Origin of the sequence: Sphingomonas arenae (genome assembly GCF_016924655.1) — a bacterium.
Lineage (GTDB): Bacteria > Pseudomonadota > Alphaproteobacteria > Sphingomonadales > Sphingomonadaceae > Sphingomicrobium > Sphingomicrobium arenae.
The window spans coordinates 114,631-223,889 of sequence record NZ_JAFFJU010000001.1 but is presented as its reverse complement, the minus strand read 5'-3'; the positions used below and the strand labels follow the sequence as shown (position 1 = coordinate 223,889).

Sequence of the window (109,259 nt, the reverse complement as noted above, 5' to 3'; positions counted from 1 at the left end):
GCGGCGGGAGAGTGATGCGGATGCTGCCGGGCGCCTGCGGTGCCGACGGGCACTCGCCGGCCAGCGAATGGAGCGCCTTGGCGGCGACGTCGACCTGGACGTTGCGGGTGATCGGCTGGGTGCTGGTGTTCACCAGGACGACCACCTCCTCTTTCCCGAGAACGCGGGAGAAGGCGAGCAGGCCCGGGTTGTCCTCCGTCCCGCGGATGACGGTGGAGCCGCGACGAAGTGCCGGCTGAGCTTTCCGGATGGCGGAAAGCTCGGCGATCAGGCGGTATAGCGAGTGGTTGGTGTCGAAGTTCTCCTGCGCGGTCGTTCGGTCGGAGCCAAGCAGGTTGTTGTCGTTGTAGCTGGCCACGCGGGAGGGGAAGAGGGTTTCGCGGGCATCCTGGTCGTTGCCGTCCCCGATGAAGCCCTGCTCGTCGCCCGAGTAGATCGTCGGAACGCCTCGCGCGGTCATCATCAGGACGTGGCCGAGCTTGACGCGCTGCAGGAGCTCCTCCTCGCTGGCGTTCGGATTGGCCTGGCGGACGTAATAAGCGAAGCGACCCTGGTCGTGGTTGCCGAGGAAGGTCGGCAATTGGTTTGCCGCCTTTTCGCCGCCGGCATAGAGCACGTCCTGGCTGAAGAACTCGCGCCAGATCTCGGTCGGCTGGTTGCCGGCGACACTCCGCAGAACCGCCTGCTTGAAGGCGAAGTCGAGCACGGCCGGAAGCTTGTCGCGGATGGTGTGCTTGGCGAGAACGCCGGGCTGGAAGTCGTCGTTGGCGACTTCGCCAAAGATGTGGAAGTTCGGGATGCCGCGTGCCTTCGCCCGTTCCAGCATCGCCGGTGCGAAGGCCTGCCAGAATTCGGGGTTCACATGCCGGGCGGTGTCGATGCGAAAACCGTCAATGCCGTAGCGATCGATCCACGAGCCGAAGATCTCGATCATGCCCGCGACCACGCGCGGGCTCTCGGTCATCAGGTCGTCGAGACCGACGAAGTCGCCCTGTTCGCTGGACTCGCCGCGGAACAGGCTGTTGCCGCGGTTGTGGTAGTGGATGGGGTCGTTCAGCCAGGCCGGGACCTTCACGTTGCGCTCGGTCGGCGGGACCTTGACGGTGTAGGCGTAATTGGGATCGGTCAGCCGGGCGAAGTTTTCGGCGGTCTGGACCTCTTGGCCGGCAAAGCCCGGGTTGATCGCCGCGCCGTTCACGCCACCCTTTCGCTGGTACGGATAGTCCGCGACGCTGCGGTACGGGCACTCGGTCTTGCCCTCGCATTCGGCGAAGGCGATCACGTCGGCCGTGTGGTTGGCGATGATGTCCATGTAGACCTTCATGCCGCGCGCGTGGGCCGCATCGACGAGGGCCTTGAAGTCGGCGTTGGTGCCGAGGTGCGGGTCGACCTGGGTGAAATCGGTGACCCAATAGCCGTGATAGCCTGCGCTTTCCTGCCCCGGGCCGCCCTGCACGGGCTTGTTCTTGAAGATCGGCGCGACCCACAGGGCCGTGACGCCCATGCCCTGGAGATAATCGAGGCGTTTCAGCAGGCCCTTGAGGTCGCCGCCATTGTAGAAGCCCTTGTGCCTCGGATCGAAGCCATGGTTCAGCCGCCCGCCCTTGATCCCGCCCGTGTCGTTCCGGGTGTCGCCATTCTCGAAGCGGTCCGGCAGCAGGAAGTAGATGATCTCGTCTTCCGGCGGCCGCGCGCGGACGGCGTCCGTGGGAGCGGTCGCGGGGGCCGCGGTGGCGAGCATACTGGCCATCGCGGCGCCAAGCAGAAACGTCATGCGGGTATACTCTCCTTGGGCATGGGGGCGAACCGCGACAGGTAGGCGGCATGGTCGGGCATCCGGGCGGCGTCGGCGCCATAGGCTTTCTCGATCGTGTCGAGGAAGGTCCGCAGCTTGTCTGCCGAAACCTGGTCCGCGATCGGGTGCCAGCCTTCCGGCTGCACATTCTGACCAATCATCACCTGCACCCAGCCGGGGATGTCGAAGAGCTCATCCCCGTCCCTGAAAATGCGTCCGGAGGACCGGAACAGGTCGAGCTTGCGGCGGAGCGTCTCGGGGATGCCCATGCCGCGGACCCCGTCCCAGAAGGGTTCCCCGACGCGCTGGTTGGCGTGGTAGTGCAGGATCACGAAATCGCGGATGCGCTCCATCTCGAAGGCGCTGCGACGATTGTATTCGTCGCGCTCGGCGTCGGTCGGGGCGCCCGACGGCAGCAGGTCGAGCAGGCGGTTGATGCCGGTCTGGATGAGGTGGATGCTGGTGGACTCCAGCGGCTCGATGAACCCGGCCGACAGCCCCACGGCGACGACGTTGCGGACCCAGCATCGGCGGCGGCGACCGGTCTTGAAGCGGATGGGCCGAGGGTCGGCCAGCGGTGCACCGTCGAGGTTGGCCAGCAGGATGGCCGTGGCTTCGTCGACGCTCATGTGGTCGGAGCTGAAGACGTGACCGTTGCCGATGCGATGCTGGAGCTGGATGCGCCACTGCCAGCCCGCGCGCCGAGCGATGGAGCGGGTGTAGGGAAGCAGGGGCGCGACGTTGGCGCACGGAACCGCGACCGCCGTGTCGCAGCGCAGCCATTCGGTCCAGTCCTCGAACCCCGCTTCGAGTTCCTGTTCGATGAGGAGGCCGCGGAAGCCCGAGCAATCGACGAACAAATCCCCGGTGACCCGCATTCCGTTGGCTAGAAGGAGGCCGGCGATGTCTCCGCTCTGCGGATCGCGCTGGACGGCAACGATCTTGCCTTCCTGGCGCACAACGCCGCGCTGCTCGGCGAAGCGCCGGAGGAAACGTGCGTACAGGCCCGCGTCGAAATGGAAGGCGTAAGGAACGGGCGGTAGGCCGCTGTCGGCAGCCCGTTCCACGTGGGTGAAGCGGTTCTGCGCAAGGGCGACGGTGTTCAGGACATAATGGCCGAACGGCTTGGCCATGCCGAGCGAGCGCCCGCGCAGCCAGTAGTGGTGGAAGGGGAGAAGCCCCAGTCCGCGGCCGACGAGACCGAACGCATGGACGTAGCCCTCGTCTGGCTTGCCCCAGCCTTCGAAGGCGATGCCGAGCTTGTAGGTGCCTCCGCAAGCCTTCAGGAACTCGGCCTCGTCGATGCCGAGCGCGTTGTTGAAGTTGCGGATGGCCGGGATGGTCGCTTCGCCGACGCCGATCGTGCCGATCTCGTCGGATTCGACCAGTGTGACGTTGCTGCCCGGAATGCAGAAGCGGGCGAGCGCGGCAGCAGTCATCCACCCGGCCGTGCCGCCTCCGACGACAACGATCCGGCGTTCAGGTGCTTGGGTCATGGACCTCGGCCCTCTATCGCTGCCCCGGCAGCCTTGCACAGGCGGCCGGGGGTGATCCAGGTTCCGCTTAGAACTTGAAGGTAGCCCCAAGCATGAAGCGGCGCCCGAAGGTGTGATAGTTCAGCGTCTGGCCCGGGTCGTTGTTCTCGTAGGAGACGAACGGCTCGTCCGTGAGGTTCTGGCCCTGCAGGAAGACCGACAAACCCTCGAGCATCGATCCTGCCTGGAAGTCATATCCGACCTGGCCATCGATGATCGTCTCCGGCTTCACGGTGCGACGGGTCGGGATGCCCTCGAAGTTGGCGAAGTCACCCAGATACTTGGACCGGTAGCGCAGGGAGCCGCGGACGCTGAAGCCTGAGTTTTCGTAGAAGGCAGTCGCGTTGCCGACCCACTTCGAATAGCCCGGGATCACACCGTTGGTAATCGTCGGCGAAACCTGAACCTTGGTCTTGGTGTAGCTCAGTCCGCCGGTCACGCCGAAGCCGGTCAGGACCGGGGTGATGGTCTCGAACGGCAGAGTGCCGGCGAGTTCGAAGCCGTAGAGCTTGCCTCCCTTGCCGTTCACCGGCTGCGTGATGAAGCCCGGGACAGTGTCGGGATCCACGCCATCGGGGAAATCAGGTGACGGGAAATCGGAGAAGTCGAACGGGCGGACGTCCGTGTAGATGTTGTTGAGCAGCTTCTTGTAGAAGAACTGCAGGGCGATGAAGCCCTTGCTGCCGAAGTACTTCTCGATCGTCGCATCAACCGCGTTGGCGCGGTACGGCCGAAGGCGCGGATTGCCGCTTTCGCCCACGACCCGGTTCTGGTTGACGTCGTAGCCGTAGCTGAACTTGGACGCCATGTCGTCCATGCGGGGACGCATGATCTCGCGCGCCGCCGCGACACGAACGACGATGCCGTTGTCGAAGCGGAAGTTGAGGTTGGCACTGGGCAGGACGTCCCAGAAATCGTCGCCGTCCGAGACCGGCTGCAAACCGGTTGCGGCGGTCACCGTGTAGCCGTCCGAGCTCTGCTTCGTATGCTGGCCAAGGACGCCGATGTTTCCGGTCAGCACGCCGCCGCCGAACTCCTGCTCCAGGTCGACCATCGCGAACACGCCGGTGACCTTCTCGGTCAGCTGGAACGCTTTCGCCAGAACGCCGGCCGAGGTGTTGGCGACGCGGTCGAAGAAACCGTCCGCGAGCAACTCGCGTGGATCGTAAGTGAGCATCGGTCCGAGGCCGACCCAGGTGTTCACCGGGCGGAGCAGATACTGGCTCGGCACGGCCGCCTGCAGCGCGCCGCCGGCGATCTGGAGATAATATTCGTCGGGGGTCAGCGACTTGTCGCGCTTGACGTAGTTCGCGCCAATACGTGCGGCCTTGAGGATCCCGGTGCCGAGTTCGCGCTCCAACTCGGTGGAGAGCTGCAGGATTTCGTCCTCGACGTAGCGGTTGTTCAGATAGCCGTGCTGGCGACCGCCCGGAGCGCCGCCGCCCCAGCCGTTGGGATCGGTGATGAAGATCTGGGTGGGGTCGGAATAGTCCAGAGCATTGTCGGTGACGTAGATGCCGTTGTTCCGGATCTCGAAGTCCACGGTGTCGTTCGCGCCGAGCCCACCGGGGCCCGTGCCCGCGTTGGTCTGCAGGTCCCGCTCGCGGCGGTCGGTCTTGGACCAGCCGATGTCGATCAGTCCGCTCCAGCCATTGTCGCCGTCGTACTTCAGGTTGCCGCCGAACGAATAAAGGTCGGCGTGGCGTGAGCCGGCCTTGTTGTTCACCACGGCGGGCACGTTGGTGAAGGTTCCGCTCGTGACGACTCCATCTTCGATCGTGGCGTTGGAGAGAGTAGCACCGCCCCACGCCAGCGGGATCTCGACGCCGCGACGGAGCTGGTCGTCCTTGAAGTTGGAGTAGAAGCCGTCGAGCGTTGCGGTGACCTCGGGCGTGACTTCGTACTGGAGCGTTCCGGTCAGGCCGAGGCGCTTCAGCTGCGCCGACGTATTGTAGCTTTCGAGGCCGCCGATGACCCGGGTGCCAGCGAAGCCGCCCACATCGTTCGGGTAGCCCCACGCGCGCTCTTCCTTGGTCTGGTACGGCTCGTCCACGTAGGCCGCGGAAAATGCGACACCCAGGCGGTCGTCCAGAAACTGGTCGACGTAGGTTCCATTCACGCGATAGCCGAACTTGTTGCTGTCCGGGTTGAGCTTGCCGAGGTCGGCGTAGATGCCCTTGATGCCCACGGCGAGGATGCGCTTGCCATAGGCGAGAGGCCGGATGGTCCGGATATCGACGGTCGCGGCGAGTCCCTGGCCGATCAGGCGCGCATTCGGCGTCTTGTACACGTCGACGGCGCTGACGACTTCGGAAGGATACTGGTCGTACTCGACCGCGCGGACGTCGTTGGTCGAGGTCTGCAAGCGCCCGTTGAGCGTGGTGGTCGTGAAGTCCGGCCCGAATCCGCGCACCGTGATCAGGCTGCTGCGGCCCGGTCCAGCCAGACGCTGCGAGGTCAGGCCGGGCAGGCGGGCGATGGATTCGGAGATGGACGCATCGGGCAGCTTGCCGATGTCTTCCGCAGAGACGGATTCGACGATCTGCTCGTTGCGGCGCTTGGTATTGACCGCGCTCTGCAGCGAGGCCCGGAAGCCCGTCACGACAATGGCCTTGGAGTCGTCCGTCTCGGCCGTATTATCGAGCGGCTGGCTTTCGGTGTCGGTCTGGGCAGCGGTGGCTGCGCTCTGTTCACCGGTCGTGACCGGCGCTTCCTGGGCCAAGGCAGCAGGAGCCAGCAGCAGTGCGCAGCCCAGCGCCACGGGGCTCACGCCCGTGGTCAGCCCGCGGATAGAAAACAGTGCACTCATGAAGAACCCCTCCTGTTGGCCGCGGCGCTGTCCGCGCGGTCCACCTCTTCTCACGCAGCAATCGCCACGCCTCCGATTTGTAAGCTACCATTCATTTTCGGGAGCGGAACGGGATGGGCGGCTATACATACGTATTCAGCTGGCTTAGCCTTCCCGCCGATGGCGCAGCGACGGCCAACATCGTTCGATATCGCGGCGTTGGCGGGGGTTTCGCAGCCGACGGTATCGCGCGCTTTGTCAGGGAATCCGGCGGTCAGCGCGGAGACGCGTGCCCGCGTGCTCGCCGCGGCGGAGCAGCTTCATTACAAGGTCGACAAGAACGCGTCCGGCCTGCGCCGGCAGCAGTCGCGAACGCTGGCGCTGCTGTTCTTCGAGGATCCGACGCCCGACGAAACGCTGATCAATCCCTTCTACCTCTCCATGGTGGGATCGATGGTCCGCGCCTGCGCGGCGCGAAGCTACGACCTGCTGATCTCCTTCCAGCAACTCTCGTCCGACTGGCACGTCGACTATGAGGACAGCCGGAAGGCCGATGGAATCATCCTGCTCGGCTATGGCGATTACCTGCAGCAGCGCGAGCGGCTGGAGCAGCTGGTGGCGCGGGGTACGCACTTCATCTGCTGGGGCAACCCGCGCGCGGCGGAGTTCGGTGCGATCCTCGGCTCGGACAATGAGGGCGGGGGCTACCAGGCGACGCGTCACCTGCTGGAGCTGGGGCGGCGGCGGATCGCCTTCGTCGGCACGGCGAGCGAAGCTTATCCAGAGTTCCGCGATCGCTGGGCGGGTTATTGCCGGGCTCTGAAGGAGGCCGGGATCCTGCCCAACACGCGGCTGGCGGTGAATGCCGGCCCAAGCGAGGAGGAAGGGCGCGCGGCGGTGGCGGAGCTCGGGAAGCGGGGCTGCGACTTCGATGCGATCTTCGCCTCGTCCGACCTGGCGGCAATCGGTGCGATGCGCGCGCTGCAGGACAGCGGGCGCACAATTCCGGGCGATGTGGCGGTGGTGGGGTTCGACGACCTCGCGGCCGCCAGTCTCGCGTCCCCGCCGCTGACCACGGTGGCCCAGAATGCCAAGGCCGCAGGCGCTGCGCTGGTGGAAGCGCTGATCGAGAATGTGGAAGGGCGGGCCGCCCAGAGCCGCCTGTTGCCGGTAGAATTGCGGGTCCGGGGGTCCAGCGCCGGCTAGGCGGGACGATCTGTGAAAACGTATTCTGCTGCACTGCACAACGGCCGTGTGGCGTTGTCGCAAGCGAACCTTTCTGCCAGCGTCACGATCAGGCAGGAGAGGGCACAGGCATGGAGCGTATGGAGAAACCCCGGCAGTCGTGGGCCGGCCTGTGGAACATCTCATTCGGTTTCTTCGGCATCCAGATCGGCTTTGCGCTGCAGAACGCGAACATGAGCCGCATCTTCCAGTCGCTGGGGTCCAGCCTGGACGACCTGCCCGCCCTGTGGATTGCGGCGCCGCTGACCGGACTTCTCGTGCAGCCGATCGTGGGCTTCCTGTCCGACAAGACCTGGCTCGGGCGGCTTGGCCGTCGCAGGCCCTATTTCCTTACCGGCGCGGTGCTGGCGGCGATGTCGTTGTTCCTGATGCCGCTGAGCGATGTCCTGCTGCTCGCCGCCTTGCTGCTGTGGACGCTGGACGCCAGCCTCAACATCTCGATGGAGCCGTTCCGCGCCTTCGTCGGCGACATGCTGCGCAAGGACCAGCATACGGCCGGTTATGCGGTGCAGACGGCCTTCATCGGCGCGGGGGCCGTGATCGGATCGATCTTCCCCTGGGTGCTCGAGCATCTCGGCGTCTCCAACGTGGAGGCGGGCGGCGGCATCCCGGATACCGTGCGCTGGAGCTTCTGGTTCGGCGGAGCGGCCCTGTTCCTGGCGGTCATGTGGACCATCCTGACGACGCGGGAATATGACCCGGGTCAGATGGCGGCGTTCGGCGAGGAGGTGGACCATCCGGACGGTTCATCGACCATCCGTGCGCTTGCCTCGAAAGGCTTCGTCACGTCGGCCGTATGGACCGGGCTGGGCGTCCTGATCGTCGCATCGGTGGCGGAGTTCGGGCTGGAGAAGGAAGTGTACCTGCTCGGCGGGCTGCTGATCGCTTACGGCGTGCTTAGCGCCATTGCCGTGAGCCTGGCGCGGGGCGGATCGGCGACGAACATGCTGAGCAGCATCGTCGGAGATTTCGCCGGAATGCCGACGATCATGAAGCGGCTCGCGGTGGCGCAGTTCTTCAGCTGGTCGGCGCTGTTCATCATGTGGATTAACACCACGCCCGTCGTGGCGCTGAACTTCTACGGCTCCGCCGACGCGAACAGCCCGGCCTACCAGGAAGCGGGGAACTGGGTGGGGGTGCTATTCGCGGTCTACAATGGCGTCGCCGCAATCGCCGCATTGACAGTGCTACCCTTGCTAGCCAGCCGAATCGGCAAAGTCCGCACGCACATGGTCGGGCTGCTGTGCGGGGCGGTGGGTTATGCCAGTTTCTTCCTGTTCCGCGACCCGCAGCAGCTGCTGATTTCGGAGATCTTCATCGGCATCGCCTGGGCGTCGATCCTGGCGATGCCTTACGCCATTCTCGCGTCGAACCTGCCGCAGCGGAAGCTTGGCATCTACATGGGGCTGTTCAACGTCTTCATCGTCATTCCGCAATTGCTGGTCGCGACCGTGATGGGCTCCATCATGAAGGCCTTCTTCCCGGGCGAGCCGATCTGGACCATGCTTGCGGCGGCGGTCGTCATGGGGCTGGCGGCGGTCGCGATGCTGTGGGTGCGGGAGGACGGCTATGCTGCGCCGCGCGCCTCGGGTGCTCGGGCGGCGGCGGCGGAGTAGGCCTCCGCTGCGCTTCGACGAGGCTGGTGAGCCGTGCTGGGTTCGAACCACAAGGGGCCGGGCCTGCCCGGTCCCGCACTCCGGGACTCAGCTGGTTCGCGTCGGAAGATCGGGTGAGCCGTGCTGGGTTCGAACCACAAGGGGCCGGGCCTGCCCGGTCCCGCACTCCGGGACTCAGCTGGTTCGCGTCGGAAGATCGAGGTGGTGAGCCGTGCTGGGTTCGAACCAGCGACCTACTGATTAAAAGTCAGTTGCTCTACCGACTGAGCTAACGGCCCACGCGGAGGCGCTTAGCCCCGTGGAGCCGGGCGGGCAAGGCGATGCAGCAGGTGCCGCGGCGTCAGGTGCCCGCGCACCCGACAGGCCGGCGCGACGGTGGCGAGCGGGCGCAGCATGAAGTCGCGTTTGCTGAGCGCCGCGTGGGGTATGGTGAGGTTGGGCGAGTGCCAGTTGCCGCCGCTCCAGAGCAGCAGGTCGAGGTCCAGCACGCGCGGGCCCCAGCGGCGACCGGGGCGACGGCCGAACTCCCGCTCCATGGCCTTGAGCGCGGCGAGCATTGCCGGGGGGTCGAGCGGGCTTTCCAGCAAGGCGACGGCATTGGCGAAGTCGCGTCCGGCGCCGCCGCTTGCCGGATTGAGGAGGAGGGGCGAGGCGTCGAACAGGTCGAAGCAGCGGTCGAGCTCGGCGATCGCGGCCAGCACCACCTGTGGAGGTCGGCCGTGGCGACCGTGCGGCCGGTTGGAGCCGATGGCGATGGCGTAGAGGTGCGGCACGCGGCGCCTGTAGGCGCTCGCCCGGGGCTTGTCGAAGGGTGGCTTCTGACACGAGCGCTCACGCTGAGCTTGTCGAAGCGTTGTTCCGAGGACCCTTCGACAAGCTCAGGGTGAGCGCGAGGGGCGGGCAGCGTCGACGCTTCGACAAGATCAGCGTGACCGCTGGGGATAGCGCTCCGACAAGATCAGCGTGAGCGCTGTGGAGAGCGCTTCGACAGGCTCAGCGTGAGCGCGATGGAGAGCGCTTCGACAGGCTCAGCGTGAGCGCGATGGAGAGCCCTTCGACAGGCTCAGGACAGGCGCTATGGAGAGTTCATGCTCTTCAGCGCTCCCGCGACCCTGTCCGCCGTGCCGCAGGCCGAAGCGCCGCGCGATTGCCCGTTGTGCCCGCGGCTGGTGCGGTTCCGGGAGGAGTGCCGGGCCGAGCACCCGGACTGGTGGAACGCGCCGGTGCCGGTGTGGGGCGATCCCGCTGCGTGGCTGGCGGTGGTCGGCATGGCGCCGGGCAAGCATGGCGCGAACCGGACGGGGCGGCCGTTCACCGGGGACTATGCGGGCGAGCTGCTCTACGCGACGTTGCTCAAGTACGGGTTGGCGGAGGGGACCTATCGCGCCGACCCGGCCGACGGGCTGCAATTGCGAGGCGCGGTCATCCTCAATGCGGTGAAATGCCTGCCGCCCGCCAACAAGCCGGAGCCGGTGGAGATCTCCACCTGCCGCACCTACTTCGAGGCGGCGCTGGCGGAGCTCAAGTCCGTGCGGGTGCTGATCGTCCTCGGGCAGATTGCGCACACTGCGGCGGTCCGGGCGCTCGGCATGCGGCCGGCACATGCGAAGTTCGGGCATGCGGCCGAGGTCGTGACACCCGACGGGCGCGTGCTGCTGTCGAGTTATCATTCGAGCCGATACAACCAAAACACCGGCCGTCTGGACGCACCGATGTTCGAGCGGGTGTTCGAGCGGGCGCTGGAGCTGCGCGGTGGTTGAGGAAATTCGTACCGAGCGGCTGGTGTTGCGGCGCGCCCGGCTGGACGACGTGCACGCCATGCACAGCATCATGCGCAATCCCGACGCCATGCGCTTCTGGTCCACCCTGCCGCACGAGCGCCTGGAGCAGACCGAAGCCTGGCTGCGCGACATGATCGACGGGCCGGCACACGGAGGAGACGACTTCCTGGTGGAGCTGGACGGGCGGGTGATCGGGAAGATGGGCGGCTGGCGGCTGCCGGAGATCGGCTATCTGCTGGACCCGGCCGTGTGGGGCCGCGGCTATGCGTACGAGGGGCTGCGGGCGTACGTGGATTACCGCCGCGGCTGCGGATCGACGGAGCTGACGGCGGACACCGACCCGCGCAACACAGCGTCACGCCGGCTGCTGGAGAAGTGCGGCTTCGTCGAGACCGGCCACGCCGCCAACACCTGGTTCATCGGCGGCGAGTGGTTCGACAGCATCTATTATCGGCTGGAGCTGTAGCTCAGACGTCCTCGCTCAGGCGGCGGTAGAGTTCGGGCCGGCGGTCGCGGAAGAAGCCGAAGGCGGCGCGGTGGCGGCGGGCCTGGTCAATGTCGAGGGTCGCGACCAGCACGCCGGTCTCCTCGGCCCCGAATTCCGCGAGCATGTCGCCGCGTTCGTCGCAGATGAAGCTGTGGCCGTAGAAGCGCTGCCCGCACTCGGTGCCGATGCGGTTGGCGGCGACCACCGGAACGACGTTGCTGACCGCGTGACCGATCATCGCGCGTCGCCAGAGGCGCGAGGTGTCGAGATCGGGATCGTGCGGCTCGGAACCGATGGCCGTGGGGTAGAAGAGGATTTCGGCGCCCATCAGCATCATCGCGCGGGCGGTCTCCGGATACCACTGGTCCCAGCAGACGCCGACGCCGAGGGTCGTGCCCGCGCCGGGCCAGACCTTGAAGCCGGTGTTGCCCGGGCGAAAGTAGAACTTCTCCTCGTAGCCGGGGCCGTCGGGAATGTGGCTCTTGCGATAGACACCGGCGACCTCTCCGTCGGGGCCAATCATCGCCAGCGAGTTGTAGTGGTGCGGCCCTTCGCGCTCGAAGAAGCTGGTCGGGATCCAGATGCCGAGTTCTTCAGCCAGGGCCTGCATGGCGAGCACGGACGGGTGTTCGGCGGTCGGCTTGGCGGTGGCGAACAGGCTCTCGTCCTCGACCCGGCAGAAGTAGGGTCCCTCGAACAGCTCGGGCGGGAGGACGACCTGCGCGCCCTTGCTCGCCGCCTCGCGCACCAGGTCGGACACGTTGCGGATGTTCTCGGCCGTGTCCTCGGTAAAGGCGAGCTGGAGGGCGGCAACGGTGATGGTGGTCATGGGGTCTATCTAGTGAAGAGGCGGGGCAAACCCAACCGCTGATGCCGGGTGGGAGCCGAAGGCTCCGTTCGAAGCACGTGGACCCTTCGACACGCGGCTGCGCCGTAACTCAGGGTGAGCGAATCTAGAGGGGAACCTGCTGCGAGATGCAGTGGAAGCTGCCGCCGCCGGTCAGCACGTGGTCGGCGCGGAGGCCGATGGCCTTGCGGCCGGGGAAAAGTGACTGGACGGTGTGGACGGCGGCTTCGTCGTTGGGCGCTCCGTAGAGCGGCACGACCACCGCGGCGTTGCCGATGTAGAAGTTCATGTAGCTGGCCGGGATGACCTCTCCGTCGACCTCGACGCGGCCCGGGGAGGGCAGGTTGACGATGTCGAGGCCCGCCGCCGAGAGCCGCTTGGCCGCATCGGCATAGACGGCGTGGTTGGGATCGTCATGGGCGGGGGCGGGGAGAGCCACGCGGCCGGGCGCGACGAAGCGGGCGAGATTGTCCACGTGACCGTCGGTGTGATCGTTCTTCAGGCCCTCGCCGAGCCATACGACCTTGGTGAAGCCGAGGTCCTGGTGCAGCCGGTGTTCGACCGCTGCTCGGGCGAGCGACGGATTGCGGTTCGGGTTGAGCAGGCACTGCTCGGTGGTCAGCACGACCCCCGTGCCGTCGCCGTCGATCGCTCCGCCTTCGAGCACCCATTCTGCCTTGCCGTAGGGGAGCCGGGCGGTGGCCGCGAGCCGCTCGCCGATGCTGTCGTCTCCGGGGAGGTCGTACTTGCCGCCCCAGCCGTTGAACAGGAAGCCTCGCGCCCGCCGGGTCTCGCCGCCGCCGACGATGATCGGCCCGGTGTCGCGGAGCCAGATGTCGCCGAACGGTTCGACGATCACCGTCGCGAAAGGGGCCAGCCGGCGCGCCACGGCGGCGGCGGTCTCATGAGCGGCGACGAGCAGGACCTCTTCGCCGCGGCCGTCCGAGTGCACCGCCCGGGCGAATGCCGCGACTTCCTCCTGTGCGGCCGCGAGATCGTCCAGCCACAGGTCGGCCGCACTGGGGAAGCCGATCCAGACGGCGGAATGCGGAGCCCATTCGGGAAGGGGAGGGGTCATGGCCGGGCGCACGTAAAGCATGGCGTGGGCGAGGCCAAGAGCGGGACAGGCCGACGCCCCGGTCTTGCCATCCTGCCGGGTTGATGCAGACTGGGGCGGCCGAGGGGGACTGTTTCATGCGTTATCGACTAAGCCTTGCTGCGGGTGCCTTGCTGCTCGCCGGCCACCAACCTGCGCTGGGAGCGCCCGATGCTTCGCTGGCGGCCGACGCCGAGGCCTTCGGCCTGCGGGAAAGTGCGCAGTCGATGAGCGTCTCGCCGAGTGGCAACAAGGTCCTGCTGATCGCCCCGGGCCCGAAACGCAGCCAGCTGCTCCAGCTGGTCGACATGACGTCGGGGCAGATGTCCATGATCCTGAAGGCGGATGGCGAGCCGGAGTCCTTCCGCTGGTGCGACTTTGCGTCCGACACGCAGCTGGTGTGCAAGTATGGCGGCGACGTTCGTATGGACAGCGATATCGTCGGCTTCTCGCGCCTGGTGACGCTGGGCGCGGACGGGAAGAACATCCGCTCGCTTGGCACGCCAGACAATGGACGGCAGGTGGGTATCAAGCAGACGGACGGCGATATCCTCGACTGGCTGCCTGACCAGCCCGGCAATGTGCTCATGGCCCGCAACTATCTGGCGGAGGTCGGGATTGGCACGAACATCAGCAAGGGGAGCGGGCTGGGGGTCGACCGGATCGACCTGGCCTCGGGCAAGGTCTCCCGGGTGGAAAGTCCGCGAGAGGGTGTGAACGACTATCTGACGGACGGACGCGGCAACGTGCGCCTGATGATCTCGCACGACGATGACGACGGCGTTCTGACGGGTGTCACCAAGTTCCGCTACCGGCAGCAGGGCTCCAAGGACTGGAAGGACTTCGGGGAGTATCGATCGGCCGACAACAGCGGCGACTATCCCATTGCCATCGAGGCGGAGAGCGATTCGGCTTTTGTCCTGACGGAAACGAACGGCCGTGATGTGCTTTACCGTGTCGCGCTGGACGCGAGCGGCGCACGGACGCTCATCGCCGCCAATCCGAAGGTCGACATCGACACGGTCGTTCGCCTTGGTCACGGGCAGAAGGTCATCGGCTACACCTATGCCGACGATCGCCGCCACACGGTCTACTTCGATCCGGAATACAGCAAGCTGGCAGCGGGGTTGGCCAAGGTCATCCCGGGGAACCCGGTCGTGCAGTTCGTCGGTGCGAACGCAGACGCGGGCAAGCTGCTGGTGTTCGCGAGCAGCGACACCCAGCCAGGGATGTTCTACCTTTACGAACGGGCCACGCGCAGGCTGAACGAGATCGCCGCGGTCCGGCCACAGCTGGAGGGCCGGGCACTCGCAGCCGTCAAGCCGATCCTGATCCCGGCGGGTGGGGACGTGAAGATCCCGGGCTACCTCACATTGCCGGTGGGCAGCAGCGGCAAGGGGCTGCCGGCCGTGGTGCTTCCGCACGGCGGTCCGAGCGCACGGGACGAGTGGGGCTTCGACTGGCTGGCCCAGTTCCTGGCGGCGCGAGGCTATGCCGTGATCCAGCCCAATTATCGCGGCTCCGCCGGCTATGGCGAGGAGTGGCTGGGCGCGAACGGCTTCCGGCAGTGGGAAACGTCGATCGCGGACATCAGTTCGGCGGCGCGCTATCTCGTGGCGGAAGGGATTGCCGATCCGCAGAGGCTGGCGATCGTGGGTTGGTCCTACGGCGGCTATGCGGCGCTGCAATCCGCGGCGGTCCAGCCGGACCTGTACAAGGCGGCGGTGGCCATCGCTCCCGTGACGGACCTGTCGATGCTGAAGCGGGAGGCGGCGAACTTCACCAACTCACGGCTGGTGGCGAAGTTCGTCGGATCGGGCGATCATGTGTCCAGCGGTTCGCCGCTTCGCCGGGCCGATGCAATCAGGGTGCCGGTCCTGCTCGTCCACGGGGACATGGATGCGAACGTCGGTGTGCAACATAGCGTGCGAATGGCGGACGCCTTGCAGAAGAACGGCGTCAGGACCGAGTTCCTCCGATACAAGGATCTCGACCATCAGCTGGACGACAGCAGCGCCCGGATCGAGATGCTGATGCGGATTGGCGAGTTCCTGGAAAAGGCCATCGGACGCTAGCGGCCTGGCCTGACACGAAAAGGGCGGCTCCTTTCGGGAGCCGCCCTGTCGTCTCGTTGGCTCTGTCGAACCTTAGCGCGAGTAGAACTCGACCACGAGGTTCGGTTCCATGCGGACGGGGTAGGGCACCTCGTCCAGCTTGGGCACGCGGGTGAAGGTCACCTTGTTGGCGCCGTCCGGAACGACGTAGTCGGGGATGTCACGCTCGGCGAGGCTTTGCGCTTCGAGGACCAGCGCCATTTCGGCGGCCTTGGGCCCGAGCTCGATCACTTCGCCCACGTTCACGCGGCGGCTGGCGATGTTGCACTTCACGCCGTTGACGCGGATGTGGCCGTGGCTGACCAGCTGGCGGGCGGCCCAGATCGTCGGCGCGAACTTGGCGCGGTAGACGATCATGTCCAGCCGGCGCTCCAGCAGGCCGATCAGGTTCTGCGAGGCGTCGCCCTTCATGCGCGACGCTTCCTGGAAGGTGCGCTTGAACTGCTTCTCGGTGACGTCGCCGTAATAGCCCTTGAGCTTCTGCTTCGCGCGCAGCTGGATGCCGAAGTCCGACATCTTGCCCTTGCGGCGCTGGCCGTGCTGGCCCGGACCATATTCGCGGCGGTTGACCGGGCTCTTGGGACGTCCGAAGACGTTTTCGCCCATGCGGCGGTCGAGCTTGTACTTGGCGCTGGTGCGCTTCGACATGTGTTCACTCCAATTGCGTTTCTGTCGTTTTCCGGGACCGCGCTGCTGGGGCAAGGATGCCGGCAGGACCACCGCTTCACCGGAGTGCGGGGTCAATTGCGAGCGGCGCGCCTAGCCGAGGGGCTTGCGAAGGTCAAGGTTGGGCGGGCAAGGGGCGCGGCATGACCGACACTCGCGAGCCCCAGGATTGCAGCACCATGGCGGAGGTCCGCGCCGGGGTGGACGCGGTCGACCGCCAGATCGTGGCGCTGATCGCCCGCCGGTTCGGCTACATGGATGCGGCCGCGCGGATCAAGCCGGACCGCAGTGCGGTGCGCGACGAGTGGCGCAAGGCGGACGTGAAGGCCAAGGTGGATGCCGCAGCGGCGAGCTCCGGGATCGATCGTGCCTTGATGAGCCGCCTCTACGAGGATTTGATCGAGACTTCGATCGCCTACGAGATGGACGCCTTCGACCGCACCCGAGGCTGACCAGTCAGCGCCTTCAGCATTCCGCGCACGGCCTTGATCTCGCGGCTGGACCAGCCGGTCTTGGTGAAGATGGTCCGGATGGTGTTCTTTGTCGCCTGCGTGCGCTCGGGCGGGTGGAAGTAGCCGGCGGTATCGAGCGCGCCTTCGAGTTGCCCGATCAACCCGTCGACTTCGGCATGGGGGGCGGCGGGTTCCATCTCCCGCACCGTCGGTTGGGCGAGCGCCTGCGTCCGTGACCATTCGTAGGCGAGCAGGATCACGGCCTGGGCGAGGTTGAGGCTGCCGAACTCAGGGTTGATCGGCACGGTGACGATGGCGTTGGCGAGCGCCACGTCTTCCGTTTCGAGGCCCGAGCGTTCCGGTCCGAACAGGATAGCCGAGCGGCCAGCGGACGTGGTGATGGTCCGGGCCATTTCCTCCGGCCCGACGACTGGAGTGACCAGCTCGCGCTTGCGCACGGTCGAGGCGAACACGGTACTGCAATCGGCGATGGCATCGGCGACCGTGTCGCACACGGTGGCCCGTTCCAGCACGATGTCCGCGCCGCTCGCCGCGGGGCCGGCGTCGGGATTGGGCCAGCCGTCCCTCGGAGCCACGAGGCGCATCTCGGTAAGTCCGAAGTTCAGCATGGCGCGAGCGGCCTTGCCGATGTTCTGGCCGAGCTGGGGGCGGACGAGGACGATGATGGGGGGCAGCGTCTTGCTCATTTCAGAGCAACTTGTCGGCCGGCGGTTGCTGCGGACTGGGTATTCCGGGGCGTTCCTCCCCGACTTCCTCGGCGATCTCGGCGAAGTCGCTAGCTTCGTTGAAGTCCTTGTAGATGCTGGCGAAGCGGATGTAGGCGACGTGGTCGAGGGTCTTGAGGCCCTCCATCACGGCCTCGCCGATCTCTTCCGCGCGGACTTCGTCGCCGCGGGTCTCGAGCTGGCGCTGGATCCCGCTGACGAGGCGCTCGATCCGCTCGGGGGCGATGTCGCGCTTGCGGCAGGCGAAGCCAATGGACCGGGCGAGCTTGGCGCGGTCAAAGGCTTCGCGCCGACCGCTCTTCTTGACCACGGTGAGGTCGCGCAGCTGCACGCGCTCAAAGGTGGTGAAGCGGGCGCCGCAGCCCTCGCACTGGCGCCGGCGCCGGATCGCTGCCCCGTCTTCCGACGAGCGGCTGTCCTTCACCTGGCTGTCGAGATCACCGCAAAATGGGCAGCGCAAGGATCAGCGCCCCTCGACTTCGCTCGGGACGAGCGGTGCTGCAGTCATTCTTACGCCTGGTAGATCGGAAAGCGGGAGCAGAGGTCGCGGACGCGGGCGTTGACCTGGCGTTCGACGGCGCCGTTGTTCTCGATCCCGTTTGCCTGAAGTCCGTCGAGCACGTCGGCCACCATGTCGGCAATGTCCCGGAACTCGGCCTCGGCGAAGCCGCGCGTGGTGCCGGCCGGCGAGCCGACGCGGATGCCGCTGGTCTTGAGCGGGGGCAGCGGATCGAAGGGCACGCCGTTCTTGTTGCAGGTGATGCCGGCACGCTCGAGGCTTTCGTCCGCGTCCTTGCCGGTGAGGCCGAGGGGACGGAGATCGACGAGGGCGAGGTGCGTGTCGGTGCCGCCGGCGACCAGGTCGGCGCCGCGCTCCTTGAGGCGGTTGGCGAGGGTCTGCGCGTTGCGGATCACCGCCTGCGCGTAGGTCTTGAACTCCGGCTGCAGCGCTTCGCCGAACGCCACCGCCTTGGCGGCGATGACGTGCATCAGGGGGCCGCCCTGCAGACCGGGGAAGACGGCCGAGTTGATCTTCTTGGCGATCGCCTCGTCGTCGGTCAGCACCATGCCCCCGCGCGGGCCGCGCAGGGTCTTGTGGGTGGTGGTGGTGACCACATGGGCGTGGCCGAACGGGGTCGGATGCTCGCCCGCAGCGACTAGGCCGGCGAAATGGGCCATGTCGACCATCAGATACGCGCCGACGGAGTCGGCAATCTGCCGGAACTTCGCGAAGTCGAGGTGGCGGGGGTAGGCCGAGCCGCCGGCGATGATCAGCTTGGGCTTGTGCTCGTCGGCGAGCCGGGCGAGCTCCTCGAAGTCGACAAGGTGGTCGTCGGGGCGGACGCCATATTGGATCGCGTTGAACCACTTGCCCGACTGGGCCGGGGGAGCGCCATGAGTGAGGTGTCCGCCCGCGGCGAGGCTCATGCCCAGGATCGTGTCGCCGGGCTGGAGCAGCGCCAGGAACACCGCGCCGTTGGCCTGCGCGCCCGAGTGCGGCTGGACGTTGACGAAGCCACAGCCGAACAGCTGTTTTGCCCGGTCGATGGCGATGCGCTCGACCACGTCCGACGGGTCGCAGCCCTGGTAGTAGCGGCGGCCCGGATAGCCTTCCGCATATTTGTTGGTGAAGACGGAGCCCTGCGCCTCCAGGACCGCGCGGGAGACGATGTTCTCCGACGCGATCAGCTCGATCTGGGTCTGTTCGCGGCCGAGTTCCGACCGGATCGCGTCGGCGACCGCCTGGTCTGCGTCCGCGAGGGCGCGGGTGAAGAAGCCGTCGGGCTGCACGTGGTTCAAGTTCGCGGCGGTGGCCATCAGTCGCTGTCCTGAAGCTGGGGTGAGAGCATGTCGACGCGGCGCTGGTGGCGCCCGCCGGCGAAATCGGTGTCGAGAAAGGCTGCAATGCAGGCCTTGGCGAGATCGGGGCCGGTCAGGCGGGCTCCGAGCGCCAGGACATTGGCATCGTTGTGCTCCCGCGCAAGGGCGGCGGAGAGGGGCTCGTTGACCAAAGCGCAGCGGCAGGCGGGGTTGCGGTTGACGGCGATGGAGATGCCGATGCCGGAGCCGCACACGACGACTCCGCGGTGAGCCGATCCCGACGCGATGGTCTCCGCCAGCCGGGAGCCGAAGGCGGGATAATCGACGCTGTCGGGGCTGTTGGTGCCGAGGTCCGTCACCTCATGCCCCGACTCGCGCAGCCAGGCGGCGAGCTCATCCTTCAGGACGTATCCGGCATGGTCGGCGGCGAGGGCGATGCGCATGGCGCTGCCCTAGGCGAATGGCCGGGGATTCGCCAGTGCCGCCAGGCTCAAGCCGGGCGCGGCGCTCCGCCTTCGAGCTGGGCGAGACGGGCAGCCATGGCCTCGAGCTGCTGCTGCATCTGCGACTCGCGCGAGTGCCGGCCACGGGCGACGCGGAGGGCATCGGCAATGTGCGGGATGAGCTGGCGCACCGCTTCCAGTTCCTGGCGGTTGTAGCGGTTGCCGTCGGACCGGCGTCCGAGCCGAAGCTCACCCACCGAACCTTCCTCATCGGCGAGCGGCAGGCGTTCAATCAGCTTGCGGTCTTCCGCAGACTCGATGCCGCGGACTGCCAGCGCGTCCCGCCCTTGCGGCGTGTCGAGGCAGATGGCGGCAGCGGCAGGATGCACCGCTTCGTCGATGATGCCGAGCGAGCGGACCGCGATCTCTTCCGGTGTCTCGTTCAGGCCCCAGGTCTTCAGCCGCTGGGCCGCACCCTCGATCCGGTCCAGTGGACCGCCGAACCTCTTGCGGGTCCAGCCGAGCACGGCCGACTGGGTGGGCGAGAAGACGCCTGCAGCGATGATCGCGCCGACGGTGGTGGCGCCCGCCTCGCTCTCGTGGCCAAGCACCTCCGTGATCACGAGCTTCACGAGGTCCGAGCTTGCCGCCCAGACGACGCCGACAATCACGGTTACCACCGCGTAGGCGGCCGAGCGGGTGATGACGGTGTCTGCTTCCCACAGACGGAAGCGGATCAGCGCGACGAGGAGGCCGGCTGCCATGACCGCGACGCCGAGGCTGAACGACAGCAGGATAATTGTGCTTGCGACGATGGAGTAGGCGCTCGGATCATCCCCCTGGGCTGCGGCAAGGACCAGCGCGCCGAGGATCATCGTGAGCCCCACGCCGAAGCCGAAGGCGGCCCACTTGATTTGCTGCCGCGCGATCCCCGCGGGCTGACGGCGCAGGCGGATGAACAGGCTTGCCGCGACTCCGAGGAGGACGAGGAGGGACGCGATGCCCTGAATGTCCTCATCAACACCTGGCATGGACGTGAGGACGGCGAGCGGCACGCCGAGAGGAAGCAGCCAACGCAGCAGGCGTGGCACGAAGACACCATCGGGGAAGGCGGCCAGGCCGACGATCAGAAGGTAGAAGATGAAGACGCCGAGCACGTCCAGGACCACCGCCTGGTTGGTCCAGATCCAGTATTGCATGGGCGGATCGATGCTGCCGGCCAAGGCGAGGAAGGCGAATGCCAGCATCATCGCGACGGGATCGTTCGGGCGGCGGAGGGCAAGCAGAAGGCTGCACAGGAGCAAGGCGGAGCAGGCCAGCAGCGCCGCCACCATGCGCGCCCCAATCCGTATGTCGCGATTGGTCCTCTGAGCCTGAGAGACGTCTAGCGGACGACGTTCGACCGGCACCGCTACGAGCTGCCCATCCGGTTGGCGCAAGGTCACGCTGGCTGGCCTTCCGCGGGTCGCGTCCAGCCTTTTGGCGAGATCGGACACGACCAGATCGGCCGGAACCGGCTTTCCGTCGATCGCGACCAATTTGGATCCCGGCGCGGCACGCGGGGACTTGCCGGGCATGGTGTAGACCTGGAGCCCACCCTCCGTCGTCAAGTCGAAGTCGAGGCCATGTTCCTGAATGAGCGGCTGAATCGAATAGCTCGCACGGACTGCATACAGGGTGCTTACCGCGACGGTCAGGGCCGCAAGAGCCGCGCAGATGTACCAGGCTATGCGCAGCCATTTGGCCGCGCGGTCCGGAATGGCCCGCAGCCTCACCGGCGGTCGCAGAACGGCGCTCAACACTCCCAAGCCGGCCCCCTCAACCGAATCGCGTTCCGGCAGAATAGCAGGGTAACGCCGGGTTAACAGCTTGGCGCAGGCGTCCGCCTCGCTAGACTGAAGGGATGGGCCGTGTTCCTCTTGCTCCAATGCTGCTCGGCGTCGCCGGGCTGATCCCGCCGGTGCTGCTGGCGATCATCGCCTGGTTCGACCTGGGCGCCTTCGGCCCGGTCGCCGCCGGGTTCCTGTTCACCTATGCCGCGCTGATCTTTGCGTTCCTGGGAGGAACGTGGTGGGCGTTCGCCTGCCGCGAGGACCGGCCGAGACTGGTCCTGCTGGTGCTTGCGGTCGCGCCGCCGCTGCTGGCGTGGGGCCTGCTACCCGCAAGGCCGCAGACGCTGGTCGGCTACGGACTGGCCGCGCTGATCCTGCTATCCCCGGGCGTCGATGCGCTGCTGCGAGCTCGTGGGCTGACACCCCGATGGTGGTTGCGGCTGCGGGTGCCGCTCTCCGTCGTCCTGGCGCTCTGCGTCGCCGCAGCGACCTACGCCAGCACGCGCTAGGCGGCGAGCTTCATTTCCAGCCGGTCCCAGATCTCGGCCAGGGCGCCGGTCAGTTCGTCCAGCATCTCTTCCGTATGCATCGGCCCGGGCGTGAAGCGCAGGCGCTCGGTGCCGCGCGGCACGGTGGGGAAGTTGATGGGCTGCACATAGAGGCCGTACTCGGCGAGCAGGATATCGCTGATGCGCTTGGCCTTGATCGGACAGCCGACCAGCAGCGGGACGATGTGGGTGACGCTGTCCATCACCGGCAGCCCGGCGTCCGCGAACTTGCGCTTGAGGCCCGCCGCAGCAGCCTGCTGAGCTTCCCGCTCGACACTCGACGTCTTCAGGTGCCGGACCGACGCGAGCACGCCGGCGACCAGCACGGGTGAGAGCGAGGTGGTGAAGATGAAGCCGGGAGCGTAGCTGCGGATGCAGTCGACGATGGTCTGGTCGGCCGCGATGTAGCCGCCCATGACGCCGAACGCCTTGCCTAGCGTGCCTTCGATGATGGTCAGCCGGTGCGCGACGTCGTCCCGTTCGGAGATGCCGCCGCCGCGTGTCCCGTACATGCCCACCGCATGCACTTCATCGAGATAGGTGAGCGCGCCGTAGCGGTCCGCGAGATCGCAGATGGCGGTGATCGGCGCGACGTCGCCGTCCATCGAGTAGACGCTCTCGAACGCGATCAGCTTGGGGGCATCCGGGTCCTCGGCGGCGAGCAGCTCCTCGAGATGCTCCAGGTCGTTGTGGCGGAAGATCCGCTTCTCGCAGCCGGAGTTCTTGATGCCGGCGATCATGGACGCGTGGTTCAGCTCGTCCGAGAAGATCACGCAGCCCGGGAGCAGCTTGCCGAGCGTCGACAGCGCAGCCTCGTTGGAAACGTAGCCGCTGGTGAACAGCAGCGCCGCTTCCTTGTCGTGCAGGTCGGCGAGCTCCTGCTCCAGCTCGACATGCAGGTGAGTGTTGCCGCCGATGTTGCGCGTTCCGCCCGAGCCCGCGCCCACTTCGTGGAGGGCGCGCTCCATGGCCTCGATCACGACGGGGTGCTGGCCCATGCCGAGATAGTCGTTCGAGCACCAGACGGTGATCGGCTTCGGGCCGTTATGGCCGGCGAAGCATTGGGCGTTCGGGTAACGCCCACGCTCACGCATGATGTCGATGAAGACGCGGTACCGGCCCTCGTCGTGGAGCCGGTCGATCGCAGCCTTGAAAATGCGGTTGTAATCCAACTGTCCGTCCCGTCGCAGCCCCGCGCCTTTACGCGCAGGCATCGGCTTTTTCCAGCTTTTCTAGAGATGCTCGATACGGTGAAGTCCGTAGTTGCCGAGCGCCCCGACCAGGCGCTCGGTTGGAGCAGGCCCGGTGAAGATGGCGATACCTTCCGAAGGCTGAACCGGCCATGGCTGCCCCCGGGTGAGGTAGGCGATGCGCCGGGCGATCCCGGCGCCGCCGTCCACCTGCGCGACGCCGGGCAGCGCCTGGGCCAGCCCTTCGGCGAGGAGCGGGAAGTGCGTGCAGGCGAGGACGACCACGTCCATCGGAGTGCCTGCGGTCTGATCCAGGAGTGGGCGCACCGCGGCGGCCACTTCCGCTTGCGCGATGTCCTCACCCGCGAGCTTGCGTTCCGCGAGCGCGACCAGTTCGACGGACCCATGGCGCAGGACCTGGCAGTCGCCGGCGAATCGCTCGGCAAGGTCATCCACATAGGGCTGGCGGACTGTGGCTGGTGTTCCGAGCACACCGATGACCCGGGTGCGGGATTGCTCGGCGGCGGGCTTGATCGCCGGCACGGTGCCGACGACCGGTATCTCCAGCGCAGCGCGAACATGGTCGAGGGCGATGGTGGAAGCTGTGTTGCAGGCGATCACCGCCAGGCGCGGGCGGTGCCGTTCGACCAGCCGCCCGAGCAGTGCCGGGACGCGAGCGGCGATCTCCTGCTCGGTCCGGGTGCCATAGGGGTAAGCGGCGCTGTCCGCCGCGTAGACGAGAGGCGCGTGCGGCAGCAGTTCGCGCGTGGGCTGAAGGACCGACAGGCCGCCGACGCCGGAGTCAAAGAACAGGATGGGGGCGGCGGGGTCGACCATCATCCTCCCCGCGCCTTCGCGGGGAGGGGGACCGCCGAAGGCGGTGGAGGGGTCCTTTGCGCGCATAGATCAAGGACGTGTGCCACCACGCCCTCCAGGTTCTCACCCACTTCCCGTGCCGTGTATCGCAGGGTGGCAATTCCTCGCTGCCGAGACCACTCGTCGCGTTGCTGATCCCGCGCGTATCGATTGCCGGTTTCATGCGCAAACCCGTCGATCTCGATTGCGAGGCCGGCTTCCCTGCAGAAGAAGTCGAATACGAAAGGGCCGCACGGATGCTGCCGCCGGAACTTGAAGCCGAGAGGGCGCGTCCGCAGCTGCGACCAGAGCCTCACCTCGGGAGCTGTCATTTGGCGGCGTAGTTGTCGAGCCCTCGTCACGGTCATTGCCAAGAACCCCTCCACCGTGCTGCGCACGGTCCCCCTCCCCGCGGAAATGCGGGGAGGATGTAGCGAGCGTCGATTGCTTGCGGAACCCACCCCATCTGCTACTTCCCGCGCCCATGTCCACCACCCTCCAGCTGGCGCTTTCGGCGCTGGCGATCGGCTATCTTCTCGGCTCCATCCCGTTCGGCCTGCTGCTGACGCGGCTGGCCGGCAAGGGGGACATTCGCCAGGTCGGATCGGGCAATATCGGTGCGACCAATGTGCTGCGGACCGGGAGCAAGGGGCTGGCCGCGGCGACGCTGATCCTCGATGCGGTGAAGGGTGCGGCGGCCGTGTGGATCGCGCAGCGCTTCGTGCCGGGCGGGGATCTTTATGCCGCGGCTGGCGCAATGATTGGGCACCTTTACCCGGTGTGGCTCAAGTTCCGCGGCGGCAAGGGGGTGGCGACGTTCCTGGGCGTGCTGGCGGTGCTCTTCCCGACCGGAGCCGTGGTCTATGCGGGAGTCTGGATCGGACTATTGCTCCTGGCGCGGATCAGCTCGGTCGCAGGCATGAGCGCCGCGGCCAGCGCCCCGATCAGCGCTCTACTGAGCGGACAGACGGCGCTGGTGCCCGCGCTTGCCGGGTTCGCCGTCCTGGTGATCTGGAAACACAAGGCCAACATCGCCCGCCTGCGCGCCGGCACCGAACCGCGCGTGGGGAGCAAGGAGGCGTGACCCCACCGGACCTGCTCGCCCGCATCCGCCTGATCCGCACGCCGAGCATCGGTCCGGTCAGCTATCGCCAGCTGATCACGCGGTTCGGAAGTGCAGAAGCAGCGCTGGCCGCCGTTCCGGACCTGGCTCGCCGGGGTGGTGGGAAGGCGCCTGCGCTCTGTCCGGAAGCGGTTGCCCGGGCGGAGGTCGCCAAGGTGGAGGCGTTCGGCGCGCGCTACCTAGCCCTTGGGCAGGGGCTCTATCCGGGTGCGCTGGCCGAGATCGACGATGCTCCGCCGCTGATCGTGGCCAAGGGCGACCTGCAGCTGCTGGACCGCCCGCTGGTGGCGATCGTCGGTGCGCGCAACGCCAGCGCCGCCGCCTGCCGCTTCGCCCGCCAGCTTGCGCACGACCTCGGCCAGGAGGGCGTGGTAGTCGTGTCCGGCCTCGCCCGCGGCATCGACACGGCCGCGCACGACGGCGCGTTCGAGACCGGCACGATTGGCGTGATCGCAGGCGGGATCGACATCTTCTACCCGCCGGAGAACGAGACCCGGCAGCGGCAGCTGTTCGAGCGTGGGCTGGTCCTGGCCGAGATGCCGCCGGGGACCGAGCCGCGGGCCCGCCACTTTCCCTATCGCAACCGGATCATAGCCGGGCTCAGCGCAGGCACGGTGGTGGTGGAGGCGGCGCCGAGATCCGGCTCGCTGATCACGGCGCGGCTCGCCGCTGAGATGGGGCGCGAGGTGATGGCCGTACCTGGGTCGCCGCTCGATCCTCGGGCGCAGGGCTGCAACGGGCTGATCCGGGATGGAGCGACCTTGATCCAGAATGCCGCGGACGTGCTGGAGCTCATCCGGCCCATGGCCGGTGGGGTGGCGTCGCCGAGGTCCATGTATGAACCCCTGTCGCCCGAGAGCCCGGCCGAGCCTGACGCGTCCGAGCGGCAGGCGGTGGAAGAACTGCTTGGACCATCTCCGGCGCCAGTGGACGAGATCGTTCGCCTGTCGGGGCTTTCCGCGGGCGCGGTGCAGCTGGTGCTGCTCGAGCTGGACCTGGCTGGACGGCTCGACCGTCATGCGGGCGGCAAGGTCAGCCTGCAGGCGGCTTGACGCGGCCGGGGAGCGCTCCCCACCCTCGTACGCATGCGTGAGGAATGTTCGAAGTGAAGCTGGTTGTCGTCGAATCGCCCGCCAAGGCGAAGACCATCGAGAAATATCTGGGAGCGGGTCACCGTGTGCTCGCCTCGTTCGGGCATGTGCGCGACCTGCCGCCAAAGGACGGGTCGGTGAACCCGGACGAGGGCTTCGCCATGGAGTGGGAGACCTATCCGGACAAGGCGAAGCAGCTGAAGGCCATCACGGACGAGGCGAAGAAGGCGGACGCGCTGATCCTGGCGACCGACCCCGATCGCGAGGGGGAGGCGATCAGCTGGCATGTGCAGGAAGTGCTGAAGAAGCGCCGCGCGCTGCCGAAGCAGGTCGAGCGGGTGACGTTCAACGCCATCACCAAGTCGGCCGTGACGGAGGCGATGGCCCGACCGCGCGAGCTGGATGAGGACCTGATCGACGCTTATCGCGCCCGGCGGGCGCTCGATTACCTGGTCGGGTTCACCCTCTCCCCGATCCTGTGGCGCAAGCTGCCCGGAGCGAAGTCGGCGGGCCGCGTGCAATCCGTGGCGCTGCGGCTGATCGTCGACCGGGAGCGCGAGATCGAGCTGTTCCGGCCGCAGGAATATTGGACAGTCAGCGCGCAGTTCGAGAAGGATGGCCAGCGCTTCACCGGACGGCTGGTCGGGCTCGACGGCAAGAAGATCGACCGGCTGACCATTGGCGACAAGGGCTCGGCCGACGCGGCGCGCGCGGTTGTCGAGGCGGGACGGTTCACGGTCACCTCGACCGAAACCAAGCCGCTGTCGAAGAACCCGCCGCCGCCGTTCACGACCTCGACCCTGCAGCAGGAAGCGGCGCGCAAGCTCGGCTTCTCGGCCAGCCACACCATGCGGGTGGCGCAGCAGCTCTATGAAGACGGCGCGATTACCTACATGCGTACGGACGGCGTGCAGATGGCCGGCGAGGCGATCAGCGCGGCGCGGAAGGCTGTCGCGGATCGTTATGATGCCGGCTACCTGCCCGACAAGCCGCGGCATTACTCCAGCAAAGCGAAGAACGCGCAGGAAGCGCACGAAGCGATCCGGCCGACGGACTTCTCTCGCGCCAAAGCGGCGAGCGGGGACCATGCCCGCCTCTACGAGCTGATCTACAATAGGGCTCTGGCCAGCCAAATGGCCTCCGCGCGGCTGGAGCGGACCACGGTGGAGCTGACCGACGGCGCGGGACGGGCGACCTTGCGGGCGACGGGGCAGGTGGTGCTCTTCCCCGGGTTCATGGCGCTGTACGATGAGGGGCGCGATGATCCGCAGGACGAGGAGGGCGCGCGGATGCCGCACCTCAGCCGCGGCGACGTGCCGGCCAAGGTCGGCGTGGATTCCGTGCAGAGCTTCACCCAGCCCCCGCCGCGCTATTCGGAGGCCAGCCTGGTCAAGCGGCTCGAGGAGCTCGGCATCGGTCGGCCCTCGACCTACGCCGCGACGCTGCAGACGCTGAAGGACCGCGACTATGTCCGGCTGGAGAAGAACCGCTTCATCCCCGAGGAGAGCGGCCGGCTGGTGATCGCCTTCCTGGAGCGCTTCTTCGAGAAATATGTCAGCTACGACTACACGGCCGAGCTCGAGGAGGAGCTGGACGACGTGTCGGGCGGGCGGCTCGACTGGCAGAAGCTGCTCGAGGCCTTCTGGCGTGACTTCAAGCCCAAGGCGGGCGAGGTCATGGAGCAGAAGCCATCAGAGGTGACGGCCGCGTTGGACGAGTTCCTGTCGCCCTTCCTCTTCCCGGAGAAGGAGGACGGCAGCGATCCGCGCATCTGCCCGAATTGCGGCAACGGGCGGCTGGCTCTGCGTGGTGGCAAGTTCGGTGCCTTCGTTGCCTGCTCCAACTATCCTGAGTGCAAGTACACGCGGAAGTTCGGGCAGGGCGGGGCCGAGGAGGCGGCGAACGACGGTCCGCAGGAGCTTGGCAACGGCATTCTGCTGAAATCGGGCCGGTTCGGGCCTTACGTGGAGCAGGGCGAGAAGCGGGCGTCGATCCCGAAGGACGTGCCGCTCGGTGACGTGGACCTCGAGTGGGCCGAGAAGCTGCTGTCCTTGCCACGTACCATCGGCAATCATCCGGAGACCGGCGAGCCGATCCTGGCGAGCATCGGCCGCTATGGGCCGTACCTGCAGCACCAAGGCAAGTATGCGCGGCTGTCGTCGACCGCGGAAGTGTTCGAGACCGGCATGAACGCGGCAGTCGCGAAGCTGGCGGATGCGGCCAACGGGGGCGGCAAGGCACGGGGTGGTTCTCGCGAGCCGCTCGCGGTGCTGGGTGCGCATCCGGAGACGGCGAAGGAACTGAAGGTGCTGGAAGGTCGGTTCGGGCCTTACGTGAGCGACGGCACGACGCACGCGACCCTGCCGAAGGGGGCTGACCCGAAGACGGTCACCCTGGAGGAAGCGATTGAGCTGATCAGTGCCAAGGCTGCGAAGGGGCCGGTTAAGGGCAAGGGTAAGCGGAAGGCTCCGGCACGGAAGAAGAAGGCCTGATGACCTTGCGCTCACGCTGAGCATGTCGAAGCGTGCTCACCACCCTTCGACAAGCTCAGGGTGACCGCTGTTCTCCACAGGTTCGGCAGCCCGGATCGGCCGGGAGTCGCATCTGCCGCCATTCGCCAGTCAGGCCGTCGAACAGGTGGAGCTTGCCCGCCGGGTCGTCTCCGGCGCCGGCCAGCATCCGGATAGCCATCAGCGCCGCGAAATTGCCGACCGTGCCGGTCAGCGCGCCGAGCACGCCAAGCTCGACGCAGGTGTCGCAGTCGTCGGTGTCGTGCGCATCGCCGACGAAGCAGCGGTAACAGGGCTTGCCCCGGAACAAGCCGACCTGCCCCTGGAACTGCACGGCGGCGGCGGACAGGAGCGCGATGCCGAGCTTCACCGCGGCATCGCTGACGGTCAGGCGGGTCGCGAAATTGTCGGTGCCGTCGAGGATGAGGTCGTGGCCGGCGAGCAGGTCGGGAGCATTGAGCTTGTCGATGCGTCGCTCGATGGGGCGAACCTCCACGAAGGGGTTGAGGCGGCGCACGAACTGGGCGGCAAGGGCGGCCTTAGGCTCGCCGATGTCGCGCGAGCGGTAGAGGGGCTGGCGCTGCAGGTTGGAGAGGTCGACCGTGTCGCCGTCGATGATGGTCAGGCTGCCGACGCCCGCTCCAGCCAGCGCGGGTACGACCGCCGCGCCGATGCCGCCCGCGCCGACGACGCAGACCCGCGCCGCCTTGAGTCGCTGCTGTCCCTGCCCGCCGATCTGGGGCAGGACGAGGTGGCGGGCGTAGCGGGTCAGTTCTTCGTCGGAGAAGGTCATCTGTGTCTCGTTCGTCCCGAGCGTAGTCCAGGGGCGTTGGTCCAAGCGCAACTCGACTTCGGCTGCGCCTCCGGTCGGCACGAGCGGAACCTGCTTCGTCTACCTACCCGTGCTGCCGAACCCACCGGTGCCCCGGTGGGTCTCGTCGAGTTCCTCAACTTCGTCCCAGCCGGCTTGCGTCACGGCGGCCGGGACGAGCTGGGCGATGCGCTCGCCGCGGCGGATGGGGAAGGTCTCGGAGCCGTGGTTGATGACGATGATCTTGAGTTCGCCGCGATAGTCGCTGTCAATCGTGCCAGGCGTATTCGGCACGCTGATGCCGTGCTTGAGTGCAAGGCCGGAGCGGGGGCGGACCTGAATCTCGTACCCGTCGGGAATGGCGACCTTGAGGCCGGTGGCGACCGCGTGGCGTTGGCCTGGGGCCAGGTCGAGATCCTCGGCGGAGACCACATCCATGCCGGCTGAGCCGGGCGTTGAGTAGGCAGGCAGGGGCAGGCCCTCGCCGTGGGGCAGGCGGGCGATCTGGATGTGGATCATTCGGGTTCGAGTTCCTCGGCAATACGGGTGACCAAACGGCGGGCGACCTCGTCCTTGGGCGCGCTGTCCCAAGATTCGGTGCCGTCCCGAGTGATCAGGTGGACGTGATTGTGGCTGCCTCCCATCACGTCACCGGACACGTCGTTGGCGACGATCCAGTCGGCGCCCTTGCGCTCTCGCTTGGCGGACGCGTTGGGAAGCAGGTCATTGGTTTCGGCCGCAAAACCGACCAGCAGGCGCGGGCGGAGCGGGTGCTGGGCAAGGGTCGCCAGGATGTCGGGGTTCGGGAGGAGCTGAATGGAGGGCGGTCCGTCGCCCTTCTTAAGCTTGGTCGGGGAGGGATCGACCTTCCAGTCGGCCACTGCAGCCACCAGGATCGCCGCGTCGCAGGGAAGCGCGGCCTCGACGGCCGCAAGCATCTGGTCAGCTGTTTCCACGTCGATGCGAGCAACTCCGCCGGGCGTCGGGAGGCTGACGGGGCCTGCGACCAGGGTCACGCGTGCACCGGCGCGCGCAGCTGCGGCGGCGATGGCGAAGCCCTGCTTGCCCGACGAGCGGTTGGCGATGACGCGGACCGGGTCGATCGGCTCATGGGTGGGTCCGGCGGTGATGAGGATGTGTCTCCCCACAAGAGACCCACTCGTCCCGAGCGTAGTCGGGGGGCGTTGGTCCAGGCGCGCCTCAATTGCGGCTTCGCCTCCGCTCGGCACGAGCGTGGAGCCTGCAAGATCCAGGTGCGCAAGGATCTCCCCCGGCTCCGGCAATCGTCCCGGGCCATATTCGCCGCAGGCCATCTCGCCCTCGACGGGCTCGATCACCTGGATGCCGCGGGCTTTCAGCGTGGCGATGTTGGATTGGGTCGCGGCATGCTGCCACATGCGGACGTTCATCGCCGGGGCGACTGCCACGGGCTTGTCGGTCGCGAGCAGCAATGTCGTCGCGAGGTCGTCGGCGATGCCGGCCGCCAACTTTGCCAACAAGTCGGCGGTCGCGGGGCAAACGAGCACCAGGTCGGCGGCGCGAGAGAGCTGGATGTGGCCCATCTCCGTCTCGTCCTTGAGATCCCAGAGCGAGGTGTAGACAGGGCTTTCGGCTAGGGCGGCAAGCGTCATTGGCGTCACGAAGTGCGCACCGCCCGCGGTCAGTACGGGGGTCACCGAGTGACCGTTCCGGCGCAGCAGACGAATGAGTTCGCTCGCCTTGAAGGCGGCGATTCCTCCGCCGACGATGAGCAGCACTCGGGCCATCACCGCCGACTAGCGGCTGGCGATGGCCCTCGGCAAGCGGTGGTCTGTGCGAGACCTACTTGTGTCCGCCGTGGCCGGCGTTCTGCTTGCTGCCCGTGCGGCTGTCGCTTTCGCCTTTGGCATGGGCCTTCTGGTTGCCGCCCACGTCATGCTTGCGGGCCTGATCGAAGTCGCCCTTCTTCTTGTGGTCAGTCACTTGCGAGCTCCTCTGTGGTCAGCCGGAGCCTTGGGTTTCTCGTCGAACTCCCGGTCACGAAGCGCAGTTCGAGCCGGGCCCTTGCCACCTTCATGATCGCGCAGGGTCGGATCGTGATTGTTGTTCTTCGCCTCACCGGCGCCGCTGTTGGTGCGCATGGCAGTGCTCCCTAGCTATTGGTGTGGCCGAGCTGGTCCTCGCGAACCGCTCCGGTGCGTGGATCGACGTCATTCTCGATATCGCCCTCGATCGTGTTGTCGCCATCGAGGTCCTCGGGCCCAGTGCCGCCTTTCGACTGGCCGATGCCAGGATTGCGCTCGAGATCGTCCTGGAAGGGGCTGGGACCCTTGTCGTGCTTGCCGCTGGTCATTGCTGGTCACCTCGGGCGGACGCCGTTTCTGGAATCGTCGTGTCGCGGTCCGGATCGCGGTCGCTCCGGTCATCGTCGCTCGAGAGCGGTCCGCTGGTCTGCTGACCGCCCGCTCCGAAGGCCCGTTCGTCGTCACCCAAGGCGGCGTCGGCCTCACTCGATTGCAGCGCGTCATTGTCGCGCCGGTTCTGGTCACGGTTGCTCATTTGCATCCTCCTGCGGCCTCAACGCGGGGGCTCGCCCGGGAGCAGCAAAGGTTATTCTGCCGGAACGTTCGGGTGTCCCGCTGGAAAGCGGAGCGGAGGCTTCCTAGCTCCGGACCTCAGCAAGGAGACAATGAATGGCCGACACCGACTACACGCCGCCAAAGGTCTGGACGTGGGAGAGCGAAAGCGGTGGCCGGTTCGCCAGCATCAACCGGCCGATCGCAGGGCCGACTCACGAGCAGGAAGTGCCGGTGGGGAAGCACCCGCTGCAGCTCTATTCGCTGGGCACTCCGAACGGACAGAAGGTGACGATCCTGCTGGAGGAACTGCTGGCCGCCGGTCGCTCGGGAGCCGAATACGATGCCTGGCTGATCGACATCATGAAAGGCGACCAGTTTTCGTCGGGCTTTGTCGAGGTCAATCCGAACAGCAAGATCCCGGCGCTGGTGGACCGGTCAGGGCCGGAGCCCGTGCGCGTGTTCGAGAGCGGCGCCATCCTCATCTACCTGGCGGAAAAGTTCGGCGCCTTCCTGCCGACGGAAGGTGCGGAACGGGCGGCGACGCTGTCCTGGCTGATGTGGCAGATGGGTTCGGCGCCTTTCCTTGGCGGCGGGTTCGGGCACTTCTATGCCTATGCGCCCGTGAAGATCGAATATGCGATCAACCGCTATGCCATGGAGGCCAAGCGGCAGCTGGACGTGCTGAACCGCCGCCTGGCAACCAGCGAGTTCATCGCGGGTGACGAATACACGATCGCCGACATGGCGATCTGGCCCTGGTATGGGGCGGTTGCGCTTGGGCAGGTCTATGGCGACGCCAACATCTTCTTGGCGACTCATGAGTACGAGCACGTCCAGCGCTGGGCGAAGCAGTTGCTGGAGAGGCCGGGTGTTCAACGCGGCCGCATGGTGAACCGCACGAGCGGCGAGCCGCACGAGCAGCTGCGGGAACGGCACGATGCCAGCGACTTCGACCTACGCACCGGAGACAAGGTTCAGGCCCAGGCCGCGCAGTAAGCGGCCCGGGCCGGTCCCTCAGTCGCGCCGGTCGCGGCGGTTTTCCCGGCGCAGCTGGCGCTTGTCCTTGCGCTTGTCCTGCCGGTACTCGCGCCGGTCGGCGCGGCGGTCCTGGCGATATTGCTCGCGCGTGACCTGGCCCTGCCGAACGGCCTGGCGGTCCGAGCGGCGTTCCTGCCGGTACTCCTGACGGTCGTCCCGGCGTTCGACGCGGTAGGCCCGGCGGTTCTGCCGAACCTCGCGGCGATCCTCGCGCACGTCCCGATTGCCCCAGTAGCGGCGCTGGACGTCATTGTAGCGGTAGGCCCGGCGATTGCGATCGTACACGTACACGCCCGTGCCGGGATAATAGTAGCCGTTGTACCAGCCGGTCCGGGGATAGCTGCGACCGTAATACGGACTGCCGTAGCCATAGCCGTACTGCGACCCGTAATAGGGATCGCCATAGCCGTAGCCGTAATTGGATCCGTAGTATGGATCACCATAGCCGTAGCGGCTGCCGTATCCGACAGAGACGCCGCCGTAATAGGGATCGGCATAGGTGGCACAGCCGCCGAGGGTCAGGCTGCCAAGCACCGCCAGCACGGCGGTCCGAACGCGAGGGGAGAACATGTGGGACTCTCCAACAAAACAGCCCCTGCCCGCAGGCGGTTATCTCCATGCGGCTTGAACCGGCCGTGAACGGAGGTCACGGCCGGTACGCTGACGTCTTTCCCTCTTGTCAGGCGGCTTGTGCGAGCTCGCCGCGCCTTGCACGGCGGCGGAGCGTGAAGCCGATCGCGCCAAAGCCCAGCAGCATCATCGCCCATGTCCCGGGTTCGGGAACCGCGTTTCCGCCACCGCCTGCGGTGGTCGAACCGAGCGTGATGTTATCGAACGCGATCTGGTTGGCGGTGCCGCCGAAGTCCACTGACCGGGCGATCCCGCTGAAGCCGACGCCGATGTTGGTCCAGGTGCAGAACGGGAAGCCGCTCGGATCACCGCTGCAGGTGCCGCCATTGGGAGAGAGCGTCAGGCTAGCCAGGAGGGCGCCCGTGGCGTTCAGTCCCTCGTAGACGTTGATCGTGCCTCCGAGCGATGCACTGCTGGAGTAGAAGAACGAAAAGCCGGTCCCGAAGCCGGCCGCATAGTTCATCGTGGCCGCGCCGCCGCTCAGGAAGAAGAGGACCGTGCTCGGGGACGGCTCATTGGCAAAGTTGCCGGAGCCGCCCGCATCCTGATCGATGATGCCCAGCGATGTTGTCGAGAAGCTGACGCCGTAGTTGGTTCCGCTGTTGCCGGCACCGTCGGTTCCGCCGTTGTAGAACTCGCCGACGCTGACCTGGTCGCCGACACCTTCGAAGTCGAGGACGATGACCGATGCTTCCGCGACCTGCGGAGCGCATGCAAGAGCGAGGGCGGCGGAAGCCGCTCCAATTGACCTGAGCATCTCATGCCTCCCTGTTCACTGTGCTTCCATGCGGCCGAACTCCTCGAACACGATCAAGGACGCGAGTCGGCCTGAAAACAGGTTTACTTAGCATTTACCATGGTGAATCAGCAACACAGGTTTAGCATTTGCGAAGCGAACCTCTTGTAACTTCCTTGTTGTTCGGTAGCCTCCGACGTCCAAGAGCGACGGAATCGCCGATGGGGGTAAGTGAATGAGGGGACTCGCTTGTCTGGCTGCGCTGGTGATCGGCGGCGCATCGCTTCCGGCCTCTGCCGCCACGCTGGTGCAGACCGACAATGAACTCATCCTCGGCGGGTTCGACCCGTTCGATAGTTCGCTCGGCACGCTGAACAGCGTCACCCTTGAGGTGCAGCTGTTCCGGCCGCGGGCTTGGGTGATCAGCACGCCCTCGGACGAGCCCGTCTCGACGGTCGTGGACTGGAGCGTGAACGGTCAGTGGGTTCTTCCCGGATCGAGCGCGACCGGAGGAGTGGACGTCTTTGTGCCGCTGCTCGGATCCGGAAGTACGGCGGTCCTGCTGGAGTTTCTGGAGGATGGCCTCGCCTTTGGGTTCTTCGGGGTGGAGGGAACCGGCGCGGCGAGCCTGGCCCTCGATCCCAGCGCGTTCCTGGGCGGCCACATCGTCCTGAACGGGTACGACATGGGGTATTTCGATCCGTCAGGCGCGGACACGACAATCAACACACCCGGCTCGCCCAACCTCATCCCGCTCGCCGGCGCGTGCTTCGGTCCGTGGGGACCTTACGAGGAGAGCGAGGATTATTGCGGCTGGACCAGCTACAAGCTGACCTACGATTACACTCCGGCGACCACGGCCGTGCCCGAGCCGGGAACCTGGGCCATGCTGCTGCTGGGCTTTGCAGGGGTGGGGGTCGCGCTGCGGCGGTCGCGCCGCCGGGCGGTGGCGGCCGCCTAGATCAGCAGCAGGACGGCTGCGGCTCCTCCGGCTGCCGCCACGGCGGCGATCAGCAGGTCGCGCCAGCGCGGCGTCGGCAACTGAGTGACCTCGACTTCCGCATGCGGGATCGGTGGAGGAGCGGCCCCCGGTGCCGGGAAATAGTGGTCAATGCGGTCGACCAGGTCCGGCAGCTTCTTGAACGTCCGCACCCAATGCGTGATCCGGTCCGCATAATAGGCCTCGGGCCCGAGTTCGGTCCGGATCCATTCCCGCAGGAAAGGCTCGGCCGATTCCCACATGTTGATGTCCGGGTCGAGAAAGGTCGCGACGCCTTCTTCCATCACCATCGTCTTCTGCAGCAGCAGCAGGTGCGGCTGAGTCGGCATGTCGAAGTCGCGGGTGATGGTGAACAGGCCTTCGAGCATCCGCCCGACGCTGATCTCCTTGACGGGCAGACCGCGCATCGGCTCACCGACGGCACGTAGCGCCGTGGTAAACTCGGCGACGCTGTGGTGCCTCGGCACGTACTGCGCCTCGAAGTGGATTTCGGCGACGCGCTGGTAATTGCCGGTGATGAGGCCGTACAGGATCTCGGCCAACCAGCGACGCGCGCGACGGTCGATTCGGCCCATGATCCCGAAGTCGATCGCGGCGATCCGGCCGTCGGGCAGGGCGAACAGATTTCCCTGGTGCAGGTCGGCGTGGAAGAAGCCGTCGATCACCGCCTGGCGCAGGAAGGCCCGCACCAGGGTGCCGGCGAGATGTGGCAGGTCATGGCCGGCCGCGATGAGGTCGTCACGTTTGGACAGCTTGATCCCGTCCAGCCATTCGAGCGTCATCACGCGGCGTGCCGTCCGGCGCCAGTCGATCTCCGGCACGTAGAAGCCGGGCTCGGCGACCATGTTCTGCTTGAGCTCCGACGCGGACGCCGCCTCCCGCTGAAGGTCGAGCTCGCGCCGGGTCCACTGCTTGAAGTGCGCGATGACCATCTTGGGTCGGAGCCGCTGCGCCTCGTCCCCGCCATGAACTTCGACGTGCGCCGCGGCCCATTCGTAGGTTTCCAGCGCCTGCGCGAACTCCTCTTCGATCCCCGGTCGCAGCACCTTGACGGCGACCTGCCGGCCCTCCGTCGTGACCGCGCGATGGACCTGCGCGATGGAGGCGGCGCCGACCGGGATCTCGTCGAACTCGAGGAAGAGCTTCTCCAGCGGCGCTTCGAGCGCCTGCTCGACGGCCTGCCGGATCAGCGGAAACGGCGCGGGGGGAAGAGAGTCCTGCAGTGCGAAGAGGTTGTGTGCGGCCTTTTCGCCGACAAGGTCGGGGCGGGTCGCCAGCGCCTGCCCGAGCTTGATCGCAGCAGGGCCGATCGCCTGCAGCGCAGTGGCATAGTCCGGTTCCGCCGGCACCCGCGCGCCGAAGCGGGCGAGCTTCACGAGCCGGCGAACGGGCGGCGGGGTCAGCGGGTCGCGCTCGATGCCTTGGAGCGCGCCATGCTTGGCGAGCGTTCGCCCCCACTTAAGCAGTCGCCAGAGGTGCGTGACGGCCGTGGTCAAATCCGCCAACCCGACCAGATGCAGACCAGCCCGCCGAGCAGCGGCTCGACGTGGGTGCGGACGAAACCGGCGTCGGCGATCATCGCCCGGAAGGCGTCCGGCCGGGGAAAGCGGCGGATCGACTCGACCAGGTAGCGATAGCTTTCCTCGTCGTCCGCGACCGCTTTGCCGATCCGGGGGATGACCTTGTCGGCATAAAGTTCGTAGGCTTCGCCGAAGCCGGGCCATTCGCTGGTCGAGAACTCCAGGACGAAGAAGCGGCCGCCGCGGCGAAGAACCCGGTGGGCTTCGCGCAGGGCGGCGGGGATATCCGTCACGTTCCGGATCCCGAAGGCTATCGTGTAGGCGTCGAAGCTCTTGTCCGCGAAGCTGAGCGTTTCGGCATTCTCGACCTGCCAGGTCAGCCCGGCGATGCCGCGCTTCTCGGCGCGCTCCTGCCCGACGCCAAGCATGTCGGCGTTGATGTCCGAAACCGTGACCAGCGCCCCGCGCTTGGCCATGCGGAAGGCGATGTCGCCGGTGCCGCCCGCCATGTCGAGGATCTGCTCGCCTCGCTGCGGCTTCACGCGATTGACGAACCGGTCCTTCCACAAGCGGTGCATGCCGCCGCTCATGAGATCGTTCATCACGTCGTAGCGACGCGCCACCGACGAGAAGACCGAGCCGACCCGGCGGGTCTTCTCCTCGGGGGTGACGAGCTGGTCGCCGAAGTTCACCTTTTCCTGCATGGCGGGGGCTCTAGCGGGCCGGCACGCCGCGCGCCATATGGCCTTCCGTGCCGGAACTCCCCGAAGTCGAAACCACCGTTCGCGGACTGGAGCGCATCCTGCTAGGGCGGCGGCTGGTGCGGGTGGAGCCGCGCCGGGGAGACATGCGGCGGGCGTTTCCCGAGGATCTCGGACAGAGGCTGACCGGGGCCGTGGTCACCGGCTTGGGGCGGCGCGCCAAGTACGGGCTGGTCGACACGGACCGCGGCGACACGTTGGTGTTCCACCTGGGCATGTCGGGGCGTTGGCGGATCGATCCGGCCGAGCTGGACACTCACGACCACCTGTTGATCGAGACGGAGGACGGGCACCGACTCGCGCTGAACGACCCACGCCGGTTCGGCTCGGTCGACCTGTTGCCGACCAATGCGGTCGCGGAGTGGCCGGCGTTTGCTGCGATGGGGCCGGAGCCGTTCGACCTGACGGGCGAGGATCTGCACGCACGGCTTCGTGGCCGACAGGCGGCGATCAAGCTGCTGCTGCTCGACCAGCGAATCGTCGCGGGCCTCGGCAATATCTACGTGTGCGAGGCGCTACACCGGGCCGGGATCAGCCCTAACCGCGCGGGAGGACGGGTGTCGCTGGAGCGGATCCGGCGACTGGTGCCGGCCATTCACGCGGTGCTGGAGGAAGCCATCGAGGCCGGAGGATCGACTCTGCGCGACTATGCCCAGCCGGACGGGCAGCTCGGCTACTTCTCCAAGAGCTTCGCGGTCTACGACCGGGAGGGGGAGTCCTGTCGCTGCGGCGGCACCGTGAAGCGCTTCGCTCAGGGCGGACGTTCGACGTGGCATTGTTCCAGGTGTCAGCGGTGACGCTTCGCCGTTGACCGCACCGGCGCTCTTATGTAGGGGAGCGCCACGCCGGTGCGGGCCATAGGCTTTTCGCGCCGCTTTTTCATTGCAACACTCGGTATTTGAGGGATTTCGATGGCGAACACGCCGCAAGCCAAGAAGCGTATCCGTCGCAACGCCAAGCGGGCGGAGATCAACGGTGCGCGCGTCAGCCGCATCCGCACCTTCGTCAAGGCGGTGGAGAATGCCTGCGCAGCCGGCGACAAGGGCCTGGCGGTCGAAGCCCTGCAGAAGATGCAGCCCGAGATCGCGCGTGGCGTTGCGCGCGGCGTCATTCACAAGAACACGGCCTCGCGGAAGTTCTCGCGCCTGACAAAGCGGGTCGCGCAGCTCGGCTGAGCGAGGCTTCTTCAGTACCAGATCGGGACAGGCCGCCGGAGCGATCCAGCGGCCTTTTTCGTGCCCAAAGAAAAAACCTAATGTTTCCCGCGATTCGCGCCTCCTCGCGGGTTAACGATCTGCAGAATACGGCAGAAAACTGCGGGTAACGGAGCTTTTTCTCTGCTTTCTCCTGTCAAGACGCATTATTTCACTTCCGTGAAAAATCGCCTCTTGCCGGGGCGGCTCCAAGCCAGCAAAACCCTTCGCTCCGGCAGTGATTCCACTGGGGGGACACACGCAGGACAGCAGAAGGACGCGCGACTCGGAGTCGGGCGAACGAACCTTCTTGCGCCTGCATCCGGGGGGACGAGAGGAGGCGCGGAGCAGTGCAAGGAACGGGGACAATTGCGTCTGCGAATGACGGTTCGGGGCTCTCCTCGCCACTCGTGGCAGCCTGGGAGACCATCCGCGCTGGCCTTCGCCGCGATTGTGGCGCCCGGACCTTTGATGGCTGGCTGAAGCCGGCCGAGCTCGGCGACTTCGACCCGGAGTCGGGATCGCTCGACCTCGTGATGCCGAGCCAGTTCATGGCCGACTGGGTCCGATCGCATTTTGCCGAGCGGCTGGCCCTCGCCTGGAAGACAACGCTGCCAATCGTCCGCGAAGTCCGGGTCGTCGCGTGCGAGGGTGGCCCCAAGCCCGCGCCGCTGCTGATCATTGAGGACGAGCCGATCCCGGCCGAGCGCGCCGCGGCCGCCTCACCGCACCCTCGACCCAACTTCGATCCGCGCTACAATTTCTCGACCTTCGTTATCGGCAAGGCCAACGAAGTCGCGGCGACGGCTGCCCGCACATTGGCGGAAGCCGATGCGGTGACGTTCAATCCGCTGTTCATCCATGGCGGGACCGGTCGGGGAAAGACGCACCTGCTCCATGCGATCGGCCAGCGTTTCCTGGAGCTTCGCCCGAACGCGCAAGTGGTCTCGATGTCGGCCGAGAAGTTCATGGTCGAGTTCGTCCGGGCCATCCGCGAGAATGACACGATCGGCTTCAAGCACCGGCTGCGGTCGGCCGACCTGCTGCTGATCGATGACGTGCAGTTCATCGCAGGCAAGGAATCGACCCAGGAAGAATTCTTCCACACGATGAACGAGATCATCACCTGCGGACGTCGCCTGGTGATCACCTCCGACCGCGCGCCGCAGGACCTCGACGGGATCGCGCCGCGGATCCTGTCGCGCCTGAGCTGGGGCCTGGTCGCCGACATCAACGCCGCCGATTACGAGCTGCGCTACAACATCCTGCTCTCGAAGCTGGCGCTGCTGCCGGGCGTTTCGATGGCGGGTAATGTCGTGGAGTTCCTGGCCAAGCGCCTGACCGCGTCCATTCGCGAGCTCGAGGGTGCGCTCAATCGCATCGCGGCCTATGCCATGATGACGGGCCGGGCGATCGACGTGCCCTTTGTCGAGGAAGTGCTGGCGAACGTGCTGCGTGCCAACCAGCGGCGCATCTCCATCGACGAGATCCAGACCCAGGTCGCCGAGCATTACCGCATCCGCAAGGCCGAGATGACCAGCGCGCGTCGTGCGCGTGAAGTCGCCCGACCGCGTCAGGTCGCCATGTACCTGTCCAAGCAGCTGACGCCCAAGTCGCTGCCGGACATCGGCCGGCGCTTCGGAGGACGCGACCATACGACGGTGATCCACGCGGTCCGGCAGATCGAGAAGCTGCGGGCGAGCGATCCGGAGATCGACGCGGCGATCCGCCTGCTGACGAGGCAGCTGGAGGGCTGAGCGCCGCCGGTCAGCGCACCGGTATGTCGAAGTGCAGCACGTCCTCGCGCGTACCCAGCTTGGTGTAGAGGGCGATCGCGGGGTCGTCGCCGTGGTCGGCCTGCACGAAGATCACCCAGGCCTCACGGTCGGCCGCAATGCTGCGGAGGTGATGGATAAGGGCAGTCGCCACGCCCTTGCGCCGGTCGGCTTCGCGGACCGCGAGGTCGTAGATGTAGATTTCCCGGCGCGCAGCCTCGAACTTGTCCAATTCGTAGGCGACCAGTCCTCCGACGACCTCATCCCCGGAGCGCGCGACGAGAGGGACGATATGCTCCCGCGAGAGCAGCCCCTCGAGATAGTTCTCGCTGACACTCTGATCGGCATAGGTGTCAGGTTCGTTGAACGCCTCGCGGAAGACGGCGTTCAGGGCACGAAAGGTCTCCTCGTCACCAGGACCAAGACGATGGACTGTGAAGGAGGGACCGGTCATCAGAGCAGCTTACGTCATCTCGACCTCAAGTGGAGCCCTGGAGAGCGTGAGCGTCTGCCTTGGGTGGAAATCGGACGTTAGCCGCGCCTAAGATTGGTCCATGACATCAAGAACTTTCATCGGTCGGTTACTGGCCAACCCGATGCCTGCCTCAGAAGCCCTCCTGCGTCATGTGGAGGGTCAAGGGACGGGATACGAGATTGATGACCTGATGAGTTGGTCACCGTGTGAGCAGCAGGAAGAGAAAGCGATCGCGCCGCTACTGAAGATTAGCGAGCGCTATGTGACGAACGAATACCCCATCGGCATCAGCAACCCAGCCTCTTTTGAGGATATACGTGCCTTGGCGGAGAGCTTGCGAGCGCAGGGCCTCTAATGCCCGCAATCGGTCGAACTCAGACGGCTAGCCTGGGTGTCGTGAACGGGTGGAAAGCGGATCCTTGCCTGTTAGGCTGAAATGAATGTCAGACGATCAAGACGACGAGATCTTCGGAACGGTCACGCATGAACAGGGCTGCGTAGTTGGGGCGGCGCTGGCTCCGTTCGTTCTGTTTGCTCTTTTCTGGCTTCCTGCAGGTCAGGGCCAAGCAGTCGCAGTTTCGGTCCTTTCTATCGTGCTAATGCCGTTCGTGTTCTCGCCACTCAGGAAGCGAACATGGTTCTGGGTCGCGTTGCTCATCATCGCGGCTTTCCACGTGGCGGCTGTCACAGCCATCGATTGGCATCACGCGGAACGGTCTACATTCAAGCTCGCCATGTGGTTGGACGTCATTCTGGTCGGCGGACTGATTTGGCTGCTCGGCAAGGTAATGTCGCGGCAGCGCACCTAGATTGGAGCGACAGTCCTCAATGGGTCGAACGCAGACATGCGCACGGCTGGTGGAAGGTCTTTACCTCTCCCGCGCCGCGTGGCGAAACAGGGCGGCGGAGGTGAGCCAGAGGGCGGTGAAGATGCCCGTGGCGATCGGGAATTCGATGGGGCGGATGCGGACGGGATCGCCGAGGCCGAAGCTCATAATGGCGAGGGGGATGGCGATCTGCGCCGCGGCGGCGAGCACCATCGCCCAGACCATGCCCCCAGCGCGGAAGCCGGCCAATGCGGACGCGAGGAGGACCAGGGCGGGGATCCCGAAGAACAAGGCGTTGGCGGGATTGTCCTCGTTGCCGATGAAGCCCACGGCCAGATTGCTCCAGGTCAGGAGAAACGTTGCCAGCACGGCCGCTGCGACGCCGCCACGGTAGAACCAGCTCGGCGAGGCGCGGACCACGAGTTCCAGGGTCAGGCCGACAAGACCGAACATCATGGCGGCGAATAGAAAGTCGCCGAAGGTCCAGTTGACCTCTGTGGTGAACTGCATGGCGATGAGCGGCAGGAGCAGCAGGCCGACGGCGGTGCTCCAGCCGGCGACCCGCCAGGGATTGGGCCGGCGGCGGGGTTCGGTAAAGCTGGTCATGTCTTGCCTTTCGTGATCGGAAGAGGCGATCAGGATGCACTCACCCGGGCTGACCGGCATGAGCAAGTCATGAGGGTTTGCTGAAAAATGCAGCCGGTTCGCTTCCGTTTCGCCGATTTCCTGCTCGCCCCGGGCGAACGGAGGCTCAGCCGTGACGGTGAGGTCGTCGAGATCAATGGACGCTACTTCGATGCTCTGGAGCTCTTGGTGCGGGAACGGGGGCGGCTGGTCACCAAGGACCGCTTCATGGAGGAGGTCTGGCGCGGCGTGCCGGTTACCGACGAAGCGCTGACCCAGTGCATCCGGACGCTTCGGCGGCAATTGGGAGACGAGGCGGGACGGCCGCGCTTCATCGAGACGGTGCCGAAGCACGGCTACCGCTTCATCGCGCACGTGGAGGATGGGAGCGCAGGGCCGGTCGCGAGGTCGGGAGTCGGCGGCGGCACGGTCTGGTGGACCGATCTCCTGCGCGACGGGCTCGCTGGAACCGGGGGCGGCGTGGCGGCGGGGCTGCTAGGCGGGCTGGTGATCGGCTTCGTGTCGGCCAGCGAGGGACCGATCGGAGCGGCGTCGGCGCTGCTGGTGCTGCTGTGCGTCACCGTATTGGTGGCGCTGCTCGGCGGCGCCGGAGTGGCGTTCGGGATCGCGGCCGCGCGCGCGCTGCGAGAGCGCTTCGACGGGTGGAGCGTTGTCGGTGGCGCGGCAGGCGGGTTGCTGGTCGGAGCTGCCGTCAAGTTGCTTGGCAGCGATGCCTTCATGCTTTTGGTCGGTCGTTCCCCGGGCGACGTCACGGGCGCGGCCGAAGGAGCGGTGCTAGGGGCGGCGTTGGGACTGGGCTGCTGGATAGGCCGCAAGCTCACGCTGCGCCAAGCGATGGCGCTGGCGGCCGGCTTGGGGGCGAGCGCTGGCCTGCTGATCAGCGTGACGGGCGGGCGGTTGCTGATCGGCAGCCTGGACCAGCTTGCCGGCAGCTTTCCGGAGTCGCGCCTGCGCATCGACAATCTCGGCGCGCTGATGGGGGAAGGTGGGCTCGGGCCGGTCAGCCTGGCGATCACGGCCGCACTGGAGGGAGCCTTGTTCGGCGCCTTGCTGGTAGGAGCGCTGCTCGCGGCGGGGCGGCACGGGCGCGCATAGAAAAGCCCGCCCGGATCGCTCCGAGCGGGCCTTTCGTGTCAAGCGGCGCGGCTCAGCGGCTGCGCTTGGCCGGCGGAACGGTGATCCGTACCGTCTCCCCGTTGCGGCCAGGGAAATTTGTGAACATGGCCTCGATCAGGTTCGGCACCAGTCGGCCGAGTTCATCCGTGGTGGAGCGGGCGACCGCCTTGCCCTCGAACAGCGATTGGTTGGTCGCGCGGCTGCGGATGTCGAGTTCAAGCTCGCTACGGTATTCGGTGTAGCTGCGGATGCCGCGGTCCCCGAACCAGAAGGGGTCGTCCCAGCCGTAGTAGAAGGGCGAGCCGAACCGGCCGTAGTAGCCGAAGCGCGAGTAATAGGGTCGGCCGTACCAGACGCCAAAGCGTGGGCTGTAGAAGGGATCGTAGAAGCGCGGGCCGACGAACGGGTCCTCGACGATCCGCTGCGTGCCCTTGTCGACGCCATAGCCCAACTGGACGATCATCGACGCCTGCTGGGGCGAGGCCGCCTGGGCGTAACCCTGCGCCTGCATCTGCTGGGCGACGATGGCCGCATAGCGGCTGAACTCCAGCCCGCCGCCCTGCGCTTCCCCAGCGCCCGGGACGATATAGAAGCTCTGCCCCTGGGGAGCGGGCATGGCCTGGAAGCGGGTGACCTTGGCGGGCAGGCCAGTTGCGCAGCCCGACAGCCCAATGGCCGCGACGCCGGCCAGGACGGCGGCAGCGGCCTTCTTGATCATGTTCATCGTGACAGCCTCGACTCAAAGAGATTTTCTGTAAGTACGTCAGGCGTATAGCATGAGTTGCTGTGAACGGTCGATGAAGCGAGCCGGTGGGCCGGTGAATTGATCTACAGCAGGCCGAGAGCCTGTTTTGCAGCGGCGAGCGTCGGCGCGGCCGCTTCACGAGCACGCTGCGCACCGTCGGACAGGTGAGCATCGAGCGCCGCCGCGTCGGATCTCAGCTCAACCAGGCGGCTACGGATGGGGGCGAGCAACGCGATCAGGGCGTCCGCCAAGACCGGCTTGAACGCCCCGAAACCCTGTCCGGCGAAGTCGCGCAAGACGTCCTGCTCCGACCTGTCGGTCGCCGCGGCCATGATGCCGACGAGATTGCGAGCTTCCGGTCGGCCATCCAGTCCCTCCAGCTCGGAAGGCAGGGGATCCGGGTCGGTGCGAGCCTTGCGGATCTTGGACGCGATAGTGTCGTCGTCGTCGATGAGGTTGATGCGGCTCATGTCCGAGGGATCGGACTTGCTCATCTTCGCGGTGCCGTCACGCAGGGACATGACGCGCGCGGCCGTTCCGCCACCGATGTAGGGCTCGGGTGGGATGAACAGATCGACGTCGCAATCGGTGTTGAACTTGATCGCGATGTCGCGGGTCAGCTCGATATGTTGCTTCTGGTCCTCACCGACGGGCACGTGGCTCGGCCGGTAGACAAGGATGTCCGCGGCCTGAAGGACAGGATAGTCGAACAGGGCAACCGAGGCGCCTTCCTTGTTCTTGCCTGACTTGTCCTTCCACTGGGTCATTCGGCTGAGCCAGCCCATGCGGGCAGTGCCGTTCAGCAGCCAGCACAGCTCGGCATGGGCCGGAACGGCGCTTTGGACGAAGAGGACGGATTTGGCGGGGTCGATACCGCTGGCGATCAGCGCGGCCGCCATCTCGCGGATGTTGGCGCGGCGAACCTCCGCGGGGACATGCTCCGACAGAGAATGAAGGTCGGCGAGGAAGAAGAAGCAGGGAGCGTCATCCTGCATCTTCACCCAGCGAAGGATGGCCCCGAGCAGGTTGCCCAGGTGCAGGTTGCCTGTCGGCTGGATCCCCGAAACGACGCGGGTCACGGGGACGGAAGGGAAATCAGCCGGCATCCTGAACGGGCCTCTTGCGGGAGATGAGGGCCTTGAACGCCGCCTTGTCCACGCCGCCGAGCAGGAAGGCGATGCCGAAGTAGACCAGGCCGCCCGTGCCCACGAGCACTGCGAGGCCTATTGCTCGCTCGACCACACTGCCGAGGAACCAGTCGGCAAGAACGCCGCGGAGCACAAACAGCGCGCCCGCCATGGCTAGCGCGGCGACCAGCTGGCGCGCGACCCGGCTCACGAGCCAGACAGGCATCCGAAAGTGGCCGCGAATATACAGGATCGAGAACAGCAGGATGAAGTTAATCCAGGCCCCGGCCGAAGTGACGATCGCCAGGCTGTATATGCCCACCTCCGGGATGAGCAGGAAGTTCGCCGGAATGCTGAGCGCAAGGACCGCCATGCCGATTGTGACGGGTGTCTTCACGTCCTTGCGCGCATAAAACGCGGGAGTGAGCACCTTCACCAACACATAGGCGGGGAGGCCGGTGACCAGAATGGCCAGTATGTTTGCCGTGGTCTGCGCCGCGTCGAGGGAATATTCGCCCCCGCGGTAAAGCGCCCCGATGATCGGGAAGCTCGCGACCATTAATGCCAGGGTCGCGGGTAGCGTGAGCAGCATGGAAAGGTCGAAGGCCCGGGCCTGGACATCGGCCGCGTCGGCTTCTTCGTTGCGGGCAATCGCCTGGCTGATTGCTGGAAGGATAGCGACGCCGAGCGCAGTGCCGATGATCGACAGGGGCAATTGGTTCAGCCGGTCGGCATAGCTCAGCATGGTGAGCGCGCCTTCGCCCAGCCGGGAGGAGAAGTACGCATAGAACAGCTGACTGAGCTGGTACACGCCCGCCGCGGCGGTCGCAGGCAGGATCAGGATCACCAGTTCCCGAACCGCGGGGGTCAGGCGCGGGCGGCCAAAGCGGAGTTGCACCCCAGCGCGCCGGACTGCGAACCAACAAAGTGCGAATTGCGCGACGCCTCCGACGAGCACGGCTGCGGCCATGAAGCGGACGATCGCGAGGTCGTTGCGAGGCGCAAGCAGCAGGCCAGCGATCAGCGCCAGGTTGAGCAGCGCCGGGGCGAAAGCCGCGACAGCGAAGCGGGTCAGGCTGTTGAGCACGCCGGAGAGGAGCGCGACTAGGCTGATGAACAGAAGGTATGGGAAGGTGTAGCGCGACAGCTCGACCGCGAGCTCGAACTTGCCCGGCGTGTCGGCATATTCCGGAACGACCAGCAACAGCACGCCCGGCATGAAGATCACGAACAGCGCCGTGACCAGCAGCAGCGCAGGCATGAAGACAGCCAGGATGTCGTTGGAAAATTGCTGCGCATCCTCCATTCCGCCGCCCGCGAGCCGGCGGCTGAACAAAGGCACGAAGCCGGACGAGAAGGCTCCTTCCGCGAACAAGCGGCGGAAGATGTTCGGCAGGAGGAAGGCCAGGTTAAAAGCGTCGTTGGCGTGGCTTGCGCCGAGGAGCCGCGCTGCGATCATGTCCCGCGCAAAGCCGAGCACGCGGCTGAGCATGGTCAGCCCGCCGATGGTGCCGGTGGCCTTGAGCAGGTTCATGGGGCTGGAGCCGCGTCCGTGCGGGAGGGCGAGTTTACTGGATGCTCGGCTCTGCACCCTGGCCGTCCGCCGACTGACCCTGCTGAGCCGCCTGGATCTGGGCCTGATAGATGCCGGCGAAGTCGATGGGGTCGAGCATCAGCGGCGGGAAGCCGGCGTCCTGGACGGAGGAGGCGATGATCTGCCGGGCGAAGGGGAACAGCAGGCGCGGTGCCTCGACCAGCATGAACGGGGCAAGCGCCTCTTCGGGCACGTTGCGCAGCGCGAACAGGCCCGCGTAGCTCAGGTCCACGACGAAATGGACGCCGCTCTGCGAACGGGCACTGGCGTCGATCTTCAGCACCACTTCGTGAACCTCGTCCGAAACCTTGTTCACGTTGATGTTGAACTGGACGTCGAGTTGGGGCTGTTCCTGCCACTGGTAGACGGCCGGAGCGCTCGGGTTCTCGACCGATAGGTCCTTGATGTACTGGGCGAGGCCGGCAACCTGGGGCAGGTCCGCAACGTCGCCGTTGCCGTTGGTCGGGCTGCTGGAATCCTGATCGGCCATGTTCGATTTACCCTTGAGGCGATATATGAAATGAAGGCAGAGCCGATGTAGGCCCGGTCTGGAGGCGCGACTAGCAGTCGGGTGAAAGCGGTGCAATGGCGGCGGACTGCGCCAGGTGGACCCAAGGAACCGTTTGAAGGCGTGGCACGCAACACTATGTTATACGTTGAACGACTGACAGGATCGCTAGCTTGACGGCAATCATCATCCTCGCCCTCGTGGCGCTCTTCATCGGCCTGCGCCTGTACAGCGTGCTGGGCGAGCGGACGGGACATGAGCAGCAACTCACGCTCAAGCCCGCAGAGCCGGAAGCAGCCGTCGCCGCGCGCGCGCAGGCTTCGCCGCTGACTTCGGGCAATGCGGCGGAGGCGTCGGGCGACGCTTATCTTCCGACCGCTGGGCCCGGGGTGCGGGCAATCCTTGCCGCCGACCAGTCCTTCGACGTGGCGCGCTTCCTCGAAGGGGCGCAGGCCGCCTACCGGATGGTGCTGGAGGCGTTCTGGCGCGGCGACCTGGACAGCGTGAGCGGCTTCATCGATCCGGACGTGTACCGGACCTTCGCCTCGGCTGTCGAAGAGCGCGAAGCCGCTGGTCACAAGCTCGACAATCGCCTGATCGCGATCGAGCAGGCGGTGATCGCCGAAGCTTCGCTGACCCAGTCGGTCGCGGTGATCGCCGTGCGGTTCGAGGCGGACATCGCCGCAGTGACCCGGAATGCCGACGGGGAGGTAATTGCGGGTTCGCTGAGCGACGCCGTGCAGACCCGCGACCTGTGGACCTTCCGCCGCGACCTCGCCTCCCGCGACCCGAACTGGGTGCTGATCGAGACCGACGAAGAAGAGTGAGGTTCAAGTCTTCATTCGTGGCGCTCGCCGGAGCGGCGTTGCTGTCGGCCTGCGCCACGCGGCCGACCCCGCCGGTCGCACCGCCACCGGTTACGCCCGTTCCAGTACCGACCCCGACCCCGGAGCCGCCGAAACCGGCGACTGCACGTGAGGCGGGAGTTAGCCTCGCCGAGCCGCGGGCGATCAACGCGGAAGCAGCGGAACGCGCCCTTGCCGCATTTCGCCTGAGCTGCCCTGTCCTGACCAAGCGGGTCGATGCGTCGCTGCTGACTGGACCGCTCGACTGGCAACCTCTCTGCTCCGAGGCTTCCCGCGTGGCTCCCGGCCAGGCTTCTGCCTTCTTCCGCGATCGTTTTGAGTGGGTGAAAGTCGGAGCGGGTGAGGCCTTCGCAACTGGATATTACGAGCCCGAGATCGCCGGGTCCCGTACGCCCGCTCCAGGCTATGCCATCCCCATCTATCGGACTCCGGCCGATCTGGTGCGCTGCACCAGAACCGACGGCAAGACCGGTCGTGGACGCCTGGACGAGACGGGAACCTGCGTCCTCTACTATACACGCGCCGAGATCGAGGACGGTGTGCTGGCGGGCAAGGGTCTGGAACTCGCGTGGGCGGCCGACCCGGTGGAACTGTTCTTCCTGGAGATTCAGGGGTCGGGCCGGCTTCGACTGCCGGACGGGTCTGTCATGCGGGTCGGGTACGACAGCCAGAACGGCCGCGAGTATGTGGCTGTCGGGCGGCTGCTGCGGGAGCGTAGTATCCTCCCGCCGGGCGGCGCCAGCATGGAGTCCATCAAGGCCTGGATGCGTGCGCAGCCGGACGGCGGCAGGTCGCTGATGCGCGAAAATCTGAGCTATATCTTCTTCCGGGAGCTGACGGGCCCTGGCCCGCTTGGGGCTTTGAACGTCCCCGTGACCCCGAAGGGCACTGTGGCGGCTGACCCGCTGTTCGTCCCGCTCGGCGCCCCGGTCTGGCTCGACATGGAGCGACCGGAGGCCGATGGGCTGTGGGTTGCGCAAGATACCGGCGGGGCGATCAAGGGGCCGAACCGCTTCGACACCTTCTGGGGCGCGGGCCCGCTCGCCACCCAGATCGCGGGCGGCATGGCGGCCAAGGGACAGGCGCTGCTCCTTCTGCCCAAGGGAACGGTGGCGCAGGCCGAGACGGCCCGTGCGCAAGCTCTCCGCTGAGGAAGAGGAACTCTGGGCGCGGGTGACCGCGACCATTCGGCCCCTGTCGCGCGAACCGCAGCCGGTCCAAGCCGCGCTTCCGACCAGTCCGTCCACGGTGAAAGTCGAAGCCGCTCCATCGCGGGTGAAGGCCCGAGTTCCGCCGGCACGCTCCTCTCCACCGCCGACGGCTGCGCGCGCCACCGTCCATGGCTCGCTGGACGGACACTGGGAGCGGCGGCTGCGATCCGGAACAGTCGAGCCGGACCGAACTCTCGATCTCCACGGCCACTCGCTGGACAGCGCCTGGACAGCGATCGACCGCGCGCTTGATCAAGCAATTACCAGGGGGGATCGTGTCCTGTTGCTGATCACTGGGCACCATCGTCCGGGCGAGCCGCCCGTAGCCCGTGGCCGAATCCGGGCCGCGGTGCACGACTGGCTGGCAGTTTCGCGTCATGCATCGAGGATCGCTGCGGTCAGGAGCGCGCACCGGCGACATGGCGGAGGTGGCAGCTTGTACCTGATCCTTAAGCGCTGAGCCGCCCAAAACGCTTTCTTAACGGTGAATGCTTAACAGTGCGGCAAGCGCGGCAAGCCGGCCGTGCCCTGTGGAGGCCCTCACCACCCGATGACCGAAGGTACCGCCCAGAAGGTCAGCAACGCGGTCCTGTCCGGTGCGGCAGGGGTGGCGTCGTTCCTCTTCTCCTTGTCGGCGTTTCTCTACCTTACCGAGCTTCCGGAGCAGGTCGTCGCGTCCCTGGTGGCAGGGGCCTTCTGCCTGCTCGTCAGCTACATCGCGTCCGAGCGGCCGAACAGCGAATCGGCTCGGGCGCTGAATGCTTTGGGTGATCGCCTGATGGCGGTGGAGGACGGCGATCTGGTCTCGCCGGCGCCCGCCATTGTGCAGCGGAACATGCCCAAGCTTGCCACGGCCGTGGACACCCTGTTCGCCGAAGTGCGCGCGTCTATCGAGAATGCCCAAGCGCTGGGGATGTACGACCCGGTAACTTCGCTCCCGAACCGCCTCAACTTCCGCGCGGAGGCCGACCGCCTGATCGCCAACATGGGCGAGAAGCAGATGTCCGCCATGCTGTTCATCGACCTCGACCGGTTCAAAGCCGTCAATGACAGCCTCGGCCATGCACGCGGAGACCAACTGCTGGTGATGGTTGCCAACCGCCTTCGCGTGGTGGTCAATGGAGAAGCCGGCCCCACTCATCCCCGCCCTATCCTGGCGCGGCTCGCAGGGGACGAATTTACATTGTTCTTCCCGAACGTCGCCGGTCTGCCGGATGTCGAGCGGCTGGCCCGGCGCGTAGTGCTCGCGATTGCCGAACCGTTCGAATTGCACGGCCACAGCATCGACATCGGCGCCTCGATCGGCGTGGCGGTCGGGCCCATGCACGGGCGAACCATCGAGTCCCTGATGCGGGCGGCCGATATCGCCATGTATCGCGCGAAGGCGCGGGGCGGGGGACAGCATTGCCTGTTCAGCGATGAGTTGGCGGAGGAACATACCCGCAAGGTCCAGACCGAGAAAGCGCTGACCGAGGCCGTGCAGCGGGGTGAGTTCCTCCTCGCACTGCAGCCGCAGCTGAGCCTTTCCACCGGCGAGATCACCGGTGCCGAGGCGCTGCTGCGCTGGAGCCACCCGCGAGAGGGCATGCGTCTACCCGCTACGTTCATCCCGATCGCCGAGCAAACAGGGATCATAACTGAGATTGGAGACTGGGTGATGGCGGAGGTCGCTTCGATCCTGGCCTCCTGGCATCGTGATGGGATCGCCAAGCGGCTGGCGTTCAACGTGTCTCCGCGGCAACTTGACCGGTCGGATTTCTTCGCACGCCTCAGGCAGACGTTTGCCGAAGCCGGGGTTCCGCTGAGCTCGATCGAACTGGAATTCACCGAGAGCGCGGCGATGGAATGCTCGGCGCAGGTGCTGGCGGAAATCGCTTCGTTGCGAGAGGATGGCGCAACCATCGCGATCGACGACTTCGGTACCGGCTACTCGAACATTGCGCGGCTGCGGGCCATGCCGCTCGACCGGGTCAAGCTCGACCCGTCGTTGATCGCGGATATCGATTGCGACGAGAAGGCGCGGGTCGTTGTCCAGGCGGTCATTCACCTGATCCGCGGGGTTGGCTGCGAGATCGTGGCGGAAGCGGTGGAGACGGTCGGCCAGGCCGACATCCTCCGCGCGATGGGCTGTCATACCGTGCAGGGCTTCGTATTCGCCCAGCCGATGTTCGAGAGCGAGTTCGTCGCCTGGTCGAGCAATGCCACTCGCACGACCCGCGGCGCGGACATTCAGCCGAGTGCGGCGTCGACGATCCTACGATAGATCCGCGCGAGGGTGCGGATGTCCTCGACGTCCGCACTTTCATCGAGCTTGTGCATGGTTGCATTGGGCAGGCCAAAGTCCACGACCGGGCAGAGTTGGATAAGGAAGCGCCCATCCGAGGTGCCGCCGCTCGTAGACAGGGCAGGGGTGATACCGACCTCGGTGCGGATCGCGTCCACCACCAGATCGTAGAGCCTTCCCGGCGGGGTCAGGAAGGCCTCTCCCGAAATGCGGGCCCGAACGGTGGCCCTGGGTTCGACCTCCCGGGCGACCCTCTCGACCAGCCGAACGAGATCCTCGCCACGTTGCAGATTGTTGAAGCGGATGTTCAACTGCGCAGTGGCGGACGCCGGGATCACGTTGCTGGCGTGGGTCGGCGTGTCGACGCCCGTGAACTCGAGGTTGGAGGGCGGGAACGCGTCCGTTCCGTCGTCCAGCTCCAGGGCGGACAGGGCCTCGATGATCCGGCCGAGCTTCGGGACGGGATTGTCCGCCTTGTGCGGATAGGCGACGTGGCCCTGGGTGCCGGGTACGTCGATCCACATGTTGACTGAGCCGCGGCGTCCGATCTTGACCGTGTCGCCGAGTTGCTGTTCGGACGTTGGCTCTCCAATCAGAATCATGTCGGGCCGAATGCCGCGCGCATTCAGCCAATCGATAATCTTGGGCGTGCCATGGGTGGCATAGCCCTCCTCGTCGCCGGTGATGAGAAGCGACACCGTTCCCCGTCGCTGCTCGCTTGTTGAGATGGCAGAGACGAAGGCGGCGATAGCGCTCTTCATGTCGTTCGCGCCGCGGCCGATCAGACGGCCGTCCTGGATGCGCGCGACGAAGGGGTCGCCGCTCCAGCCCTCGCCGGGCGGGACCACGTCGAGATGCCCTGCAAAGCCGAAGTGCGGTCCGCCCTCGCCGCTGATGGCTACCATGTTCTCGGTCGGACCGTCCGGCGCTTCCCCCAGGGTGAAGCGATGAATGGTGAAGCCCAGCGGCGCCAGGGCCTGCTCTAGCACGTCGAACACCGGTCCTCGCGCGGGGGTGACCGAAGGCGTGGAAATCAGCTTGGCGGCCAGCTCGACCGGGTCGATAGAAGTCATGCGGGCGGGACTAGCAACCACTCCCCCCGTTGCACAGGGGAGGCGGGATGCCGAAGGTAGACATCGAGACGGTCGAGGCGACTAACCGGACCAGCTATCCGTCGCCGTACAGCGACGATGTGCAGGGCCGGCTCTACCAGCGGATCGGCGCGGCGTCCGGCCTGACTGAACTCGGGGTCAGCCGGGTCACGTTGCAGCCGGGAGCCTGGTCGAGCCAGCGTCACTGGCACGAGGGCATCGATGAGTTCCTGGTCATGATTGAGGGAGAGGCGGTCCTGATCGAGAACGACGGGGAGACGATGCTTCGACCGGGGGATTGCGCCGCCTGGCCCAAGGACGTCCCGAATGCCCATCATCTGGTAAACCGAAGCGACCGCCCGTGTACCTTCATCGCCGTGGACAATCGCCGTGGCGAGGGCGACTGCCATTATCCCGACATCGACCTGCACTATGACGCGGCGACCGGCCGCATGGTGAATAAGAGCGAGCTCTAGCGGCCGCTGACGGCGCTCAGCATCGACATGAAGGGCCGGGTTACGAGTCCGCACTTGCCTGACCCCTTGGCGACCTCCAGCGGAACACGCGGGTCCTGGACCTGACCAGCCACGCGCAGAAGATCGTTGACCGTCAGCTTGCCGGGGCTCGGATCGTTCTCACGAAAGGCGCGAGCGACACGTGCCAGTTCCTGCAACTGGCTGATGGACAGGTTCTTCTGCAGCCTGGAGCCCATGCATTCGGCCCGACCCCGGTCGATGCCGTACCCCATCAGCGCGTCGCTGATCCGGTCGGAAGGGGTGGCGCAGGCGGATAGCGCCGCGGTAGCGGCGAACGGCAGGAACAAACGCATCTTCAGGTAAAAGCGATTTCCCGCCAATGAGTTCCACTCATTTTTCGGCCGGAGTGCTGACCTCGTACGCGTCAATGACCCATGGCTCATCCTGTGCCTTATCGATCCATTCCAGCACATGAGGGTGACGAAGCACCGCGTCCATGTAGGTCCGGGCAAAAGGCGGAACCGGGACATGGTAGGTGATGAAGCGGGTCACCACGGGCGCGAACATGATGTCCGCGGCGCACCAGGGCCCGAACAGGAAGTCGCCCGTGCCTCCGTGGCGGGCACGCGCCTGCGCCCAGAGGGTCAGGATGCGATTGATCTCCGCCTTCACTTCCTCGCTGATGGGGCGAGGTCCGGCAAGCTTGCGCACATTCATCGGCAGGTCTCGGCGAAGATTCGAGAAGCTCGAGTGCATTTCTGCCGCCATCGATCTGGCCATGCCCCGTGCGGCGTCGTCATCCGGCCAGAACCGGTCCCGACCGACCATGTCACAGCAATATTCGACGATCGCGAGGCTGTCCCAAACGACCGTATCATCGTGCCAGAGCACCGGCACTTTCCCGAGCGAGGGCGCGAACTCATCTCCTTCGCGGCGCTGCTCCCAGAATTCGTCGAACAGCGGAACGACTAGCTCTTCGAACTCGAGCTCGCTGTGCTTGAGCGCCAGCCAACCGCGCATCGACCAGGAGGAATAAGCGCGGTTGCCGATGATGAGCTTAAGCAAGGCGAGTTCCTAACTGAAGGCCGCGTCCAGGATTGCGGTTCGCAACTCGGCTAGACCGCTGCCGGTTTCGCTGGAAGTGGCGACGAGCAAGGGATGTGCGGCAGGGCGTTTCATGGTCTCCTCGACCGTTGCCGCGATCGTGGTGTCGAGCGCGGTCGGCTTGACCTTGTCGGCCTTCGTGAGGACGACATGGTAACTGACCGCTGCAGCGTCGAGCATGTCCATGACGTCGCGATCGACCGGCTTCACGCCATGACGCGAGTCGATCAGGATCAGGGCGCGCTTTAGCACCTGCCGACCGCGAAGGTAGTCGTTCACGAGGAAGCGCCAGCGCTTCACCAGGTCCTTGGGGGCCTCCGCGAAGCCATAGCCGGGCATGTCGACAAGGCGCAGCGCGAGCGGCTCGCCCACGTCGAAGAAGTTGAGCTCCTGAGTCCGGCCCGGCGTATTCGACGTGCGGGCAAGAGCCTTGCGGTTGGTCAGCGCATTCAGCAGCGACGACTTGCCGACGTTCGACCGCCCGGCGAAGGCAATCTCCGGAACGGTCGGGTCCGGCAGAAACTGAAGGCCCGGGGCGGACTTCAGGAAGGCGATCGGCCCCGCAAAGAGCTTTCGTGCCCGTTCGGCAGGGTCGATCGCATCGTCCGTCATTTCGCTACCGCCGGCTTCCCCGCTGCACGCTCCGCATCATACTTCCAGTAGAGGAACTTCTGCTGGGCGATGCCCAGGAGGTTGGACACCACCCAGTAGAGCTGCAGGCCGGCGGCGAACGGCGCCATGGCGAACATCATCACCCATGGCATGATCGAGAAGACCTGCTTCTGGACCGGGTCCATCGGAGCGGGGTTCAGCCTGAACTGCAGCCACATGGTGATACCGAGCAGGATCGGCAGCACACCGATCGCCAGCAGACCCGGTGGTGTGAACGGGAGCAGGCCGAACAGGTTGACGGGGGTCAGCGGGTCCGGCGCTGCGAGATCCTTGATCCACAGGTAGAACGGCTGGTGCCGCATTTCGACAGTCACGGTCAGCACTTTGTAGAGTGCGTAGAAGACCGGAATCTGGATCAGGATCGGCAGGCAGCCCGCGGCCGGATTGATCTTCTCGCGCTTGTAAAGGTCCAGCATTTCCTGCTGCAGCCGGACACGGTCGTCCTTGTGCCGCTCCTGGATCTCCTTGAGCTTCGGCTGCACGACCCGCATCGCGGCCATCGAGCGGAACTGCTTGTCGAAGATTGGGTACATGATCGCCCTGACGATCACGACCAGCGCGATGATCGCCAGGCCGAAGTTGCCGACGGCGTGGAACAGCCACAGCAGAAGGGTGAAGATCGGGCGCATGAACCATTCGAACCAGCCCCAGTCGATCGACTTGGACAGCTTGGTGATGCCGGCCGTTTCGTAGCGGTCCAGCCACTCCTTTTCCTTTGCGCCGGCAAAGAGCCGCGTCTCGGATGTCACCGCCTCGCCGGGTGCTACGATCGACGGCTGCAGGGCATAGTCCGCCTGGAAGCCGCCCGCGGGAGAGCGGCGGAAGGTGGCATTCAGAGGCGTCTCTCCAGTCGGTGCAAGCGCCGTCAGCCAATATTTGTCGGTGAAGCCGAGCCAGCCGCCAGTGCTGGCGAAGTTCTGACCCGCCGCGTCCAGCGCATCGTAGTCGATGTCGTAATTTGCAGCGCCGTTGAAGAAGCCCATCGGCCCGACGTGGTGGGTCCACGCGTCGGGATCATTCGACTTGCTCGCGCGGCTCACGAAGCCATAGGGCCGGACGGCGACCGCTCCGGCCCCCGCGTTCGCGACTCGCTGCCGGACGGTGAAGAGGTATCCGTCGTCGACCGATATAATCAGCTCGAACCTCTGGCCGGTGGCGTTGGCCCAGCTGAGGGTGACCGGCTTGCCGGGGCTGAGAACGGATGCGCTCGCCTGCCAGACGGTAGAGGCGCTCGGTAACTCGGTGCCTTGGCCGGTCCAACCGAAGCTGGCGAAATAGGCTCCCGGAGCCCCGCCCGGGGAAAGGAGGCGGATGGGGGGCGAGTTGCGGCGCAGATCCTGGGTATGCCGCACCAGGGTGAGGTCATCGATGCGTGCGCCCTGCAGGTTCAGCGAACCTTGCAGTGACGGCGTTTCGATCCGCACCCGGGGCGTGGAGCCCAGAACCGCGGAGCGGCTGCGCAGGGCCGGGGGCGAGTCGGCAGTCGGATCCGCCTGCGGCTTAGGCAGCGGCTGGACCTTGGCATCCTTGACCTGGGTGCTCGGCGGATTGGCCGTGGGGAGGAAGCGATCGGACAGAAAGCTCCATCCCAGCAGCACAAGGGCCGACAGGACGATCGCGAGGATCATGTTGCGCGTTTCGTTCACTGGTCGACGATCCTCTTGAACTTACGGAACCGGGTCATGGCCCTGGCCGCCCCAAGGGTGGCAACGGGCGATACGCTTTGCGGCAAGCCAGCTGCCGCGGAGCGCCCCATAGCGCGTCCATGCGGTGATCGCATAGGCGGAGCATGACGGCTGATAGCGACAGCTGGGCGGGATAATGCGGGAGGGGCCCACCTGCCATCCACGGGCGAGCAGGATGAGAGCGCGGGAAATCACCGAGTGGCTTTCCCAAGCGCCTTGGCGAGCTCGCTTCGGAGCAAGCCGAAGTCCCGCTCAACCCCGCCGGCGCGGCCGATCAGCACGTGGTCGGCGCCGGGTACGCCCTCTGCTGCCACGAGCTCTCTTGCCAGGGCCCGGAAGCGGCGCTTCATGCGGTTGCGCACCACGGCACCGCCGATCCTGCGGGTAACGGTAAAGCCGACCCGCTTGGCGTCGCTGCCGTCACGCCGATCGCGCACGAGCAGGATAAAACCGGGCATGGGAACGCGCCGGCCAGCGTTGGCCGCCAGGAAGTCGGCGCGCTTACGTAAAGTGACTAGGCGCTCAGCTTCTTGCGGCCGCGCGCACGGCGGGCGGCCAGCACCTTGCGGCCGCCGACCGTCGCCGAGCGGCTGCGGAACCCGTGCCGCCGCTTGCGGACCAGATTGCTCGGCTGAAAGGTGCGCTTCATCGCTCATTGCCTCTAAATCGAAAGAAAAAGGGCCGCCGTCACCGGGCAGCCGCTCGTTGGCCGGGCCGTTACGTGAGGGAGCGGCGAAAGTCAACGCCGAGGTGATTGGCCTGCGGCCTCTGCCGGACGGATTTCCGCAGGGGTGGGATCGACCGGCGCGGCTTCGAACCCGCTATGCGGCATCGGGTCGTCCATGCGCTCGACGCAATGCGCCGGCGGAGCGTCCGCCATGTCCTTTTCCTTGGCCAGAGCCACACGCCGCTTCGCGCTGGGACGGCGCAGCCCCCAATCGGCCCATGCTCCCGCCCTAGGTTGCCAGCGCTTGAACTGGACGTACTTGCGCTTGGCCCACTCGCTGTTCTTGAGGCAGAGCGCGAGTCCTGCGGCAAAGAAAAAAATTCCGCCGGGACCCGGAAAGACTGCGACCGCGGGAGTCAAGGCCATCAGCAGCATGCCGAGCACGAACAGGCTGGTCCGCACGGGGCGCCAAGCGAAAAAGGCGCGGACTTGGTCCCGGGTCAGCATGGCGGTGATGTAGGCTGGCAACACGGGGCCAACAAGGAGAGCGCCCGATTGCGGTTCGTTTGAGCGCCGCCTATCCAGCCGGGGCCGAGCTAGGGGGATGAGTGTTTGCGTACCAATTGACGGGGGGTCGCGGCTGATGGTCGCGATCGTGTCCACCGTCGCCTATCTGGGGCTGGAGGCGCGCGCCGTGGAAGTGCAGGTCCAGCTGTCCACCAACGTGCCGGCCTTCATCATCGTCGGGTTGCCCGACAAGGCGGTCGCCGAGAGCCGCGAGCGAGTCCGGGCCGCGCTGGCGGCGATCGGGCTGGCGTTGCCGCCCAAGCGGATCACAGTCAACCTGTCGCCGGCCGACCTGCCAAAAGAGGGGTCGCACTTCGACCTGCCGATCGCGCTTGGGCTGTTGGCGGCGATCGGGGCGTGCGATGCCGAGACACTGGCGCACTATGTCGCGGTGGGCGAGCTGGGGCTGGACGGGCGGATCGCGCCGAGCCCCGGCGTGCTGCTCGCCGCGCTGCATGCGTCGGAAGCGGGCAAGGGGCTGATCTGCCCCGCCGCGCAGGGGTCCGAAGCGGCCTGGGCGGGCGATGTCGAGGTCCTGGCCGCGTCCGACCTGCTGGCACTGCTGGCACATCTTAAGGGCACGACCCTGCTGCGCACGCCAGAGCCGGGCGAGGCGGAGCCGGCGGTGGGCGGGCCGGACCTGCGGCAGGTGAAGGGGCAGGAGACCGCCAAGCGCGCGCTGGAGATCGCCGCGGCGGGCGGGCACAACCTGCTCCCTTGCGGATCTTCAAGACCCTGAGTCCGAAGCTGGTCTCGCACCCTCAGCGGCGAGTGCTTCGAAAAACAGTCTGCACGAGCACCACGCTAAGAGAATGGCACCAGGCGATGGCCGCTCGCTTGAACAGGTGCAGGATGTTCGTGATCGGCCGGGCTTATCGATTCCAGCAGAGACCTTATGACGTTCAGTCGAACGGATCGGTCCCCGACACCTGAACGCCCGATCGAAACACATAGGGCTTCCCTTTGCGAAGCGTGCGCAGAAGATCATGAGTGTTCAGTCCAATCCGAGGGGGGTCGTTCGGACTGACGATCAACTTCTTGAAATGAACCCACTCTCCGTTCTGACACTGCCCCTTTGGGGCGTCACCGCCGTTTAGGTCGAAGGAAGCGAAAAAGAGTTCGTTGTCGGACGTGCACCGGAAGATGTGGATCTCACTCGTCATTGATCTTGAAATGGCGTCTAACGTCGCGCGCAGTCCAACCGATAGAACCACTGCCACGTCAGGCTTAGGGTTAGTTCGCGGAGGCACGTTGTAAACGACTTGGAGGGTCTCGCCCCGCGCAGCGTAGGTTGACCCGCTGTGGCTGGTGGCAAGCAGCCTGCCACCATAGGGATCCTTCTCAATGGTCGAAACCAAGGCAGAGAACTCGTCCATGTAATCACTCACGCCGGATAGACGTTCGCTGATTTCATTGATCGCATGCTCAGAAACTACCACTCTCATTTCTTGAACACTCCCGCCCAAATCTTCTGAGCTTGCTCCACCGTAACCGCGCCACTCGGCTGACCATGCTGGATCGCGGTTCGGACCTGCTCAGCCAGCTGGTCAAGTCCCTTCTCTCGGATAAGGGCCTTGCAGTGATCGTCGTCTAGGTGACGTAAGAGTGCGCGATGGTCGAGATAGTCACCCAGATGATACAGGAATCCAAGCAGGCCGACCAAAACGAGTAACCAGAAGGATTGCGAGTCCCTGAGAGCGGCCCAAACGGTCATCGCTCCCCGTTGATCAAGCGCGGTCGCAACTCTGCTGCCTAGCACTCCAACCACAATCGAGAGAACGATCGAATATGCCGCTCTACCAGTGGGCGAACGATAGATCTGGGACAACACTTTCTTGAAGCCCATGCTCCCCCCAAAACACAATGAGCCTGAACAACGAAACCTAGAACTGCTTTAGTTCGTTGATGAAGCTGTCCAACACTTCGCTCAAGCTATGAAAGACCTTTGTCTTCGTGAAGTGCTGCTCTAACTGGGCGTAGAGCTGCTCCGGCGACCTCGCATCCTGCAAGCTCGCATCCGCAGCCCACTTCCGACCTGGATGCAGCGTGTCCCACGGCGAGCGGCGATTGCCTCTCGTAGTAGCCGCATCTCCGTGCTTGCCGAGTCCGTAGACAAGGTTTGTTTCGCTGTTCCAGATCGGCTCGAAAAGGTGGATCAGGTAGTCCTCTGCCGCAGTTTCGAAGCCGCTTTGAACCGCCAAGGTACGACAGCTGAAATCTTCGAGGTTGAGGTTTTCTGCCTTTTCGATGTTCTTCCGATGATCGTTCAGACGACCGGCCAACTTCTCGCCCTGCTCCATGGGGTTACGGGCCCTTGGGTTATCGGGCGCGGCCTGTCCGACATAGATAGGCGTCTCAGTCTCTCGAAGTGGCTCGTAGGGCGGATAGTCGCCCCGATAGTAGATCGCGTACACGCCTGAGCCGTAAAATCGCCCAAGATCCCCTAGCTGCACGGTTGGCTGAGCAACTAGGGCAAGAGCAACGAACCGGCCGACTACCCGGGGGTCTGTCGGGTCGAACACTGAGGTAGGCTGTTTCACCCTGTCGAGATCACGGCGGGCCTCAGTAAGAGCCGCCATGATCGCCGCTAATTCTTCGTCTAGTCGCTTCCGGGCGTAAGCGCTTAGGTCTTCCTGACGCGCCGTCTGCAGCAACTTGAACAGGTCCGCTTTCAAGCGAACGATCGGATGTGGCGGTTTGGCCATTAGGCGCTCTGAAGGTGAGTAGCCACGTCCCTTGCCACTACTGCCGCCAGTTGCACCGGCACTGCGTTGCCCAACTGGCGCATTGTCTCGCTCCACGACCCGTGGAACTTGTACTTATCCGGAAAGGTCTGCAGCCGAGCACTTTCACGCACGGTGAAGTAACGTACGGAGCCGTCGGGTCTAAGGAGCATATTCTCTCCACCAGGAACGCCGTGCACTCCAGCCTTTAGAGTCTTGGCAGGCTCATCCAGAGGGCTTCCGGTGTGCCCTGGGTAGCTTCGCGCGCCCGCTTGGAAGCGGTGGTTCAGCAGCTCCGCAGCAACTTCTGGGTTTAGCTCAGGATCGGGCAGACCGGCGAGGGCCTCCCGCACGGTGCGCCAAGGCTTCCTAGACGTGCCTTCCGGCAAGCCTCCGAAGGTTCGCTGCAGCACCTTAGCGCGGGCCTCATGGCGCGGGTTGATCACTCTGTCGCGCGTGGCAACCTTGTTCCGCTCCCAATAGGCGCCGGTTACCACCTGATCCCAGATCAGCGCGTCAAGGCTGTGCGTCTGATCGGGGAAGTTCCACTCTATGCCGAGATCGGCCCTGAAGCCGACGAAGAACACGCGCTCGCGCCTCTGCGGGACCCCGAAGTTGGCAGCGTTCTGCAGGCGCATCACGAGGCGGTACTCTGGTTCCTTTCCGGAGGTGTGATGCCGCTCCAAGCGGCTGAGGTGGTCCGCCCAATCCTCATCTTCCTTTCGGTCCAATGAGGGGTACTGCATCTGCAACTGGATGTACGAGACATAACTCGCGAAGGTGTCCCGAAGGAGCCCCTTCACGTTCTCGAAGATGAAGACGCGAGGTTGCGTTTCTCGGACGGCCCGCACGGCCTCCGACCAGAGGTCCCGCGAGTCCTTGTGCGCCCGGTGCTTGCCGCCGAGGGAAAACGGCTGGCAGGGCGGACCGCCGGAGACTAGGTCCACCTGTCCATGATGGGGGCTGAAGTCCACGTGACGGACGTCGCCGTGCACGACGGGCCAGCCTTTCACGATACCAAGCCGCCGTTGCTGGTTCTCTCGGATCGTCTCCACGCAATAGTCGTCCCACTCGACGACCTTGGCGGGGTGGAAGCCTGCTTCGCTTGCCCCGATGCCGAGCCCGCCTGCACCAGCGAACAGCTCGATAGACCTCATGATCCCCCCAGAAACTCGTGCACCAGCTGCTCCACCTGATCCGAGTCAGTAAGCTGGCACTCCCATAGCTCTAGCACTCGCCATCCGGCGGACAATAGGGCCTCACGATTTCGTACATCGCGGACCCGATTGGCCTCTAGCTTGGGTACCCAGAAGTCCCGGCGAGACTTGGGCAGGCGCGCTAAGCGACACTCAGGGTCGGGGTGCCGGTGCCAGAAGCACCCATGAACGAAGATCACCGCCTTGCGACTGGCGAACACAAGGTCAGGCCTCCCCGGGAGGCTTCTCGCGTGGAGGCGGTAACGATAGCCCAAGCGGTGAACCAGACGGCGCACCTTCAGCTCCGCACCGGTGTCCTTGTGGCGCACCTTGGACATGCGCTGGCTGCGTTCAGTTGGGCTCAGCGTGTCCATCATGCTTACCGCACACAAAAAGAGGGCAGAGGGAAGGCACTACTTCATGAACAAGCATCGCTGGCGGTTCTGAGAGCCTCTGCAGGGAGGCTTGTTCAGGTCAGAAGCCCTCCCTTTATCATCAGGATCGCTCTGGAGCTTCTGGGTGAAGGTTTGTACCTTTGCACGCGAAAGAGCCAATAGGAGCAGGAGTTCAATGGCTCACTTGAAAGGTAAGCCGCGCCGAGCTCGAAACACCGGCTGGATATCACTCCCTGACGGCAGCCTTGTCCGGGTGATCTTATTGGATGGGATGTCCAGTGATGGCTCCTGGGTAGACCAAGACGCAACTTGGCTGGCCGAACATGCTAGCGATTCCGGGGTCAGCGGCCAGAGAATGGCACGTTGGCGGGAAGAGGTGCGGATCAGCGCCGCGCAGCTTGAGAAAGGCAACGGGAGAATGCGTGCCCTGGTGGAGCGCTCAGGACGCGACTCGACTCCAGTATTCGTTGCCGAACTGGAGCGGCGCAAAGACGGTCGGTTGCAGATGGTCAGCCGCTGGGACGACGGCTTCATCCCGGATTTGCTGGCGGGCTGGGGCGTGTGCCGGTGACCGCAAGATGGAAGTACCAAAGGAGTTGAACTGTTGCGAGAAGTTGCAGGAAGAGCGGGAATGACACTGGCGGCCGGTCTTAAGGCTGACGAGCAAGCCGCCGATCTTAAGATTGGCCAGAGCATCAAACAGTTGAGGATCCGAAGGGGCTGGACACAAGAGGTCTTAGCCGCTCGGGCCGGTTTGACGCAGCCCACGATCGGACGGTACGAAGCTGGTGAGCGCGGCGCCTCGGCACTGAGAAACTTGGCCAAGGTCGCTGAGGCGCTTGGCGTTTCTCTCGAAAGCCTCCTTGCTCAAGAAGACGGTAGAGCGGAAGCCCTGCGGGAACCCCTGCTCCCAAAGGAAGCGGCTCGCGCTCTCGTTCTACATGTCGCTGAGGCATTCGGTGTCACGGTGAATGAAGGCGATGCTCGACTGGTGAAGCTGACCTCACAGCTTCAGCAGTTCTGGGCACTGGCGGATGCTCCCGAAGTGGAACGAGACTTCACGCTGTTCTTTCATCAGATGAGAGCCGCTAAGTTCTGACGTAGGTCAACGGAGGGTTCTACGCTCCAACTAATGGGTGTTCCCAAGCCTATAGGTGAGTTGCGAACAGAGGAGGGGTGCCACTCGCCGCGCCGTTGGGTCAGCGTGCCTAGCTCATTCAGCGCTCTGGCGATTGCCGGAAGGATCTGTGGCCCTTTCATCCTGCATATGCCGGACCACACGGGCAATCTGGCAGGCATGTGCGTCCGCTTCCTTCATCGGCCTTTATAGCCCCGCCAGCGCCTTTGCCAGCGTTCCGGATCGCAGTGGCCAGTCTCGGGCTGCCCATCATCACCTTCCAGACCCACCGGCAGCTCGGCCGGCCCCGGTACTCTGGCTGATAAGGTAGCTCTAAGCCTTCGCTTCCGCTAACTTAATCAGATCGTCGCGCTTATCTTCGAATCTAAGTCCGGAGCGCCCCTGTGAGTACGGTTCGTAAGGCCGGTAGTTGCTCGACGTGTGCGTGGCCCTGACGGCTCAGGCAGAACCTGCAGTCACTAAGCTGCCTTTCGTCGTGTCAAGAACATAACTGAGCACAGAACAACAGCGGCGACAGTTCCCCAGAGCAACAAGGAACCATACAACTCGACTGCTGCGTAGTTCTCTTCCATGCTCAAGATGAGATGCCTAGTCGCGTCATCGCTCACGTCGACATTGCCGCTCACAGCGAGAGATTCTGCTTTCCGTAGTGGCAGATAGTGGCTCAAGTACAGCCCGCCAACGACCGCGTACTACGCAGCGATCAAGGCCAAGCCAAACCTGAGCCCGTTGCGTTGCGAATCCATTTTGTGCCCCCAACAGTGGTGCGTTACTTCATTGATCGTAAGATCTAGGTGATGCAAGAGCACATCTACAATCGCGGACCGCTGTAATTCTAAGCTTCCGTTCCCTTAAGGAGCGAGGGCGAAGGCTCGGTTGCGCCCGGAATGCGGGAGCTTGTCTATGCGAGGGGGAGTTGGTCCCAGCATCCACCAGGTAAGGAAGTCCCGCTTTTCTCCCGTTGGGGACTTCAAGACCCCGCAGGCAAGCATAGCAGTTAGGCGCTAGTTCCGAAGAACTGATGCGGCTCGCCACCCCGGAACAGGTGTAGGCTCAAGTCAGCCGTGTACTTGGCAACCTCACTCGGAGTTGCAGCGCGAGTGCTGAACCCACTTCCGATTCCCGAGGCGCTGCTCGCATCAAGAAACCGCTGGAGATCGCCCGAGTCAGTCGGGTCGCAAATCACCCATGGGTGCCCGTTGTTGTCTATTGTCGTGATAGCCATGCTGGTCTCATATTGCGGCGGGGAGCCGAAACAAGTTCCCTTGCAGAACTTCAATACCCCCGGGGTCGGTCCTAGTGAAGCCTAGTAGCCCACGACAGCAAGGCGATATGGCATCCTGATGCGATCATGCCTGTAGAGTGCATCAGCGATCGCCACAGCCTTGTCGTAGTCCGCACTGTTGATGATCTTGCCCGTCTTTGTGTTGCGATACTTGTAGTTGTTCGCCAACGCTAAAATGAGTGTGTCGACGTCGACCATCACCATCGCTTGGACAAGGTCCTTGTAGACGGCGTTTCCCTGAGCTCCGCGTCCCGCTTCAACCTCAAGGCCGCAACGCCACTCGGGCTGAAACGCGTCTACCTGGTATTCGAGGTTTGGCTTGCCGTTCTCTCCGAAGAAGACAGGCCGTCTTATCTTCTCAGCGTTTGTTTTCCCAACCTCAACTTGAAAGCCGAGTTTCTGCAGCCCCGGACAGAGTTGCGCCAACACGGCATTACTCTCTAGTCCCTTCTCTAAGGAGATCGTGCAAATTGACTGCTCATGCGCTCGGAAGACGTCGATCACGTCGTAGATGAAGGCTGCTGGAGGTTCGGTTCGCGGGAACGTTGTAAATCTGATATTGGACATCAGGGTAGTTCAGCACAGCAGTTCAGTTCAGACCAGAGCGCTCCTGACCCGCTCGTTGCGTGCTTACTCACCGCGAGGGGAGAGAAGGCCAAGAGTGAACCCGTCGACAGAATTAATGCGACCGCGCCAAAGGACGCCTTCGCCGTTGGGCAGGCTTCCACCACCTGGCGTGAAGACATAGGCCGACTTGAGGTGGATAAAAGAAGCTGGAGGAAGGATCCAATCCTCGGCAGCATCGTCTGGCCTGTCGTATATTCGACCGAGGTCACTGAAACTGTCGGCAATGGTCTGCATGACTTCGTTATTGCCGCCGTCTACTTCTCGGACCACGGCGCTCAACTTCTCGAAATACTTCTTCCCGTTGATCAATATGCCTGACACCGTTGTGCCGCCAACCATCAGCGTGAGCCCTAGCTCTAGCCCAGCGTTGGCGTACTCAACGAGCGTCTGGAGGAACCAATCTTCACTCGGTGAGGCCGACGGCGGCTCAGCCGTTAATGTCGCATCTACCGGTTGCACGTCTTCTTTGGACTCGGTCATGACTGCTCCAAGCGGCGGCTGGCCTCTACGTTATACCCCGAGAGGGTTTGCATCGCTGATGGTTTCAAATGGATCCTGAACCTCGATAGTGCAGGTGCCGAGCACCGCATCCTCCGTGAAGATTGCCAGAGCAGTCCCACTTGGGTCGTATTTCGAGGGATATAGGATACTGCTAGCCTTCCGCTGAATAGCGTCATCACCGCAGCGCCAACTGGCGCAGTCTGGAACCTCATCAGCGGATGATAGCGCGGCTCGCCAATCACACTCCCACTGCTGCCAATCTTCTGACCACCCTGCTAAATCGCCTGTAATATCGATGACTCGCTTCAAACGGTAACGCACGGGGATGAGGACGAGCGGCGTATGTTCCTCGCTCGCGTAGTACTCCTGCACAGCTGTGAGAGGGCTTCGTCCAAGGTACAAAGCGCTGGTGCCTTTTCGATTGAAGCGCCCCGCGTGCTCGCGGGCACCTCTCGGGCTCAGTGCTCGAGCGTGATACCTTAGGGAGACTGCTCTGTAAGCAACCCCAGACATTTCTGGATGTACGACCAAGGGATAGAACTACAACCTAGCCTTGAGACCCGTATCGGAGTTCATCCAAACGGGCGAGTACAGTGGTCGCTTTTCCAGCCTTCACCAACTCGAGGGCAGTTTGCTTGCTTCCCGCGAAGTTTTCGGATCGCAAGAACTTCTCCGCTCTCTCGGTGGTTGGAAAGAGATCTGAGGCGCTGCTGGCAATGTGCCGAAGGACCTCTCGAGCGATATTGACCTTGAGAGGCTTGCCGGGAGGCGCTCCTAGATTCTTCGCGAGGTCACGAGGGTCACCCTCGATGGCAGGCATCCGCTTCGGAACGATGCTTCGGGCTTTCGAAGCCACAGCTACCCGGCCAGCGGGCTCACTGACAAAGGCAACGGTTCGGATCGTGCCGGGCTTGCGGCTTACGAACAGGTTTCGAGTCCCTCGCTCGGTTATTCCACGTAAGGTGACGCCAAGCTCAGCAGTACTTCCTGTAGTTCGGTCGCCTTTCATGATGACGAACGTCGACTGGACTGGATGCCCTAGGGTTCCACCCCTACCGTGGCCCTTGTCGCTTGACCGCCTCTCGCGTGTCTTCTCAGCTTCCATAGGGCCTACATAATCCGAAAAGAGTTCATGCCAAGTTGCACGACCGTACCAGAACGTTGCTGGACCTGATAGTGACCTCGCCGCCCATGTGCAGGTGGAAAAAAGCAGGGCCCACGCTAATTACGTCCCCAGCCGTGCAAGCAAGTTCCGCACGGAGGAGGGGTGCCACCTGCCGCCCCTTGGAGTGCTGATGTGGCGGTCGTTGAGTGCCTTTGCGATCGCGGGCAGAGACGTACAACCTTCCAACTGTAACTGGCGGATGATGCAGGCGCGTTCTTCAGCGTGTCGATCCGCTGCGCTCTGGAGCGCCGTAACAGCGGCTTTGTTGCCGTTAGCGGTGCGCCGAAGGGCCGCGGCACCATTGGGGTTCCCCAACTTCGTTCCGCGCTCCTTCGCGGCCTGCAGAGCCGCCCTCGTGCGGGCTGAGATCGCTTCCCGCTCTTGCTGAGCAACCAAGGCTAGGATACCGACCGTGAGGTTTGAGGCTTCCGGCATATCGGCGGCGACGAACTTGGCCCCGCTGTCCTGCAGTTGAAGCAGGAAGGCCGCGTTGCGACTGAGCCGATCCAGCTTGGCGATCACCAGCGTTGCGCCGGTCACCTTTGCGTGGTGCAGCGCCTTCGTCAGCTCAGGACGGTCATTGCGTTTCCCACTCTCCACTTCCGTGTACTCGGTAAGCAGCTCGCAGCTCCTACCCTTGCAGAAAGCCTCCACGGCGCTCCTCTGAGCCTCCAGGCCAAGCCCTGAGCGGCCCTGAGCTGCAGTCGACACACGATAGTAGGCAACGACCTTCACGCTTGAACTCCTTACAGAACGGCGTAAAGAGGGTTAGGCGATCTTGTAAGACCTTGCAAGACATCTTCTAGTGTGCAGCTTTGCTCGGACAGGGGAGGCAGATAATGGTCAGAGCGGTTTTCGGCGCGGTAGCGGCGCTAAGCTTCGTGGTGTCTGCTTGCGGAAGCTCCGAGGCGGAGAGGTTCGACGAAGACGTCGAGAAGGGTGGAGAAACCTATTCCGAGTACGATGCGCGGCGTGACAGCCTCGACGGTGAGGCGGGCAGCGTGGACGGGTACGGTTGCACAGAGGACTGCAGCGGTCACGAAGCTGGTCGCGCGTGGGCTGAAGAGCACGACATCAACGACCCGGACGATTGCGGCGGCACCAGCTGGTCCTTCGAGGAGGGCTGCCGTTCCGCAGCGGGCGATCCTGAAGACGAGTACGATCCCGTAGATGACTACGGGCATCTCTGAGTGGAAGCGAGGCAGGCCCCCTATGGGGGACCTGCTGACGTTCGCTGGCGTATATGCCGCCTCGGATTTTTGTACCAAAACCAACGGGCCTCAGGGGCTACAATAGACAGACCTGAGGTTTGCCGTTGAGGCTTTCACAACCCGCAGTAATCTGCCGTTTTCTGATGCTTTAGCGTCCCGTTTGACCGTCTCGGTTATCAACCCACCTGAGCCGGTCAGCGGGACGCTAAGCCATCAATGCCGACGCTTGTGCACGGGCTCATAATCAGGCCCGAAGATGCCAAGAGTTGCGAGGCTACTGGCGAACGCTTCGTCCGTCATCGACGCGCCCGGGTTCCAGCCGTTCCACTCCGCCAGGGCAAGCGCCCGGGGGAACGTGAGCGCGTAGACGGGCCGTCGGGGGTTCCGGCTGTTCCATGGGCCGATCTGTCCAGCGTAGGAGCGTCGGAGTAGCCAGCGGTGGAGGAGGTCCTGTGTTCTGGTGTCTGTGGTGGCGGTGCCCCTATGGGCCCGTTTGCGACACGCTGGGGAGCAGAAGCGGGAAGTAGAGCGCGGGGCTCGGTAAGTAGCAGCGCATTGCTCGCAGGTGCGCTCACGGCCCGCAGGACGCCGGGCCGGGGTCGTGGCCGGAGCCACGGTGTTGATCATTGGTCTGTCTGTCTCTTGGTTGCTGTCTCGGAAGGGGAACCCCCTCCCCGGAGACAGAACAGGGAGGGGGTAGCTTGTTAGCGTTTGTACAGGGCGGTCCGCTCGCGGTGTCGGCGCACAAACTCAGCTAACGTGATCGACGTGCCGTCGCGCATCGGTAGAAGCCGAGGTGCTGTGGGACGACCGTACACCCGAAGCGAGTGCGCGAAGAACTCCCGGCGAGCGCAGCTGCGGCACTTGCCCGGAAAGAAGTTGGCGGGCCCCGGCGGCAGCATCCCGGTCGGTGGAACCGACTCTCCGCAGCCCTTGCACGTCTTGTCGCCGGACAGGGCCCAGAGCCTCTGCAGCTCAGACATAGCTCCATCCCATCCTTCGTCAGTGGTGATCCGGACATCGCCTTCGCCCCGGAGACGGGAGGCGAGCTGCTTCAGCTGCGCCATGGCTTGCTCTTGCGACTGCGTCGGCTTGCCAGACCACCGCTTCCGCAGCTTGCATTCGCGGGTGACTATGATCCCACAGGGCTTGCACCGGGACTTTCGGGCGCCGCTTGGGACCACGTAGAAGAGGTCGAGAGGGAGGACCTCACGGCAGCGGCTGCACCGCTTGGTGCCCTCAGGCACCCCTTCGTACGGCTTCAGGCGCTTGGCGGTATCCCGCTGGGTCGCTCGATACTCCCGGGAGATCGCTCTAGCCTCTCGTTCCCGGTGGAGCCGGTCGGCATGAGCGTTCTGCCAGGGCGCCCTTTGGGCACGTCGGGTAGCTATGCTCTCGGCCTTGAGGCGCTCCTCGTAACTGAGGACAGGTTCCTGCATCGTCTGCTCCGGTTGGCTGTTGTGCTAGGCATTGCGGGTGATTGCCCTGTGCGAGGTGCGGGACCGCTTGGCCGGCACGTCACCTACCATTTGGATTGGTAGGTGCACTTCTGAGAGCGTCTGCACAGCCCCTGAAAGGCCGACTGAGAGTGCGGGCGGCGCTGGGTGGACGGTGACAGCCTTCGATCCGGTAACGGGCTGGCGAGGCTTCTCATGGACCGGCTCGCCAAGGTCTACCCGCACCATACCTCCCGGGAGAGCCGTGAAGGTCTCCCGGTGGCGTTCGGCGTAGGCAGGTGAGCTGGGACTGTAGGGGTCCGGAGGGTCTGCCTTCAGAAGCCGGAGGAGCCCGTTGCGAGCCCTCCGGTTCTGCATGCAGTACATCAGCCCAGATTGGACCGCTTGAAGCGGAACTTGGCTTCAGCCAGCCGCTGGACCTCAGCGTCGCGGGCCATCTTCTCAGCGAGGGCGTCGGCTTCCTTCGCCCGCGACAGCTGATCACGGACCGCCCGGTACTGAGCGATGTCCTTCTGGATCGCCTCCTCGCGCAGCTTCGCTCCCTCGTGGCCGGTCAGGAGGTTGTACTGGTGGCGGATTTCTTGGAGGCGCGTCTGGTACCCGCTGCGCTGGTCGCCCTGCACGGCCTTGTGCGGAGTGGGGACCATCTCGCCCGTGACCGGGTCTTCAACCATCCGGTCCTCATCTAGGAGCGCCTGAATGCGGCTGACCTCCTCGCTGAGCAGGCGGACCTGGTTCGCGATCTGCACGTCTACGCGCTGGGTGTGGGTAGCTCCTTCGCCGAGCCCAGCCATGACGCGGTAGTTGCGGGAGTTGGCTCGCAGCACCTCGGCGATGAGCCCGGGAGTGGCTTCCTCGCGCTCGCTCAGCGGGACTAGGGCCAGCTTGGCCTCCACCTCTTGCCGCAGGGCGGGTGAGAGGCCGCTGAGGAGCGGCAGGGTGAGCCGCACGTCGCCGTCGGCTTGGGCCGAACTTGGCGCGTCGAGCGGGTCATACGTTGAGAAGTGCTCGGCAAGTTCTGCGTCGGTCGGCTCTGGGGCCGCGCTAGGCGCAGTTGTGGTGTTGTCTGTCACGTGGGTTCCTTCTGCTATGGGGTGCGCTTGCGGCGCTGCTAAGGTCTCGACAAGGAGGCCTATGTACCGGCTGCTAACCGGGACTGGGTGCGACGACCCACAGCTCCACCCCTGCCAGTGCAGAAGCCGAGGGTCGTCGCAGGGACCTCAACCTTGCCCCGGGATCAAACGGGGCAGGGGAGGTCACCGAGGTGAACCGTAAAGTCGTACAGGTGCGGGAGTAGGACGCCGAAGCGGAGGTGCTGCCTTTAGGGGTTCCCTTAATATATACTCCCTCTCCAATGGTCGGGGGTAATCGTTTCAGGGGGGTGAGGCTCGCCAGTGCCCCACCCCTCAACCTCATTCCACCCAAGCGTACACCAGCTCAGCTTCGCCACCCTGGCGCCACTGAAAGCGCAACCGGCCGGTTGTGTAGTCGACCACAACTCCGGCGAAGCTAAGCTTCAGGGCGGCGTTGACCGTGGTGCGGTCCTCCCGACGCTCCTGATCTTCTAGGAGATCGTGAAGCTCAGCCAGCCGGGTGACGATGAGGCACCGGTCGGCCATCGCCTTGCGCTCCTCAAGTTCGACGAGGGCCGTTCTCATCGTGCGTAGCTCCGCTTCAACCTTCGCAACGGATCTCGCAGCCGCTACCGACGGGGCCCGCTCAAGGGCACCCGTGAGGTCCGCTAGGTGGTCTTCAGTTCCCGCAATCGCCGCGTCCAGGTCGTCGTGCTGCGCGTTGAGGGCTCCCGAAGGGTCGTCTGCAGGAACGTTTGCGAAGAGCCACCCCCATCCGCTGAGCAACGCCTCCTCGGTCAGCCTCACGTCTACTGAGACGTAACGACAGCCAGCCCGCGTCTTCGCGGCGCTACAGACCAGCTTCGGAAGGCCACCCTTCTTGGCGGAGCCCTTGTTCACGCGAACCATGGCTCCATTGCAGAGCGGGCACCGTGCAAGCCCTGCAAAGAAGTGAGCCACGGGCCTGCCTGAGTGACGGCCCCGAGCGGCGGTCGTCCGCCCATCTTTCAGGGTGCGCACAGCTAGCCAGTCGGCTTGCGAGACTACCGAAGGGAACGCCCCCTCGACGGGTTCTGGGTCCTTAACGTGGCTACGCTGCTCGCCAGCGTACTCGATGTGCCCGGGGATGAGCCTGCCGATCACGGCGGGATTGCGTAGAACCTTGCACACTGTCGAGCGGTGCCATTGCTTGCCCTTCCCTAGAACAGGTACGCCGTCCTCATTGAACAGCTTCGCGATGGCGTGCTCACCCATGCCGTTCAGAGTTAGCGAGAAGATACGGCGGACAGTTCCGGCCTTCACCTCATCCTCACGCCACCAGCCGTCCTGAGTAGGCACCAGCCAAGAGGGGCCGCGTTTGGTGAGCCGTTGCTTTGGGTTTGCACGGACCTTGCGGCGCTTCTCGGCCCAAGCGTCAGCCACTCGGCGCCCCTTAGTCTTGCTCTCCTCGTGGGCCCGCCATGAAACCATGAGGGCGATCAGGAGAGCCGTGGGATCGTTGTCGAGGCGCTCCGCCGTATAGTGCTGATCGTCAGAGAGCGTGACGATGGTGACGCCATTGTCCACGATGTCATCGATCAGTCGCTGCGCCTTGCGGGGCGCCATACGGCTGATGCGGTCCAAGCTCTCGACTAGGAGGAACGAGCCCTCCTCTATCAGCCCACGTCGGCAGGCCTCCAAAAAGCGGCTGAGACCCCCGTCTAGTGCGTTGCCGCCTCTGTAAGCCGATACGCCCTCGTCAACGATGCGCAGGCTTAGGTCGACTTGATAGCCGTGCCTTGCTGCCCATTTCTCTGCGGCTTCAGCTTGGCGACGATTGCTGTCCCCCTTGGCCTGCTCTGGCGTCGACCAGCGGGCGTAGCTGTAGACCTTTGGCGCGGGCAGTTTGCTGGCGGTTTCGATACGTTCCTGAAGCATGGTTCCTCCGAGTGCCGACGGTTCCCCCGCCAGTGGTCGGGGGCAATCGCGGTCCTCCAAGTTCCCTACGGGCTGATGAGTGGGCCGCCGGGCGCGGGCAAGTCGCTGCTGGCCTCGTGCCTGCCGGGGATCCTGCCGCCGCTGAGCCCGGGCGAGGCGCTGGAGGTGTCGATGGTGGCAAGCGTCGCGGGGCAGCTGGAGGGCGGCCGGATGACGCGGCGGCGGCCGTTCCGATCGCCGCACCACAGCGCGTCCATGCCGGCGCTGGTCGGCGGCGGGCTGAAGGTGCGGCCGGGGGAGATCAGCATGGCGCACCTGGGCGTGCTGTTCCTGGACGAGCTGCCGGAGTTCCAGCGGACGGTGCTCGACTCGCTGCGCCAGCCCCTGGAGACGGGGACGGTCAGCGTCGCCCGGGCGAACAGCCACGTGACCTTCCCCGCGCGGGTGCAGCTGATCGCGGCGATGAACCCTTGCCGCTGCGGGCACCTAGGTGACCCCGCGCTTGCCTGCAGTCGGGCACCCAAGTGTGCGGCGGACTATCAGGCCAAGGTGTCCGGCCCGATGCTCGATCGTATCGACCTCCATGTCGAGGTGCAGGGTGTGAGCGCGGCCGACCTGACGCTGCCGCCGCCGGCGGAGGGAAGCGCGGACGTGGCACAACGTGTTGCCGCGGCGCGGGAGCTGCAATCGCGGCGCTACAACGGACACGGACCGAGGACGAACGCCGAGGCGGACGGCGAGCTGCTCGACGCGGTCGCGACGCCCGACGAACCGGGGCGGAAGCTGCTGGCGGATGCTGCGGCCGCGATGCGGCTCAGCGCGCGCGGGTTCCACCGGGTGCTGCGCGTGTCCCGCACGATCGCGGACCTGGCCGGGGCGGAGCAGGTCGGGCGTCTGCATGTGGCGGAGGCGCTGAGCTACCGCCGGCAGCCGCCGCGGGCGTGAGTGCGCCAGTCATCTGCCCGATTCCACGCGGCTTTCCATCAACTTAGGGAGACTAACGTGAGCAGCCGGTTCAGGAATCTACGTCTCATCCCGGCGATCCTCGCCGTCCCATGCCTCTTCCCCTCTTCCGCACCCGCAAGCGTGCCGGATGGTCGTTGGAATTTGCAGGTGTCGGAGGGAGAGTGCCGGCTTGAGCGAACGTTCACGACTCCTGGCCAAGTTCGATTCAGCCTGGAAACCGACGTGGGGACCGACTCGTATTCGCTGTCCATCATGGCGGACAAGTTCAAGCGGGCTCAACTCCGTGTTCCGCAGGAGGCGGTTCTGAAGGTCGATGGCCGCACAGCAGCCAGCACCTACGTGGTGGTCTTCCCCTCGGAGAACTCTGCGCCTCCTTCTGCGAACCTGGCTGGGCTCTCGAACGAGGTCGTGGATGCCATCGGGGCGGGGCGCGAACTGTCGATTGCAGGTGACCTGGGCAAGTTCGGTCCCCTGCCACTTCCCCAAGCCAAGGAGGCAATCACGGCCTTCCGCCGTTGCGAGGCGGAGCAGCTGACCGAATGGGGAGCGGATCCCGCACAATTCACGCCCGGCGGACGCCGCCCACGGGTGGACCAGAGGCGAGACCTGATCCCGCAAGCCGAGCTTCGTCGCTTTCCGTTCCCAAAGGGGCCTGTCCAATTGGCTCACTATCTGGTGATCGACGCCGATGGTGTGGTGGAGCGTTGCAGCTCGGTTTCCGGATTGGAGAACAGCGACTTCGAGCGAGCGGTCTGCAATGCCGTTAAGGGTCGAAAGATCGGCGAACCGGCTCGGGACGCCACGGGCAAGGCAGTGCGCGGAGTGGTGACCTTTTATCCCGCACTCGTTCGGACGATGATCGTCAGGACGCAAGTCCTCTGAAAATAAGGCCGGGCGGAGCAGGTCGGGCGCTTCGAAGAGCGGCCGCGGTCAGCAACAGGCCTTAGCCACCGGAGTCCGAAGCCGGGCCAGAAGCTCTGCGTGATCCCGCGCTCACTCCGCCTGGAGCTTGCCCTCCAGCTTCAAGCGTCTGGCGAGCAGTTCGAAGACGGCAGGGTGGATCGGCCGGACAAATCGGAGGCCCGCGCGGAAGTTGGACCGCCACCGCAGTTTCGTCTCGAGCGGCTCCAGGCCCTCGAACCGAATCCACACAGACTCGTCCAGCCGGTACCGGTCGAGATCGTCGACGCCGCAGCCCTCCGGTGATACGTCATAGACCCTGACCCGGTAGGCTGTGCCATTCGGCCGCCGCATGTGGACGTCGGCGTTGACGAGAAGCCGCTCGAAACGACGCGTCTTCTGCAGGACGCCTGCTGCGCCCTCATCTCCGAAGAGCAGTCCGGCCCGGCCTTGATCCGACCATCGGACTTCCGCCTTCAGCATGCCGCGGTTCAGGACCGACACGCGCACGAACTCGCCGACCCGGAGCTACAGATCGCAAAGGATCCCGCACCCGTCGTAGGATAGGTTCTGCAACTGAAACGCGGAGGAGCTTCCATCCTCCCTCACGACGAAGCCGACCAACGCCACTGGTCTTCGTGCGCTCCTCGGCTGGAGTGAGGGAGGCACCTCCCTCTCCAGGCCCGTTGAGTGTCGCACCTGATCTTCCTTTCACACCTCAGTGAAGGCGTGACAGCGATCTTATGCTCGGATGGTTATAAATCTGCTTAAGCTTTGCGCCCGGCAACCAATTGCTCGACCACCCCCGGATCGGCCAGCGTGCTCGTGTCGCCGAGCGCGCCGAACTCGCCTTCCGCGATCTTGCGGAGGATGCGCCGCATGATCTTGCCGCTGCGGGTCTTGGGGAGGGCGGGGGCGAACTGGATGCGTTCGGGAATGGCAAGGGCGCCGATGTGCTTGCGCACCTCGGCGTTGATCTCGGCCTTGAGCGCGTCGCTGCCCTCCGTGCCGGCGTTGAGCGTGACAAAGGCTTGGATCGCCTGGCCCTTGATGTCGTGGGGCACGGCGACGACGGCCGCTTCGGCAACCTGCGCATGCTCCACGATGGCGCTTTCGACCTCCGCCGTGCCGACGCGGTGGCCGGAAACGTTGATCACGTCGTCGACCCGGCCGGTGATCCAGTAATAGCCGTCCTCGTCGCGGCGGCAGCCGTCGCCGGTGAAGTACATGCCGGGGTAGGCCGTGAAGTAGGTCTGGAAGAAGCGCTCGTGATCGCCCCAGACGGTGCGCATCTGGCCGGGCCATGAGCCCGCGAGGCAGAGGTTGCCGCTCGCTGCGCCTTGGAGTTCGCGATGATGTGCGTCGACCAGCACCGGTCGGATGCCAGGCAGCGGGAAAGTGGCGGAGCCGGGCTTCAGGTCCACCGCGCCGGGCAGGGGCGAGATGAGCGCACCGCCGGTCTCGGTCTGCCACCACGTGTCGACAATCGGGCAGCGGCCGTCGCCGACCACATGGTAGTACCACTCCCATGCTTCGGGGTTGATCGGCTCCCCGACGGTGCCGAGCAGGCGGAGCGAGGCGCGCGAGTGGCGTTTCACCGGCGCGTCGCCCTCCCGCATCAGGGCGCGGATGGCGGTGGGCGCGGTGTAGAAGATGGTGACGCCGAGCCGGTCGCACGTCTCCCAGAAGCGGCCGAAGTCGGGGTAGTTGGGGACACCGTCGAACATGACGCTGGTCGCGCCGTTCATCAGCGGACCGTAGACGACATAGGTGTGGCCGGTGATCCAGCCGACGTCGGCGGTGCACCAGAAGATGTCGCTGTCCTCGCAGCCGAAGATCCAGTCGAAGGTGGTCGCCGCCCAGACGCTGTATCCGCCCGTGGTGTGGACGACGCCCTTGGGCTTGCCGGTCGAGCCGGACGTGTAGAGGATGAAGAGGGGGTCCTCGGCGTCCATCACTTCGGGCTCGCACTTGACCGGCAGTCTGTCGCGCACGGCCGAGTAGGAGAGGTCACGACCCTCGACCATCGGTACGTCCGCGCCCGTACGCGTGACGACGATCATCGTCTCAATGCCTCGGCTCATGGCAAGCGCGGCGTCGACATTGGCCTTGAGCGGAATGGTCTTGCTGCCCCGCACGCCTTGATCGGCGGTGATGACGGCGCGGGCGCCGCAATCCTCGATACGGCCGGCAAGGCTCTCGGGAGAGAAGCCGCCGAAGACGACGCTGTGCACCGCGCCGATCCGGGCGCAGGCGAGCATGGCTGCGGCTGCCTCCGGGATCATCGGCATGTAGATCATGACCCGGTCGCCGCGGCCGATGCCCTGTTCCTTCAGCAGGTTGGCGAAGCGACAGGTCTCTTCGTGCAGCTCACGGTAGGTGAGGATGCGACCCTCACCCGGCTCGTCGCCTTCGAAGATGAGGGCGGTTCTGTGGCCGCGCTCCGCGAGGTGCCGGTCAAGGCAATTGACGGAGAGGTTCAGCTGCCCGTCGGCATACCAGCGGATGTGGAAGTCGTCCTTGTGGAATGACCAGTCACCGGCGTGGGTGGGCTCGCGGAACCAGTCGAGACGGACGGCCTGCTGCAGCCAGAAGACGTCCTCGCCGCAGTCAGCCAGGTGGCGTAGCGCCTTGAGTTCGTCCGGCCCGATCCGGGCCTTGAAATGCTCCGGGACCGGGTGGACGGCGTGGCTCATGCGGTCGCTTTCTCCAGCGTGTTCATGTCGATGACGAATCGGTAGCGGACGTCGTTCTTCAGCAGCCGGTCGTAGGCATGGTTGACCTCGTCCATGCGGATGAATTCGACCTCCGGATAGATGTCCTTGGCGGCGCAGAAGTCCAGCATCTCCTGCGTTTCGGGGATGCCGCCGATGGCCGAGCCGCCGACCGCGCGGTTCCACCAGACGAGGTTGCCACCGACGAAGCCCGGCATTTCGTTGAGCGCTCCGACGATCACCATCCGCCCCGACCGTCCGAGGAGCTGCAGGTAAGGATCGATCTCGTGGCTGACCGGAATGGTGTTGAGGATGAAATCGAAGCGCGTTCGAGCCGCCTTCATCTGCGTCTTGTCGGTCGAGATGATCACGTCGTGAGCGCCAAGCTCCCGCGCGTCCTCGCCCTTGCTGGGGGTGGTCGTGATCATCGTCACGTGCGCGCCCATGGCGGCGGCGAGCTTCACCCCCATGTGGCCCAGCCCGCCAAGGCCGACCACAGCGACCTTCGACCCGGTGCCGACATTGTACTGCCTAAGGGGAGAGTAGGTGGTGATGCCCGCGCACAGCAGCGGAGCGACGCGGCTGACGTCCATGCCGTCCGGCACCTTCAGGACGAAATGATCGCGGACCACGATGTGATCGGTGTAGCCGCCCTTGGTACCGGTCCCGTCGTGGTAGTCGACGCCGTTGTAGGTCTGGACGCACCCCTTGCGGCAGAATACCTCCCAGCCTTCCAGGCACTGGTCGCATTCCATGCAGCTGTCGACCATGCAGCCGACCGCGACCGTGTCGCCGACCCGGTGCCGGGTCACCTCGTCCCCGATGGCCGTCACCGTTCCGACGATCTCGTGGCCGGGGATGATGGGGTATTTGCTGTTGTTCCAGTCATTGCGGCAGGTGTGCAGGTCGCTGTGACAGATACCGGCATGGCTGATGCGGATCGCCACGTCGTTGGGACGAAGGTCGCGCCGATCGAACGTCATGGGCTTGAGCGGCTGGTCGGGCGCTTCGGTGCCCCAACCCGTTGCGGTCGTACCCATGATGTCTCTCCTTATCGCGCGGCCCGTTCAAGGACGCGCTGTGCCTGCGTGAGGTGTGGCTTGTCGACCATCCGACCGCCGACGCTTAGCACGCCTGCGTCCGGCTGTGCGGCGAACGCGTCGACGATGGCGCGGGCGTGGGCGAGATCCTCCGACGATGGCGTGAAGGCGGCATTGATGGGAGCGACCTGGGCGGGGTGGATGGCGAGCTTGCCGGTGAATCCTTCGCGGGCGGCGGCGCGCGCCTCCGCGAGAAGGCCGGCTTCGTCGCGGAAGTTGGCGAATACGCCATCGACCGGCTGGACGTTTGCGGCGACGGCACCGGCGAGGCAGAGCGACCGGGCCATCCGGTAGGTGAAGCCGAGCTGGCCGTCCGCGTCATATTTGGACGCAGCGCCGAGGGCTGCGGAAAGATCCTCCGCACCCCAGCTCATGGCCGCGAGAGGGGATCGAGGATCGCGATAGGAGAGCAGGCCGAACAGGCTGGCGGCTGTCTCGGTTACGATGGCGTGGACCGGGATCGTGCCGGTCCGATGCGCGAGTTCAACCACGTCACCGCCGGTCTCGGCCTTAGGCAAGACAATGCCGTGGACGTCGGCAATGCCGATGATGTCGAGATCGGCGCGATGATCGTCGGTTCGGAGCGGGTTCACCCGGACCCACCATTGCGGTCCACCGCTCCGTTTAGGCAGTCCCTTGAGGATCTCGCGGGCGCGACCCTTGTTTGCAGGAGCAACGCTGTCTTCTAGGTCGAAGATGATCGCATCGGCCTCGCTGTCGAGCGCCTTGGTGATCTTCTTGTCGCTGTCGGCGGGGACGAACAGCCAGCTGCGCGGCTCGGTCATATCGGTTTCCGGTGGAGCAGTGCGGTGCGCTTCATCGTGCAGACGGTCTCGCCTCGCTGGTTGATGGCGCGGTGCTCCCAAGTCACGAGGCCAGCCGTCGGACGCGAGTTGCTTTCGCGTAAGGAGACCACTTCACTCTCAACGCGCAGGGTGTCGCCGACGAACACGGGCCTGGGGAACTTGACCTCGTCAAAGCCGAGGTTGGCGACCAGCACGCCCATGGTGGTCTCCGCTACCGACACGCCTACTGCCAGCGAGAACGTGAAGCAGCTGTTGACGAGGATCTGGCGGAACTCGCTCGCCCCCGCGGCCTGGGCGTCCAGGTGCAGCGGCTGCGGATTGTGGGTCAAAGTGGAGATGAGGAGGTTGTCCGTCTCGGTGACGGTGCGGGTTAGAGGGTGGGCGACGGTATCGCCGATCTTCCACTCGTCGAAATAGCGTCCTGCCATGCCGACGGGCTTAGGCGAGCGGCCGGCACTTGGGAAGTTCAGAGCGGGCCCCGCAGCAGCCGCGCCTTGAGTTCCGTCATCCCGATCCGCCGTGCCGCCAGCTCAGGCGCGCTCGATCGGATAAGGGTGGCGAGGTGGCCAAGGATCTGGCTCGCGAGGTCGACGCTTTGCAGCGTCATGCCGTAGCGGGTCACCACCAGTCCGTCCGACGCCAGGGTATCGCCCAGCTGCTCCACGAGCCGCCGGACATATTCCAGCTCCTCCGCCACTCGGAGCGCGAATGGATCATCGGTCTGGACCAGAGCCGGGTCGAGCGGCGGCGGATCGGATCGGCGGATGGAGGGGCGGGCAGCTCCGGCGCGAACCGCAGCCTGAATCGCGTCAACCCGCGCCTGTCCCCGTGCCGCGGCAGTGGAGCCTGGACCTTCCATCAGGCCTGACGGACACCCCCGCAGCGCTGGAGTCTGCCGCGCAGGTCGGACATCGGAACCCGGCTCACAGCCTCGTCTGGAAGCGAGGACCGAAGAACAACCGCAAGTTGTCCGAGGGTCTGCCCAACCACATCAATGCTCTGCAGCGAGGGCCGGTGACGGATCGAGGTCAGGTTGTCGCGCGCCATGGTCGCAGCGGCGAGGTCGAGCTGGCGCCAGGCAAAATCGAGTTCGTCCGAGATGCGCTGAAGGAGCACGTCTGCCGTCGGGGCCAGGACGGGATCATCGACCGGAAGTTCGATCCGGCGGATCGGCCGTCGCGGTAAAGGCGTGGCAGGCGCGACGGCATGACGCCGGAACTGCTCCGGCGAGCGAAAACGAACGACCTTGTTCAATCGATATCCCCCACAGCTGGAGGACGCCCCCCGGCGCCCAACACTCTTGTAGGAAGATTCTGCCGGGTCCAGCGACCGAACGACTATCCGTTTTGAAGCAATAACTCCGCGATCGCCTCCGTGATGGCGTCACCGTCGAGCCGGTAGGCCGCGTAAAGGTCGGCAAGGCTGCCGGTCTGGCCAAAGCGGTCCACACCCAACGGGGCGACGCGCTGGCCGAGAACGCCGCCCAGCCAGGACAGCGATGCCGGCGCGGCGTCGCACAGGGTCACGAGCCCTGCCTGCGGGCCGAGACGGGAGAGCAGGCTCTCGATGTGGCTCGATTCGCGGCGGCCTTGCCAGCGGGAAGCTTGCGCAGCGCTCCAATCGCGGTGGAGGAGGTCGGGGGAGGTGACGGCCAACAGGCCAAGGCCTGGGAGGTCGGCGCTGAGTTCGTCATGGGCGGCCAGCGCTTCGGGCATCACAGCGCCCATTGCGACGATGGCCGCTTCTGCTCTCGACCCGGGCTCGCGCAGCCAATAAGCGCCCGCGAGCGCATCGGCCTTCCAGCGGTCGTTGGAACGCTCGACCTGGCGGAGGTTGCGGGTAGACAGCCGAAGGTAAGTGCTCTCCCCCTTCGGGTCGTCAATGAGGCGGAGTGCCTCTTCCATCATTGCCGCGAGCTCGTCGGCGTAAGCCGGCTCGTAATGACGGAGCCCTGGCTGGCCGAGCGCAATGAGCGGCGGGTTGATGGACTGGTGCGCGCCGCCTTCCGGGCCGAGGGTGATCCCGCTGGGCGTGGCAACCAGCAGGAAGCGAGCGTCCTGGTAGCAGGCGTAGTTCAATGCATCGAGACCGCGGGCGATGAACGGGTCGTAGAGCGTACCGATCGGGAACAGCCGCTCACCAAACAGGTCTCCAGACAGACCCGCGGCAGCAAGCATCAGGAACAGGTTACTTTCGGCGATGCCGAGTTCGATATGCTGCCCCTTGGTCGTGGCGGACCATTTCTGCGCCGAGGCAATCTTTGCCTTCGCAAACACGTCCGCCGCTTCCCGCCTCTTGAATAGCCCGCGCTGGTTCACCCACGCGCCAAGGTTCGTGGAGACAGTGACGTCGGGAGAAGTCGTGACGATCCGGTCCGCGAGCGGTCCACCCGCCTTGGCAAGGTCGAGCAGGATGCGGCCGAACGCAGCCTGGGTTGATTGCTCCTCGCCCGTCGGTGCGGCCAGGGCAGGGACCGGGACCTGGCCGAAGCTGCGAGCGCGCTTCTCCCGCGCGATTTTCGCCTGATCGATGAGTGCCTGCACGCCCGGGTGCGAGTTGTCGCCCACGCCAGCCAGGGGTTCCCACTCCTGGCCCTCCTGCACATTCATGGCTTGCCGGAAAGCCGCCATCTGGGTCGGGTTCATCAGCCCCGAATGATTGTCCTTGTGACCGGCAAAGGGCAGGCCGAACCCTTTCACGGTCCAGGCGATGAAGAGCGTCGGCGTGTCGTCGGCGCACTCGGTGAATGCCTCGATCAGCGTCTCCATGCAGTGTCCGCCAAGATCGGCCATGAGGCTCGCCAGCTGGTCGTCGTCGTAGCGCGCGAGAAAGGCATCGGCCATCTTGCCAAGATCGTCCGCCATGCGCTTTCGCCACGCCGCCCCGCCCTGGTAGAGCAAGGCGCTATGGTCGGCGTTCGGCAGACCTTCCAGCCAGTGCCTGACGGGCTCGCCTTCGTAGCTCGCCAGCGCGGCTTCCAGGCGGCGACCGTAGCGCAGCTCAACCGTACGCCAGCCGCAGGAGCGAAAGATCTCGTCGAAGCGCTCGAACATGCGGTCGGCGCTGGTCGCATCGAGGCTCTGGCGATTGTAATCGACGATCCACCAGCAATTGCGGATGTCATGCTTGTAGCCCTCGATTAGGGCCTCGTAGATATTTCCTTCGTCGAGTTCCGCGTCGCCGATCAGTGCGACGAAGCGGCCGCGGTCCTCCTCGCGCATTATGGCATGCGCGGTGAGGTAATCCTGGATGAGCGAGGCGAAGAGGGTGACCGCCACCCCCAGACCGACGGAGCCCGTCGAGAAGTCGACCGGGATGCGATCCTTGGTGCGGCTGGGGTAGCTCTGCGCACCACCGAAGCCGCGAAAGTTCTCGAGCTGCTCGCGCGACTGGCTTCCGAGCAGATAGTGGATCGCATGGAGCACCGGTCCGGCATGCGGCTTCACCGCAACCCGGTCGTTCGGCCCAAGCGCATGAAAGTAGAGGGCGGCCATGATCGCGGTCATGGATGCGCAACTCGCCTGGTGCCCGCCGACCTTCAGCCCGTCGCCGCTGTCCCGCAGGTGATTGGCGTTGTGGATTGTCCATGCGCTGAGCCAACGCAAACGTTCGTCGAGCGCCTTGAGGGCATTGATGTCGGGCGAGGCGGGCTTGAGCATGCGCAGCGCCTAATGCCTGCGAGCACGCGCGTCACCCCACCTGATGCCTAGTCAGGCTGCTGCACCGTGCTCTTCAGCGCGGCGAGACAAGCCGGGTCGATGGCCTTGCCCGCTTCGCGATCCATGATGGCGAGCGCCTGGTCGACCGGCATGGCCGCGCGGTAGGGCCGATCGGACGTCAGCGCGTCGTAGAAGTCGCACGTCGTGATGATCCGGGTTTCCTGCGCGATTTGCGCCTGAGCGAGGCCGAGAGGATATCCCGTTCCGTCCAGCCGCTCATGATGAGCGGCGGCGATGTCGGCGAGACCGGACAAGGCGCCGATATGGGCAAGGATGGCGCGAGTGTGTGCGGCATGGTTGCGCATCTCGATCCACTCGCGCTCGTCGAGTCCGCCAGGTTTCTCGAGGATCGCGCTGGACACGCCGAGCTTGCCGATGTCGTGCAGCAGGGCGGCGCGGCGGAGCAGCCTTACCCGATCTGCGGAAAAGCCGACACGGCGGCCGATACGTTCGGCCATAATGCCGACCCGTTCGGAGTGGCCCGCCGTGTACGGGCTCTTGGCATCGATGACCTGCCCGAAAGCGGCGGCGATGGCATCAAGGTAGCCGTCCTCCACGGGGATGGCGTCGCCTGAAGCAAGCATCCGCACTACGCGCGCTTCGACCATCGGTGAGCGGAGTGTCTGCCAAAAGCTGTCCGCACGGACGACGGACTCGAAGGCCCTGACCAGCTGCGGATCGAGCCAGCTCCCGGAGCGCCGTCGGACTTCGTCCATGGCGGCTTCACGACCCGCGTGCGTGTGGAAGACGTCTGCAACCTGCGACAGAAGGGCGATGCGCGAGAACAGGGGGATCGCCTCTCCGCGGAGCCGACCCGGACGGCCAGAGCCATCCCAATGCTCGTCCAGCCGGTAGATGCCCTCGCACACCGCCCCAGAGAAGCGGAGTGAGCGCGCGATTTCGGATCCTCGCGTGCAGCGGGAGACGATCAGCTCCTGCGCGATCTGGTCCCCATTGCGCAGGATGTTGCCGATGGCTGCGGCGCGGCGTGGCAGGGGCTTGCCCCGGGCGGTTCGGCTGAGCACGAAGTACAAGGTCGCGGCAAGGCTTGTCCCGACGGTCTTGTAGCCTCGCTTGAACTGCCGCTCGTCGACTTCGTAGAGCTCGCAGATGCGAGCCGCATTGCTGCTGCAGCCGAGATCCTTGAGGAGCAGCGTGTAGCAGAGGTCATTCAGCTCCACGGCGGGAAGGCCGAGTGCCCGTCCGACCTGGCTTCCGATCCAGCAGGAGCGCACGCAATGGCCGGCCGGCTGCCCCTCGGTGAGGTCCAGCGCATAGCTGAACGCTGCAACGACCTCGGGCAGAGAGACCGTTTGCTGCGGAACGGAGATCGCCTGATGGAACATGAGGCGAGCGGATTACGCGGGTGAAGTTAAGGAGATGCCTACAGCCGCTCCGGTCCTAAGCCGCGTGGGCGAGGCGCTCGCCCGATCCCGCCCGCTTTTTCGCGCGGGACTGCACCCGCGTCCACAGTTGAGAAATTCCGATGCAGCTGACGAGCACGAAGAGCGTCAGGCCGAACGCGACTGCCAGTCCGCGGAAAGGGATCAGCGGCTGTATGGCGAGAAGGATCAGCGGGTTCATACAGTAGATCGTGACGTTGAACCGACGGAGTGCAGCGAGCCTGTCCAGTATGGCTCCGCCCGACAGCGACCGGGCCAGGAGGAACAGGGCGAAGGCGTACGGGATGGTAGCGAGGGTGACCGTGGGGTGCTCGTGCGGAACGTGGGCCGGAGCGCTGGCGATCAGCACGTCGTCCGCAACCTGGAGCATGTAGAACAGCACGGCCGCGCTTGCAGCCACCATGGGACGGACGGTGACGGGCCGGCTCGCGACTTCGACGCCGATCATCACGAACAGGGGTGCGGTCAGAAAAGCGCAGCGCAGCCAGTGACCGGCAAGGCCGAGGAACAGCTGATAGCCGCCTTGAAAGAGTCCGATGAGCGCCATGGTCAGGACAATCGCCCAGGTGCGATGCCGGCCGAGCAGGCGAAGTGAGACGGCCACAAGGGATAGCGCGAAGCCCAGGGCAGGAAGGAACCACAGGTGCCGAGTGGGCCCACCTTCATCAATGGTTCCGACGAGCTGAAGTAAAGAGCCCCGCCCGGCAAGCCACGCAGCCGCCACGTAGACGGCGATCCAGACCAGGAAGAGCGGAAGGAGCTTGCGCAGGAGCCAGCGTGGGACTGCGAACACCTCTCCTTCCTGCCAGCGCAGCAGGGAGCCGCTCGCTAGAAAGAAGAAGGGCACCGCCGCATGGCCGGCCATCAGAGGCAGATAGGATTCGAGCCCCGGATTCACCGGCCCCGCGAAATGCCACGAATGCGCGAGGATGATCGGGAGCATCAGGAGGACGCGAAAGGCGTCCACGCCGGCCCCCATGCTCGTTGAACGCTTACCCATGCCGCCCCCGCAGATGAGCGGTGATTAGGTACGTGGAGGAGCGCGCGTCAACTTCGATTCCGGCCCCTGACGGAACCCTGTTTCAGACTGGGGCAGGCCGAGGTCAGCCTTCTCGCGCGTCGAAGCGTTGCTGGGCGGCGCGAATGCAGGCGATGTGCTGGATCGCCCAGTGTCCAAGTGCCTGGACAGGCTCGGTCAGGGACTGGCCAAGCTCCGTCAGCTCGTATGTCACCTTGGGCGGGATCGTCGCTTCCACAGTCCTACTGACTAGGCCATCGCGTTCGAGGCCGCGCAGGGTCAGCGTCAACATGCGCTGCGAGATGCCGTCGATCCGGCGCTTGAGCTCGTTGAAGCGGTGCGGCCCGGTCGCGAGGATCATCACGATCAGCACGCTCCACTTGTCGCCGACCCGGCTGAGCACGGGGGAAACGTTGCGGCAGCCGGCTGATTCGAGGCTGAGCCGCAGGTCGGTATCAAGCGTGTGGTCTTCCAACATTTCTGTGCCTTCTTGTGCCCGATTTCGTGACGGTTACATCGGGTGCCTTGGTTACAAAGCAATACCAGAAAGGCACGGGCATGACCATCCTTCACATCGACAGCTCGATCACCGGCGAGAACAGCGTGAGCCGGGTGCTGACCCGCCGGATCGTCGAGCAGCTGTCCGCCGGACGTGAGCACGCGTCGATAATTCACCGCGATCTCGTCGCCGACCCGCTCGATCATCTCACGCTGGGCGCTTTCGCCGACAGCAGCGTGCTGGACGAGTTCCTGGCGGCCGACGCGTTGGTGATCGGCGCGCCGATGTACAACTTCACGTTGCCGAGCCAGCTCAAGGCCTGGCTCGATCGCATCCTCGTCGCCGGGCGGACCTTCCGCTACCGCGAGGATGGAAGCGTCGAGGGGCTTGCCGCGGGCAAGCGCGTCATCGTGGCGCTCAGCCGCGGCGGCTTTTACCGCGGCGACTCGCCGGCGGCTGGCCTCGAGCACCTTGAGACCTACCTGGCCGGCGCGTTCGGCTTTATCGGCATCACGCCGGAATTTGTCGCTGCGGATGGGATTGCCATCGGGCCTGAGCAGCGTCAGCAGTCCGTCGCGAACGCGCTCGGCGAGGTTGAGCGGCTGGCCGCCTGACCTTGACGCAAGAAGGGCAGCGGCGCAGCCAGTTCGCGCTCCGCGCCGGCCTGCGCGTCGCCTGTAGGCGTTCCGGGCCACGCCAGGGGGAATGCCATGATGAGCTCGAACGTGCGGCTTGCAGCGCTGTTGCCTGCTTCCTTGCTGTTGGCGACGCCCGCATGGGCCGCTCCGGCGGACGATGCGGCGGCGGCCATAAGCGCGATATTGGACAAGTTCAATGCCGGGGACGCGAAGGCGTTTGTTGACGCGCATACGGCGGACGCGGTGCTCGTCGACGAATTTGCGCCCCATGTTTGGCAGGGCACCGGCTCGGCCGGGCGCTGGCTGGACGACTACGGGAAATATGCCGAAGCCGCCGGGATAAGCGGCGCCTCGGTGGCGCACGGCACGCCGTTGCAGGCTGCCAGCGACGGCAAGGGCGCCTACATCGTTCTGCCGACGACCCTGACCTTCGCGCAAGGCGGCAAGAAGATGTCGGCATCCGGCAGCATGACGTTCGTCATGTCAAAGGAAGCCGATAACTGGAAGATCAGGGGTTGGACCTACAGCGCTCCGGCAGCGGCGCCCGTCGCGCCTTAAGCGAGAAGGCGCAGCGGGTTTTCGATCAGGGGCCTCAGCGCCTGGAGGAAGCTCGCCGCGTCCCATCCATCCACCACCCGGTGATCGCAGGAGAGCGAGAGGTTCATCCGCTTGCGGATTTCCAGCTCGCCGTTCAGCGGGACGACCTTCTCCTCGACCTTGTTGACGGCGATGGTCGCCACCTGCGGCGGACTGATCACCGGGGTGGACGCGATGCCACCCATCGGCCCGAGGCTCGAAATGGTGAAGGTCGGGCCGGAGAGCTCTTCGCGCGTGGCCTTACCGGTCTTGGCGGCGTCGGACAGGCGGGCGATTTCCGACGCGAGCTGCCAGATGGACAGCCGCTCGGCGTTGCGGATCACTGGTACCATCAGTCCGGACGGGGTCTGCGCGGCCATGCCCATGTGGACCGCGCCATGGCGGGTGACGACATTCGCCTCGTCATCGTAGGTCGCGTTGATCATCGGCCATTCCGCCAACGCGCGGGTCAGGGCAGTGATCAGGAACGGCAGGAGAGTCAGCTTCGGGTTGGAGCCGCGATCGCGGTTCATCATCGCCCGCGCATCTTCCAGCGCAGTGACGTCGAACTCTTCCACGAGCGCGAAGTGCGGGATCCGCCGCTTCGCTTCCTGCATGTTCTCCGCGATCTTGCGGCGCAGGCCGACCACTTTGATCTGCTCGTCCTGTCGCGGCGCGGCGCCACGGGTGGACAGCTGGCCACCGTTGTAGAGCAGGTAGGCGTCGAGGTCCGAGTGGCGAACGCGGTCGCTTGCAGTACGGACCTGCGCCAGATCGATGCCGAGATCGCGGGCGCGCTGGCGAACGGCGGGAGACGCGAGAACGTGCGCGTGAGTCTCGCTCGTCCCGAGCGCAGTCGAAGGGCGTTCTTCCGCCGGCTGCACTGGTGAACGCGCCTCGACTTCAGGCTGCGCCTGTCGCTCGGAAGGAGCGGAGGCTTCAGCCACGGTTAGCGCCGGCAGCGCCTCTTCCTGCGCCGGCGTCGGGGCCACGGCGCCATCACCCATCGCGACACTGTCAACCCGCTCACCATCGAAGCGTGTCTCGGTGCCTTCCTGCGAAGCAATCGGGGTGTCGGCGCCGACGTCCGCATCCGTCTCGATCTCCACGAGCACGGATCCGATCGCGACCTGGTCGCCGACCTCGCCCGCAAGGCTCTTCACGGTACCTGCAACCGGCGATTCCATCTCCACGGTCGCCTTGTCGGTCATCATGTCGGCGAGCTGCTGGTCTTCCTCGACCCGGTCACCGACCTTGACGTGCCAGGCGACGATCTCGGCCTCGGCGATGCCTTCACCGATATCAGGGAGCTTGAACTGGTACGTAGCCATCAGTCAGCCATGACCTTTTCTAGTGCGAACTTCAGACGCTTCGGGCCGGGGAAGTAGGCCCATTCGTATGCGTGCGGATAGGGCGTGTCCCAGCCCGTGACGCGCTCCACCGGAGCTTCGAGGTGATAGAAGCAGCGCTCCTGCACCAGCGTGACCAGCTCTGAAGCGAAACCGGAGGTGCGGGTCGCTTCCTGCACGACGAGGCAGCGGCCGGTCTTCTTCACCGAGGCTTCGATGGTCTCCATGTCGAGCGGCACAAGCGTGCGCAAGTCGATGACCTCGGCGTCGATGCCATTCTCCTCGACAGCAGCCAGGGCGACATGGACCATCGTGCCGTAGGTGAGCACGGTCAGTTCGGCGCCTTGGCGGACTACCTGCGCCTTTCCCAGCGGGACGGTATAGTGCCCGTCAGGCACCTCCGCTTCCGCGCGCTTCGCCCAAGGGGTGACCGGGCGGTCGTGATGACCGTCGAATGGGCCGTTGTAGATGCGCTTGGGCTCGAAGAAGACGACCGGATCGGGGTCCTCGATTGCCGCGATCAGCAGGCCCTTGGCGTCGTAGGGCGTGGAGGGGACGACCACCTTCAACCCCGCGACATGGGTGAACAGCGCCTCGGGGCTTTGCGAGTGAGTCTGGCCGCCAAAGATGCCGCCGCCGTAGGGCGTGCGGATGACCATTGGCATCGTCCACTCCGCCGCGGTGCGATAACGCATGCGGGCGACTTCGGAGACGATCTGGTCGTAGCCGGGGTAGATGTAGTCGGCGAACTGGATCTCGATCACCGGCTTCAGGCCGTAGGCTGCCATGCCCACGGCCGTGCCGACGATCCCACCCTCGCTGATCGGCGCGTCGAAGCAGCGGGTCTTTCCGAATTCGCGCTGCAGGCCTTCCGTCGCGCGGAACACGCCGCCGAAGTAGCCGACGTCCTCGCCGAACACGACTACGTCCGGGTCCCGCGCCATCATCACCTTGTGAGCCGAGTTGATGGCCTGGATCATGTTCATGACGGCCATCAATCGTGCCCCGCTTCCTTGAGGCACGCGGCCCGCTGTTCCTGCAGGTTCCACGGCAGCTCGGCATAGACGTCGTCGAACATGCTCTCGATGTTGCTCCGGCCCTGCTCGGGGAGGATGCCGAGTTTCTCGGCTTCCTTCTGAGCGGCGCGAACCTCCGCGTCCGCTTCCTTGACCAGCGCGTCGTGGCGCTCGTCGTCCCACTCGCCCAGCGCGACGAGGTGCTGCTTCAAACGGGCAATCGGATCGCCAAGCGGCCAGGCCTGCGCCTCACCCGCGGGGCGATAGCCGGTCGGATCGTCGGAGGTGGAGTGCCCCTCGGCGCGGTAGGTGAAGAACTCGATCAGCGTCGGGCCGTTGTTGGAGCGCGCCCGCTCCGACGCCCACTGCACGGCGGCATAGACGGCCAGTGCGTCATTCCCGTCCACCCGCAGCCCAGCCATGCCGTAGCCGACTGCCCGCGCGGCGAAGGTGGCGCGTTCGGCGCCCGCGATGCCGCTGAAGCTGGAGATCGCCCACTGGTTGTTGACCACGGCGAGAATCACCGGCGCGTTGTAGACCGTGGCGAAGGTCATCGCCGAGTGGAAGTCGCCCTCCGCCGTCGCGCCGTCGCCGATCCAGCCCATGGCAATCCGGCTATCCTCCTTGATCGCGCTGGCCATCGCCCAGCCGACCGCCTGCGGATATTGCGTGCCGAGATTGCCCGAAATGGAGAAGAAGCCGTGCTCCTTGTCCGAATACATGATGGGCAGCTGACGCCCCTTCATGTGATCGCCGGGGTTGGAGTAGATCTGGCACATCATCTTCACCAGCGGGTAGCCGCGGCTGACGAGTAGGCCCTGCTGGCGATAGGTCGGGAAGTGCATGTCGTCGCGGTGCATGGCGGCGGCGGTGGCGACGGCGATCGCCTCCTCGCCGGTGCACTTCATGTAGAAGCTGGTCTTCCCCTGCCGCTGGGCGCGGTACATGCGGTCGTCGAACACGCGCACGGTGACCATGTCGCGCAGCATCTTGCGCAGCGTGTCGGGATCGACCTTGGGGTCCCACGGGCCGACCGCGCGGCCCTCGTCGTCTAGCACCCGGACGAGGTGGTCGGTGAGCGGAAAGGTCTCGCGCGGGTGGGCCGCCGTGTCCGGCCTCGGAGCTTCACCGGCCTTCGGGACGACAATGGAGGAAAAGTCCGGTTCGTCGCCAGGCCGGTACGGCGGCTCCGGGACGTGGAGCGCCAGCGCGGGTGCGTTGCGGCGCGAGTTGGGGTCAGCATCACTCATCGGGAAAGTCGCTTAGTGCGGGTGACGCCGGGCGGCAACGGTTGACCGTCGCTCGCGCGCGGCGCTAGGGCGCTGGCCATGTCCGATACGCCTCCAGACCGCCTTTCGCTCGACCCGCGCAGCCCGCATTTCGATGCGGAGTTGCTAAAGCGGGGGGTGGGTATCCGCTTCAATGGCTCTGAGAAGACCAACGTCGAGGAATATAGCGTGTCGGAGGGCTGGATTCGCGTCGCCGCAGGGCGGAGCCGGGACCGGTTCGGCAATCCGATGACCGTCAAGCTGAAGGGCACGGTCGAGCCCTATTACGAAGATGCCGGCGCCTCGGGGAGCGAGGACGCCGGCACCGCGGGTCAGGAAGACCAGTAAGGGTTATATTCGGCGGCCGCCAGGGGTCGCCTCGGACGGGTAGCTCGGGCGAGTCCGGCGCGAGCGGTTCCAGTCGTAGAGCTTCTTCGCGCCATAGCCGAGGGCCAGCATTCCGCCGAGGCCGCCAAGTCCGCGCCGGGCCACGTGCGCTCCTGCCGCGCCCAACAGGGCTCCGCGCAGGCCGTCGTTCCGGCCAGCCATCTTGTTGCCGATGAAGGCGCCCGCAATCTTGCCGAGCATAACAGAGTCCTTTCCTTCGATACTTCGCGCTCAAAGCGCCTGAACGCGCAATCAGGTTCCGCAACGGTCGATTGGTGAAATCTCCCATGCGGGCTTGGTGGGATTTCCCAAACGGCTCATCCAATCCTGACGATTCGTTCAGAAAACGGCGGAAAACCGGAATTGGCACGGCCTTTGTATAGATCATCCCGAAACCCGCCCAACACTGCGGGTGACAGGGAGAAGATGAAATGTACGCCAAGTCGTCGCTCTTCGCTGCGATCGCCGCGATCCTGGTGAGCACGGTCATCATGGGCACCACCCTCGCTCCGGCGCAGGCTGCCACTATCGACCTCATGGCGATCACCCATGCTTGAGCCGCTGGAAGCTCGGGTTCCCGATCGTGCCATCCGGCTGGAGCCGATGGCGGCGGAACCGCAGCGGGTCCGGACGGAATCCCGCTTTGCTCCAGTTGCGGCCTTCTTCGCCAGCCCGACGTTCAGCCGCTTGGGCGACATCATGGCGGCGAATATGGGCGCCATGCTCGACCGCGCCGAGGACCCCGCCCGCATGATCCGCATGATCATCCTCGAGATGGAGGAGACGCTGGTGGAGGTCCGCGCATCGGCGGCACGGGCGATTGCCGACGCCAAGGAGATCAAGGCTACCGTCCGGCGCCTCGAGACGATCCAGTCGGACTGGGCGGGCAAGGCGGAACTCGCCCTCGAGAAAGGGCGCGAGGACCTTGCCAAGGCCGCTCTGGGCGAGCGCCACAAGGCTGCGAACCTGGCGTGCAGCCTTGAACGAGAACTGGAGGTCGTTGCAACCACCTGTCGCGCTTACGACGCGGACATCACAAAGCTGCAAGGCAAGCTGCGGGAGGCACGGGGCCGGCAGCATGCCATTGCCACCCGCATGGACGGAGCGATGAACCGGGCGCGCGCGGCGGAACTGCTGAACGGCTCGCGCACAGCCGAAGCCTTCGCGCAGTTCGAACGGCTCGAGCGCCGGGCCGACGTGGCGGAAGGCCGCGCCGACGCTCTTGCACTCGGTAACCACGAGGACGAACTTGCCGCCCTGAAGACCGACCAGGCGATCGAGGCGGAACTGGCAGCTATGAAGACGGCGCTTGGTCGCCGGCTCAATTAGGGATGAGCAGGATCATGGAAAACAAGCCATTCTTCACCATTGACCGGCGCGAGCGGAAGCTTCTCGGGGTCTGCTCGGGGTTGGGCAATCACTTCGGGATCGACCCGACTTTCATCCGCATTGCCTGGATCGCGGTTCCACTGCTCACCTTCGTCACCGTGTGGCAGGCGCTGATCGCCTACATCATTGTCGGTGTGATCGGCGGCGCGGCGCAGCGCCACCGTCGCCAGCGGGCCGGGAGCGAGTTCGAGCGGATGGAAGAGGTCGGGCAGAGCCGCCATTCGATCCACGACGTGCGCACCAAGCTCGATGAAACCGACCGCAGGCTGATGGCCATCGACCATCACCTGAACAGCCAGAATGACGACCTCGCTCGTGAGATCGAGGCCCTGAGGAAGGAGGACACGAAATGATGGGCGCCGAAAGCATTCTCGCCATTGGCATCTTGTCTCTCGCCGGACTCGTGGTCGCCACGATCGCGGCTCTCAAGGGCTGGCAGGGCTGGCTGGAACTCAAGAAGATGGAGCTGGCTGGGGCGAGCCACGAGCGCGAGCCTTCCGCCCCGGTTGCCGGAGGGCGGATCGAGATCGCGGACCTTCGGGAACGCGTCCGCAAGCTCGAGGCGATTGCTGCCGGGATCGACTACTAGGGAGCGGGCACAAGGCCGTCGTTCATCCCGCGACGGCAAACAAGGGCGGTCCTCCCCTCAGGGCCGCCCTTGTCGCGTCAGTAGGCGAAGCGGGCGGTCAATCGGAAGTCGCGACCGGCGAGGGGCGCGTAGTCCTTCAGCAAGCTCGTGTGGCGACGGGCGTTGACGTCGAAGAGGTTGTTCGCGGCCAATCCAAGGGTCAGCTCGGGGCGCTCGGGCAACGGACGCCAATTCAGCGACGCATTCACGAGAGTGAAGGCGTTTGTCTCTGTTTCAACTGGAGCGTTGCGCCGCTGCGCGAAACTATGTTCGACCTCTAGGCGCCCATCCAAGCTGCCCCTGCGGCCCTCGACCGCCCCGAGCAGACGCAACGGTGGGATCTGCGGGGCCGGGCCGAAGTTCCGCACGGTTGCGCGGACATAGTCGGCTACACCCTCAAGGCTCCAGTCAACGCCGGCAGCCTGTCCAGCCTCGGCTCTGGCCTCGACTTCGAAGCCGGTGAAGCGGGCGCGGCTCTGGCGATACTGGTAGACTGGCAAATCGTCCTCGATCTCGCCGGTGGGTGCGAGATAGATGAAGTCCCCGAAGCGGGTATGGTAAAGGCTGGCTGCGAAGGTGAAGGGGCCGGCCGCGCGGCGGAGGGTCGCCTCGATCCCCACACTTTGCTCCTTGCCAAACTCCGTGTTGCCGATCTCGAAGGCCTGCGTTCCGGCATGGGGTCCGTTGGCGAACAGTTCGTCGGGGGAGGGGGCGCGCTCGGTATATGAGAGGTTGAGACCGGCGCGGACTCCGGCACCGACCGCATAGGTACCGCCGACCGAACCTGAGAAGCTGGTGAAGCGCCGGCTCACCGCAGGGGTCCCCAGATCCCCATCTTCCCGCGCAGTCAGGCGGTGAAACTCGATTCGGCCGCCAGCCTCGAGGCGGAGCGCCCCGCGATCAAGGTGCTGCAGGGCGAACAGACCGGTCTGCCGCTGGCGGTTGTCAGGCAGGAACTTCTCCTCGCCGCGGATCCGCACCTTTCGGTTCAGATATTGCGCACCAAACGCGCCGCCCCAGCCGTCGACAGTACGCTGGACCGCTTCCACGCGTCCTTCCGCGCCCTTGGAGAAGAAGCTGGACCCGATCTCGCCCGTTTCTTCGAGTTCGTCATGTCGGTAGTCGATGGCGCCGGCGCGCACTCGAAGTTGCTCGACGAATCCCGCAAGCGGGATTTCCGCCCGTGCGTCGTAGCGGGTCTGCTTCAGATCGATCCGGACCTGCTCCGCTTCGATCGACGGGTCGAAGCTGTAACGAACCGGAACGCCATAGAGATTGTCCAGCCGGCTCACTGCGAAGCCGACGTTGAGAGCGCCGTCCACCCAGGCCAGGCCGCCCGCGAGCTCCGATTGCTCTGCGGCACTGTTGGCCAGGACGTCCTTGAAGTCGGCGAGCTCCCGAATCTCCGGCTCCGTGCTGGCCCGTGCCTGCTCCCGCAACGAACGGCTCAGGACATGACCTCCGATCTCGAGATCCTCTGTCTTGGTCCAGCTTGCGTCGCCGTGGAGGACGAGCTTGCTCCACAGAGGGACGTCCACCGTCAGGTTGGCTCCGCGCTCGTCTGCCGCGCTGCCGAGTGTGCCGATCGCGTCGACATGTACGGGGCGCTCAGGCTCATTCCGGGGGATGCGCGAGTCGATCACGTTCACCACGCCGCCCACCGCATTGCTTCCGAACAGCAAGGCCGCCGGGCCGCGCAGAACCTCGATCCGCTCGGCCGTCAGCGGATTGATGGCGACGGCATGGTCCGCACTGGTGGTGGAGACATCGAGGCTCCCGATGCCGTCCGTCAGCACCCGGATCCGGTCGCCGCCAAGCCCGCGAATGATCGGGCGGGAAGCGTTCGGTCCAAAGCTCGTGGCGCTGACACCCGGCTGGCTGGCGAGGGTCTCGCCGATCGTGGACCTCACCTCACGGGCAAGTGTTTCGGAGGACAGGACCGAGACGCCCCCAAGCACATCTTCCCGGTTGCGCCGGACGCTGGTGATCACGATGGCGCGGCTGTCTTCCGGATGGTGATCGCCCGCATTGGGTTGGCGAGCGGCATTTAGCGCCTGCGATGCCACCGCCTCGGGATCTGACTGTTGGGCGAGGAGGGCAGCAAGGATCAGTGACGTGGACATGGCACTCGCATCGAAGAATCACGGTTGAAGGGCCGTCTAGCTTTGATGTTACAACATCGCAAATGGGAGTCGGGGGTTCGTCGAGGGAAAAGCTCCGTCGAGCGCTCGACGCGCTGGAAGGCGGAGCATCTCCGCCTGCCCCCACAGGTCGAACAAGACATGCGGCTCGCCCGCTCATCGAAGATTCAGCATTGCTGGTTGATTGGACCGCGCGTGTAACGGGTTGGTCAATTATCCCAACTAATCGGCAGCTGCGCTTCTCCTGAGTGGCTTGAAGGAGAAGCCGGCAATGCCAACCTACTGGGAAACGGGGCGTTCGCCCAATTGGCACAATCCCTGCTTGGTAGAATGCACGAGGGCCGCCGCCGGGTGGCGGTCCGGTGAGGAGTTTGAAATGGCGAGCGAGAAGACCAACCTGTTCCTGCGGAACGACACGATCTTCGGTGTGTGCGAGGGCCTCGGCGAGGACCTCGGTTTCAACCCGAACTTCCTGCGCGTGCCGCTCGGCACGATGATCATCTTCGCACCAGTGTGGGCGGTCGGAATCTACGCTGCTCTTGGGCTAGTCGTGCTTGCCTCCCGCCTGCTGTTCCCGGATCGGCGGATCGCTTCCGCTGCGGCGCAGACGACCTCTGCCGCAGGGCCGGTCGCGATTGCGAACGCGGACAACAGCGAGGAGCGCGTTCTGGAGGCTGCGTGAGCGGTGCCGGTTGCAGGATTCGAACCCGCGACCTTCGGTTTACAAAACCGCTGCTCTACCAGCTGAGCTAAACCGGCCGTCCGCTGCGACGCTATTGCGTCAGTTGCCGCCGGACGTCCAGTCCGGTTAAGCGCAGGAATGGTAACTTTCTGTTAGGACAAAAACGCTTGCTCGGTCGTGAGCCTTGAACCATTCTGCTTTGCGAACAGGGGAGCACGATGGATCAAAGTCTTAAACAGCAACTTGTTTTCGAGGCCAACAAGAAGTCAACGGGCGCGAGTTATCTGCTCTGGTTCTTCCTCGGTGGCTTTGGTGCTCACCGTTTCTACTTGGGTCGGACTGGCTCAGCTATTGCGCAACTTCTGCTGGGCCTGCTGGGCTGGATTCCCTTGTTTCTGGGCTGGGTTGTTCTCGGGGTCTGGTGGCTGATCGATGCGTTCCTGATTCCGGACATGATCCGGGTCGAGAATATGAAGACGATCAGCCGGATCGAAGAGGGGCGTCCCTACGCACTCTGACGGACGGCTTCAGGTCAGGTGATGCCGAAGGTCCACCCTTCGGTGCGCGCAAGCTCTGCGGTGAGGCCTTCCGGTGAAAAGGAGTCGGGATTTCGGGAATGTGCCCGCATCCCGGCTGCCGTCACGAGCGCGTCGGTCTGGTGATCGTTCGGCTCGAACCGGAGCCGTGCCGGAGGGCTGGCCAGACCAGCAAGGGCGCGATTGAGATCCGCGCGGGTGCGCAGCTTGGTTCCAGGCAGTCCGGCATTGCGCAGATAAATTCTCGTGTAGATCTCGACGACCGCGCTGCCGGTCACGGGTAGGTCGTCCATCGGCCAGATCGCGATGTGCGGATCGATGCGGTGGAGCAGGCGCATGCCCGAGAAGCTCGCCTTCGCGACCTGCGCTGCCCCAATCGCATCATAGGCGCTTGCGGTCTTGCGCCCGCCCTGCGCGTTCAGCCGCGCATCGCACTGCCGGAAGTGGACAAAGTCGGCCTTCGTGCCGTCCGCAATGCCGAAGTAGAAATGCCGGCGGTGGACTTGCTCCAGGAAGGAGGTGGCGCCGAGATCCTCGTCCGGAGCCTTCGCATCGACATAAGCCCAGAACTCCCGGGCGGACTTCGGCACGTTTCGTTCACCCGGCAGATAGGCCCCGCGCTCCGCAAAGGGTGGCGCGAAGCTGAAGTCGAAGCCAAACAAGGTTGGCTCCCGCGCGCCCTTGTGGAGCAGCCAGTCGGCGACCTCCTCGCGTGACCAGACGTGGCCGGGACGTACCAGGCGCGGGGCACCAGAATCCCGCGCTTCCGCGATCGCGATGCCCTTGTGGCGACGCCCTTTCGCTCCCGACCAGTCGATCGCGACGAAGGCCGTGAAGCGCCCCGTCACACCAGGGTGGGACCGTCATCGGACGGCGGAGGCGTGGTTCCCTTCAGCCGCGGCGGACGGGGAGGGCTGACCGTGCCCGAGCGGCCCTGCTCGATCCTGTCCGCATAGTGGGAGAGAATGCGTCCCGCCGCTTCCCTGCCGCCCAGGCCGAAGGCGAGGGCCGTGGCGATCGCGGCCGAGCCCAGGATCAGGCCGAACGCGAGGATCACGATTTCGTTGGCCAGGCCCATGAAGGTGAGGCCGATTGCGGTGAACAGCGCGATGATCGCGTAGCGCACGATCGTTTGGGCGTAGCCTCCCTCGCCGGTGCTGGAGCCGACCAGGTTGGCGAGCACCCGGGCGAGGAAGATGCCTGCCACGATGATCAGCGTCCCGAAGATCACCTTACCGCCCAGTTCCGTCACCTGGAACAGGAAGCCGGCGATCGCGTCCCCGCCGAGTTGCCGTGCGGCCTCGATCGCCGCCGCCAGCATGATTGCAATGAAGGCGACATTCGCCACGATGCGGGATGGAGCCGTGGTGGCGGGCACCATGCCGGTCGAACGGATCGCATCGTCAAACCCCGTCGGAGGCAGGATGCCCTCGATGATCGTCTTCAGGAAGCGAGCGGCAATGAAGGCAATACCGAGCCATAGGGCTGCAGTCAGCAGCCGGGGAATAGCGGCGCTGATCTGATCCAGCATGTGAATCGCAGGGCCACTGATCGCCTCGATGCCGAGAACCTGCAGCGCCGCAATGGCCACCGGGATGATGATGAACGCGAACACCAGGATGCCGGCCGCCCGGGCGAAGGTGGCGCGCCCCTGTCCCGGAGCGGCGCCCGGTGGAACAGCCGCGGGATCCGGCCGCACGGTGCTCGGGTGATCGCCAAGTCCCGCGCGCGCCATCCACCCGTCGACGTTGGCGGCGGAAAGCACCGTTTCCACCAGCTTGCGGACGATACGGGCGACGATGAGGCCAATGAAGAAGATCAGCCCTGCACCGATCAGGCGGGGGAGGAAGGCGAAGATCTCGGTCGTCAGCTGGTTGATGGGTTGCAGGATCTGACCAATGCCGAGGAACTGGAGCGCCGCCATGATGCCGACGAGCCAGATGATCAGCTTGGCAATCGTGCCGAGCTGGTGACCGATGGTTTCATGCTGATCGCCCGGAGTATGCTTCTGCAGGGCGGGCGTCCGGGAGACCGCCTTGGCGAGCGCCCATTTGACCGCGCGGGCCACCAGCCACGTTATCAGCAGGATCAGGAGGGCAATGGCAATTTTTGGCCCCCATTCCATCAGTTGCGCCTGCCAGTATCGGCTGGTGTCTCTGTACATCGGGTCCCTCCTGTTCAGTCGTCTGAGCTGCGCCGTTCGCTGCGCAGCTCCGCCCAGTAGCGTAGCCGTTCCGCAACCTTGGCTTCAAAGCCGCGGTCGGTCGGCTCGTAGAAACGTTGCGGACTCATTCCTTCCGGCCAGTAATCTTGGCCCGAAAAGCCGGCCTGCTCGTCATGATCATAGGCGTAGCCGCGGCCGTACCCGATGTCCTTCATCAGCTTCGTCGGAGCGTTCAGAATGTGCTTCGGCGGCATCAGGCTTCCAGTATCCTTCGCGCTTCGCCATGCCGCTTTCTGCGCCTTGTAGGCCGCGTTCGATTTCGGCGCGACTGCGCAATAGAGACAGGCCTGCACGATCGCGAGCTCACCTTCGGGAGAGCCGAGGAAATCATAGGCGTCCTTGGCGGCGAGGCACTGGACAAGCGCCTGCGGATCGGCCAGCCCAATATCCTCCGAAGCGAACCGTGTCAGCCGGCGGAGGACGTACAGCGGCTCCTCCCCCGCGGTCAGCATCCGGGCGAGATAGTAGAGCGCCGCCTGCGGATCCGACCCCCGCAAGCCTTTATGCAGGGCCGAAATGAGGTTGTAGTGACCCTCCCGGTCCTTGTCGTAGACTGCCACCCGGCGCTGCAGGAACGCGGCGAGGGCCGTTGGGTCCAGCGCTTGCTCCAGCGCGACGTCGAAGAGCGTTTCGGCCTGATTGAGCAGGAACCGCCCGTCGCCATCGGCGCTCGCGACCAGCGCATCCCGGGCCGCTGGAGTGAGGGGAAGCGCTCGGCCGACCACGTCCTCGGCACGGTCGAGGAGGCTGCAGAGTGCGACATGGTCGAGGCGGCGCAGGATCAGCACCTGGCAGCGGGAAAGCAGCGCGGCGTTCAGCTCGAAGCTCGGGTTCTCCGTGGTAGCTCCGACGAGGGTTACGGTGCCGTCTTCGACAAAGGGAAGGAATCCATCCTGCTGCGCGCGATTGAAGCGGTGGATCTCGTCCACGAACAGCAGGGTTCGGCGACCTGCTTTGGCGTGCTCTCGTGCCTCTGCGAAAACCCTCTTGAGGTCGGCCACGCCGGAGAACACCGCTGACAGCGGGACGAAGCGAAGGTCGACCGCCTGGGCCAGCAGGCGCGCGATGCTGGTCTTGCCGGTACCCGGTGGGCCCCAGAGGATGAGGGAGCTGAGCTTTCCGGCCGCGACCATCCGGCCGATCGCACCTTCCGGGCCGGTCAGGTGCTCCTGACCGACCACATCTCCGAGGCTAGCGGGACGAAGGCGGTCCGCAAGCGGGGCGTCGGCGGCCGGTGGCACGGGTGCAGCTTCCACGGGATCGTCGCTGAACAGGTCGGCCATGCACGGGCTGCTATAGGCTGCGCCGATGCACATCTCCAGCGTGGCTTGTCTTCGATGCAGCGAAGATATATCTCGATGCAGTCGGAAGGAGTCGTGAAGATGGGTTGGTATCGACAGGGTTGCGGTGGCGGCGAACGCTGGCCGCGTGGCATGTTCTCAATGGGTCCGGGCGGGTTCAGCTTCGGGCCGGGCGGGCGCTTCGAGTTCGAGTTCCGCGACGATGATTGGAGCGGAAGGCGCCGCGGCCGTCGGGGCCGCATGTTCGGGCAAGGCGAACTTCGGCTCGTGCTGCTCAAGCTGATCGCGGACGAGCCGAGGCATGGCTACGACCTCATTCGGGCGATCGAGGAGATGACCCACGGTGACTACGCGCCCAGTCCGGGCGTGGTCTACCCCACGCTGACCATGCTGCAGGACATGGGGCTGATCGAGGAACAGGCAGCCGAGGGGACCCGCAAAAAGTTCGCCGCTACCGTCGAAGGGCACAGCCACCTGGAGGAGAATGCGGGCGAGGTCGAGCGTCTGTTCGAGCGGCTGGAAGAGCATGGTTCCTCTCGCCGCCGCAGCAGCCGGCCGGAACTCGGGCGCGCAATCGGAAACCTGATGCACGCTCTTCGCAACCGCGTCGCTCACGAGGGGTGGAACGAGGACCTTCTCAACGAGGTCACCGATATCCTCGACGACGCCGCCAAGCGGATCGAACGGTTGCGCTAGCCCTTGATCCGGGCCAGGCGCTCCCGCCGCTCGATCGCGCGGAGGTAGGTCTTCACCACGGCCGAGTTGATGTGGTCCCAATCCTGAGTCTTGGCGAACTCCAGACCTGCGCGGCCGTGACGTTCGCGCAGGCTGGGGTTTTCGGCATAGGCCTGCAGCGCGTCGGCAAACGCCGTGATGTCGCCCGGGTCGGCAAGGACGCCCGTTTCTCCGTCGCGTACGAGGTTGGTTGCTCCGGTCGCTTCGGCAGCAACCACCGGCAGGCTGCAGGCCATGGACTCGAGGGTGACGTTGCCGAAGGCTTCGGTCACGGACGGGTTCAGGAAAACATCCGCGCTGGCAAGTGCGCGAGCGAGGTCTGATCCCTCCTGCTGGCCGAGAAATATGCCGCTGGGCATCCGTTCCTGGAACCAGGGCCGGGCCGGTCCCTCTCCGATCACGAGCACCTTGTGGCGCACTCCCCGGCGCGCCAGCTCGTCGATGGTGTCGGCGAAGACGTCGAGCGCCTTCTCCATCACGACCCGGCCGAGAAACGCAACGACCATCTCGTCGTCGCCGACCCCAAGGGAGCGCCGCCACTCAACGTCCCGGCGCCCTGGATGGAACTGCTCCCGATCCACTCCCCTGGACCAGATCGCGATGTTGCGATTCATCCGCTGGGCACGAAGGACGGCTGCCGTGGACTCGGCCGGGACGAGCAGTGCGTCGCAGCGGCGATAGAGCCGGCGGAGGATGGCTCGGACGGCGGGCTCCAGCGGCTCGAGGTGATAGTACGTGAGATACGTCTCGAACCGGGTGTGGACGGAGGCGATGGACGGGATCCCTCGCCGACGCGCCCAGCTGACCGCCCGATGGGCGGAGATGTCGGGGCTGGCGATATGGAGAATGTTGGGCTGAAAGGCCGCAAGGTCTCTCCGAACCCGCAACGGCAGGCCCAGTGGCAGCCGATATTCGTCACGTCCGGGTGCCGCGACGGAAGGCAGCGACACCAGGTCGCCGGTGGGCGGGAAGGCAGGACTTGCGACCGTGGGTGAATAGGCGCGAACCTGCGCACCCTGACGCAAGAGGTAGCCGACCAATCGGTTCAGCGCCTGGTTCGCGCCATCGCGAACGTAATTGTAATTGCCCGATACGAGGGCGATGCGCAGGTCGGCGGCGGTCATGACGCCCGCCCTTAGCGGCGCGGGGCGGGACTTTCCACTTTGGCGCTGGATCGAAGCAGGAGTGCAACGCAGGCGACAGCGGCTAGGCGAAGCAGAAGGGTCATGGCAAGGAGACGTGGGATGGCCACGGCTCTTTTGCAATCCGTGCTCAAGGCGTGCCTGCCGCCCGTCGTTGACGCCAAAGTGCAACTTCTCATCTGCGGAAGCCTGCCTGGCGAGGCGTCGCTGAACGCCGAGCGCTACTATGCCCACCCGCGCAACCAGTTCTGGCGCTTGCTGGAGGCCGTGATTGACGAGCCGTTGGCGGCGCTTCCCTATGAGGATCGCCTCGCCACTCTGCTGCGTCGCGGAGTGGGTCTCTGGGACGTGGTCGCCACTGCACGCCGGCAGGGTAGCCTGGATGGCGCCATGCGCGCGGTCGAAGCCAACCCGCTGGGCAGCCTGGTTCAGGAGCTGCCCGTCTTGAAGGCAGTCGCCTTCAATGGCGGAACGGCGGCTCGGATCGGCCGACGAGTGCTCGGAGCGACCAAACTGACGCTGCTCGATCTTCCCTCGTCCAGTCCTGCGCTCACCCTTCCGCTGGTCGAGAAGACAGAACGCTGGGCCGTGCTGCGCCAGTTCGTTCCGGGTGAATGATTGACACGAAAGGGGCCGCTCGCCGAAGGCTGGGTTCATGACCGACCTTCCCCCGCCTGACACGACTGCCTTGTCCATGGTCGATGAGGCGCTGGTCGCCGGAACCATCGCCAACACCAACGGCTTGCTGGTGATCCTGGCCAAGCTGGTCAGCAAGGGCGTGTTCGATGCGGCCGACCTCAAGTCGTTCAGCGAGAGCTATTCCAAGCCGCTGGACCACGAAGGCATGCGCGAGAACGAGCTCGTCAGCCAGATGCAGGATCAGATGGAGAGCACGCTGGCCGAGTTGATGCGTTTCCTGAGCGAGCGGGGGTAAGGTTCACGTCACTCCCGCGAAGGCGGAGTCCATCTCCCGATCTCCAAGAGCGCCGACAGTTCATGAGATGGATCTCCGGCCCTACGGGGATGACGGCAGGGAGCGCTGAGCCTATATCTCGCCCATGTCCCTCCTTGCCGGCCTCGGACTGTTCGCGTTCACCGTCGTGGCGATGGAGGCGATCGCCTACGCCATCCACCGCTGGGTCATGCACTCGCGGCTGGGCTGGGTGCTTCATGAAAGCCACCATCGCGACCGGAAGGGCTGGTTCGAGCGCAACGACCTTTATGCTGTCATCTTCGCCGCGCCATCTGTCCTGCTCATCTACGGCGGCATGAATGCGGGGTGGGGCGACTGGGCAATCTGGGTCGGGGCCGGAGTGGCCTTCTATGGCCTGGTCTACTTCGGCTTTCACGACGTGATCGTGCATGGCCGCATCGCCCACCGGATCGTGCCCCGGTCACGCTACTTCAAGCGCATCGTCCAGGCACACAAGATGCACCACGCGGTCGAGGGCCGCGAGGGCGCGGTCAGCTTCGGCTTCATCTACGCGCCTTCCGTGGACAAGCTGAAACAGCAGTTGGCGAGCAGTCAGGAGGCCAGGATCAGGGCGCCGAAACAGGGTGCCGTGGACGCGTCCAGAGCTCATCGCGAGCCGATGGCCTGACCTCTACCAGGGACTCCCAGAAGGCCTCCATCACCAGCGCGAGCTTTTCGGCCTTGGAGGTGGCGATGCGCGTGTCCCAGGCACGCGGCCCGAGGGCAGCGGCCTTGGTTGCGACCTCACCATAGATACCCGCGGCGGACAGCACGGCCCACCGGCTGCGAAAAGGCAGGCGAGCGGCACCCGTCTTGCTGGAGCGGCGGTAACGATCCGCCAAGCGCTCCAGCCGCTGGGTCATCCTTGCGAGGGCCGAGCGGTGACTTGGGTCGGCCAGGTCGGCGCCCTCGAGACCCTCGGCGGCAAGCCATTCATGCGGCAGGTACACGCGACCGACCCGAGCGTCGTCGACGATGTCGCGGGCGATGTTGGCGAGCTGGAAAGCGATACCAAGGTCCGCCGCACGATCGAGCGTGTCCTCGTCACCGGCGGGTACGCCCATCACATTCGCCATCATCACGCCCACGGCACCGGCCACCTGGTAGCAATAGGAGAGGAGATCCTCTTCCGTTTGCGGCCGCCAAGCCGATGCGTCGCGCTCGAACCCCGCCAGATGGTCGTAAGCGACTTCCGCGGGAATGGAGCATTCCTTCGCGACCTGGCGGAACGCCTCGAATGGCACGATCCCCGTCGGCTCATCCGCAAGCGCCCTGCCTGTCATCCGCTTGAGGAACGCAATCCGCGCCTCGGGGTCGGCGGGGGTAACAGCGTTCTGGCCGAGCGTCTGGCCATCCGTGACATCGTCGCACGCACGACACCAGCTATAGAGCAGCCAGCTACGCTCCCGCGTCGGGAGATCGAAGAGCTGGCTTGCGAACCGGAAGCTCTTGGAACCGGCGGAGATGCTCGCCAGCGCCGCTTCCACCAACCTGTCGCGATCGACGTCCGAACTCACGCCAGCATCAGCCCCGCCGTTGCCTCCGCACTGCCCACCACGCCGGGGATACCCGCCCCGGGGTGGGTCCCCGCACCCACGAAGTAGAGATTGCGGATCTTGTCGTCACGGTTGTGTGTGCGGAACCAGGCGCTCTGCCACAGCACCGGCTCCAGGCTGAAGGCTGAGCCGAGGTGCGCACCCAGATCCCGGCCGAAGTCTGACGGCGCATAGGAGAACTGGACCCGGATGCGCTCTCGGATGTCGGGGATCAAGCGCTCGGCCAAGACGTCGAGAATGACATCCGCATATTCCCGACCTTCGGCGTCCCAGTCCACCTTGGCCTTGCCCATGTGAGGCACGGGCGCCAGGGCATAAAAGGTCGAGCAGCCGGGAGGGGCCATCGCCGGATCGGTGACGGTTGGATGGTGAAGATAGAGCGACGGGTCGGTTGCGACCTTTCCGCGATTGTAGATGTCTCCGAGCAGGCCTTTGTAGCGTGGCCCGAACAGGATCGTATGGTGCGGGATGTGAGGGAAGGTCCCCTCCAGTCCAAAGTGCAGCACGAAAAGCCCGGGCGAGAAGCGCTTCCGCTTCATGGCCCGCACCTGGACGGCACCCCGGCTGCTGCCCTCGATCAAGCCGTAGCTGTGCACGACGTCGCCGTTGGAAGCCACGGCGTCAGCCACCAACCGCCAGCCGGAGCGGGTGCGGACCGCTGTGGCCCGATCCTTCTCCACCTCAATCGCGACCACCGGGTCACCGAGCCGCAGGTCGCCGCCGAGCCGCTGGAAATGGCGCACCATCCCCGCGATGAGCTTGTTCGTCCCGCCCCTGGCGAACCAGACGCCGCCATCGCGCTCCAGCTTGTGGATGAGCGCGTAAATAGAGGAGCAGGTCATCGGATTGCCGCCAACGAGCAAGGTGTGGAAGGATAATGCCTGGCGCAAATGTGCTTCTTCGACAAAGCTTGCGACCATCGAATAGACGGATCGCCATGCCTGGTAGCGGGCGAGCGCGGGCGCGGCCTTGAGCATGTCCGCCGGACTCTCGAACGCCTTGGTCCCGAGCTTTAGATATCCCTCGCGGAAAACGCCGGCGGAATAGTCCAGGAACCGCTCGTACCCGGCCCAGTCTCGGGGGTTGAGCCGCTCGATCGACGCACGAAGTTGCTCGTCGTCGTTGGTGTAGTCGAACACGGTCCCGTCGGGCCAGTCCAGCCGATAGAATGGCGTGACCGGCACCAGTTCGACATCCTGGGCGATGTCGTGACCGGACAATTGCCATAGCCGCTGCAGGCAGTCCGGATCCGTAATGACGGTTGGTCCAGCGTCGAAGACATGCCCTTCCTTTTCCCACACGTAGGCACGGCCGCCCGGAAGATCCCGAGCTTCGATGATGGTGGTCTGGACCCCCGCGGACTGGAGGCGGATGGCAAGGGCGAGGCCACCGAATCCGGCTCCGATGACAATAGCAGTCTTCACGCAGCTTCCTTCAGCACTCGCAACGCTCGCCGGACGGAAACGGGAGGTCTCCCTGCGAGAATACGGATCCGGTCCGCAAGGGTGCTCTGACCCGCGTAGAACCGCGCGATCAAGGCAGGCGAAAGGCGGTAGAAGCGCTGGAGGATGCGATAACGCTCCGGCGGGTCGGCGGCACGGAACAGCATCCGCGCGAGCAGCCGATCGAACCACGTGCGGCGCCAATGGGCAAGCGCGCGGGCGCGGGTCGCTTGTGCAAGATTTTCGAGCGGGAGCTCGTCAGCGAGCCAGGAGGCGAAGCGCACCGCCTCGGGAAGTGAATAGCTGGTCAGCGGGTGGAAGAAGCCACCGCGCGCGCCAGCGCGGGCGACGGGGTCTACTGCGGGCCAGAAGTGGTCGAAATCGCCACCCATGAGCACCGGGAGTTGGCCCTGCTCCTGCCGTGAGCGGCCCGCAATCTGCCAGCCATGGCACACGGCATAGTCCGCGATCAAACTAGACAGCCGCTCGCGGTCCAGCTCAGGACCGTTGGTGTAGTAGGTATCCTCGACGAACAGCTCCGTCGGGCTGAACGGCAGGCAGTAGACGAACCGGTACCCATCAGCCTGATCGACGGTTGCGTCCATCACGACCGGCTCCGCCAGCCCATGGCCCTGCGGGATGTGGAGCAGCTCGCCGACGAACTTCTGCCAGCCAAAATCGAGCCCCTCGGCCTTGCCACCCCTCGCGTCGAGGACTGCTCGCGCCCTGATCCGCTCCCCATTGTTCAAGGTGACGTGCGTGGGTCCAAGCTCCGTCACCTCGGCGCGCAAGATCGCGTCGGGCGGCAGGGCTGCCCGAATAACCTCGTCCAGCCGCTCGCTCTCGATGCTGCGGTAAGCATGCGGGAGGCGGCGTCGGTGCTCGGGGAAGGCAACCGTGTATGCGTCCCAGCCATGCACGATCAGCGGCTCGACAATGGCCTTGTTCCGATCTGCGATGTCGCTCTCGAAAAAGGACCACAGGTGATTGCCGCCGAGCTTCTCGCCGGGCTCGACGATCGCGACCTTCAGCTCCGGCCGGCGCTGGTGCAGCGCGAGGGCGCAGAGCCCACCCGCAAGCCCGCCTCCAGCGATCACCAGGTCGAAGCGCTCGGGCGGCATGGCGACGCTCTAGCCGGGCGGAGCGAGCATGGCGACCCCGCCGTGCGGCTAGCAATCTCCCGAGGGGTGACGGAAGGGCCGCGGCGCCGTACAAACGGGCGCTTCGAGGCACGGGTGGGGACCTGATCATGGCAAGTTGGATGAAGGTAGCGGCGATGGCAGCGGCCACTGTCGCGCTGACCGGTGCGAACACGCCCAGCGCGTCTCAGCTCAGCGTGGACCTCACCGGCCTGCGCAGTGCCAAGGGCCAGGTGCACTTGTGCCTGACGAGCCAGGCCGCGCGCTTCCTCAAGTGCAAAGACGACAAGGAGGCCGTTGCCGTGACGGTGCCCGCGGGCAAGGCAGCGCACCTCAAGCTCGGTCCCGTGAAGCCCGGCACTTACGCGCTGCTGGTGGTCCATGACGAGAACGCCAACGGCAAGCTCGACATGATGATGGGCATCCCGCGCGAAGGCTTTGGGTTCTCCAACAATCCGACAATCCACATGCGCGCCCCGAAGTTCGATGAAGTCCGCTTCCCCGTGCAGCCGGGGACTCAGACGCAGTCGATCCGCCTGCGCTATATCCTCTAGCGCATGACCCTGGTGGCCCTGGCAAGCGGCCCGCTTCTGCCGCTCGGCGCCGCTTTCGCCGCCGGGTTGATGCTCGGGGTGCAACGCGGCTGGCAGCAGCGTGACGCTGCCGAGGGATCCCGGGTGGCGGGCGTCCGGACCTTTGCACTGCTCGGTGGCGCCGGTGGCCTGGCTTCGCTGATTGGGCAACTGATCCACCCCATGGTGACTGCAGTGCTCGCCGCGGGCCTCATCGCTCCCCTGATCATCGGCTATGCACGCGAACCGCGGGAGCGAAGCGTGACCAATCTCGTGGCGGGGGTCATCGCCGTCGCCCTTGGCCTGCTCGCCTGTTCCGGACAGCCGGCCCTCGCCGTCGCAGCAGGTGCCGTCACCACGGCCTTGCTGGCTGCCCGGCAGCGCCTCCATGGGCTTATTGAGCGACTGGACCAGCAGGATGTGCAGGCATTCGCACGCTATGCAGTCATCGTTGCTGCGATCTTGCCGTTCCTCCCCAACCGCAACTTCGGCCCCTACGATGACTGGAACCCCTTCCAATTGTGGCTGGTGGTGGTGCTGGTCACCGGCTTTTCCTTCGCCGGCTACATCGCAAACCGTATCGTGGGCGAGCGCAAGGGAACGCTGGCGACAGCACTGATCGGCGGAGCCTATTCGTCCACGGCGGTCACCGCATCCCTGTCACAGCGCCTGGGGGCGGGGGAGGCCGGTCCCTATTCCGCCGGCATCGCGATCGCGTCAGCCGTCATGTACGTGCGGGTCATCCTGCTCCTTGCCGTCCTGAGTCCTTCGACGCTGCCCAGTTTCCTGCTGCTGGTCGGACCGGCAGCCCTCACCGGAGCGGCGGTTGCCTGGTGGCTGTGGAGGCGCGCGCCAGGAGCAGACGCAGGGGGCACGACGCCTCCCGGAAACCCGATCGAGATCCTGCCTGCGCTCGGGTTCGTCGCTATCGTAGCCGCGGGCGCGGTGTTCACGCGCTGGGCACAGGAGCGGTTCGGCGAGAGCGGAATTGCCCTGTCACTGTTCCTGACCGGGAGCTTCGACGTTGATGCTTCCATCGTCACCCTGTCGCAGCTTCCGGTCGGCGCAATTGCCCGTAACGTCGCCGCGCTGGCCATAGCCGGCACCATCGTGGCGAACATGCTGCTCAAGATCGGCGTGGCGTTAGCTTACTCGCGCGCTCGCGGCCGACCCGCAGCCGCCGCACTGATGGCGAGCACGGCGGTGCTGGTCGGGATGATGGCGCTGGGCTGGTCTCGCCTCTAACCCTAATCCGCGTCGTGGCTGTGGGTCATGGCCTGGGCGCGGCCGGCTTGGGTGTTGCCGGTGCCCTCCCACCAGTAAGCCTGGCGAGTGCGATTGCCGGTCACCTGCTCGTTCAGGGTTCGGGCATCGTACAGCCGACCGCCGAGCATGACCTGCGATACCTTGTCGGAGTTGCGGATGTTCTCGAGCGGGTTGGCATCGAGCACGACGAGGTCGGCCAGCTTGCCGGGCTCCAGCGTGCCGA

At 65.4% G+C, this 109,259-nt stretch carries 116 protein-coding genes, 2 tRNA genes and 3 pseudogenes (2 of these 121 only partly in view); 44 read left to right on the top strand and 77 right to left on the bottom strand.

The genetic code is table 11. The features are described 5' to 3' along the window. The 3 genes from JT720_RS01105 to JT720_RS01095 form a co-directional block, all read right to left on the bottom strand. Window positions 1–1,774, bottom strand: partial view of an alpha-amylase family glycosyl hydrolase gene (locus JT720_RS01105; protein ID WP_205478693.1) — the 5' portion only. Its footprint begins 32 nt before the window's first position; 1,774 of the gene's 1,806 nt are visible here — the first part of the coding sequence; its start codon is at window positions 1,772–1,774; its stop codon lies beyond the left edge, outside the window. After that, on the bottom strand, window positions 1,771–3,291 hold the full coding sequence (locus JT720_RS01100) for a tryptophan halogenase family protein (protein WP_205478690.1): 1,521 nt from the start codon (window positions 3,289–3,291) through the stop codon (window positions 1,771–1,773). Before JT720_RS01100 ends, JT720_RS01105 begins: the two co-directional genes overlap by 4 nt. A gap of 67 nt (window positions 3,292–3,358) precedes the next feature. Beyond that, window positions 3,359–6,139 carry a TonB-dependent receptor gene (locus JT720_RS01095; protein ID WP_205478689.1) on the bottom strand — a complete coding sequence of 927 codons (2,781 nt, stop codon included), beginning with the start codon at window positions 6,137–6,139 and terminating at the stop codon, window positions 3,359–3,361. A gap of 159 nt (window positions 6,140–6,298) precedes the next feature. Between JT720_RS01095 and JT720_RS01090 the strand changes: the two genes are divergently transcribed. Further along, window positions 6,299–7,324: a LacI family DNA-binding transcriptional regulator gene (locus tag JT720_RS01090; protein WP_205478688.1), complete on the top strand. Its 1,026-nt coding sequence runs from the start codon at window positions 6,299–6,301 to the stop codon at window positions 7,322–7,324. Between the two features lie 119 nt (window positions 7,325–7,443). Then, window positions 7,444–8,979: an MFS transporter gene (locus JT720_RS01085; protein WP_205480104.1), complete on the top strand. Its 1,536-nt coding sequence runs from the start codon at window positions 7,444–7,446 to the stop codon at window positions 8,977–8,979. Window positions 8,980–9,181: 202 nt separating this feature from the next. On the opposite strand, the gene JT720_RS01080 is transcribed toward JT720_RS01085, so the two are convergent. Together JT720_RS01080 and folK are read right to left on the bottom strand one after the other, a co-directional pair. Beyond that, window positions 9,182–9,257 (bottom strand) — tRNA-Lys (locus JT720_RS01080). A 12-nt stretch (window positions 9,258–9,269) separates the two neighbouring features. Further along, the gene (gene folK / locus JT720_RS01075; RefSeq protein ID WP_205478686.1) at window positions 9,270–9,752 is read right to left on the bottom strand and encodes a 2-amino-4-hydroxy-6-hydroxymethyldihydropteridine diphosphokinase; all 483 of its coding nucleotides are present in this window, start codon (window positions 9,750–9,752) and stop codon (window positions 9,270–9,272) included. Between the two features lie 315 nt (window positions 9,753–10,067). Between folK and JT720_RS01070 the strand changes: the two genes are divergently transcribed. Continuing rightward, window positions 10,068–10,739: a uracil-DNA glycosylase gene (locus JT720_RS01070; RefSeq protein ID WP_205478678.1), complete on the top strand. Its 672-nt coding sequence runs from the start codon at window positions 10,068–10,070 to the stop codon at window positions 10,737–10,739. Then, on the top strand, window positions 10,732–11,226 hold the full coding sequence (locus JT720_RS01065) for a GNAT family N-acetyltransferase (protein WP_336511919.1): 495 nt from the start codon (window positions 10,732–10,734) through the stop codon (window positions 11,224–11,226). Before JT720_RS01070 ends, JT720_RS01065 begins: the two co-directional genes overlap by 8 nt. A gap of 1 nt (window position 11,227) precedes the next feature. On the opposite strand, the gene aguB is transcribed toward JT720_RS01065, so the two are convergent. Together aguB and JT720_RS01055 are read right to left on the bottom strand one after the other, a co-directional pair. Then, window positions 11,228–12,076 (bottom strand): N-carbamoylputrescine amidase, encoded by an 849-nt coding sequence (gene aguB / locus JT720_RS01060; protein ID WP_205478676.1) that lies wholly within the window; start codon window positions 12,074–12,076, stop codon window positions 11,228–11,230. Between the two features lie 124 nt (window positions 12,077–12,200). Continuing rightward, entirely contained in the window at window positions 12,201–13,172 is a 972-nt protein-coding gene (locus JT720_RS01055; RefSeq protein WP_205478675.1) for an agmatine deiminase family protein, read from the bottom strand. 116 nt (window positions 13,173–13,288) lie between these two features. Here JT720_RS01055 and JT720_RS01050 point away from each other — a divergent pair, with 116 nt between their 5' ends. Beyond that, the gene (locus JT720_RS01050) at window positions 13,289–15,265 is read left to right on the top strand and encodes an alpha/beta hydrolase family protein (RefSeq protein ID WP_205478674.1); all 1,977 of its coding nucleotides are present in this window, start codon (window positions 13,289–13,291) and stop codon (window positions 15,263–15,265) included. A 72-nt stretch (window positions 15,266–15,337) separates the two neighbouring features. Here JT720_RS01050 and rpsD read toward each other — a convergent pair whose 3' ends face one another. Next, a complete protein-coding gene (gene rpsD, locus JT720_RS01045; protein ID WP_192585932.1) occupies window positions 15,338–15,952 on the bottom strand; it encodes a 30S ribosomal protein S4 in 615 nt (204 codons plus the stop codon). Between the two features lie 161 nt (window positions 15,953–16,113). Here rpsD and JT720_RS01040 point away from each other — a divergent pair, with 161 nt between their 5' ends. Further along, complete coding sequence (locus JT720_RS01040; RefSeq protein WP_205478673.1) at window positions 16,114–16,422, top strand: chorismate mutase; 309 nt, start codon at window positions 16,114–16,116, stop codon at window positions 16,420–16,422. Here JT720_RS01040 and JT720_RS01035 read toward each other — a convergent pair. Genes JT720_RS01035 through JT720_RS01015 form a run of 5 tightly spaced genes read right to left on the bottom strand, consistent with a single transcriptional unit; the run spans window position 16,386 to window position 21,234 of the window. After that, window positions 16,386–17,129, bottom strand: coding sequence for an RNA methyltransferase (locus tag JT720_RS01035; RefSeq protein WP_205478666.1), 744 nt, complete (start codon window positions 17,127–17,129; stop codon window positions 16,386–16,388). The genes JT720_RS01040 and JT720_RS01035 overlap by 37 nt on opposite strands. A 1-nt stretch (window position 17,130) precedes the next feature. Next, window positions 17,131–17,628, bottom strand: a complete 498-nt coding sequence (nrdR, locus tag JT720_RS01030; protein ID WP_205478664.1) for a transcriptional regulator NrdR — start codon at window positions 17,626–17,628, stop codon at window positions 17,131–17,133. A gap of 50 nt (window positions 17,629–17,678) precedes the next feature. Further along, window positions 17,679–18,986: a serine hydroxymethyltransferase gene (gene glyA, locus JT720_RS01025; protein WP_205478661.1), complete on the bottom strand. Its 1,308-nt coding sequence runs from the start codon at window positions 18,984–18,986 to the stop codon at window positions 17,679–17,681. After that, window positions 18,986–19,432 (bottom strand): ribose 5-phosphate isomerase B, encoded by a 447-nt coding sequence (rpiB, locus tag JT720_RS01020; RefSeq protein WP_205478659.1) that lies wholly within the window; start codon window positions 19,430–19,432, stop codon window positions 18,986–18,988. Before rpiB ends, glyA begins: the two co-directional genes overlap by 1 nt. 47 nt (window positions 19,433–19,479) lie before the next feature. Then, the gene (locus tag JT720_RS01015; protein WP_205478658.1) at window positions 19,480–21,234 is read right to left on the bottom strand and encodes a hypothetical protein; all 1,755 of its coding nucleotides are present in this window, start codon (window positions 21,232–21,234) and stop codon (window positions 19,480–19,482) included. A gap of 101 nt (window positions 21,235–21,335) precedes the next feature. On the opposite strand from JT720_RS01015, the gene JT720_RS01010 reads away from it, so the two are divergent. Further along, the gene (locus JT720_RS01010; RefSeq protein WP_272873150.1) at window positions 21,336–21,773 is read left to right on the top strand and encodes a DUF3429 domain-containing protein; all 438 of its coding nucleotides are present in this window, start codon (window positions 21,336–21,338) and stop codon (window positions 21,771–21,773) included. Here the strand turns inward: JT720_RS01010 and hemA are convergent. The 3 genes from hemA to JT720_RS00995 are packed head-to-tail and all read right to left on the bottom strand — an operon-like array spanning window position 21,770 to window position 24,189. Next, on the bottom strand, window positions 21,770–22,984 hold the full coding sequence (gene hemA / locus JT720_RS01005; RefSeq protein WP_205480100.1) for a 5-aminolevulinate synthase: 1,215 nt from the start codon (window positions 22,982–22,984) through the stop codon (window positions 21,770–21,772). The two genes, JT720_RS01010 and hemA, sit on opposite strands and share 4 nt — an antisense overlap. 60 nt (window positions 22,985–23,044) lie before the next feature. Further along, on the bottom strand, window positions 23,045–23,842 hold the full coding sequence (gene murI / locus JT720_RS01000; RefSeq protein ID WP_205478656.1) for a glutamate racemase: 798 nt from the start codon (window positions 23,840–23,842) through the stop codon (window positions 23,045–23,047). Beyond that, a complete protein-coding gene (locus JT720_RS00995) occupies window positions 23,839–24,189 on the bottom strand; it encodes an endonuclease domain-containing protein (RefSeq protein WP_237219600.1) in 351 nt (116 codons plus the stop codon). The genes murI and JT720_RS00995 overlap by 4 nt, the downstream gene beginning before the upstream one ends. Window positions 24,190–24,341: 152 nt before the next feature. Between JT720_RS00995 and plsY the strand changes: the two genes are divergently transcribed. Genes plsY through topA form a run of 3 tightly spaced genes read left to right on the top strand, consistent with a single transcriptional unit; the run spans window position 24,342 to window position 28,563 of the window. Beyond that, window positions 24,342–24,941, top strand: coding sequence for a glycerol-3-phosphate 1-O-acyltransferase PlsY (gene plsY, locus JT720_RS00990; protein WP_205478653.1), 600 nt, complete (start codon window positions 24,342–24,344; stop codon window positions 24,939–24,941). Further along, window positions 24,938–26,032, top strand: coding sequence for a DNA-processing protein DprA (dprA, locus tag JT720_RS00985; protein WP_205478646.1), 1,095 nt, complete (start codon window positions 24,938–24,940; stop codon window positions 26,030–26,032). Before plsY ends, dprA begins: the two co-directional genes overlap by 4 nt. Before the next feature lie 53 nt (window positions 26,033–26,085). Beyond that, window positions 26,086–28,563 (top strand): type I DNA topoisomerase, encoded by a 2,478-nt coding sequence (gene topA, locus JT720_RS00980; RefSeq protein ID WP_205480098.1) that lies wholly within the window; start codon window positions 26,086–26,088, stop codon window positions 28,561–28,563. A 55-nt stretch (window positions 28,564–28,618) separates the two neighbouring features. Here topA and JT720_RS00975 read toward each other — a convergent pair whose 3' ends face one another. The 7 genes from JT720_RS00975 to JT720_RS00945 form a co-directional block, all read right to left on the bottom strand. Further along, on the bottom strand, window positions 28,619–29,374 hold the full coding sequence (locus JT720_RS00975) for a HesA/MoeB/ThiF family protein (RefSeq protein ID WP_205478638.1): 756 nt from the start codon (window positions 29,372–29,374) through the stop codon (window positions 28,619–28,621). Between the two features lie 99 nt (window positions 29,375–29,473). Continuing rightward, window positions 29,474–29,911, bottom strand: coding sequence for a dUTP diphosphatase (gene dut, locus JT720_RS00970; RefSeq protein WP_205478637.1), 438 nt, complete (start codon window positions 29,909–29,911; stop codon window positions 29,474–29,476). After that, on the bottom strand, window positions 29,908–31,158 hold the full coding sequence (locus JT720_RS00965) for a bifunctional phosphopantothenoylcysteine decarboxylase/phosphopantothenate synthase (RefSeq protein ID WP_205478636.1): 1,251 nt from the start codon (window positions 31,156–31,158) through the stop codon (window positions 29,908–29,910). Before JT720_RS00965 ends, dut begins: the two co-directional genes overlap by 4 nt. A gap of 55 nt (window positions 31,159–31,213) precedes the next feature. After that, a complete protein-coding gene (locus JT720_RS00960) occupies window positions 31,214–31,354 on the bottom strand; it encodes a hypothetical protein (RefSeq protein WP_205478635.1) in 141 nt (46 codons plus the stop codon). Next, window positions 31,351–31,512, bottom strand: a complete 162-nt coding sequence (locus JT720_RS00955; protein ID WP_205478634.1) for a hypothetical protein — start codon at window positions 31,510–31,512, stop codon at window positions 31,351–31,353. Before JT720_RS00955 ends, JT720_RS00960 begins: the two co-directional genes overlap by 4 nt. A gap of 11 nt (window positions 31,513–31,523) precedes the next feature. Further along, window positions 31,524–31,724 (bottom strand): hypothetical protein, encoded by a 201-nt coding sequence (locus JT720_RS00950; protein WP_205478633.1) that lies wholly within the window; start codon window positions 31,722–31,724, stop codon window positions 31,524–31,526. Continuing rightward, complete coding sequence (locus JT720_RS00945) at window positions 31,721–31,930, bottom strand: hypothetical protein (RefSeq protein ID WP_205478632.1); 210 nt, start codon at window positions 31,928–31,930, stop codon at window positions 31,721–31,723. Before JT720_RS00945 ends, JT720_RS00950 begins: the two co-directional genes overlap by 4 nt. 134 nt (window positions 31,931–32,064) lie before the next feature. On the opposite strand from JT720_RS00945, the gene yghU reads away from it, so the two are divergent. Further along, entirely contained in the window at window positions 32,065–32,946 is an 882-nt protein-coding gene (yghU, locus tag JT720_RS00940) for a glutathione-dependent disulfide-bond oxidoreductase (protein WP_205478630.1), read from the top strand. An 18-nt stretch (window positions 32,947–32,964) separates the two neighbouring features. On the opposite strand, the gene JT720_RS00935 is transcribed toward yghU, so the two are convergent. Beyond that, window positions 32,965–33,558, bottom strand: a complete 594-nt coding sequence (locus JT720_RS00935; RefSeq protein ID WP_205478628.1) for a hypothetical protein — start codon at window positions 33,556–33,558, stop codon at window positions 32,965–32,967. Between the two features lie 109 nt (window positions 33,559–33,667). Next, window positions 33,668–34,375, bottom strand: coding sequence for a PEPxxWA-CTERM sorting domain-containing protein (locus JT720_RS00930; protein ID WP_205478627.1), 708 nt, complete (start codon window positions 34,373–34,375; stop codon window positions 33,668–33,670). 214 nt (window positions 34,376–34,589) lie between these two features. Between JT720_RS00930 and JT720_RS00925 the strand changes: the two genes are divergently transcribed. Next, entirely contained in the window at window positions 34,590–35,315 is a 726-nt protein-coding gene (locus JT720_RS00925; protein WP_205478626.1) for a PEPxxWA-CTERM sorting domain-containing protein, read from the top strand. Here the strand turns inward: JT720_RS00925 and ubiB are convergent. Continuing rightward, window positions 35,312–36,850, bottom strand: coding sequence for a 2-polyprenylphenol 6-hydroxylase (gene ubiB / locus JT720_RS00920; protein WP_205478625.1), 1,539 nt, complete (start codon window positions 36,848–36,850; stop codon window positions 35,312–35,314). The two genes, JT720_RS00925 and ubiB, sit on opposite strands and share 4 nt — an antisense overlap. Further along, a complete protein-coding gene (locus JT720_RS00915) occupies window positions 36,847–37,578 on the bottom strand; it encodes a class I SAM-dependent methyltransferase (RefSeq protein ID WP_205478619.1) in 732 nt (243 codons plus the stop codon). The genes ubiB and JT720_RS00915 overlap by 4 nt, the downstream gene beginning before the upstream one ends. A 47-nt stretch (window positions 37,579–37,625) precedes the next feature. Here JT720_RS00915 and mutM point away from each other — a divergent pair, with 47 nt between their 5' ends. From mutM to dnaA, 3 genes are all read left to right on the top strand, one after another. Then, a complete protein-coding gene (gene mutM, locus JT720_RS00910; protein WP_205478618.1) occupies window positions 37,626–38,432 on the top strand; it encodes a bifunctional DNA-formamidopyrimidine glycosylase/DNA-(apurinic or apyrimidinic site) lyase in 807 nt (268 codons plus the stop codon). Between the two features lie 114 nt (window positions 38,433–38,546). Next, complete coding sequence (rpsT, locus tag JT720_RS00905) at window positions 38,547–38,810, top strand: 30S ribosomal protein S20 (protein WP_192585956.1); 264 nt, start codon at window positions 38,547–38,549, stop codon at window positions 38,808–38,810. A gap of 428 nt (window positions 38,811–39,238) precedes the next feature. Further along, window positions 39,239–40,585, top strand: a complete 1,347-nt coding sequence (gene dnaA, locus JT720_RS00900) for a chromosomal replication initiator protein DnaA (RefSeq protein WP_336511918.1) — start codon at window positions 39,239–39,241, stop codon at window positions 40,583–40,585. 10 nt (window positions 40,586–40,595) lie between these two features. Here dnaA and JT720_RS00895 read toward each other — a convergent pair whose 3' ends face one another. Continuing rightward, the gene (locus JT720_RS00895; protein WP_205478616.1) at window positions 40,596–41,057 is read right to left on the bottom strand and encodes an AAC(3)-I family aminoglycoside N-acetyltransferase; all 462 of its coding nucleotides are present in this window, start codon (window positions 41,055–41,057) and stop codon (window positions 40,596–40,598) included. Between the two features lie 100 nt (window positions 41,058–41,157). Here JT720_RS00895 and JT720_RS00890 point away from each other — a divergent pair, with 100 nt between their 5' ends. Next, window positions 41,158–41,433, top strand: a complete 276-nt coding sequence (locus JT720_RS00890) for a hypothetical protein (RefSeq protein ID WP_205478615.1) — start codon at window positions 41,158–41,160, stop codon at window positions 41,431–41,433. 85 nt (window positions 41,434–41,518) lie between these two features. After that, window positions 41,519–41,887 carry a hypothetical protein gene (locus JT720_RS00885; protein ID WP_205478614.1) on the top strand — a complete coding sequence of 123 codons (369 nt, stop codon included), beginning with the start codon at window positions 41,519–41,521 and terminating at the stop codon, window positions 41,885–41,887. Window positions 41,888–41,947: 60 nt separating this feature from the next. On the opposite strand, the gene JT720_RS00880 is transcribed toward JT720_RS00885, so the two are convergent. Beyond that, window positions 41,948–42,511, bottom strand: a complete 564-nt coding sequence (locus JT720_RS00880; protein WP_205478613.1) for a hypothetical protein — start codon at window positions 42,509–42,511, stop codon at window positions 41,948–41,950. A gap of 87 nt (window positions 42,512–42,598) precedes the next feature. On the opposite strand from JT720_RS00880, the gene JT720_RS00875 reads away from it, so the two are divergent. Beyond that, window positions 42,599–43,645, top strand: coding sequence for a winged helix-turn-helix domain-containing protein (locus JT720_RS00875; RefSeq protein WP_205478611.1), 1,047 nt, complete (start codon window positions 42,599–42,601; stop codon window positions 43,643–43,645). A 52-nt stretch (window positions 43,646–43,697) separates the two neighbouring features. On the opposite strand, the gene JT720_RS00870 is transcribed toward JT720_RS00875, so the two are convergent. The 4 genes from JT720_RS00870 to secB all read right to left on the bottom strand — a co-directional run bounded on the left by JT720_RS00870 (window position 43,698) and on the right by secB (window position 47,622). After that, the gene (locus tag JT720_RS00870) at window positions 43,698–44,390 is read right to left on the bottom strand and encodes a DUF4136 domain-containing protein (protein ID WP_237219598.1); all 693 of its coding nucleotides are present in this window, start codon (window positions 44,388–44,390) and stop codon (window positions 43,698–43,700) included. A gap of 104 nt (window positions 44,391–44,494) precedes the next feature. Next, the gene (trpS, locus tag JT720_RS00865; protein ID WP_205478609.1) at window positions 44,495–45,517 is read right to left on the bottom strand and encodes a tryptophan--tRNA ligase; all 1,023 of its coding nucleotides are present in this window, start codon (window positions 45,515–45,517) and stop codon (window positions 44,495–44,497) included. Next, window positions 45,507–47,072 (bottom strand): murein biosynthesis integral membrane protein MurJ, encoded by a 1,566-nt coding sequence (gene murJ, locus JT720_RS00860; RefSeq protein ID WP_205478607.1) that lies wholly within the window; start codon window positions 47,070–47,072, stop codon window positions 45,507–45,509. The genes trpS and murJ overlap by 11 nt, the downstream gene beginning before the upstream one ends. 34 nt (window positions 47,073–47,106) lie before the next feature. Further along, window positions 47,107–47,622: a protein-export chaperone SecB gene (gene secB, locus JT720_RS00855; RefSeq protein WP_205478605.1), complete on the bottom strand. Its 516-nt coding sequence runs from the start codon at window positions 47,620–47,622 to the stop codon at window positions 47,107–47,109. Window positions 47,623–47,813: 191 nt separating this feature from the next. Here secB and JT720_RS00850 point away from each other — a divergent pair, with 191 nt between their 5' ends. From JT720_RS00850 to JT720_RS00835, 4 genes are all read left to right on the top strand, one after another. Further along, window positions 47,814–48,467, top strand: coding sequence for a Tim44/TimA family putative adaptor protein (locus JT720_RS00850; protein WP_205478603.1), 654 nt, complete (start codon window positions 47,814–47,816; stop codon window positions 48,465–48,467). After that, entirely contained in the window at window positions 48,464–49,657 is a 1,194-nt protein-coding gene (gene mltA / locus JT720_RS00845) for a murein transglycosylase A (RefSeq protein ID WP_336511917.1), read from the top strand. Before JT720_RS00850 ends, mltA begins: the two co-directional genes overlap by 4 nt. Then, window positions 49,638–50,177, top strand: coding sequence for a Smr/MutS family protein (locus JT720_RS00840; protein ID WP_205478601.1), 540 nt, complete (start codon window positions 49,638–49,640; stop codon window positions 50,175–50,177). The genes mltA and JT720_RS00840 overlap by 20 nt, the downstream gene beginning before the upstream one ends. Before the next feature lie 90 nt (window positions 50,178–50,267). After that, window positions 50,268–51,980, top strand: coding sequence for a putative bifunctional diguanylate cyclase/phosphodiesterase (locus tag JT720_RS00835; RefSeq protein ID WP_205478598.1), 1,713 nt, complete (start codon window positions 50,268–50,270; stop codon window positions 51,978–51,980). Here the strand turns inward: JT720_RS00835 and dapE are convergent. Next, entirely contained in the window at window positions 51,947–53,074 is a 1,128-nt protein-coding gene (dapE, locus tag JT720_RS00830) for a succinyl-diaminopimelate desuccinylase (protein WP_205478596.1), read from the bottom strand. The two genes, JT720_RS00835 and dapE, sit on opposite strands and share 34 nt — an antisense overlap. Window positions 53,075–53,121: 47 nt before the next feature. On the opposite strand from dapE, the gene JT720_RS00825 reads away from it, so the two are divergent. Further along, complete coding sequence (locus tag JT720_RS00825) at window positions 53,122–53,568, top strand: cupin domain-containing protein (RefSeq protein ID WP_205478594.1); 447 nt, start codon at window positions 53,122–53,124, stop codon at window positions 53,566–53,568. Here the strand turns inward: JT720_RS00825 and JT720_RS00820 are convergent. The 8 genes and pseudogenes from JT720_RS00820 to JT720_RS13685 form a co-directional block, all read right to left on the bottom strand. Beyond that, on the bottom strand, window positions 53,565–53,921 hold the full coding sequence (locus tag JT720_RS00820; RefSeq protein WP_205478591.1) for a hypothetical protein: 357 nt from the start codon (window positions 53,919–53,921) through the stop codon (window positions 53,565–53,567). The genes JT720_RS00825 and JT720_RS00820 overlap by 4 nt on opposite strands. Before the next feature lie 37 nt (window positions 53,922–53,958). Then, window positions 53,959–54,633 (bottom strand): glutathione S-transferase family protein, encoded by a 675-nt coding sequence (locus JT720_RS00815; RefSeq protein ID WP_205478590.1) that lies wholly within the window; start codon window positions 54,631–54,633, stop codon window positions 53,959–53,961. A 9-nt stretch (window positions 54,634–54,642) separates the two neighbouring features. After that, entirely contained in the window at window positions 54,643–55,284 is a 642-nt protein-coding gene (gene yihA / locus JT720_RS00810) for a ribosome biogenesis GTP-binding protein YihA/YsxC (RefSeq protein WP_205478588.1), read from the bottom strand. Beyond that, window positions 55,281–56,990 (bottom strand): membrane protein insertase YidC, encoded by a 1,710-nt coding sequence (yidC, locus tag JT720_RS00805; RefSeq protein ID WP_205478587.1) that lies wholly within the window; start codon window positions 56,988–56,990, stop codon window positions 55,281–55,283. The genes yihA and yidC overlap by 4 nt, the downstream gene beginning before the upstream one ends. 21 nt (window positions 56,991–57,011) lie before the next feature. Continuing rightward, window positions 57,012–57,224, bottom strand: coding sequence for a membrane protein insertion efficiency factor YidD (gene yidD / locus JT720_RS00800; protein WP_205478584.1), 213 nt, complete (start codon window positions 57,222–57,224; stop codon window positions 57,012–57,014). Next, window positions 57,221–57,532 (bottom strand): annotated as a pseudogene (gene rnpA, locus JT720_RS00795) (ribonuclease P protein component); the annotation flags it as partial. The pseudogene rnpA and the gene yidD, both read right to left, overlap by 4 nt. A gap of 11 nt (window positions 57,533–57,543) precedes the next feature. Further along, the gene (gene rpmH, locus JT720_RS00790) at window positions 57,544–57,678 is read right to left on the bottom strand and encodes a 50S ribosomal protein L34 (protein ID WP_029942004.1); all 135 of its coding nucleotides are present in this window, start codon (window positions 57,676–57,678) and stop codon (window positions 57,544–57,546) included. Window positions 57,679–57,768: 90 nt separating this feature from the next. Next, a complete protein-coding gene (locus tag JT720_RS13685; protein ID WP_237219596.1) occupies window positions 57,769–58,203 on the bottom strand; it encodes a hypothetical protein in 435 nt (144 codons plus the stop codon). A gap of 136 nt (window positions 58,204–58,339) precedes the next feature. On the opposite strand from JT720_RS13685, the pseudogene JT720_RS00780 reads away from it, so the two are divergent. Continuing rightward, window positions 58,340–58,987 (top strand): annotated as a pseudogene (locus JT720_RS00780) (magnesium chelatase domain-containing protein); the annotation flags it as partial. Between the two features lie 178 nt (window positions 58,988–59,165). Here JT720_RS00780 and JT720_RS00775 read toward each other — a convergent pair. From JT720_RS00775 to JT720_RS00760, 4 genes are all read right to left on the bottom strand, one after another. Beyond that, the gene (locus tag JT720_RS00775) at window positions 59,166–59,708 is read right to left on the bottom strand and encodes a hypothetical protein (protein ID WP_205478580.1); all 543 of its coding nucleotides are present in this window, start codon (window positions 59,706–59,708) and stop codon (window positions 59,166–59,168) included. Between the two features lie 438 nt (window positions 59,709–60,146). Then, window positions 60,147–60,968 carry an Eco29kI family restriction endonuclease gene (locus JT720_RS00770; RefSeq protein ID WP_205478579.1) on the bottom strand — a complete coding sequence of 274 codons (822 nt, stop codon included), beginning with the start codon at window positions 60,966–60,968 and terminating at the stop codon, window positions 60,147–60,149. Continuing rightward, the gene (locus JT720_RS00765; protein WP_205478578.1) at window positions 60,968–62,143 is read right to left on the bottom strand and encodes a DNA cytosine methyltransferase; all 1,176 of its coding nucleotides are present in this window, start codon (window positions 62,141–62,143) and stop codon (window positions 60,968–60,970) included. Before JT720_RS00765 ends, JT720_RS00770 begins: the two co-directional genes overlap by 1 nt. Further along, window positions 62,140–62,556, bottom strand: a complete 417-nt coding sequence (locus JT720_RS00760; RefSeq protein ID WP_272873159.1) for a very short patch repair endonuclease — start codon at window positions 62,554–62,556, stop codon at window positions 62,140–62,142. The genes JT720_RS00765 and JT720_RS00760 overlap by 4 nt, the downstream gene beginning before the upstream one ends. Window positions 62,557–62,932: 376 nt before the next feature. Here JT720_RS00760 and JT720_RS00755 point away from each other — a divergent pair, with 376 nt between their 5' ends. Together JT720_RS00755 and JT720_RS00750 are read left to right on the top strand one after the other, a co-directional pair. Further along, a complete protein-coding gene (locus JT720_RS00755; protein ID WP_205478571.1) occupies window positions 62,933–63,148 on the top strand; it encodes a hypothetical protein in 216 nt (71 codons plus the stop codon). A gap of 60 nt (window positions 63,149–63,208) precedes the next feature. Continuing rightward, window positions 63,209–63,676: a helix-turn-helix domain-containing protein gene (locus JT720_RS00750; protein ID WP_205478569.1), complete on the top strand. Its 468-nt coding sequence runs from the start codon at window positions 63,209–63,211 to the stop codon at window positions 63,674–63,676. Window positions 63,677–65,021: 1,345 nt separating this feature from the next. Here the strand turns inward: JT720_RS00750 and JT720_RS00745 are convergent. The 4 genes from JT720_RS00745 to JT720_RS14095 form a co-directional block, all read right to left on the bottom strand. Next, window positions 65,022–65,567, bottom strand: a complete 546-nt coding sequence (locus tag JT720_RS00745) for a hypothetical protein (protein ID WP_205478568.1) — start codon at window positions 65,565–65,567, stop codon at window positions 65,022–65,024. 63 nt (window positions 65,568–65,630) lie between these two features. After that, window positions 65,631–66,107, bottom strand: a complete 477-nt coding sequence (gene gvpU, locus JT720_RS00740; protein ID WP_205478567.1) for a gas vesicle accessory protein GvpU — start codon at window positions 66,105–66,107, stop codon at window positions 65,631–65,633. 30 nt (window positions 66,108–66,137) lie between these two features. Continuing rightward, window positions 66,138–66,641, bottom strand: a complete 504-nt coding sequence (locus JT720_RS14195; RefSeq protein WP_205504657.1) for an RES family NAD+ phosphorylase — start codon at window positions 66,639–66,641, stop codon at window positions 66,138–66,140. Window positions 66,642–67,353: 712 nt separating this feature from the next. Further along, complete coding sequence (locus JT720_RS14095; RefSeq protein ID WP_205478564.1) at window positions 67,354–68,028, bottom strand: recombinase family protein; 675 nt, start codon at window positions 68,026–68,028, stop codon at window positions 67,354–67,356. A gap of 104 nt (window positions 68,029–68,132) precedes the next feature. On the opposite strand from JT720_RS14095, the gene JT720_RS00720 reads away from it, so the two are divergent. After that, complete coding sequence (locus JT720_RS00720) at window positions 68,133–68,483, top strand: hypothetical protein (RefSeq protein WP_205478562.1); 351 nt, start codon at window positions 68,133–68,135, stop codon at window positions 68,481–68,483. A gap of 1,843 nt (window positions 68,484–70,326) precedes the next feature. Here JT720_RS00720 and JT720_RS00715 read toward each other — a convergent pair. Together JT720_RS00715 and JT720_RS00710 are read right to left on the bottom strand one after the other, a co-directional pair. After that, window positions 70,327–71,034, bottom strand: coding sequence for a hypothetical protein (locus JT720_RS00715; RefSeq protein ID WP_205478560.1), 708 nt, complete (start codon window positions 71,032–71,034; stop codon window positions 70,327–70,329). A gap of 339 nt (window positions 71,035–71,373) precedes the next feature. After that, window positions 71,374–72,951: a recombinase family protein gene (locus tag JT720_RS00710; protein ID WP_205478559.1), complete on the bottom strand. Its 1,578-nt coding sequence runs from the start codon at window positions 72,949–72,951 to the stop codon at window positions 71,374–71,376. Between the two features lie 72 nt (window positions 72,952–73,023). On the opposite strand from JT720_RS00710, the pseudogene JT720_RS00705 reads away from it, so the two are divergent. Together JT720_RS00705 and JT720_RS00700 are read left to right on the top strand one after the other, a co-directional pair. Continuing rightward, window positions 73,024–73,896 (top strand): annotated as a pseudogene (locus tag JT720_RS00705) (YifB family Mg chelatase-like AAA ATPase); the annotation flags it as partial. Window positions 73,897–74,139: 243 nt separating this feature from the next. Further along, window positions 74,140–74,799 (top strand): hypothetical protein, encoded by a 660-nt coding sequence (locus tag JT720_RS00700; protein ID WP_205478557.1) that lies wholly within the window; start codon window positions 74,140–74,142, stop codon window positions 74,797–74,799. A 111-nt stretch (window positions 74,800–74,910) separates the two neighbouring features. Here JT720_RS00700 and JT720_RS00695 read toward each other — a convergent pair whose 3' ends face one another. The 11 genes from JT720_RS00695 to JT720_RS00645 form a co-directional block, all read right to left on the bottom strand. Next, entirely contained in the window at window positions 74,911–75,321 is a 411-nt protein-coding gene (locus JT720_RS00695; RefSeq protein WP_205478555.1) for a PilZ domain-containing protein, read from the bottom strand. 263 nt (window positions 75,322–75,584) lie between these two features. Next, complete coding sequence (acs, locus tag JT720_RS00690; RefSeq protein ID WP_205478553.1) at window positions 75,585–77,513, bottom strand: acetate--CoA ligase; 1,929 nt, start codon at window positions 77,511–77,513, stop codon at window positions 75,585–75,587. Continuing rightward, window positions 77,510–78,571: an NAD(P)-dependent alcohol dehydrogenase gene (locus tag JT720_RS00685; RefSeq protein ID WP_205478551.1), complete on the bottom strand. Its 1,062-nt coding sequence runs from the start codon at window positions 78,569–78,571 to the stop codon at window positions 77,510–77,512. Before JT720_RS00685 ends, acs begins: the two co-directional genes overlap by 4 nt. A gap of 11 nt (window positions 78,572–78,582) precedes the next feature. Then, window positions 78,583–79,416, bottom strand: coding sequence for an HpcH/HpaI aldolase/citrate lyase family protein (locus JT720_RS00680; RefSeq protein ID WP_205478549.1), 834 nt, complete (start codon window positions 79,414–79,416; stop codon window positions 78,583–78,585). Then, window positions 79,413–79,865, bottom strand: a complete 453-nt coding sequence (locus JT720_RS00675) for a MaoC family dehydratase (protein ID WP_205478541.1) — start codon at window positions 79,863–79,865, stop codon at window positions 79,413–79,415. Before JT720_RS00675 ends, JT720_RS00680 begins: the two co-directional genes overlap by 4 nt. A 38-nt stretch (window positions 79,866–79,903) precedes the next feature. Then, window positions 79,904–80,296 carry a hypothetical protein gene (locus JT720_RS00670; RefSeq protein WP_205478540.1) on the bottom strand — a complete coding sequence of 131 codons (393 nt, stop codon included), beginning with the start codon at window positions 80,294–80,296 and terminating at the stop codon, window positions 79,904–79,906. Then, window positions 80,296–80,691: a hypothetical protein gene (locus JT720_RS00665; protein ID WP_205478538.1), complete on the bottom strand. Its 396-nt coding sequence runs from the start codon at window positions 80,689–80,691 to the stop codon at window positions 80,296–80,298. Before JT720_RS00665 ends, JT720_RS00670 begins: the two co-directional genes overlap by 1 nt. A gap of 83 nt (window positions 80,692–80,774) precedes the next feature. After that, on the bottom strand, window positions 80,775–83,096 hold the full coding sequence (locus tag JT720_RS00660; protein WP_205478536.1) for a transketolase: 2,322 nt from the start codon (window positions 83,094–83,096) through the stop codon (window positions 80,775–80,777). 47 nt (window positions 83,097–83,143) lie between these two features. Continuing rightward, window positions 83,144–84,502, bottom strand: a complete 1,359-nt coding sequence (locus tag JT720_RS00655; RefSeq protein WP_205478534.1) for an HD-GYP domain-containing protein — start codon at window positions 84,500–84,502, stop codon at window positions 83,144–83,146. Window positions 84,503–84,557: 55 nt separating this feature from the next. Next, the gene (locus JT720_RS00650; RefSeq protein ID WP_205478532.1) at window positions 84,558–85,559 is read right to left on the bottom strand and encodes an acyltransferase family protein; all 1,002 of its coding nucleotides are present in this window, start codon (window positions 85,557–85,559) and stop codon (window positions 84,558–84,560) included. A 103-nt stretch (window positions 85,560–85,662) separates the two neighbouring features. After that, a complete protein-coding gene (locus JT720_RS00645; protein ID WP_205478531.1) occupies window positions 85,663–86,055 on the bottom strand; it encodes a winged helix-turn-helix transcriptional regulator in 393 nt (130 codons plus the stop codon). Between the two features lie 80 nt (window positions 86,056–86,135). On the opposite strand from JT720_RS00645, the gene JT720_RS00640 reads away from it, so the two are divergent. Both JT720_RS00640 and JT720_RS00635 read left to right on the top strand, forming a co-directional pair. Further along, window positions 86,136–86,690 carry an FMN-dependent NADH-azoreductase gene (locus JT720_RS00640; protein WP_205478529.1) on the top strand — a complete coding sequence of 185 codons (555 nt, stop codon included), beginning with the start codon at window positions 86,136–86,138 and terminating at the stop codon, window positions 86,688–86,690. 96 nt (window positions 86,691–86,786) lie between these two features. Next, complete coding sequence (locus tag JT720_RS00635) at window positions 86,787–87,272, top strand: nuclear transport factor 2 family protein (protein ID WP_205478521.1); 486 nt, start codon at window positions 86,787–86,789, stop codon at window positions 87,270–87,272. Here the strand turns inward: JT720_RS00635 and JT720_RS00630 are convergent. Genes JT720_RS00630 through JT720_RS00620 form a run of 3 tightly spaced genes read right to left on the bottom strand, consistent with a single transcriptional unit; the run spans window position 87,269 to window position 90,905 of the window. Next, window positions 87,269–88,621: a dihydrolipoamide acetyltransferase family protein gene (locus JT720_RS00630; protein WP_205478519.1), complete on the bottom strand. Its 1,353-nt coding sequence runs from the start codon at window positions 88,619–88,621 to the stop codon at window positions 87,269–87,271. The two genes, JT720_RS00635 and JT720_RS00630, sit on opposite strands and share 4 nt — an antisense overlap. Then, window positions 88,621–89,625 carry an alpha-ketoacid dehydrogenase subunit beta gene (locus JT720_RS00625; protein ID WP_205478517.1) on the bottom strand — a complete coding sequence of 335 codons (1,005 nt, stop codon included), beginning with the start codon at window positions 89,623–89,625 and terminating at the stop codon, window positions 88,621–88,623. Before JT720_RS00625 ends, JT720_RS00630 begins: the two co-directional genes overlap by 1 nt. An 8-nt stretch (window positions 89,626–89,633) precedes the next feature. Continuing rightward, window positions 89,634–90,905, bottom strand: coding sequence for a thiamine pyrophosphate-dependent enzyme (locus tag JT720_RS00620; RefSeq protein ID WP_205478516.1), 1,272 nt, complete (start codon window positions 90,903–90,905; stop codon window positions 89,634–89,636). A gap of 78 nt (window positions 90,906–90,983) precedes the next feature. Here JT720_RS00620 and JT720_RS00615 point away from each other — a divergent pair, with 78 nt between their 5' ends. Then, window positions 90,984–91,271: a DUF3297 family protein gene (locus JT720_RS00615; RefSeq protein WP_205478515.1), complete on the top strand. Its 288-nt coding sequence runs from the start codon at window positions 90,984–90,986 to the stop codon at window positions 91,269–91,271. Window positions 91,272–91,274: 3 nt separating this feature from the next. On the opposite strand, the gene JT720_RS00610 is transcribed toward JT720_RS00615, so the two are convergent. Further along, on the bottom strand, window positions 91,275–91,511 hold the full coding sequence (locus JT720_RS00610) for a hypothetical protein (protein WP_205478513.1): 237 nt from the start codon (window positions 91,509–91,511) through the stop codon (window positions 91,275–91,277). Between the two features lie 230 nt (window positions 91,512–91,741). Between JT720_RS00610 and JT720_RS13980 the strand changes: the two genes are divergently transcribed. Genes JT720_RS13980 through JT720_RS00595 form a run of 4 tightly spaced genes read left to right on the top strand, consistent with a single transcriptional unit; the run spans window position 91,742 to window position 93,288 of the window. After that, on the top strand, window positions 91,742–91,867 hold the full coding sequence (locus JT720_RS13980) for a hypothetical protein (protein WP_272873149.1): 126 nt from the start codon (window positions 91,742–91,744) through the stop codon (window positions 91,865–91,867). Continuing rightward, a complete protein-coding gene (locus tag JT720_RS00605) occupies window positions 91,860–92,639 on the top strand; it encodes a PspA/IM30 family protein (RefSeq protein WP_272873148.1) in 780 nt (259 codons plus the stop codon). The genes JT720_RS13980 and JT720_RS00605 overlap by 8 nt, the downstream gene beginning before the upstream one ends. Window positions 92,640–92,653: 14 nt before the next feature. Beyond that, entirely contained in the window at window positions 92,654–93,052 is a 399-nt protein-coding gene (locus tag JT720_RS00600; protein ID WP_205478512.1) for a PspC domain-containing protein, read from the top strand. After that, entirely contained in the window at window positions 93,049–93,288 is a 240-nt protein-coding gene (locus JT720_RS00595; RefSeq protein WP_205478510.1) for a hypothetical protein, read from the top strand. The genes JT720_RS00600 and JT720_RS00595 overlap by 4 nt, the downstream gene beginning before the upstream one ends. A 77-nt stretch (window positions 93,289–93,365) precedes the next feature. Here the strand turns inward: JT720_RS00595 and JT720_RS00590 are convergent, their stop codons facing one another. Then, window positions 93,366–95,450 carry a TonB-dependent receptor gene (locus JT720_RS00590; RefSeq protein WP_205478508.1) on the bottom strand — a complete coding sequence of 695 codons (2,085 nt, stop codon included), beginning with the start codon at window positions 95,448–95,450 and terminating at the stop codon, window positions 93,366–93,368. A gap of 394 nt (window positions 95,451–95,844) precedes the next feature. On the opposite strand from JT720_RS00590, the gene JT720_RS00585 reads away from it, so the two are divergent. Beyond that, the gene (locus JT720_RS00585; RefSeq protein ID WP_205478506.1) at window positions 95,845–96,150 is read left to right on the top strand and encodes a PspC domain-containing protein; all 306 of its coding nucleotides are present in this window, start codon (window positions 95,845–95,847) and stop codon (window positions 96,148–96,150) included. Window positions 96,151–96,154: 4 nt separating this feature from the next. On the opposite strand, the gene JT720_RS00580 is transcribed toward JT720_RS00585, so the two are convergent. Continuing rightward, a tRNA-Thr gene (locus JT720_RS00580) sits at window positions 96,155–96,227 on the bottom strand. A gap of 141 nt (window positions 96,228–96,368) precedes the next feature. On the opposite strand from JT720_RS00580, the gene JT720_RS00575 reads away from it, so the two are divergent. Continuing rightward, a complete protein-coding gene (locus tag JT720_RS00575) occupies window positions 96,369–96,668 on the top strand; it encodes a TM2 domain-containing protein (protein WP_205478504.1) in 300 nt (99 codons plus the stop codon). Window positions 96,669–96,682: 14 nt separating this feature from the next. On the opposite strand, the gene JT720_RS00570 is transcribed toward JT720_RS00575, so the two are convergent. The 3 genes from JT720_RS00570 to JT720_RS00560 are packed head-to-tail and all read right to left on the bottom strand — an operon-like array spanning window position 96,683 to window position 100,193. Continuing rightward, the gene (locus JT720_RS00570; protein WP_205478502.1) at window positions 96,683–97,534 is read right to left on the bottom strand and encodes a hypothetical protein; all 852 of its coding nucleotides are present in this window, start codon (window positions 97,532–97,534) and stop codon (window positions 96,683–96,685) included. Then, window positions 97,531–98,850, bottom strand: coding sequence for a mechanosensitive ion channel (locus tag JT720_RS00565; RefSeq protein ID WP_205478499.1), 1,320 nt, complete (start codon window positions 98,848–98,850; stop codon window positions 97,531–97,533). The genes JT720_RS00570 and JT720_RS00565 overlap by 4 nt, the downstream gene beginning before the upstream one ends. Window positions 98,851–98,864: 14 nt before the next feature. Beyond that, window positions 98,865–100,193 carry a replication-associated recombination protein A gene (locus JT720_RS00560; RefSeq protein ID WP_205478497.1) on the bottom strand — a complete coding sequence of 443 codons (1,329 nt, stop codon included), beginning with the start codon at window positions 100,191–100,193 and terminating at the stop codon, window positions 98,865–98,867. Between the two features lie 99 nt (window positions 100,194–100,292). On the opposite strand from JT720_RS00560, the gene JT720_RS00555 reads away from it, so the two are divergent. Then, on the top strand, window positions 100,293–100,907 hold the full coding sequence (locus JT720_RS00555) for a PadR family transcriptional regulator (protein WP_205478495.1): 615 nt from the start codon (window positions 100,293–100,295) through the stop codon (window positions 100,905–100,907). Here the strand turns inward: JT720_RS00555 and JT720_RS00550 are convergent. After that, on the bottom strand, window positions 100,904–102,070 hold the full coding sequence (locus JT720_RS00550; RefSeq protein WP_205478493.1) for a glycosyltransferase family 4 protein: 1,167 nt from the start codon (window positions 102,068–102,070) through the stop codon (window positions 100,904–100,906). The genes JT720_RS00555 and JT720_RS00550 overlap by 4 nt on opposite strands. Window positions 102,071–102,190: 120 nt before the next feature. On the opposite strand from JT720_RS00550, the gene JT720_RS00545 reads away from it, so the two are divergent. From JT720_RS00545 to JT720_RS00535, 3 genes are all read left to right on the top strand, one after another. Next, window positions 102,191–102,706 carry a DNA-deoxyinosine glycosylase gene (locus tag JT720_RS00545; protein WP_237219595.1) on the top strand — a complete coding sequence of 172 codons (516 nt, stop codon included), beginning with the start codon at window positions 102,191–102,193 and terminating at the stop codon, window positions 102,704–102,706. Between the two features lie 37 nt (window positions 102,707–102,743). Next, the gene (locus JT720_RS00540) at window positions 102,744–103,022 is read left to right on the top strand and encodes a hypothetical protein (protein WP_205478486.1); all 279 of its coding nucleotides are present in this window, start codon (window positions 102,744–102,746) and stop codon (window positions 103,020–103,022) included. A 124-nt stretch (window positions 103,023–103,146) separates the two neighbouring features. Then, the gene (locus tag JT720_RS00535; RefSeq protein WP_205478485.1) at window positions 103,147–103,689 is read left to right on the top strand and encodes a sterol desaturase family protein; all 543 of its coding nucleotides are present in this window, start codon (window positions 103,147–103,149) and stop codon (window positions 103,687–103,689) included. Here JT720_RS00535 and JT720_RS00530 read toward each other — a convergent pair. The 3 genes from JT720_RS00530 to crtY are packed head-to-tail and all read right to left on the bottom strand — an operon-like array spanning window position 103,628 to window position 107,180. Further along, window positions 103,628–104,578: a phytoene/squalene synthase family protein gene (locus JT720_RS00530; RefSeq protein ID WP_336511916.1), complete on the bottom strand. Its 951-nt coding sequence runs from the start codon at window positions 104,576–104,578 to the stop codon at window positions 103,628–103,630. The two genes, JT720_RS00535 and JT720_RS00530, sit on opposite strands and share 62 nt — an antisense overlap. Continuing rightward, window positions 104,575–106,041 (bottom strand): phytoene desaturase family protein, encoded by a 1,467-nt coding sequence (locus tag JT720_RS00525; RefSeq protein ID WP_205478483.1) that lies wholly within the window; start codon window positions 106,039–106,041, stop codon window positions 104,575–104,577. The genes JT720_RS00530 and JT720_RS00525 overlap by 4 nt, the downstream gene beginning before the upstream one ends. Next, window positions 106,038–107,180, bottom strand: a complete 1,143-nt coding sequence (gene crtY, locus JT720_RS00520) for a lycopene beta-cyclase CrtY (protein ID WP_205478481.1) — start codon at window positions 107,178–107,180, stop codon at window positions 106,038–106,040. Before crtY ends, JT720_RS00525 begins: the two co-directional genes overlap by 4 nt. Window positions 107,181–107,308: 128 nt before the next feature. Between crtY and JT720_RS00515 the strand changes: the two genes are divergently transcribed. Both JT720_RS00515 and JT720_RS00510 read left to right on the top strand, forming a co-directional pair. Further along, window positions 107,309–107,752, top strand: a complete 444-nt coding sequence (locus JT720_RS00515; protein WP_205478480.1) for a DUF2141 domain-containing protein — start codon at window positions 107,309–107,311, stop codon at window positions 107,750–107,752. A 3-nt stretch (window positions 107,753–107,755) separates the two neighbouring features. Continuing rightward, complete coding sequence (locus JT720_RS00510) at window positions 107,756–109,015, top strand: MgtC/SapB family protein (RefSeq protein ID WP_205478478.1); 1,260 nt, start codon at window positions 107,756–107,758, stop codon at window positions 109,013–109,015. 2 nt (window positions 109,016–109,017) lie between these two features. Here the strand turns inward: JT720_RS00510 and JT720_RS00505 are convergent, their stop codons facing one another. After that, window positions 109,018–109,259, bottom strand: partial view of an amidohydrolase family protein gene (locus JT720_RS00505; RefSeq protein WP_205478476.1) — the final stretch only. Its footprint extends 3,079 nt past the window's final position; the window shows 242 of its 3,321 coding nt (coding positions 3,080–3,321); its start codon lies off the right edge, out of view — the gene reads right to left on this strand; its stop codon occupies window positions 109,018–109,020.

Coding starts and splice junctions, on each gene's coding strand:
- JT720_RS01100 (WP_205478690.1), bottom strand. CDS start 3,291: ATGACCCAAGCACCTGAACGCCGGATCGTTGTCGTCGGAGGCGGCACG.
- JT720_RS01095 (WP_205478689.1), bottom strand. CDS start 6,139: ATGAGTGCACTGTTTTCTATCCGCGGGCTGACCACGGGCGTGAGCCCC.
- JT720_RS01090 (WP_205478688.1), top strand. CDS start 6,299: ATGGCGCAGCGACGGCCAACATCGTTCGATATCGCGGCGTTGGCGGGG.
- JT720_RS01085 (WP_205480104.1), top strand. CDS start 7,444: ATGGAGAAACCCCGGCAGTCGTGGGCCGGCCTGTGGAACATCTCATTC.
- JT720_RS01070 (WP_205478678.1), top strand. CDS start 10,068: ATGCTCTTCAGCGCTCCCGCGACCCTGTCCGCCGTGCCGCAGGCCGAA.
- aguB (WP_205478676.1), bottom strand. CDS start 12,076: ATGACCACCATCACCGTTGCCGCCCTCCAGCTCGCCTTTACCGAGGAC.
- JT720_RS01055 (WP_205478675.1), bottom strand. CDS start 13,172: ATGACCCCTCCCCTTCCCGAATGGGCTCCGCATTCCGCCGTCTGGATC.
- JT720_RS01050 (WP_205478674.1), top strand. CDS start 13,289: ATGCGTTATCGACTAAGCCTTGCTGCGGGTGCCTTGCTGCTCGCCGGC.
- rpsD (WP_192585932.1), bottom strand. CDS start 15,952: ATGTCGAAGCGCACCAGCGCCAAGTACAAGCTCGACCGCCGCATGGGC.
- JT720_RS01040 (WP_205478673.1), top strand. CDS start 16,114: ATGACCGACACTCGCGAGCCCCAGGATTGCAGCACCATGGCGGAGGTC.
- JT720_RS01035 (WP_205478666.1), bottom strand. CDS start 17,129: ATGAGCAAGACGCTGCCCCCCATCATCGTCCTCGTCCGCCCCCAGCTC.
- glyA (WP_205478661.1), bottom strand. CDS start 18,986: ATGGCCACCGCCGCGAACTTGAACCACGTGCAGCCCGACGGCTTCTTC.
- rpiB (WP_205478659.1), bottom strand. CDS start 19,432: ATGCGCATCGCCCTCGCCGCCGACCATGCCGGATACGTCCTGAAGGAT.
- JT720_RS01010 (WP_272873150.1), top strand. CDS start 21,336: ATGGGCCGTGTTCCTCTTGCTCCAATGCTGCTCGGCGTCGCCGGGCTG.
- murI (WP_205478656.1), bottom strand. CDS start 23,842: ATGATGGTCGACCCCGCCGCCCCCATCCTGTTCTTTGACTCCGGCGTC.
- JT720_RS00995 (WP_237219600.1), bottom strand. CDS start 24,189: ATGACAGCTCCCGAGGTGAGGCTCTGGTCGCAGCTGCGGACGCGCCCT.
- plsY (WP_205478653.1), top strand. CDS start 24,342: ATGTCCACCACCCTCCAGCTGGCGCTTTCGGCGCTGGCGATCGGCTAT.
- JT720_RS00975 (WP_205478638.1), bottom strand. CDS start 29,374: ATGACCTTCTCCGACGAAGAACTGACCCGCTACGCCCGCCACCTCGTC.
- dut (WP_205478637.1), bottom strand. CDS start 29,911: ATGATCCACATCCAGATCGCCCGCCTGCCCCACGGCGAGGGCCTGCCC.
- JT720_RS00965 (WP_205478636.1), bottom strand. CDS start 31,158: ATGGCCCGAGTGCTGCTCATCGTCGGCGGAGGAATCGCCGCCTTCAAG.
- JT720_RS00955 (WP_205478634.1), bottom strand. CDS start 31,512: ATGCGCACCAACAGCGGCGCCGGTGAGGCGAAGAACAACAATCACGAT.
- JT720_RS00950 (WP_205478633.1), bottom strand. CDS start 31,724: ATGACCAGCGGCAAGCACGACAAGGGTCCCAGCCCCTTCCAGGACGAT.
- JT720_RS00945 (WP_205478632.1), bottom strand. CDS start 31,930: ATGAGCAACCGTGACCAGAACCGGCGCGACAATGACGCGCTGCAATCG.
- yghU (WP_205478630.1), top strand. CDS start 32,065: ATGGCCGACACCGACTACACGCCGCCAAAGGTCTGGACGTGGGAGAGC.
- JT720_RS00935 (WP_205478628.1), bottom strand. CDS start 33,558: ATGTTCTCCCCTCGCGTTCGGACCGCCGTGCTGGCGGTGCTTGGCAGC.
- JT720_RS00930 (WP_205478627.1), bottom strand. CDS start 34,375: ATGCTCAGGTCAATTGGAGCGGCTTCCGCCGCCCTCGCTCTTGCATGC.
- JT720_RS00925 (WP_205478626.1), top strand. CDS start 34,590: ATGAGGGGACTCGCTTGTCTGGCTGCGCTGGTGATCGGCGGCGCATCG.
- JT720_RS00915 (WP_205478619.1), bottom strand. CDS start 37,578: ATGCAGGAAAAGGTGAACTTCGGCGACCAGCTCGTCACCCCCGAGGAG.
- rpsT (WP_192585956.1), top strand. CDS start 38,547: ATGGCGAACACGCCGCAAGCCAAGAAGCGTATCCGTCGCAACGCCAAG.
- JT720_RS00895 (WP_205478616.1), bottom strand. CDS start 41,057: ATGACCGGTCCCTCCTTCACAGTCCATCGTCTTGGTCCTGGTGACGAG.
- JT720_RS00890 (WP_205478615.1), top strand. CDS start 41,158: ATGACATCAAGAACTTTCATCGGTCGGTTACTGGCCAACCCGATGCCT.
- JT720_RS00885 (WP_205478614.1), top strand. CDS start 41,519: ATGTCAGACGATCAAGACGACGAGATCTTCGGAACGGTCACGCATGAA.
- JT720_RS00880 (WP_205478613.1), bottom strand. CDS start 42,511: ATGACCAGCTTTACCGAACCCCGCCGCCGGCCCAATCCCTGGCGGGTC.
- JT720_RS00875 (WP_205478611.1), top strand. CDS start 42,599: ATGCAGCCGGTTCGCTTCCGTTTCGCCGATTTCCTGCTCGCCCCGGGC.
- JT720_RS00870 (WP_237219598.1), bottom strand. CDS start 44,390: ATGAACATGATCAAGAAGGCCGCTGCCGCCGTCCTGGCCGGCGTCGCG.
- trpS (WP_205478609.1), bottom strand. CDS start 45,517: ATGCCGGCTGATTTCCCTTCCGTCCCCGTGACCCGCGTCGTTTCGGGG.
- murJ (WP_205478607.1), bottom strand. CDS start 47,072: ATGAACCTGCTCAAGGCCACCGGCACCATCGGCGGGCTGACCATGCTC.
- secB (WP_205478605.1), bottom strand. CDS start 47,622: ATGGCCGATCAGGATTCCAGCAGCCCGACCAACGGCAACGGCGACGTT.
- JT720_RS00835 (WP_205478598.1), top strand. CDS start 50,268: ATGACCGAAGGTACCGCCCAGAAGGTCAGCAACGCGGTCCTGTCCGGT.
- dapE (WP_205478596.1), bottom strand. CDS start 53,074: ATGACTTCTATCGACCCGGTCGAGCTGGCCGCCAAGCTGATTTCCACG.
- JT720_RS00825 (WP_205478594.1), top strand. CDS start 53,122: ATGCCGAAGGTAGACATCGAGACGGTCGAGGCGACTAACCGGACCAGC.
- JT720_RS00820 (WP_205478591.1), bottom strand. CDS start 53,921: ATGCGTTTGTTCCTGCCGTTCGCCGCTACCGCGGCGCTATCCGCCTGC.
- yihA (WP_205478588.1), bottom strand. CDS start 55,284: ATGACGGACGATGCGATCGACCCTGCCGAACGGGCACGAAAGCTCTTT.
- rpmH (WP_029942004.1), bottom strand. CDS start 57,678: ATGAAGCGCACCTTTCAGCCGAGCAATCTGGTCCGCAAGCGGCGGCAC.
- JT720_RS13685 (WP_237219596.1), bottom strand. CDS start 58,203: ATGCTGACCCGGGACCAAGTCCGCGCCTTTTTCGCTTGGCGCCCCGTG.
- JT720_RS00775 (WP_205478580.1), bottom strand. CDS start 59,708: ATGAGAGTGGTAGTTTCTGAGCATGCGATCAATGAAATCAGCGAACGT.
- JT720_RS00770 (WP_205478579.1), bottom strand. CDS start 60,968: ATGGCCAAACCGCCACATCCGATCGTTCGCTTGAAAGCGGACCTGTTC.
- JT720_RS00765 (WP_205478578.1), bottom strand. CDS start 62,143: ATGAGGTCTATCGAGCTGTTCGCTGGTGCAGGCGGGCTCGGCATCGGG.
- JT720_RS00760 (WP_272873159.1), bottom strand. CDS start 62,556: ATGGACACGCTGAGCCCAACTGAACGCAGCCAGCGCATGTCCAAGGTG.
- JT720_RS00755 (WP_205478571.1), top strand. CDS start 62,933: ATGGCACGTTGGCGGGAAGAGGTGCGGATCAGCGCCGCGCAGCTTGAG.
- JT720_RS00750 (WP_205478569.1), top strand. CDS start 63,209: ATGACACTGGCGGCCGGTCTTAAGGCTGACGAGCAAGCCGCCGATCTT.
- JT720_RS00745 (WP_205478568.1), bottom strand. CDS start 65,567: ATGTCCAATATCAGATTTACAACGTTCCCGCGAACCGAACCTCCAGCA.
- gvpU (WP_205478567.1), bottom strand. CDS start 66,107: ATGACCGAGTCCAAAGAAGACGTGCAACCGGTAGATGCGACATTAACG.
- JT720_RS14195 (WP_205504657.1), bottom strand. CDS start 66,641: ATGTCTGGGGTTGCTTACAGAGCAGTCTCCCTAAGGTATCACGCTCGA.
- JT720_RS00720 (WP_205478562.1), top strand. CDS start 68,133: ATGGTCAGAGCGGTTTTCGGCGCGGTAGCGGCGCTAAGCTTCGTGGTG.
- JT720_RS00710 (WP_205478559.1), bottom strand. CDS start 72,951: ATGCTTCAGGAACGTATCGAAACCGCCAGCAAACTGCCCGCGCCAAAG.
- acs (WP_205478553.1), bottom strand. CDS start 77,513: ATGAGCCACGCCGTCCACCCGGTCCCGGAGCATTTCAAGGCCCGGATC.
- JT720_RS00685 (WP_205478551.1), bottom strand. CDS start 78,571: ATGGGTACGACCGCAACGGGTTGGGGCACCGAAGCGCCCGACCAGCCG.
- JT720_RS00680 (WP_205478549.1), bottom strand. CDS start 79,416: ATGACCGAGCCGCGCAGCTGGCTGTTCGTCCCCGCCGACAGCGACAAG.
- JT720_RS00675 (WP_205478541.1), bottom strand. CDS start 79,865: ATGGCAGGACGCTATTTCGACGAGTGGAAGATCGGCGATACCGTCGCC.
- JT720_RS00670 (WP_205478540.1), bottom strand. CDS start 80,296: ATGGAAGGTCCAGGCTCCACTGCCGCGGCACGGGGACAGGCGCGGGTT.
- JT720_RS00660 (WP_205478536.1), bottom strand. CDS start 83,096: ATGCTCAAGCCCGCCTCGCCCGACATCAATGCCCTCAAGGCGCTCGAC.
- JT720_RS00655 (WP_205478534.1), bottom strand. CDS start 84,502: ATGTTCCATCAGGCGATCTCCGTTCCGCAGCAAACGGTCTCTCTGCCC.
- JT720_RS00650 (WP_205478532.1), bottom strand. CDS start 85,559: ATGGGTAAGCGTTCAACGAGCATGGGGGCCGGCGTGGACGCCTTTCGC.
- JT720_RS00645 (WP_205478531.1), bottom strand. CDS start 86,055: ATGTTGGAAGACCACACGCTTGATACCGACCTGCGGCTCAGCCTCGAA.
- JT720_RS00640 (WP_205478529.1), top strand. CDS start 86,136: ATGACCATCCTTCACATCGACAGCTCGATCACCGGCGAGAACAGCGTG.
- JT720_RS00635 (WP_205478521.1), top strand. CDS start 86,787: ATGATGAGCTCGAACGTGCGGCTTGCAGCGCTGTTGCCTGCTTCCTTG.
- JT720_RS00630 (WP_205478519.1), bottom strand. CDS start 88,621: ATGGCTACGTACCAGTTCAAGCTCCCTGATATCGGTGAAGGCATCGCC.
- JT720_RS00625 (WP_205478517.1), bottom strand. CDS start 89,625: ATGAACATGATCCAGGCCATCAACTCGGCTCACAAGGTGATGATGGCG.
- JT720_RS00620 (WP_205478516.1), bottom strand. CDS start 90,905: ATGAGTGATGCTGACCCCAACTCGCGCCGCAACGCACCCGCGCTGGCG.
- JT720_RS00615 (WP_205478515.1), top strand. CDS start 90,984: ATGTCCGATACGCCTCCAGACCGCCTTTCGCTCGACCCGCGCAGCCCG.
- JT720_RS00610 (WP_205478513.1), bottom strand. CDS start 91,511: ATGCTCGGCAAGATTGCGGGCGCCTTCATCGGCAACAAGATGGCTGGC.
- JT720_RS13980 (WP_272873149.1), top strand. CDS start 91,742: ATGTACGCCAAGTCGTCGCTCTTCGCTGCGATCGCCGCGATCCTGGTG.
- JT720_RS00605 (WP_272873148.1), top strand. CDS start 91,860: ATGCTTGAGCCGCTGGAAGCTCGGGTTCCCGATCGTGCCATCCGGCTG.
- JT720_RS00600 (WP_205478512.1), top strand. CDS start 92,654: ATGGAAAACAAGCCATTCTTCACCATTGACCGGCGCGAGCGGAAGCTT.
- JT720_RS00595 (WP_205478510.1), top strand. CDS start 93,049: ATGATGGGCGCCGAAAGCATTCTCGCCATTGGCATCTTGTCTCTCGCC.
- JT720_RS00590 (WP_205478508.1), bottom strand. CDS start 95,450: ATGTCCACGTCACTGATCCTTGCTGCCCTCCTCGCCCAACAGTCAGAT.
- JT720_RS00585 (WP_205478506.1), top strand. CDS start 95,845: ATGGCGAGCGAGAAGACCAACCTGTTCCTGCGGAACGACACGATCTTC.
- JT720_RS00575 (WP_205478504.1), top strand. CDS start 96,369: ATGGATCAAAGTCTTAAACAGCAACTTGTTTTCGAGGCCAACAAGAAG.
- JT720_RS00565 (WP_205478499.1), bottom strand. CDS start 98,850: ATGTACAGAGACACCAGCCGATACTGGCAGGCGCAACTGATGGAATGG.
- JT720_RS00560 (WP_205478497.1), bottom strand. CDS start 100,193: ATGGCCGACCTGTTCAGCGACGATCCCGTGGAAGCTGCACCCGTGCCA.
- JT720_RS00555 (WP_205478495.1), top strand. CDS start 100,293: ATGGGTTGGTATCGACAGGGTTGCGGTGGCGGCGAACGCTGGCCGCGT.
- JT720_RS00550 (WP_205478493.1), bottom strand. CDS start 102,070: ATGACCGCCGCCGACCTGCGCATCGCCCTCGTATCGGGCAATTACAAT.
- JT720_RS00545 (WP_237219595.1), top strand. CDS start 102,191: ATGGCCACGGCTCTTTTGCAATCCGTGCTCAAGGCGTGCCTGCCGCCC.
- JT720_RS00540 (WP_205478486.1), top strand. CDS start 102,744: ATGACCGACCTTCCCCCGCCTGACACGACTGCCTTGTCCATGGTCGAT.
- JT720_RS00535 (WP_205478485.1), top strand. CDS start 103,147: ATGTCCCTCCTTGCCGGCCTCGGACTGTTCGCGTTCACCGTCGTGGCG.
- crtY (WP_205478481.1), bottom strand. CDS start 107,180: ATGCCGCCCGAGCGCTTCGACCTGGTGATCGCTGGAGGCGGGCTTGCG.
- JT720_RS00515 (WP_205478480.1), top strand. CDS start 107,309: ATGGCAAGTTGGATGAAGGTAGCGGCGATGGCAGCGGCCACTGTCGCG.
- JT720_RS00510 (WP_205478478.1), top strand. CDS start 107,756: ATGACCCTGGTGGCCCTGGCAAGCGGCCCGCTTCTGCCGCTCGGCGCC.